Annotated in this window: 97 protein-coding genes and 4 pseudogenes; 56 read left to right on the plus strand and 45 right to left on the minus strand. The window is 65.3% G+C overall.

Annotation, left to right across the window (positions count from 1 at the left end; all coding sequences use genetic code 11):
• The first annotated feature begins 569 nt into the window (after positions 1–569).
• A complete protein-coding gene (locus tag B9A95_RS01870) occupies positions 570–1,289 on the plus strand; it encodes a hypothetical protein (protein WP_139806384.1) in 720 nt (239 codons plus the stop codon).
• A gap of 124 nt (positions 1,290–1,413) precedes the next feature.
• On the opposite strand, the gene B9A95_RS01875 is transcribed toward B9A95_RS01870, so the two are convergent.
• From B9A95_RS01875 to B9A95_RS01910, 8 genes are all read right to left on the minus strand, one after another.
• Positions 1,414–2,214, minus strand: coding sequence for an urease accessory protein UreD (locus tag B9A95_RS01875; protein ID WP_084045278.1), 801 nt, complete (start codon positions 2,212–2,214; stop codon positions 1,414–1,416).
• Positions 2,211–2,915: an urease accessory protein UreG gene (gene ureG, locus B9A95_RS01880; RefSeq protein ID WP_084045279.1), complete on the minus strand. Its 705-nt coding sequence runs from the start codon at positions 2,913–2,915 to the stop codon at positions 2,211–2,213. The genes B9A95_RS01875 and ureG overlap by 4 nt, the downstream gene beginning before the upstream one ends.
• A 70-nt stretch (positions 2,916–2,985) precedes the next feature.
• A complete protein-coding gene (locus B9A95_RS01885) occupies positions 2,986–3,627 on the minus strand; it encodes an urease accessory protein UreF (protein ID WP_084045280.1) in 642 nt (213 codons plus the stop codon).
• The gene (locus tag B9A95_RS01890; RefSeq protein ID WP_084045281.1) at positions 3,624–4,100 is read right to left on the minus strand and encodes an urease accessory protein UreE; all 477 of its coding nucleotides are present in this window, start codon (positions 4,098–4,100) and stop codon (positions 3,624–3,626) included. The genes B9A95_RS01885 and B9A95_RS01890 overlap by 4 nt, the downstream gene beginning before the upstream one ends.
• Position 4,101: 1 nt before the next feature.
• On the minus strand, positions 4,102–4,758 hold the full coding sequence (gene hypB, locus B9A95_RS01895) for a hydrogenase nickel incorporation protein HypB (protein ID WP_084045282.1): 657 nt from the start codon (positions 4,756–4,758) through the stop codon (positions 4,102–4,104).
• An 11-nt stretch (positions 4,759–4,769) separates the two neighbouring features.
• A complete protein-coding gene (locus tag B9A95_RS01900) occupies positions 4,770–5,111 on the minus strand; it encodes a hydrogenase maturation nickel metallochaperone HypA/HybF (RefSeq protein WP_084045283.1) in 342 nt (113 codons plus the stop codon).
• A complete protein-coding gene (gene ureC / locus B9A95_RS01905; protein WP_084045284.1) occupies positions 5,111–6,832 on the minus strand; it encodes an urease subunit alpha in 1,722 nt (573 codons plus the stop codon). The genes B9A95_RS01900 and ureC overlap by 1 nt, the downstream gene beginning before the upstream one ends.
• Before the next feature lie 100 nt (positions 6,833–6,932).
• Positions 6,933–7,619, minus strand: a complete 687-nt coding sequence (locus B9A95_RS01910) for an urease subunit gamma (RefSeq protein ID WP_084045285.1) — start codon at positions 7,617–7,619, stop codon at positions 6,933–6,935.
• Between the two features lie 232 nt (positions 7,620–7,851).
• On the opposite strand from B9A95_RS01910, the gene urtA reads away from it, so the two are divergent.
• The 5 genes from urtA (at position 7,852) to urtE (ending at position 12,554) form a co-directional block, all read left to right on the plus strand.
• Complete coding sequence (gene urtA / locus B9A95_RS01915) at positions 7,852–9,036, plus strand: urea ABC transporter substrate-binding protein (protein ID WP_084045286.1); 1,185 nt, start codon at positions 7,852–7,854, stop codon at positions 9,034–9,036.
• 67 nt (positions 9,037–9,103) lie between these two features.
• Positions 9,104–10,009: an urea ABC transporter permease subunit UrtB gene (gene urtB / locus B9A95_RS01920; RefSeq protein WP_084045287.1), complete on the plus strand. Its 906-nt coding sequence runs from the start codon at positions 9,104–9,106 to the stop codon at positions 10,007–10,009.
• On the plus strand, positions 10,006–11,085 hold the full coding sequence (gene urtC / locus B9A95_RS01925) for an urea ABC transporter permease subunit UrtC (RefSeq protein ID WP_245808094.1): 1,080 nt from the start codon (positions 10,006–10,008) through the stop codon (positions 11,083–11,085). Before urtB ends, urtC begins: the two co-directional genes overlap by 4 nt.
• On the plus strand, positions 11,075–11,863 hold the full coding sequence (urtD, locus tag B9A95_RS01930) for an urea ABC transporter ATP-binding protein UrtD (RefSeq protein WP_084045288.1): 789 nt from the start codon (positions 11,075–11,077) through the stop codon (positions 11,861–11,863). Before urtC ends, urtD begins: the two co-directional genes overlap by 11 nt.
• Positions 11,850–12,554 (plus strand): urea ABC transporter ATP-binding subunit UrtE, encoded by a 705-nt coding sequence (urtE, locus tag B9A95_RS01935; RefSeq protein WP_084045289.1) that lies wholly within the window; start codon positions 11,850–11,852, stop codon positions 12,552–12,554. Before urtD ends, urtE begins: the two co-directional genes overlap by 14 nt.
• 35 nt (positions 12,555–12,589) lie before the next feature.
• On the opposite strand, the gene B9A95_RS01940 is transcribed toward urtE, so the two are convergent.
• Both B9A95_RS01940 and B9A95_RS01945 read right to left on the minus strand, forming a co-directional pair.
• Complete coding sequence (locus B9A95_RS01940; protein ID WP_170928380.1) at positions 12,590–13,765, minus strand: delta-60 repeat domain-containing protein; 1,176 nt, start codon at positions 13,763–13,765, stop codon at positions 12,590–12,592.
• 683 nt (positions 13,766–14,448) lie between these two features.
• Positions 14,449–15,558: a LacI family DNA-binding transcriptional regulator gene (locus tag B9A95_RS01945; protein ID WP_245808095.1), complete on the minus strand. Its 1,110-nt coding sequence runs from the start codon at positions 15,556–15,558 to the stop codon at positions 14,449–14,451.
• 193 nt (positions 15,559–15,751) lie between these two features.
• Between B9A95_RS01945 and B9A95_RS01950 the strand changes: the two genes are divergently transcribed.
• The 7 genes from B9A95_RS01950 (at position 15,752) to B9A95_RS01990 (ending at position 27,321) form a co-directional block, all read left to right on the plus strand.
• A complete protein-coding gene (locus B9A95_RS01950) occupies positions 15,752–18,412 on the plus strand; it encodes a discoidin domain-containing protein (protein ID WP_084045292.1) in 2,661 nt (886 codons plus the stop codon).
• Positions 18,413–19,809: 1,397 nt separating this feature from the next.
• On the plus strand, positions 19,810–20,973 hold the full coding sequence (locus B9A95_RS01965) for an ABC transporter substrate-binding protein (protein ID WP_084045295.1): 1,164 nt from the start codon (positions 19,810–19,812) through the stop codon (positions 20,971–20,973).
• Positions 20,974–21,086: 113 nt separating this feature from the next.
• Entirely contained in the window at positions 21,087–22,136 is a 1,050-nt protein-coding gene (locus tag B9A95_RS01970; protein ID WP_084045516.1) for a branched-chain amino acid ABC transporter permease, read from the plus strand.
• On the plus strand, positions 22,133–23,905 hold the full coding sequence (locus B9A95_RS01975; RefSeq protein ID WP_084045296.1) for a branched-chain amino acid ABC transporter ATP-binding protein/permease: 1,773 nt from the start codon (positions 22,133–22,135) through the stop codon (positions 23,903–23,905). The genes B9A95_RS01970 and B9A95_RS01975 overlap by 4 nt, the downstream gene beginning before the upstream one ends.
• The gene (locus B9A95_RS01980) at positions 23,902–24,624 is read left to right on the plus strand and encodes an ABC transporter ATP-binding protein (protein WP_084045297.1); all 723 of its coding nucleotides are present in this window, start codon (positions 23,902–23,904) and stop codon (positions 24,622–24,624) included. Before B9A95_RS01975 ends, B9A95_RS01980 begins: the two co-directional genes overlap by 4 nt.
• On the plus strand, positions 24,621–26,030 hold the full coding sequence (locus B9A95_RS01985; protein ID WP_084045298.1) for an FAD-binding oxidoreductase: 1,410 nt from the start codon (positions 24,621–24,623) through the stop codon (positions 26,028–26,030). The genes B9A95_RS01980 and B9A95_RS01985 overlap by 4 nt, the downstream gene beginning before the upstream one ends.
• A gap of 10 nt (positions 26,031–26,040) precedes the next feature.
• On the plus strand, positions 26,041–27,321 hold the full coding sequence (locus tag B9A95_RS01990; protein WP_084045517.1) for an AMP-binding protein: 1,281 nt from the start codon (positions 26,041–26,043) through the stop codon (positions 27,319–27,321).
• Positions 27,322–27,325: 4 nt separating this feature from the next.
• Here the strand turns inward: B9A95_RS01990 and B9A95_RS01995 are convergent, their stop codons facing one another.
• Together B9A95_RS01995 and B9A95_RS31410 are read right to left on the minus strand one after the other, a co-directional pair.
• On the minus strand, positions 27,326–27,742 hold the full coding sequence (locus B9A95_RS01995; protein WP_084045299.1) for a hypothetical protein: 417 nt from the start codon (positions 27,740–27,742) through the stop codon (positions 27,326–27,328).
• Complete coding sequence (locus tag B9A95_RS31410) at positions 27,739–28,275, minus strand: LamG domain-containing protein (protein WP_139806385.1); 537 nt, start codon at positions 28,273–28,275, stop codon at positions 27,739–27,741. Before B9A95_RS31410 ends, B9A95_RS01995 begins: the two co-directional genes overlap by 4 nt.
• A 492-nt stretch (positions 28,276–28,767) precedes the next feature.
• Between B9A95_RS31410 and B9A95_RS02005 the strand changes: the two genes are divergently transcribed.
• Together B9A95_RS02005 and B9A95_RS02010 are read left to right on the plus strand one after the other, a co-directional pair.
• Positions 28,768–30,447, plus strand: coding sequence for a glycoside hydrolase family 26 protein (locus B9A95_RS02005; protein ID WP_084045301.1), 1,680 nt, complete (start codon positions 28,768–28,770; stop codon positions 30,445–30,447).
• A 43-nt stretch (positions 30,448–30,490) separates the two neighbouring features.
• Complete coding sequence (locus tag B9A95_RS02010; protein ID WP_084045302.1) at positions 30,491–31,522, plus strand: LacI family DNA-binding transcriptional regulator; 1,032 nt, start codon at positions 30,491–30,493, stop codon at positions 31,520–31,522.
• 19 nt (positions 31,523–31,541) lie between these two features.
• Here the strand turns inward: B9A95_RS02010 and B9A95_RS02015 are convergent, their stop codons facing one another.
• Positions 31,542–32,195, minus strand: coding sequence for a zinc metallopeptidase (locus tag B9A95_RS02015; RefSeq protein ID WP_084045303.1), 654 nt, complete (start codon positions 32,193–32,195; stop codon positions 31,542–31,544).
• 290 nt (positions 32,196–32,485) lie between these two features.
• Between B9A95_RS02015 and ilvD the strand changes: the two genes are divergently transcribed.
• Entirely contained in the window at positions 32,486–34,315 is a 1,830-nt protein-coding gene (gene ilvD / locus B9A95_RS02020) for a dihydroxy-acid dehydratase (protein ID WP_084045304.1), read from the plus strand.
• A gap of 30 nt (positions 34,316–34,345) precedes the next feature.
• On the opposite strand, the gene B9A95_RS36025 is transcribed toward ilvD, so the two are convergent.
• Entirely contained in the window at positions 34,346–34,480 is a 135-nt protein-coding gene (locus B9A95_RS36025) for a hypothetical protein (RefSeq protein ID WP_281255795.1), read from the minus strand.
• A 39-nt stretch (positions 34,481–34,519) separates the two neighbouring features.
• Between B9A95_RS36025 and B9A95_RS02025 the strand changes: the two genes are divergently transcribed.
• The 3 genes from B9A95_RS02025 (at position 34,520) to B9A95_RS02035 (ending at position 40,001) form a co-directional block, all read left to right on the plus strand.
• Complete coding sequence (locus tag B9A95_RS02025; RefSeq protein WP_084045305.1) at positions 34,520–35,542, plus strand: imelysin family protein; 1,023 nt, start codon at positions 34,520–34,522, stop codon at positions 35,540–35,542.
• A gap of 1 nt (position 35,543) precedes the next feature.
• Positions 35,544–37,847: an FTR1 family iron permease gene (locus tag B9A95_RS02030; RefSeq protein WP_245808096.1), complete on the plus strand. Its 2,304-nt coding sequence runs from the start codon at positions 35,544–35,546 to the stop codon at positions 37,845–37,847.
• 1,302 nt (positions 37,848–39,149) lie between these two features.
• Complete coding sequence (locus B9A95_RS02035) at positions 39,150–40,001, plus strand: alpha/beta hydrolase (RefSeq protein ID WP_245808097.1); 852 nt, start codon at positions 39,150–39,152, stop codon at positions 39,999–40,001.
• A gap of 125 nt (positions 40,002–40,126) precedes the next feature.
• Here the strand turns inward: B9A95_RS02035 and B9A95_RS02040 are convergent, their stop codons facing one another.
• A complete protein-coding gene (locus tag B9A95_RS02040) occupies positions 40,127–41,050 on the minus strand; it encodes a ParB/RepB/Spo0J family partition protein (RefSeq protein ID WP_084045306.1) in 924 nt (307 codons plus the stop codon).
• The gene (locus B9A95_RS02045; RefSeq protein WP_084045307.1) at positions 41,043–41,816 is read right to left on the minus strand and encodes a ParA family protein; all 774 of its coding nucleotides are present in this window, start codon (positions 41,814–41,816) and stop codon (positions 41,043–41,045) included. The genes B9A95_RS02040 and B9A95_RS02045 overlap by 8 nt, the downstream gene beginning before the upstream one ends.
• A 1,169-nt stretch (positions 41,817–42,985) precedes the next feature.
• Between B9A95_RS02045 and B9A95_RS02050 the strand changes: the two are divergent.
• The 4 genes and pseudogenes from B9A95_RS02050 to B9A95_RS36515 all read left to right on the plus strand — a co-directional run.
• Positions 42,986–43,378: pseudogene (locus tag B9A95_RS02050) on the plus strand (hypothetical protein); the annotation flags it as partial.
• A gap of 256 nt (positions 43,379–43,634) precedes the next feature.
• Positions 43,635–44,282: a hypothetical protein gene (locus B9A95_RS02055; protein ID WP_139806386.1), complete on the plus strand. Its 648-nt coding sequence runs from the start codon at positions 43,635–43,637 to the stop codon at positions 44,280–44,282.
• 835 nt (positions 44,283–45,117) lie between these two features.
• A pseudogene (locus B9A95_RS36700) lies at positions 45,118–45,243 on the plus strand (hypothetical protein); the annotation flags it as partial.
• Complete coding sequence (locus tag B9A95_RS36515; RefSeq protein ID WP_342744551.1) at positions 45,244–45,381, plus strand: hypothetical protein; 138 nt, start codon at positions 45,244–45,246, stop codon at positions 45,379–45,381.
• A gap of 126 nt (positions 45,382–45,507) precedes the next feature.
• On the opposite strand, the gene B9A95_RS02065 is transcribed toward B9A95_RS36515, so the two are convergent.
• Positions 45,508–45,822 (minus strand): hypothetical protein, encoded by a 315-nt coding sequence (locus B9A95_RS02065; RefSeq protein WP_084045311.1) that lies wholly within the window; start codon positions 45,820–45,822, stop codon positions 45,508–45,510.
• Positions 45,823–45,965: 143 nt separating this feature from the next.
• A complete protein-coding gene (locus B9A95_RS02070) occupies positions 45,966–46,526 on the minus strand; it encodes an inorganic diphosphatase (protein ID WP_084045312.1) in 561 nt (186 codons plus the stop codon).
• Between the two features lie 1,504 nt (positions 46,527–48,030).
• On the opposite strand from B9A95_RS02070, the gene B9A95_RS31415 reads away from it, so the two are divergent.
• The 3 genes from B9A95_RS31415 to B9A95_RS02080 all read left to right on the plus strand — a co-directional run bounded on the left by B9A95_RS31415 (position 48,031) and on the right by B9A95_RS02080 (position 50,223).
• The gene (locus B9A95_RS31415) at positions 48,031–48,459 is read left to right on the plus strand and encodes a LacI family DNA-binding transcriptional regulator (RefSeq protein WP_170928382.1); all 429 of its coding nucleotides are present in this window, start codon (positions 48,031–48,033) and stop codon (positions 48,457–48,459) included.
• Between the two features lie 3 nt (positions 48,460–48,462).
• Entirely contained in the window at positions 48,463–49,029 is a 567-nt protein-coding gene (locus tag B9A95_RS31420) for a substrate-binding domain-containing protein (protein ID WP_281255800.1), read from the plus strand.
• A 210-nt stretch (positions 49,030–49,239) separates the two neighbouring features.
• Positions 49,240–50,223: an aldo/keto reductase gene (locus B9A95_RS02080; RefSeq protein WP_084045313.1), complete on the plus strand. Its 984-nt coding sequence runs from the start codon at positions 49,240–49,242 to the stop codon at positions 50,221–50,223.
• Positions 50,224–50,532: 309 nt separating this feature from the next.
• Here B9A95_RS02080 and B9A95_RS02085 read toward each other — a convergent pair whose 3' ends face one another.
• Positions 50,533–51,093, minus strand: coding sequence for a PadR family transcriptional regulator (locus B9A95_RS02085; RefSeq protein ID WP_084045314.1), 561 nt, complete (start codon positions 51,091–51,093; stop codon positions 50,533–50,535).
• 93 nt (positions 51,094–51,186) lie between these two features.
• Between B9A95_RS02085 and B9A95_RS02090 the strand changes: the two genes are divergently transcribed.
• Positions 51,187–52,176 (plus strand): alpha/beta fold hydrolase, encoded by a 990-nt coding sequence (locus tag B9A95_RS02090; protein ID WP_084045315.1) that lies wholly within the window; start codon positions 51,187–51,189, stop codon positions 52,174–52,176.
• Positions 52,177–52,279: 103 nt separating this feature from the next.
• On the opposite strand, the gene B9A95_RS02095 is transcribed toward B9A95_RS02090, so the two are convergent.
• Positions 52,280–54,511, minus strand: coding sequence for a HelD family protein (locus tag B9A95_RS02095; protein WP_084045520.1), 2,232 nt, complete (start codon positions 54,509–54,511; stop codon positions 52,280–52,282).
• Between the two features lie 369 nt (positions 54,512–54,880).
• Here B9A95_RS02095 and B9A95_RS02100 point away from each other — a divergent pair, with 369 nt between their 5' ends.
• The 10 genes from B9A95_RS02100 (at position 54,881) to B9A95_RS02145 (ending at position 66,958) form a co-directional block, all read left to right on the plus strand.
• Positions 54,881–55,879, plus strand: coding sequence for an SDR family oxidoreductase (locus B9A95_RS02100; RefSeq protein ID WP_084045316.1), 999 nt, complete (start codon positions 54,881–54,883; stop codon positions 55,877–55,879).
• Positions 55,880–56,502: 623 nt separating this feature from the next.
• Positions 56,503–58,290, plus strand: a complete 1,788-nt coding sequence (locus B9A95_RS02105; protein WP_084045317.1) for a hypothetical protein — start codon at positions 56,503–56,505, stop codon at positions 58,288–58,290.
• Between the two features lie 386 nt (positions 58,291–58,676).
• Positions 58,677–59,753 carry a hypothetical protein gene (locus tag B9A95_RS02110; protein WP_139806390.1) on the plus strand — a complete coding sequence of 359 codons (1,077 nt, stop codon included), beginning with the start codon at positions 58,677–58,679 and terminating at the stop codon, positions 59,751–59,753.
• Positions 59,754–60,156: 403 nt separating this feature from the next.
• Positions 60,157–60,924, plus strand: coding sequence for a 3-hydroxybutyrate dehydrogenase (locus B9A95_RS02115; RefSeq protein WP_084045319.1), 768 nt, complete (start codon positions 60,157–60,159; stop codon positions 60,922–60,924).
• Between the two features lie 125 nt (positions 60,925–61,049).
• On the plus strand, positions 61,050–61,853 hold the full coding sequence (locus B9A95_RS02120) for an ABC transporter ATP-binding protein (protein ID WP_084045320.1): 804 nt from the start codon (positions 61,050–61,052) through the stop codon (positions 61,851–61,853).
• Positions 61,850–62,608, plus strand: a complete 759-nt coding sequence (locus B9A95_RS02125) for an ABC transporter ATP-binding protein (RefSeq protein ID WP_084045321.1) — start codon at positions 61,850–61,852, stop codon at positions 62,606–62,608. The genes B9A95_RS02120 and B9A95_RS02125 overlap by 4 nt, the downstream gene beginning before the upstream one ends.
• 29 nt (positions 62,609–62,637) lie before the next feature.
• Positions 62,638–63,861 (plus strand): ABC transporter substrate-binding protein, encoded by a 1,224-nt coding sequence (locus tag B9A95_RS02130; RefSeq protein ID WP_084045322.1) that lies wholly within the window; start codon positions 62,638–62,640, stop codon positions 63,859–63,861.
• A gap of 85 nt (positions 63,862–63,946) precedes the next feature.
• Positions 63,947–64,837 carry a branched-chain amino acid ABC transporter permease gene (locus B9A95_RS02135; protein WP_084045323.1) on the plus strand — a complete coding sequence of 297 codons (891 nt, stop codon included), beginning with the start codon at positions 63,947–63,949 and terminating at the stop codon, positions 64,835–64,837.
• The gene (locus tag B9A95_RS02140) at positions 64,834–65,787 is read left to right on the plus strand and encodes a branched-chain amino acid ABC transporter permease (RefSeq protein WP_084045324.1); all 954 of its coding nucleotides are present in this window, start codon (positions 64,834–64,836) and stop codon (positions 65,785–65,787) included. Before B9A95_RS02135 ends, B9A95_RS02140 begins: the two co-directional genes overlap by 4 nt.
• Before the next feature lie 793 nt (positions 65,788–66,580).
• A complete protein-coding gene (locus B9A95_RS02145) occupies positions 66,581–66,958 on the plus strand; it encodes a hypothetical protein (RefSeq protein ID WP_212648221.1) in 378 nt (125 codons plus the stop codon).
• 173 nt (positions 66,959–67,131) lie between these two features.
• Here B9A95_RS02145 and B9A95_RS02150 read toward each other — a convergent pair whose 3' ends face one another.
• The 5 genes and pseudogenes from B9A95_RS02150 to B9A95_RS02165 all read right to left on the minus strand — a co-directional run bounded on the left by B9A95_RS02150 (position 67,132) and on the right by B9A95_RS02165 (position 73,545).
• On the minus strand, positions 67,132–68,430 hold the full coding sequence (locus tag B9A95_RS02150) for a hemolysin family protein (protein ID WP_084045325.1): 1,299 nt from the start codon (positions 68,428–68,430) through the stop codon (positions 67,132–67,134).
• A complete protein-coding gene (locus tag B9A95_RS02155) occupies positions 68,430–69,719 on the minus strand; it encodes a hemolysin family protein (RefSeq protein ID WP_084045326.1) in 1,290 nt (429 codons plus the stop codon). The genes B9A95_RS02150 and B9A95_RS02155 overlap by 1 nt, the downstream gene beginning before the upstream one ends.
• A gap of 410 nt (positions 69,720–70,129) precedes the next feature.
• On the minus strand, positions 70,130–71,425 hold the full coding sequence (locus tag B9A95_RS02160) for a replication initiator protein A (protein ID WP_084045327.1): 1,296 nt from the start codon (positions 71,423–71,425) through the stop codon (positions 70,130–70,132).
• Between the two features lie 701 nt (positions 71,426–72,126).
• Positions 72,127–72,252 carry a hypothetical protein gene (locus B9A95_RS36030; RefSeq protein WP_281255796.1) on the minus strand — a complete coding sequence of 42 codons (126 nt, stop codon included), beginning with the start codon at positions 72,250–72,252 and terminating at the stop codon, positions 72,127–72,129.
• Positions 72,249–73,545: pseudogene (locus B9A95_RS02165) on the minus strand (IS701 family transposase). The gene B9A95_RS36030 and the pseudogene B9A95_RS02165 overlap by 4 nt, the downstream one beginning before the upstream one ends.
• Before the next feature lie 133 nt (positions 73,546–73,678).
• On the opposite strand from B9A95_RS02165, the gene B9A95_RS02170 reads away from it, so the two are divergent.
• Positions 73,679–74,107, plus strand: a complete 429-nt coding sequence (locus tag B9A95_RS02170; RefSeq protein WP_084045329.1) for a hypothetical protein — start codon at positions 73,679–73,681, stop codon at positions 74,105–74,107.
• Between the two features lie 246 nt (positions 74,108–74,353).
• Positions 74,354–74,764, plus strand: coding sequence for a response regulator (locus B9A95_RS02175; protein ID WP_084045330.1), 411 nt, complete (start codon positions 74,354–74,356; stop codon positions 74,762–74,764).
• Between the two features lie 79 nt (positions 74,765–74,843).
• On the opposite strand, the gene B9A95_RS31425 is transcribed toward B9A95_RS02175, so the two are convergent.
• Positions 74,844–75,239, minus strand: a complete 396-nt coding sequence (locus tag B9A95_RS31425; protein WP_139806391.1) for a hypothetical protein — start codon at positions 75,237–75,239, stop codon at positions 74,844–74,846.
• An 847-nt stretch (positions 75,240–76,086) separates the two neighbouring features.
• Between B9A95_RS31425 and B9A95_RS02190 the strand changes: the two are divergent.
• The 4 genes and pseudogenes from B9A95_RS02190 to B9A95_RS36705 all read left to right on the plus strand — a co-directional run bounded on the left by B9A95_RS02190 (position 76,087) and on the right by B9A95_RS36705 (position 79,721).
• Positions 76,087–76,846: pseudogene (locus B9A95_RS02190) on the plus strand (IS5 family transposase).
• A 159-nt stretch (positions 76,847–77,005) separates the two neighbouring features.
• Positions 77,006–77,888, plus strand: a protein-coding gene (locus B9A95_RS02195) for an IS630 family transposase (RefSeq protein ID WP_139806392.1) whose coding sequence is annotated in 2 segments (ribosomal slippage) — positions 77,006–77,332 and positions 77,334–77,888 — 882 coding nt in all. Because the reading frame shifts where the segments join, the coding sequence is not laid out codon by codon here.
• Positions 77,889–78,210: 322 nt separating this feature from the next.
• Complete coding sequence (gene modA / locus B9A95_RS02205; RefSeq protein ID WP_084045334.1) at positions 78,211–78,984, plus strand: molybdate ABC transporter substrate-binding protein; 774 nt, start codon at positions 78,211–78,213, stop codon at positions 78,982–78,984.
• 431 nt (positions 78,985–79,415) lie between these two features.
• Positions 79,416–79,721 carry a winged helix-turn-helix domain-containing protein gene (locus B9A95_RS36705; protein ID WP_170928383.1) on the plus strand — a complete coding sequence of 102 codons (306 nt, stop codon included), beginning with the start codon at positions 79,416–79,418 and terminating at the stop codon, positions 79,719–79,721.
• Between the two features lie 349 nt (positions 79,722–80,070).
• Here the strand turns inward: B9A95_RS36705 and B9A95_RS02215 are convergent, their stop codons facing one another.
• From B9A95_RS02215 to B9A95_RS33125, 3 genes are all read right to left on the minus strand, one after another.
• Entirely contained in the window at positions 80,071–80,784 is a 714-nt protein-coding gene (locus B9A95_RS02215) for a hypothetical protein (RefSeq protein ID WP_084045336.1), read from the minus strand.
• A 33-nt stretch (positions 80,785–80,817) separates the two neighbouring features.
• Complete coding sequence (locus tag B9A95_RS02220) at positions 80,818–81,024, minus strand: hypothetical protein (protein WP_084045337.1); 207 nt, start codon at positions 81,022–81,024, stop codon at positions 80,818–80,820.
• 120 nt (positions 81,025–81,144) lie between these two features.
• Positions 81,145–83,517 carry an ATP-binding protein gene (locus B9A95_RS33125; protein ID WP_084045338.1) on the minus strand — a complete coding sequence of 791 codons (2,373 nt, stop codon included), beginning with the start codon at positions 83,515–83,517 and terminating at the stop codon, positions 81,145–81,147.
• 422 nt (positions 83,518–83,939) lie between these two features.
• On the opposite strand from B9A95_RS33125, the gene B9A95_RS02230 reads away from it, so the two are divergent.
• Positions 83,940–84,152, plus strand: a complete 213-nt coding sequence (locus B9A95_RS02230) for a hypothetical protein (RefSeq protein WP_084045339.1) — start codon at positions 83,940–83,942, stop codon at positions 84,150–84,152.
• Positions 84,153–84,422: 270 nt separating this feature from the next.
• Here the strand turns inward: B9A95_RS02230 and B9A95_RS02235 are convergent, their stop codons facing one another.
• Complete coding sequence (locus B9A95_RS02235; RefSeq protein WP_084045340.1) at positions 84,423–85,454, minus strand: LacI family DNA-binding transcriptional regulator; 1,032 nt, start codon at positions 85,452–85,454, stop codon at positions 84,423–84,425.
• A gap of 1,650 nt (positions 85,455–87,104) precedes the next feature.
• A complete protein-coding gene (locus B9A95_RS02245) occupies positions 87,105–87,764 on the minus strand; it encodes an HD-GYP domain-containing protein (RefSeq protein ID WP_170928384.1) in 660 nt (219 codons plus the stop codon).
• Between the two features lie 94 nt (positions 87,765–87,858).
• On the opposite strand from B9A95_RS02245, the gene B9A95_RS02250 reads away from it, so the two are divergent.
• Genes B9A95_RS02250 through B9A95_RS02260 form a run of 3 tightly spaced genes read left to right on the plus strand, consistent with a single transcriptional unit; the run spans position 87,859 to position 91,116 of the window.
• On the plus strand, positions 87,859–88,413 hold the full coding sequence (locus tag B9A95_RS02250; protein WP_245808099.1) for a biliverdin-producing heme oxygenase: 555 nt from the start codon (positions 87,859–87,861) through the stop codon (positions 88,411–88,413).
• Positions 88,410–90,689 (plus strand): ATP-binding protein, encoded by a 2,280-nt coding sequence (locus B9A95_RS02255; RefSeq protein WP_281255797.1) that lies wholly within the window; start codon positions 88,410–88,412, stop codon positions 90,687–90,689. Before B9A95_RS02250 ends, B9A95_RS02255 begins: the two co-directional genes overlap by 4 nt.
• Positions 90,679–91,116, plus strand: coding sequence for a response regulator (locus B9A95_RS02260; RefSeq protein WP_139806394.1), 438 nt, complete (start codon positions 90,679–90,681; stop codon positions 91,114–91,116). The genes B9A95_RS02255 and B9A95_RS02260 overlap by 11 nt, the downstream gene beginning before the upstream one ends.
• 267 nt (positions 91,117–91,383) lie before the next feature.
• On the opposite strand, the gene B9A95_RS02265 is transcribed toward B9A95_RS02260, so the two are convergent.
• The gene (locus B9A95_RS02265; RefSeq protein ID WP_084045345.1) at positions 91,384–92,034 is read right to left on the minus strand and encodes a DUF2239 family protein; all 651 of its coding nucleotides are present in this window, start codon (positions 92,032–92,034) and stop codon (positions 91,384–91,386) included.
• A 190-nt stretch (positions 92,035–92,224) separates the two neighbouring features.
• Here B9A95_RS02265 and B9A95_RS02270 point away from each other — a divergent pair, with 190 nt between their 5' ends.
• A complete protein-coding gene (locus tag B9A95_RS02270; RefSeq protein WP_084045346.1) occupies positions 92,225–92,644 on the plus strand; it encodes an HD-GYP domain-containing protein in 420 nt (139 codons plus the stop codon).
• Positions 92,645–92,793: 149 nt separating this feature from the next.
• On the opposite strand, the gene B9A95_RS02275 is transcribed toward B9A95_RS02270, so the two are convergent.
• The 9 genes from B9A95_RS02275 to B9A95_RS02315 form a co-directional block, all read right to left on the minus strand.
• Entirely contained in the window at positions 92,794–94,908 is a 2,115-nt protein-coding gene (locus tag B9A95_RS02275; protein WP_084045347.1) for a glycoside hydrolase family 52 protein, read from the minus strand.
• A 39-nt stretch (positions 94,909–94,947) separates the two neighbouring features.
• A complete protein-coding gene (gene xylB, locus B9A95_RS02280) occupies positions 94,948–96,459 on the minus strand; it encodes a xylulokinase (protein ID WP_084045348.1) in 1,512 nt (503 codons plus the stop codon).
• The gene (xylA, locus tag B9A95_RS02285; protein WP_084045522.1) at positions 96,456–97,670 is read right to left on the minus strand and encodes a xylose isomerase; all 1,215 of its coding nucleotides are present in this window, start codon (positions 97,668–97,670) and stop codon (positions 96,456–96,458) included. The genes xylB and xylA overlap by 4 nt, the downstream gene beginning before the upstream one ends.
• Positions 97,671–97,707: 37 nt before the next feature.
• Positions 97,708–99,177 carry a glycoside hydrolase family 5 protein gene (locus B9A95_RS02290; protein ID WP_084045349.1) on the minus strand — a complete coding sequence of 490 codons (1,470 nt, stop codon included), beginning with the start codon at positions 99,175–99,177 and terminating at the stop codon, positions 97,708–97,710.
• A 23-nt stretch (positions 99,178–99,200) separates the two neighbouring features.
• Positions 99,201–100,094 (minus strand): carbohydrate ABC transporter permease, encoded by an 894-nt coding sequence (locus B9A95_RS02295; RefSeq protein ID WP_245808100.1) that lies wholly within the window; start codon positions 100,092–100,094, stop codon positions 99,201–99,203.
• Position 100,095: 1 nt separating this feature from the next.
• Positions 100,096–101,025: a carbohydrate ABC transporter permease gene (locus B9A95_RS02300; protein WP_084045350.1), complete on the minus strand. Its 930-nt coding sequence runs from the start codon at positions 101,023–101,025 to the stop codon at positions 100,096–100,098.
• A 69-nt stretch (positions 101,026–101,094) separates the two neighbouring features.
• Positions 101,095–102,360, minus strand: coding sequence for a sugar ABC transporter substrate-binding protein (locus B9A95_RS02305; RefSeq protein WP_084045351.1), 1,266 nt, complete (start codon positions 102,358–102,360; stop codon positions 101,095–101,097).
• Between the two features lie 211 nt (positions 102,361–102,571).
• Positions 102,572–103,588: a LacI family DNA-binding transcriptional regulator gene (locus B9A95_RS02310; protein ID WP_084045352.1), complete on the minus strand. Its 1,017-nt coding sequence runs from the start codon at positions 103,586–103,588 to the stop codon at positions 102,572–102,574.
• 438 nt (positions 103,589–104,026) lie between these two features.
• Positions 104,027–104,863 carry a hypothetical protein gene (locus tag B9A95_RS02315; protein ID WP_084045353.1) on the minus strand — a complete coding sequence of 279 codons (837 nt, stop codon included), beginning with the start codon at positions 104,861–104,863 and terminating at the stop codon, positions 104,027–104,029.
• 140 nt (positions 104,864–105,003) lie between these two features.
• Between B9A95_RS02315 and B9A95_RS31440 the strand changes: the two genes are divergently transcribed.
• The 4 genes from B9A95_RS31440 to B9A95_RS02335 all read left to right on the plus strand — a co-directional run bounded on the left by B9A95_RS31440 (position 105,004) and on the right by B9A95_RS02335 (position 107,268).
• Positions 105,004–105,207, plus strand: coding sequence for a hypothetical protein (locus B9A95_RS31440; protein ID WP_139806396.1), 204 nt, complete (start codon positions 105,004–105,006; stop codon positions 105,205–105,207).
• A 465-nt stretch (positions 105,208–105,672) separates the two neighbouring features.
• Complete coding sequence (locus B9A95_RS02325) at positions 105,673–106,083, plus strand: hypothetical protein (RefSeq protein WP_084045355.1); 411 nt, start codon at positions 105,673–105,675, stop codon at positions 106,081–106,083.
• Positions 106,084–106,284: 201 nt separating this feature from the next.
• The gene (locus tag B9A95_RS02330) at positions 106,285–106,707 is read left to right on the plus strand and encodes a DMP19 family protein (RefSeq protein ID WP_084045356.1); all 423 of its coding nucleotides are present in this window, start codon (positions 106,285–106,287) and stop codon (positions 106,705–106,707) included.
• Positions 106,708–106,929: 222 nt separating this feature from the next.
• Positions 106,930–107,268: a YrdB family protein gene (locus tag B9A95_RS02335; RefSeq protein ID WP_084045357.1), complete on the plus strand. Its 339-nt coding sequence runs from the start codon at positions 106,930–106,932 to the stop codon at positions 107,266–107,268.
• A gap of 302 nt (positions 107,269–107,570) precedes the next feature.
• On the opposite strand, the gene B9A95_RS02340 is transcribed toward B9A95_RS02335, so the two are convergent.
• Positions 107,571–108,320 carry an SDR family oxidoreductase gene (locus B9A95_RS02340; protein WP_245808101.1) on the minus strand — a complete coding sequence of 250 codons (750 nt, stop codon included), beginning with the start codon at positions 108,318–108,320 and terminating at the stop codon, positions 107,571–107,573.
• A gap of 99 nt (positions 108,321–108,419) precedes the next feature.
• Here B9A95_RS02340 and B9A95_RS02345 point away from each other — a divergent pair, with 99 nt between their 5' ends.
• Positions 108,420–108,821 (plus strand): winged helix-turn-helix transcriptional regulator, encoded by a 402-nt coding sequence (locus B9A95_RS02345; protein WP_084045359.1) that lies wholly within the window; start codon positions 108,420–108,422, stop codon positions 108,819–108,821.
• A gap of 644 nt (positions 108,822–109,465) precedes the next feature.
• Here B9A95_RS02345 and B9A95_RS36035 read toward each other — a convergent pair.
• Positions 109,466–109,600, minus strand: a complete 135-nt coding sequence (locus tag B9A95_RS36035; protein ID WP_281255798.1) for a hypothetical protein — start codon at positions 109,598–109,600, stop codon at positions 109,466–109,468.
• Between the two features lie 122 nt (positions 109,601–109,722).
• Between B9A95_RS36035 and B9A95_RS02350 the strand changes: the two genes are divergently transcribed.
• The 3 genes from B9A95_RS02350 to B9A95_RS02360 are packed head-to-tail and all read left to right on the plus strand — an operon-like array spanning position 109,723 to position 111,965.
• Positions 109,723–110,847, plus strand: coding sequence for an ATP-grasp domain-containing protein (locus B9A95_RS02350; RefSeq protein WP_084045360.1), 1,125 nt, complete (start codon positions 109,723–109,725; stop codon positions 110,845–110,847).
• Entirely contained in the window at positions 110,844–111,302 is a 459-nt protein-coding gene (locus B9A95_RS02355; protein ID WP_084045361.1) for a hypothetical protein, read from the plus strand. Before B9A95_RS02350 ends, B9A95_RS02355 begins: the two co-directional genes overlap by 4 nt.
• A 57-nt stretch (positions 111,303–111,359) precedes the next feature.
• Entirely contained in the window at positions 111,360–111,965 is a 606-nt protein-coding gene (locus B9A95_RS02360) for a GNAT family N-acetyltransferase (RefSeq protein ID WP_084045362.1), read from the plus strand.
• 528 nt (positions 111,966–112,493) lie between these two features.
• Here B9A95_RS02360 and B9A95_RS02365 read toward each other — a convergent pair.
• On the minus strand, positions 112,494–113,225 hold the full coding sequence (locus B9A95_RS02365) for an SDR family NAD(P)-dependent oxidoreductase (RefSeq protein ID WP_084045363.1): 732 nt from the start codon (positions 113,223–113,225) through the stop codon (positions 112,494–112,496).
• Positions 113,226–113,325: 100 nt separating this feature from the next.
• Complete coding sequence (locus tag B9A95_RS02370; protein WP_084045364.1) at positions 113,326–113,904, minus strand: TetR/AcrR family transcriptional regulator; 579 nt, start codon at positions 113,902–113,904, stop codon at positions 113,326–113,328.
• Between the last annotated feature and the right edge of the window lie 701 nt (positions 113,905–114,605).

The following is a 114,605-nucleotide window of genomic DNA, read 5'->3' on the forward strand; positions in this document are numbered from 1 at the left end:
CCCGCTCATACACTCTGCGCGCAGAGGAAACCAGAGGAAAGGGGAGTAGGCGTCGTCTTTTGGCCAGAACGTTCCCGGTCAGGGGGGGAGACGGTCTCAGCACTGGGACGCTGCGTTCGGCGAACGGACCATCTCCGCGCGCGCGGGAGGACAACCGAGGAAAACCCACCTCGATCGGTGTGGGCCGTACGCTTTCTCGTCAGGCTTTCCAGGCTCCTCAGGAACGGGCCGAACGTCCTACGGCGCCCATCGACCCGCCGGGAGAAGGTGCGATGAGCAGGGGTATCGGCGCGTCTCAGGACGACCAGCACCCCTTGACCTCCCGCAGGCCCCAGACGCCAGGCCAGTCGTGGGAGCCATAGGCGACGATCTTACGGCTTCTTGGGTCTGTCGGGCGGCCCTTAAGGTGGTGGCCCCAATTGTGGCCGAGACGACCGCCGTGATTCTGAACCCCAGCAGGGTTCCGCAGACAGTGGAGCACCCGGGCAACACGTCCGTTCGGCCCGGCAGGGAAAGAAGTCCGTCCAACAGAGAGAATTGTGTGACGTCCAGCGCCTACCATAGGAGCTGTGACGATCTCACCAGATCTGTTGATGCTGAGGTTACAGCTTGCAGATCTCAGCAGACATATGGGGGAGTTGCTGCAGGAGTTGGGCCTGAGCCAGGACCTCGAGCAAGCCCTCACCGAATTGCAATTGGGGGAGCGGCAGGGCGATCTGCTGCGTGGGCATCGGGACGTCCGAGCGCCAGACCCCATTCTCCCGCGTGCGCTCCTGACACGCTTGAATGACTTTCATATTCTGCACCAGACCCTCGCGCGCACGCCGCTGGACCGCCTGCATTACGCCCAGCTGGAACACGGCACGGAAACAGGGAAGCGCGCGGTCGAGGGCCTGGAACTGGAACTCGCCCGCCGCGGTCTGTTTCCAGCCGGGGGCTTCCGAACGGAAGTCGCGCGGGCGCAGATGGAAAGCGCGCATGACCAGGCCCAGCGGGCCTCCCTCGCGGCCCTCTCATTGCTGGACCAGGTGCTGCGCGACGAGGCCGGGAATACGGAACCGTCCGGGTGCGAAGAGCTCCCCCCGCACCTGCCGCTGCCGGGCCTGCTGGCGGGAGCACTGCGGAGCGCGGTGCGGCTTCCCCCAGTCCTGACCACGCCGCTGACCCTCCCGGCGCTGCCGCCCGTTCACCTGCCGCGCGTGCTGACCACCCCGGTGACGCTTCCCCAGGGCATGGTCCGCCTGCTGACCCAGAGGCAGGGGACTTTGCCCGAAGAGGACGATCCATGAGAATTTGGTCCCAGCAGGGGGAAAGAGCTGGCATACCCCGAACGGAAGGATGCAGAGAACGCGGTAGAGAAGCCGCCACGCACGCTCTGGCCTCTGTTCCCGGTTCTCCCCACCTGTGGTGTCCTCAACGCCGGACCTGAAGCGGCACTGCGTTAAACAGCTGCCGCCTCAACGCCTCGCGGGCCCGAGCGAGTTCAGCGTCCAGCACTGGCCCACGTTCCGATGCGCCCCTCAGCCATACAGCCCCACCCGCCGTGCTCCCCGTCGCGAGGTGCCCCGGCACAGCCGGCCAGTCTGCCACTGGGCCGCCACCCACCCAGACGCCACTGGCGAGGTAATCGCAGTGCCCCAAAATTCCAGGAGCGGGGGTGTGTGGGCCGGGACACAGGTGGAGGGCATCGAGGTACACCCGTTTCCCACCCCGGCGCACCTCCACCCGGCTGGTGTACTCGCGGAACTGCAGCCGTTCACCGCTGCCCACCCGCCCGCTTGCCAGCGTCTCAAGGAAGCCGAGTTCCGCGTCCTCTTCCAGCTCGGCACGCAGGGTCTGCCGAAAGGCACTCCCCGCGAAGGGCAGGGTGCGCTCCGGGTAAAACTCGAGCCGTCCACCCGCCGCCACTTCCAGCAGGATGTCTTGCGTTGCCGCCTCTCCCATCGGTGAGGGCTGCACCCGGGTGGCCGACTGGGTAAGGACCAGTGCCCGGGCACCGCCCTCCACCCGTACGTGAATCTCACTGTGATCCCCGCCGAGCACACCTCCGGTGGGATTCACCACAAAGACCATCAGCGTGCCGCAGGGCAATGTGAATGGCCGCACGATCATCAGTGGGGCCTTCTGCGTGTCACGCAGGAGGCAGGTGCGGCCCGCCCGCATCCCGAAATGCAGGTGCAATACGCCCGTGCGTGTTCGGCGCAGCAGGGTCAAGCGGAGTCCGCCGGGGACGAGCCCACCTCACCCAGTCCAATGCGGGGCGGCGGCACGTCCCGGAACAGCAGGTCATGTTCGATCCAGGCGATCACATCCGCCACGCCCTGCCCAGACTTGAGGTTCGTGAACACGTAGGGCCGCACCTCCGCTGTTGCTCCGCTCCCCACCCTGCGCTGTGCCCGGGCGTCGGCGTCCATCACCTCCAGGCTCGCCCCAACGTGCGGCGCGAGGTCGGTCTTGTTAATCACCAGCAGGTCCGAGTGCCGCACCCCGGGACCGCCCTTGCGCGGTACCTTCTCACCGCCCGCCACGTCCAGCACGAACATCCACGCGTCCACCAGCTCGGGAGAGAAGGAGGAGGCGAGGTTGTCCCCTCCCGACTCGATCAGGAGCAGTTCCAGCCCTGGGAATTCGTCCTGGAGGGCCTCCACCGCCTCCTGGTTCAGAGAACTGTCCTCGCGAATGGCGGTATGGGGGCAGCCGCCCGTCTGCACGCCGCGGATGCGCTCTGGAGCCAGGGCTGCCGCCCGGGTCAGGATCCGCTGGTCCTCGAAGGTGTAGATGTCGTTGGTGATGACGGCCAGCTCGAAGCGGCCCCGCAGGGCCCGGCACAGGGCTTCGAGCAGCGCGGTCTTACCGCTGCCCACCGGGCCACCTACACCTATTTTCAGGGGGGCGATTTTGAGGGGAAGGGTCATGGGGAGTTCCTTTCGGGCAGGGAGCGGAGGATTTCGGCCCCGCTGCTTTTGCAGGGGCGCGCCGCCCCCACTACGTCTGGAAGAGGCGGCTGTCCAGCCCCGCCTGCTCACTCGCCGCGATGTCGAGGAGGGGCGAGAAGCCTGCCAGATCATCGGGGCTGGCGGCGAGGGCGTTCTCCACGCAGGTCTGCGCTGCGTCCCCGCACAGGCGCGCGCAGCGCTGGGCCTCCAGACCGCCAAGCTTCATCAACCGGGTGGCGGAGGTGGCCCGGCCCAGCAACCAGGCGGAGACGTAGGCGGTGACCGTGTCGGCCTGGGTTGCGCCGAGTGCGGCCGCCACAGCTCCAAAGGTCGTGGCGTGGTGCCGGGTGACCGGGACAGTGGTGAGTTCTTCGGGCCAGAGGTGCAGGGCGGCCCTCCTCAGGCTCGCCCCGACCCTCACGCTCGCCTCGCGGGGACCCTGGACCAGCTTCAGGTCGCCGAGCAGGGCATCGAGTTCGGCCAGGACTTCTGCGTCCGCCTTCCAGGCCAGAGCGCAGGCGGGGGCATCCTGGGGGCCCCAGCCGTGCTTGAGTTGTCCGCAGAGGAAGGCGTGCAGATCATCCGCCGTTCGCACCTGACCGCGTACGGTGAGCGTTTCGAGGCCGTCGCTGAAAGCGTAAGCCCCCGTGGGAAAGGCAGAGTCGGCGAGTTGCAGCAGGCGCAGGTTCATCCCTCTCCCCCACCGGCCTCATGCTCCCAGGAAGGCCGCCCGTGAAAAGGTCGCTGCTCGCGGGCAAAGGACACGCCCAGCCGCGTCAGCAGGAGTTCGATGGGCGCGTCCCACAGCGCCAGGAAGGCGTCACCGTCCTCCAACGCCACGAAGTCGCGGTGCAGGTTTCCAATTGCGTGAGCGACGCTCGCCGTTTCTGAGCGTGAGCCCGGATACACCACTGCCACGTCTTCGGGCGCAGCCTCCACCACGTAGCTCACGCCCTCGCGCACGTCCAGCACGGTTCCGGGCTGCAAGACGGTTCCGGTGGCAAGGGCGAGCCGCAACTCCGTACCGTCCGGGGCGATGAGGCGGCGGCGCACCCTCCGCCGATCTACGGCGGTCATGGGGACGGCGACGGTGGGCCCGCTGACCTGCACCACGGGCGCCGCTGTGGTAAGGAGCGGGCGACGCAGGCCCTGGATACGGGTCATCCTACGCCCCCCGCACAAAGGCAAACCACGCCTCCAGCCCCTCACCACGCTTGCTGCTCAGCTCAATGACGGGCACGCCGGGGCGCGCACAGTCGATGTTCTCCCGGCACAGGTCGCGGTCAAACTCCACCGCCCCGGCCAGGTCCATCTTGGTGATGACCACCACGTCCGCCGTATTGAACATGGTGGGGTACTTCAGCGGCTTGTCCTCGCCCTCAGTGGTGGAGATCAGAACCGCGCGGGCCGCCTCACCCAAGTCGTAGGAACTGGGGCACACGAGGTTGCCGACATTCTCCAGAAACAGCACGTCCAGCGCAGCGAGGTCAAAGCGGGGGAGTATGTCCGCCACCATGCCGGCGTCCAGGTGGCAGACGGTGCCGGTCACGATCTGCTCGGCCTGTGCGCCCCAGTGCCGCAGGCGCGCGGCGTCATTCTCGGTGGCCAGATCACCCACCGCCACGGCCATCCGCAGCGCAGGGGCCAGGTCCCGCAGGGTCCGTTCCAGCAGGGCCGTCTTGCCCGCGCCGGGGCTCGACACGAGGTTGATGGCCCGCACGCTGGCAGCGGCAAAGGTCTGGCGGTTTTCGGCCGCTACGCGGTCATTGGCCTTGAGGATGTTTTGCCGCACGGTGACGATGCGGGGGGAGGTGGCGGTCATGGGGCTCTCCTTCAAACGAGTTCAAGTTCGGCAAGTTCCAATTCGTCGCCCTGCAGCAGGGCGGGCGTGGGCGCGCCGCAAATCGGGCAGCGCAGGCCGCGCATGAGGTTCAGTTCGACGGGACCGTGATTGGGGCACTCGGCCACGCCGGGCACATGGGTGATCTCAAGCCGTGCGCCCTCCAGCGGTGAGCCCTCGGCGCAGGCGGGAAAGGCGGCGCGCAGCGCTTCCGGTACCACGCTGGACCACTGGCCGATGCGGACGGTGAGGGCCGTGGCCTGCGCCGCCCCATGTTCGCGCAAGACCTCGCGGGCCACTTCGATCAGCGCGAGTGCGACAGAACTCTCATGCATCAGAATAGGAAATACTTCTGCGCCAGCGGCAGCGTGTCCACCGGCTCGCAGGTTACGGGCTCACCGTCCACCCGCACCTCATAGGTTTCCGGGTTGACCTCGATGTTCGGCGTCTCACCATTCAGGATCATGTCCGCCTTGCCAATGGTGCGGGTATTTCGCACGGCGCTGTAGGGCCGCCCCACTTCCGGCAGATCCCCCACTTCCAAGCTGATCGCCGAGACGAAATGCAGGCAGGTGGAGGCGGGCGCCCCGCCATACGCTGCGAACATCGGGCGAGGGTAAACCGGCTGCGGCGTGGGAATACTCGCGTTCGCGTCGCCCATTTGCGCCGCCACCACCAGCCCACCCTTAAGCACCATCGCCGGCTTGGCTCCGAAAAAAGCGGGCTTCCACAGCACCAGGTCCGCCAGCTTACCCACTTCCACGCTGCCCACCTCGTGCGCAATGCCGTGGGCGATGGCGGGGTTGACGGTGTATTTGGCGACGAAACGCCGGGCACGCAGGTTGTCGGCGCGGCCGTCCTCTCCCAGACCCGGAATGACGAGGGGACCGCGCTGCACCTTCATCTTGTGCGCTGCCTGCCAGGTCCGGGTGATCACTTCCCCCACCCGGCCCATCGCCTGCGAGTCGCTGCTCATCATGGAAAACACACCCAGGTCATGCAGCACGTCCTCGGCGGCGATGGTTTCAGGGCGGATACGGCTCTCGGCGAAGGACACGTCTTCCGGGATGCGCGGCGAGAGGTGGTGGCACACCATCAGCATGTCGAGGTGCTCGTGGATGGTGTTCACCGTGAAGGGCATGGTGGGATTGGTGCTTGATGGCAGCACATTGGGCAATCCAGCCACCCGGATGATGTCCGGCGCGTGCCCGCCTCCTGCGCCCTCGGTGTGGAACGTGTGAATGGTGCGACCGGCGAAGGCGCGGATGGAGTCCTCGACGAAGCCCGACTCGTTCAGCGTATCGGTGTGGATGGCCACTTGAATGTCGTACTGTTCGGCCACGCCCAGCGCCGCGTGGATGGCGGCCGGAGTGGTGCCCCAGTCTTCGTGGAGCTTGAGGCCCAGCGCTCCAGCGCGAATCTGTTCAGCCAGGGGAGCTTGGGTACTCGCGTTTCCCTTGCCCAGCAGGCCGAAGTTCAGCGGCAGGCCCGCAAGCGCTTCCAGCATCCGGTGGATATGCCACTCTCCCGGCGTGCAGGTGGTGGCGCTCGTGCCTGCCGTGGGGCCAGTGCCGCCGCCAATCATGGTGGTGACGCCGGACTCCAGCGCTGTCCAGCACTGCTGCGGCGCGATGAAGTGGATGTGGGTGTCTACCCCACCCGCCGTGAGGATATGCCCCTCGCCCGCCACGATCTCGGTGCTCGCCCCGATGGTCAGCCCTGGGCTCACGCCGTCCTGGGTACCCGGGTTGCCGGCCTTGCCAATGGCGGTGATGCGCCCGTCCTTGACGCCCACATCGGCCTTGATGATGCCCCAGTGGTCCAGGATCACCGCGTTGGTGATCACCAGATCGGGTACGTTCGGGTCTGAGCGACTGGCCGTGCTGCTTTGACCCAGACCGTCGCGGATCACCTTGCCGCCGCCGAACTTGACCTCCTCACCGTAGGTGGTGAGGTCCCGCTCAATCTCGATCAGGAGTTGCGTATCGCCCAGCCGGATGCGGTCCCCGGCGGTGGGCCCATAAAGGTCTGCGTACTGGCGACGGGTTACGCGCATGACCGGCGGCCTTCCGCGCAGGGGCAGAGGGCACAGAGCCGAGCGGCGAGGGCCACGCCCGCTTTTTGCTCTCCGCCTTGGGCCATGGGCCCTCTGCCCCTCATTGCGCCCCCCCGAAGCCCGCGGCCCGCGCCCTTTCCAGTACCGCTTCCCTCGCGCCAGGAGCGTCGAGTTGACCCCCCACCAGGGAGTTCATGCCGTGCACAGTGCGGGTGCCGCCCAGCGGGACGAGCGTGACCTCGCGTTCCTCGCCGGGCTCGAAACGTACGGCGGTCCCAGCGGGGATATTCAGGCGCTGACCGTAGGCGGAGTCGCGGTGGAAGTGCAGCCCGGCGTTCACCTCAATAAAGTGGAAGTGGCTGCCGACCTGAATGGGGCGGTCTGCCCGGTTGGTGACGAACAGGTGCGTGACGGGCCGATCCGCGTTGAGTTCAATCTCGCCGTCTTCAAGCAGGTACTCACCGGGCACGGTGGCGCTCGCCCCCCCGCGAATCGGATCGTGAATGGTCACGAGTTTGGTCCCGTCGGGGAAGGTGCCCTCCACCTGAATGTCATGAATGAGTTCGGGCACGCCGTCCATCACGTCCTCCGGCGTAAGCAGGGTGGCGCCCCAGCCCATCAGGTCCTCCACAGCCCGGCCTTCGCGGATGCCTTCGAGGACCTCGGCCGTGATCAGGGCGACAGCCTCGGGATGGTTGAGTTTCAGTCCTCGCGCCCGCCTGTTCCGCGCCACCTCGGCGGCGGCGAAGATCAGCAGTTTGTCGCGTTCCCGTTCGGTGAGTTGCATCCTGACCGCCTCTCTGAGAGAACCCACCGGTGGGCAGGACCTCAGTGTGAAGCGTAAGCCGAGGCTGTGCGGTAGAACGAAGTATTTCTAAACAACTTGCATCCCAACATCGCATAAAACTCTTATGGTCCGGGCAGCTGTGCAAGTTGTAAGAAAAAAAGAAGACATAATGCAGAGCAGAGCCACCTCGCCTTCTCATCGTCACGGCTCTACAGCCTCCCAGGGAGAGTTCATGTCCACATTCCGCAGGTTTGGCTTTTTCGGTACCACCCTGGCCCTCGTTCTCGCCAATGCCGCGCAGGCGCAGAGCACGGTGAAGGTAGGTGTCCTGCATTCGCTGACGGGCACAATGGCGATCAGTGAAATCACCGTAGCGAACGCTGCGCAGCTCGCCGTGGACGAGATCAACGCGAAGGGCGGCGTGCTGGGCAAGAAGATCGTGGTGGTCAAGGAGGACGGCGCGTCCGACTGGCCCACCTTCGCCACCAAGGCGGAAAAGCTGCTGACGCAGGACAGGGTGGCGGCGGTGTTCGGCGGCTGGACGAGTGCGAGCCGCAAGGCCATGCTGCCCGTGTTCGAAAAGAATAGGGGGCTGCTCTTCTACCCCGTGCAGTTCGAGGGCAACGAGTGCAGCCCCAACATCATCTACACCGGCGCGCAGCCCAACCAGCAGGCGCTCCCGGCGCTGGAGTGGGCGCTGGGCAAGGGCCACAAGAACATCTTCTTGCTGGGAAGCGACTACGTGTACCCGCGCACCGCCAACCTGATCCTGAAAAAGCACATCGCTGCAAAGGGGGCCAAGCTCGCAGGCGAGGAATACGTCGCGCTGGGCGGCACCGAATTCAGCTCGGTGATCAACAAGATCAAGGCGGCGAAGCCGGACATCATCATCAATACGCTCAACGGTGACTCCAACGTGTCCTTTTTCAAGCAGTACCAGGCCGCTGGGTACACGGCGAAGACGCTGCCCGTGATCTCCTTTTCCATCGCCGAGCAGGAGGCGCAGTCCATCGGCCCGGCCCTGCTGACCAACCAGTACGCCACCTGGAACTACTTTCAGAGCCTGCCCAATGCTGCCAACCAGAAGTTCGTGGGGGCGTATCAGGCCAAATACGGCAAGAACGCCGCAATCACCGATCCCATGGCGCACGCCTACATGGACGTGTACCTGTGGAAGGCGGCCGTCGAGAAGGCCAAGTCCTTCGATGCCACCGCCGTTCGCAAGGCCATCGTGGGCGTGAGCCTGCAAAGCCCTTTGGGCAAGATCACCGTCGCGCCCAACGGCAGCCTGATTCAGGCCGTGTATACCGGGCAGTCCGGCGCGGGCGGGCAGTTCAAGACGGTCGCCCAGAGCCAGGGCGTCGTCACGCCCCAGCCCTACGACAAGCTGGCATTCCCGGGCAAGAGCTGCCCGTAAGGCGGTGCGCGGGGAGCGGCGGGAGAACACCAAAGCCGCCGCTTCCCACCCCCGCGAGGAGATCCCTATGGACCCCGTATTCCTGTTCGGCCAGCTGTTTACCGGCCTGTCGGTGGCGTCCATCCTGCTGCTGGCAGCGCTGGGCCTGGCGCTGAGTTTTGGGCTGATGCGCGTGATCAACATGGCGCACGGCGAATTCCTGATGCTGGGGGGGTACCTGACCTACCTGGCGTCGCAGTGGGTGGGGCCGCAGTTTCTGTGGCTGGCGTTCCCGCTCGCCTTTCTCGGCTCGGCGCTGCTGGGCGCGCTGCTGGAAATCACCGTCATTCGGCGGCTGTACGGGCGGCCGCTCGACACACTGCTCGCCACCTTCGGCATCTCGCTGATCTTGCAGCAGGCGGCCCGGCAGCTCTTCGGCAGCACAGGGGTGCCCGTGAATGCGCCCGGCTGGCTCTCGGGGGCCATCACCTTGCACGGCGGCGCGCTCGACGGCCTGACCTTTCCGTATGTGCGCCTCTTCGTGATCGTGCTTGCGGGGCTGGTGCTGGGGGGCATGGGGTGGCTGCTGGGCCGCTCGCGCTTTGGGATGCACGTGCGGGCGGTGAACCAGAACAGGGAGATGGCCTCGGCGCTGGGGGTCAACACCCGGCGGCTGGACATGCTGGTCTTTGCCCTGGGTGCAGGGATCGCGGGCGTGGCCGGCGTGGGGCTCGCGCTGCTGGCCCCAGTCAATCCCACCGTGGGCTCGGCCTATATCGTGAACGCCTTCCTGGTGGTGGTGGTGGGTGGCGTGGGCAGCGTACTGGGCGGCGCGGTGGCGGCGGTTGGGCTGGGCTTTCTTACCGCGCTCGCCGAGGGGCTGACGAGCGTGAGCCTCGCGCAGGCGATCCTCCTCATCGCCGTGGTGGCCTTCTTGCAGTGGAAGCCGCGCGGCCTCTTTCCCGCGGGCTCGCGCGCCCTGGAGGACACGTGAGCCGGGGCAAAGGCAACTGGGGCGGCCTGGCTGTGCTCGCCGTCCTCGTGATGGCGCTCACGCTGGCTCCCTTCTTCCTGGGGGCATATCCGCTCGCGCTGCTGGGACGGGTGCTCGCCCTCGCGGTCGCAGCGGTAGGCGTGTGCGTGGTGTGGGGACGGGCAGGCATCCTCAGCCTGGGGCAGGGGCTTTTTTTCGGACTGGGGGGCTACGCGCTCGCGATGCACCTCAAGCTCACGGCCACGCCGGCAGGTGAGCTGCCCGACTTTATGATCTACAACGGTGTGGAGGCGCTGCCGTGGTTCTGGAAGCCTTTCGCCTCCGCGCCCTTCGCGCTGGCGATGGTACCGCTGCTCCCCGCACTGGCCGCCTTCCTGGTGGGATGGCTGATGTTTCGTCGCCGCATCACGGGGGTGTACGTGAGCATCATCACGCAGGCGCTGGTGCTGGCCTTTGTGACGTGGCTCAACGGCTCGCAGGGTCTGACGAGCGGCACGAACGGCCTCACCGACTTCCAGACCCTCCTGGGCCTGAACCTGCGGGCCGAGTCCTCTTCGCGCGTACTGTACTGGGTCACGCTGCTCGCCCTGATCCTGTCGGTCACCGGCACCGCCTGGCTGCTGGGCACCCCCTTCGGCGCCCTGCTGACGGCGGTGCGCGACAACGAAAACCGCAGCCGCTTCCTGGGGTACAACCCAGCCGCCTTCAAGATCGCGGCATTCATGCTGGGCGGCGTCCTGGCGGGCCTGAGTGGAGCCCTGTACACCCTGCACCTGGGCACCATCTCACCCGCGATGATCGGGGTGGCCTTCAGCATTGAACTCGTCGTATGGGTCGCGCTGGGCGGCCGGGCCAGCCTCATTGGGGCGGTGGGTGGCCTGATCCTCGGGCAACTCGCCAAGGACCGCATCTCGAGCGGCGCGCCTGACGCGTGGCTCTACATCATGGGCGCGCTGTTCGTGCTCGTGGTGCTGGTCATGCCGCAAGGGGTCGCTGGGCTGCAACCCCGCCGCCGAGTCCGCCCGGTTCACTCGGCTCCCACCCGGCCTGCACGGGAGATTCACGATGTCGCCTGAGTCGGGCCTCCTGCTGGAAGTGCGGAACGTCACCGTCTCGTTCGAGGGCTTCAAGGCCCTGCAAAACCTCAGCCTGGGGGTAACGTCCGGCAGCTTGCGGGTGCTGATCGGGCCGAATGGTGCAGGCAAGAGCACGCTGCTCGACACCATTATCGGCAAGGTGCGCCCCGCCTCGGGCGAGGTGCGTTTCCGGGGGCAGGTCATTTCCCGCCTGCCGGAGCACCGCATCGCCGCGCTCGGCATCTGCCGTAAGTTTCAGGCGCCTGGCGTGCTGGAGAGCCTGACAGTACGCGACAACCTGCTGCTGGCGGCGAGGCAGCAAAAAGGCGTGTTCGCCACCCTGACCCCACCCACCGCCGCAGAGCAGGGCCGTGCGGATGAACTTCTGCGCCTGACGGGCCTGGAGGCCCGAGCCGGCATACCTGCCGCGCAGCTCGCGCACGGGGAAAAGCAATGGCTGGAGATCGGCATGGTGGTCGCCCCGGAGCCCGAACTGCTGCTGTTGGACGAGCCCACTGCCGGAATGACGGTTGCGGAGACGGCGCACACAGCAGAATTGATTCGCACCCTGGCCGGGCGCCACACCATCTTGGTCATTGACCACGACATGCACTTCGTGGAGCTGCTGGGCGCGCCGGTCACAGTGCTGCACCAGGGGCAGGTATTCCGTGACGGAGACCTTCAGAGCCTACGCGCAGATCCCGACGTGATGGAAATTTACCTGGGCCGCCCGCGTGAGGCTGCGCCCGGGGAGGGAGGCACATATGCTCAGGCTTGAGAACGTCAGTGCCGCCTACGCCCAAAGCCCGGTGCTGTTCGGGGTGAACCTGGAGGTCCGGGACGGCGAGGCCGTGACCCTGATCGGCCGCAACGGAGTGGGCAAAACCACGTTGCTGCGGACCATCACGGGGCTGCACGCCATCAGCGGCGGCGAGTTGCACCTGAACGGCGAGTCGGTGACGCGCGAGCACGCCTTCGCCCGCGCCCGCGCTGGCCTGGCCTATGTGCCGCAGGGCCGGGGCCTCTTTCCCCACCTCACCGTGGAGGAGAATCTGCGGATGGGGTTGCCGGCCCTGTCGGGGCGGGAAGGCGTCAAGCGGGAGATACCGGAACTGGTCTTTGACCTCTTTCCCCTCTGCCGGGACATGGCGGGGCGTAAGGCGGGCAACCTGAGCGGTGGGCAGCAGCAGCAGGTCGCCATCGGGCGGGCGCTGGTCACCCGGCCCCGCTGCCTGCTGCTCGACGAGCCCACCGAGGGTATCCAGCCCAGCATCGTGGGGGAAATCGAGGCCGCGCTGACCCGGGTTCGGCGGGAACTGCAGGTGGCGGTGCTGCTGGTCGAGCAGTACCTCGATTTCGCCTGGGCTTTCGCTGACCGCTACTACGTGATGCAGAAGGGAACGGTGGTTGAGAGCGGCCTAACCCGCGACACGCCGACAGCGAGTGTGCAGCGGTATCTGGGAGTGTAGCTCAGCTCCTCCAAGCGGCCGGTCAGAACCGTGCGTTAAGGCCAAAGACGCAGCAGGAACAGGGAAGATTTCCCGGAAGCGCTGGACGTTCCCGCCAGGACCAGGCGGCCATCCGCTTGCCGCAGGGCGCCGACGACGAGGGCACTGCTCCCACCCACCGGTACCGTGAGCCGCCCGCCCTGGCCAAAACCTGCGTTCAGGACTCCATTCACGCCGTACTGCACCAGACCCACGTTATAGGTGTTCCCGCTGAGTGTCCGGCCCACCAATACGATGCTGTCTTGGCTCTGTACCAGCGCCGTCCCCACGTCCTGGCTGGAGCCCACCGGGGTCAGGGCCCGGCCACCCGCGCCGAAGGTGGCGTCGAGGTCACCGGCGGCGGTATAGCGCAGCAGGGCGAAATCGTGGTCCTGGCCGTTCCAGGTAGACCCCGCGACGAGGACCTTGCCGCCAGGCTGCAGCGCCACGCTGCTTACGCCGTCGGCCCCACCGCCCAGGTCCGTGCTCACGACGCCGCCTTGTCCAAAGCTGAGATCCGGCTTTCCAGCAGGGGTGTACCGCACCAGGACCACGTCGTCGCTCTGCTGGGCAGCGACGCCCGCGACGACGATCCTCCCATCGGCCTGGACAGCGACGCCGTACCCCACGTCGTCCCGCGAACCGATGGCGGTCACCACCTTCCCGCCCTGGCCGAACGTCACATCCAGCCGCCCGTCAGGCAGGTAGCGCACGACCCCAATGTCATCGTCGTTGCCGTTGCTCGTCTGGCCGGTGAGGAGGAGTTTGCCGTCTGGCTGCAGCGCCACAGCGTACGCCCCGTCGTGGCCCGTGCCGAGTGCGGTCCTGACGGCCCCGCCCTGACCGAAGGAGGGGTCAAGGTGTCCGTCCGGCGTGTAGCGCACGAGGGCAAAGTCCGATTTCGTCTCGTTGCTTCCCGGCCGGTACGGCACCGACGTGCTGCCGCCCACCACAATCTTGCCGTCGGGTTGCAACAGGAGGGTGTTGCCGGAGTCGAAGCTGGTGTTGAGGTCTGTAACGACGATGCCTCCACGGCCGAAAGCCGGGTCCAGCCGCCCTTCCGTGGTGTAGCGCACCACGAGCAGGTCCGCTCCACGACCGTTCCCAATCCGGCCCGCGATGAGCACCTTGCCGTCCGCCTGCACGGCCACCCCCGCGGCGTAAGCGTCGCCCTGGGGAAGGGGGGTCTGCACCACGCCCCCACTGCCAAACGTCGTGTCCAGCCGCCCCGAGGGCCCACCCCTGGAGACCCTGTTCGTGGAAACCCGTCCCGCAGGCGCAGAGGACAAGCCAAGCCGCGACGCGGCGACGGACCTCATGTCCCGAACGCGCGGTCCAGCGTCGCGGGGCGCCTCCCGCTTTCCCTCCTGTCCGGCTGCCAGGCCTTCACTGGTCAGCGCAGGGGACGGCGTGGCGCGGATCTGCCACGCCGTCCCCTGCAGCACTTCCGAGGAAGACGTTCCACACGCGGTCAGCAAGAATAGGAAGCCGAGCGAGACCAGCAGACGCCGGGCCGCCGGACTTTCTGAAAGCAGGACAGGCCTGCGCAAAACGCGCTGAACGCGGGTGAAGAGAGGCATCGGAACTCCGGGGAGGGATGAGAGCAGGAAACGGGAGCGGGCGAAAGCGCAGCCGACAGGTTCTGCGTAAGGGACGTCCGGACAGCGCCGTCCCTTCCATTCACACCGGAAAATGAAGGAGGGCCGGATACGGAGTTTTTCACATTCCGGACCCAGCCATTCTCGCTCGCGCAACAGATGAATGGTGCGGCAGCCGTTGATGCTCCTGACTAAGCTCCTTCCCCGATCCCACTGAGCAGCGCGGGCGCCGAAGAGGACGGAGCCGTCAGGCGTGCAGCACAGCGGTACCCTTCTCTTTAGGCCCCGTCCGGCTGAGTGCCCACCCGGGGCGCCGCTGTGGATTCCCGCAAGACGAGTTCGGTGGGAAAGGGCGGCGGCAGCGGAACGTCCTCGCCCTCGGCCAGCGCCGCGAGCGTCTGAACGGCCACCTCGCCCATCAGGTGCAGCGGCTGGCGCACGGTGGTCAACCCCGGCCGGGCGGCGGCGGCGATAGGCAGATCATCGAAGCCCACCACCGAGAGGTCCCCCGGCACCCGCAGCCCCAGGTCCTGCGCCACGTGGATGGCACCCAGGGCCATCGCGTCGCCCGAAGCGAAGATGGCAGTCGGTGGCCGCGCCAGTCCCAGGAGCCGCCGGGCAGCGCGCTCACCGCTGGCCTTGGTAAAGTCGCCGTGCTGCACGTCCCCGTTCCGGACCGCCAGCCCCGCCGCCTCGAGGCATTCGCGGTAGCCGCGCAGGCGCTCGTGGGCGTCGTTGCGCTCGAAACGGTCCGACCCGCGGCCGGGAACCTCGGGCTCGGCTTCCAGCCCGCTGATAAAGCCGATCTCGGTGTGTCCCAGTTCGAGCAGGTGCCGCATGGCCAGGTGAGCCCCGCCGTAATTGTCCACGGTGAAGGGACGGTCCGAGGGGCCATCCACACTGACAACGTGGGCCGGCAGGTCCGTTCTGGCCCACTCGACCTCGTGAGAGGGCTGAATCAGCAGGGCCCCCACCGACAGCCGGGTCATCATGGAGAAATCGGAGGTGCTGCTCCCCGCCAGCATCATCACGACCAAGTCATAGTTCAGGCGCTCAGCGGCCTGCGCCGCGCCCTGCACCACTTCCGAGGCGTAAGGCCGGTTGAGCTGGGGCGTGAAGACGCTGATCATGCGGTTGCGCCCCCCCGCCAAACCGCGCGCCATCGCATTGACGCGGTAGCCCGTTTCCGCGATGGCGTCCATCACCCGCTGCCGGGTGGCGGGCCGGACCCCACTCTTGCCGTTGATGACGTTGGAGACAGTCATGGCCGAGACGCCCGCGCGCCGCGCGACATCGTCCAGGGTCAGGGCCGAGGAAGACCGCGGCGGAACTTCCTCGGGCCGCCTTCTGGCGCGCTTCTTTTCGCTGGGAACCGTTCGTGCTTGCACTTCCAGGATTATAGCGCTATATTCAGAAAGCACAAGCCACAACCCAAAAGTGATCCCTCACGTCCTGGTTCCTGTCTGGGAGGTTTTCCTGTCGTTGATGAGGCAGACCGTCTATTCTGCTGCCGCTTCCCCTTCGTCTCTCGGAATTATAGCGCTAAAAAGCGCTGTTGCTCCTGTCTTCCCGAGGTCATGAATGAAGAAAGTTGCCACCCTGCTGACCGGTCTGACCGTTGCCCTGAGTGCTTGCGGAACATCGACCAACGCTCCCCAGGCGAGTCTCTCCAGCTCCTCTGGCCTCGCCCCACAGGCCGTGACGGGTTGCGCCACCGCGAACCTCGCCCAGGGCAGGACTGCCCTGGCCTCCTCTACTGAGAACGCCGGCTATCTGGACGCCAAGTTCGCCGTCGACGGTGACGCCACCACCCGCTGGGCCAGCCAGGCCACAGACAACCAGTGGCTCCAGGTCGACCTGGGCTCCCCGCAGCAACTGTGCGGCGTCACCCTCCAGTGGGAAGCCGCCTACGCCAAGACCTTCCAGATTGAGGTCTCCAGCGACGGCACCTCCTGGTCCCCCGCTTCTGCGGTAATCAATGGCACGGGCGGAACGCAAAACGTGTCGATCAGCGGCACCGGACGGTATGTGCGCATGAAGGGCCTGACCCGCGCCACCGGGTACGGGTACTCGCTCTACGAGCTGCAGGTCTTTGGCACCACCTCCACGGGTGGTGGAACCACCACCTGCAGCACCACCAACTTCGCGCAGGGCAAACCTGCCAGCGCGTCCTCCACCGAAAATGCAAACGCTCTGGACGCAAAGTTCGCGGTGGACGGGGACAGCACCACCCGGTGGGCGAGTCAGGCCACCGACGCCCAGTGGCTGCAGGTGGACCTCGGCAGCGCGCAGAACGTCTGCGGGGTGAGCCTGCAGTGGGAGGCGGCCTACGCCAAGACCTTCCGGATCGACGTGTCCAACGACGGGACGACGTGGACTCCAGCGACGGGAACGATCAGCGGAACGGGCGGGACGCAGAACGTGAACCTGAGTGCCAGTGGCCGCTACGTGCGCATGACGGGGCTGACCCGCGCCACCGGGTACGGCTACTCCATCTACGAGTTCAAGGTCTTTACCTCAGGCACCGGAACTGGCGGCACCACCCCGCTGCCCACCTCCGACACGCCGGACTTCGGGCCCAACGTGGCCATCTTCGATCCCTCCACGCCCGTCGCTACCATTCAGTCCAAGCTGGACACCGCTTTCAACGCGCAGCTGAAGAACCCCGACGCCCAGTTCGGGGACCAGCGCAACGTCTTCCTGTTCAAGCCGGGCAGCTACGGGCGCGTCTACGCCAATGTCGGCTTTTACACCACGCTCGCGGGGGTCGGCCGCAACCCGGACGACGTGACCATCAACGGGGCCATCAATGTGGACAGCGGCTGGGTGTACGGCGACGAGAAAAACGCCACCCAGAACTTCTGGCGTAGCGCCGAGAACCTCGCGGTGGTGCCGGAAGGCGGGACGAACCGCTGGGCGGTGTCGCAGGCGGCGCCCATGCGCCGCGTCCACATCAGGGGCAACCTGACGATGGGGCCGTCCAACCAGGACTTCGGACAGGGGTACTCCAGCGGCGGATTCATCGCTGACAGCAAGGTGGACGGGGCCGTGACCTCCGGCTCGCAGCAGCAGTGGTACACGCGGGACAGCACCATTGGGAGCTGGAGCGGCAGCAACTGGAACATGGTGTTTTCCGGGGTGCAGGGCGCGCCCGCCCAGAGCTTCCCCACGCCCCCCTACACCACCCTCGCCACGACGCCCGTATCGCGCGAGAAGCCCTACCTGTACTTCGAGAACGGCAAGTACAGCGTGTTCGTGCCGTCGCTGCGGACCAACGCCTCGGGCATCACCTGGCCCAACACGCCCGGCACGTCTATACCCATGAGCCAGTTCTACGTGGCCCGGCCCACCGACAGCGCGGCGACGCTGAACCAAGCGCTCGCCCAGGGACTGAATCTGTTTTTCACCCCGGGCGTGTATCACCTGAACCAGACGCTGAACGTTACCCGCGCGGGCACGGTGGTCACGGGCATCGGCTTCCCGACCCTGGTTCCCGACGGCGGCGTGAACGCCATGCAGGTCGCGGACGTGGACGGCGTGAACGTCAGCAGCCTGCTGTTCGACGCGGGAACGGTGAACAGCCCCGCTCTGCTGACGGTGGGCACGGCCGGCGCGCACGTCAACCACGCGGCCAACCCCGTCTCCGTGCAGGACGTGTACTTCCGCATTGGCGGCGCGGTGGCGGGCAAGTCCACCACCAGCCTGATCGTCCACAGCGACAACACCGTCGTCGACCACATCTGGGCGTGGCGCGCCGACCACGGCAAGTACCCGACAGGCTGGACTGTCAACACCGCCGATACCGGCGTCATCGTGAACGGCAACAACGTGCTCGCCACGGGCCTGTTCGTCGAGCACTACCAGAAGTACCAGGTGATCTGGAACGGGCAGGGCGGCAAGACCGTCTTCTTCCAGAATGAGATGCCCTACGACGCGCCGGACCAGGCGACCTGGCGCACCGGAGCCAACGGCTACGCGGCCTACAAGGTGGCCGACAGCGTGACGACGCACGAGGCGTGGGGGCTGGGCGCCTACGCGTACTTCAACGTCAACCCCTCGCTGCACGCCGACCGCGGCTTCGAGGTGCCCAACACCCCAGGGGTGAAATTCCACGACGTGCTGACCGTCTCACTGGGCAACACCGGCACCATCGACCACGTGATCAATGGCGTCGGCGCGGCCGTGCCCTTCGCTGACCCCGCCAAGAACACCGCACCCAGCAACGTGGTCAGCTACCCCTGAGCTGGAAACTCCGGCCCACCAGCCGTGGCGAGGGGAGCGGAGTAGGGAGGACGCCTCACGCGTCCTCCCCGCTCCGCTCCCCTCGTCCTGGGAATTGAAGGTGCCCCAGAAACCTCATCCATGCGGCTTGCGGACAATCCGCTGGCCCGACTGTGGCCATTGCCCCGTGGCAGACCTGGAAGGTCACCTCTGCCGCAGCGGTTTACCCACAGTGCTGACTGCCTTTGCGCCGGTGTTCTCCCGCAGAACCTGCAGGTCCAACGGCCGATCATCGTCACCCTCCTGCTCACCTGGGAAGCGGACGCTGAGGGCTGCCTTGAGCGTGTAGGGGCTGATGATTCCAGATTCAGCACGTACCAGCGCATTCTGAACCAGGCACGTTGGTTAAGCCTCCACGCCAGTCGCGTCTTGCTGGAGTTGTTGGTCACCGCCTTTGTTCCCACTGGCCCGCTCGTCCTCGGCTTGGACAACACCATAAGCGCATTTGTCAACAAGAGGACTTCTTTTTGACCGAGCCCAGCGAGCGAACTTGTGGCGCACTGGGGAAAAAGGAGCCGTGAGGGGAAGGTCATCCCCTCACGGCTCCTTTCGGACAAATGCTCTAAGCGGCGAACGGGCGGGAACATCAGCGCCAGGGGCATCGACCGTGACCCTGCCCGCTCCAGTCAGGGCCACTTCGTGAAAGCCAGCGGTCTTTGCTGCCTGAGCCTCATGCTGCTGCCCCCGCTTCCATGGGCACACCGCATCTGGACCTTGCCGTTCTTGACAGCACGCGTGCCGTCAGAAGGCGTTCACCAGCAACGCGGACACCGGCACAAAACCCTGCTGGTCTGGGCACGGCAGATGCTGCGCCTCGTTCAACGCTGGTGTTCTGGACGTGGGCCAACCGTTGTGGATGACAGCGCCCAGACTCTGATTGCCTGGCTTCAGCGCCTCCGCCAGGGTCATCCCATCACGGGCCTGCACCCGGTTGCGCCTGGACGCAGCGCTCTACGAACCCCCTCCAGAACGTCAAGCCGGTCAGATGGGCCGCCCGCGAAGGCCCATGCGGAGCGGGCTTTCTTGCTGCAGGTTGAGACGAATGCCGACTTCAACAGAGGCAGAACGGTTTCACGCAAGCAGACGGGTGCAGCGCCCGAGAAGGAGCGTTTAGGGTGACCGGGAAAGGCGTTGCCGTACCGGCGCTCTCCCGATGGGATAACGCATTCGGCGGAAGGTGTGTGGGTGACCGCCGGCCCGGCCCCTGTTACCCATATGTGCTGTCCTGCCTCGCCAGATGGCCGCCCCGATCTCGCCCCCACCGCACTCCCCACTTCTGCTACCATCCCCCCAACCGCAATCCTGCCCGTTCCTACCGCCTGCGCGGGCGTCCCCTTGCTCCTTTCTCCGGAGGTTGTATGAAGCGTCTTTCCCTGTCCCTGACCCACGCGGTCCTCTCCGCTGCCCTGGCCCTATCCGCCTCGGCCCTCGCGGAAGTGCGCGTGGGCGTCATCGTGTCGTCCACTGGCCCGGCGGCCAGCCTGGGCATTCCCGAGCGCAACACGGTGGCGCTGCTGCCGCAGACAATTGCCGGGCAGAAGGTGGTGTACACCATCCTCGACGACGCTTCGGACACCACTGCGGCCGTCACGGCGGCCCGGAAGTTGATTCAGGAGAACAAGGTGGACGTGCTCGTCGGCACGACCACCACCCCCGCCAGCCTCGCCATGATCGACGTGGCCGCCGAGGCGAAGGTGCCCATGATCAGCCTCGCGGCCTCCGAGACCATCATTAAGCCTGTGGACGCGCGCCGGAGCTGGGTGTTCAAGACGCCGCAAACCGACGCCCTGATGGCGGCGGCGGTGGTGCAGCACATGCAGCAGAACAAGGTCAAGACGGTGGGATACATCGGCTTCAACGACGCTTACGGGGAGGGGTGGCTCAGCGAGCTGCAGAAGAACGCCGCAGCGCGCGGCATCAAGGTGGTGGCGGTGGAGCGCTACGGCCGTACCGACACCAGCGTGCTGGGCCAGACCCTCAAACTGCTTGCCGCTCGGCCCGACGCCGTACTGGTCGGCGCATCGGGCGTGCCCGCCGTGCTGCCGCAAAAGACGCTGAAAGACCGCGGCTACGCGGGCAAGGTCTACCAGACGCACGGGGTGGCCAACGCCGACTTCCTGCGGGTGGGTGGCAGGGACGTGGAGGGAGCCATCCTCCCTGCCGGGCCTGTGCTGGTGGCCGATCAGTTGCCCGACAGCAACCCCATGAAGAAGGTGGGGCTGGCGTACAGCAATCTGTACGAGGGCAAGTATGGCCAGAACAGCGTCAGCACCTTTGGAGCACACATGTGGGACGCGGGGCTGCTGCTGCAAAAGGCGGTGCCCGTGGCCCTTAAACGCGCCAAGCCCGGCACACCCGCCTTCCGCGACGCCCTGCGCGACGCGCTGGAAGGGGTCAAGAACGTGATCGGCGCGCACGGCATCTTCAACCTGGGACCGCAGGACCACCTGGGTCTGGACGCCCGCAGCCGCGTGATGGTGCAGGTTACGAACGGAACCTGGAAGCTGCTGCCTTCCCGCTGACCTGACCGCGGGGCCAGGGGTGAACCACTTCAGGTTCGCCGCCTGGCCCCTTTTCCTCCTCCATCCTTCCTCAGGAGCCTCTACCGTGCCGAGACCGCCCCTCTTGCTTGACCCTGCCCATGTTTGACCCTGCCATTTTCCCGGTCCTGTTCGCGGACGGCCTGCAGAGCGGGGCTGTGTACGCGCTGCTCTCGCTGGCGCTGGTGCTCGTCTTTGCGGTGACGCGCGTGATTTTCGTGCCGCAAGGCGAATTCGTGATGTTCGGAACACTGACCCTGGCGAGCTTGCAACTTGGGCACGTGCCGGGGACCCTGACGTTGGTGCTGGCGCTGCTGGCGCTGGCGACGCTCATGAATGTCGTGGAGGCGCTGCGCCGGGGAGACGGGCGGGCAGCGGGAGCGAATGTGCTGGGCGCGGTAGGGCTGGGCACGGCCCTGTGGTTCCTGACCACCTCGCTGGCTGCCGCGAAAGCCCCGCTGGCGGTGCAGGTGCTGCTGACCCTGCTGCTGGTGGTGCCGCTGGGGCCGCTGCTCTACCGGGTGGTGTACCGGCCCCTGCGCGGCGCGTCGGTGCTGGTTCTCCTGATCGCCTCGGTGGCCCTGCACCTCGCGCTGACGGGCCTGGGGCTGGTCTTTTTCGGTGCCGAGGGCAGCCGCACACCCGCCTTTGCCGAGGGGACCGTGAAGCTGGGGCAGGTGGCGCTGAGCTACCAGAGCCTGCTCGTGATTCTGGTGTCGGCAGGGCTGATGCTGGGTTTGTACGCCTTTTTTGACCGCACGCTGACGGGCAAGGCGCTGCGGGCCACCGCCGTGAACCGGCTGGGTGCGCGCCTGGTGGGCATCCGGCCCGAGGGCGCTGGGGCACTGGCCTTTACCGTGGCTGCCCTCATCGGGACGCTCAGCGGTCTGCTGATCGGGCCCAGCATCGCTGTGTCTTACGACACCGGCTTCCTGATTGGCCTCAAGGGCTTCGTGGGAGCGATCATCGGCGGGCTGGTGAGTTACCCGCTGGCCGCACTGGGGGCGGTCCTGGTCGGGCTCATCGAGAGTTACGCGAGTTTTAGCCTCAGTCAGTGGAAGGAAGTCATCGTGTTCACGCTGATCCTGCCTGTGCTGCTGTGGCGCAGTCTCCAGGCCCACCACGACGACGAGGAGGACGAATGAAGGGGCGGGCATGGCTGGGTCTGCTCGCCGTGGCGGGAGCCGCGCTGCTGCCGCTGCTCCTCCCTGTCTTTCAGGTCACGCTCCTCACGAACGTCGCCATCGCCGCCCTGACCGTCGTGGGACTGGTGCTGCTCACCGGGGTGTCCGGCCTGACGAGCTTCGGGCAAGCCGCCTTTATGGGTGTGGGGGCGTACACGACGGCGGTCCTGACGACGCAGGCGGGCTGGAATCCCTGGCTGACCCTGGTGGCGGGCATGGGCGTCACCTCCGCTGTGGCCGCCATCCTGGGCCTCGCCACACTGCGGATGCAGGGGCATTACCTGCCGCTCGCCACCATCGCCTGGGGCATCAGCCTGTACTACGTGTTCGGCAACTCGCCGCAACTCGGCGGCTTCACGGGCGTACGGGGGATTCCGCCCATCTCGCTGTTCGGGTTGACCTTCAGTGACCCGCGCGCCTTCGCGTATCTGGCCCTGCTGTTCCTGGGACTCGGAATCATAGGCGCGCAGTTTCTGCTTTCCAGCCGCACCGGTCGGGCCCTGCGCGCGCTGCGAACCGGTACGGTGGTGGCCGAAGCCTTCGGGGCGCCCACCTTCAGGCTGCGGGTGCAGGTGTTCGTGCTGAGCGCCCTGCTCGCGTCGGTGGCGGGGTGGCTGTACGCGCATCAGCAGCGGTTCGTGAACCCCACCCCATTCGGCCTGAATGTGGGCATTGAATACCTCTTCATGGCCGTGCTCGGCGGCGCAGGGCACATCTGGGGCGCGGTGGCGGGCTCGGCCATCCTGATCCTGCTGCGCGAGGGGCTGCAAGACGCGCTGCCCCGGCTGCTGGGCACGGGAGCCAACTTCGAGACAGTGGTGCTGGGCGTACTAATCATCCTGGTGCTGCAATTCGCGCCGCGGGGTCTGTGGGCGCTGATGGAACGGCTCATTCCCGCGGGGCCGCCCCGGCTGTTGCCCCATCCTGCGGCCCTGCCTGCCCCCACGCTTCCGTCCCCAGGTACGCCCGTATTGGAAGTCGATCACGCCGTCAAGCGCTTCGGCGGGTTGAGCGCCGTGCAGGACGTGAGCTTCACCGTGAACTCGGGCGAGATCGTGGGCCTGATCGGACCGAATGGGGCGGGCAAGAGCACCCTGTTCAACCTGATCACGGGCGTGAATCCGGCCACCTCGGGCATGGTCCGCATCCTGGGCCGGGACGTGACGCGCCTACCTGCGCGCACCATTCACCGGTTGGGCGTCGCGCGTACCTTTCAGCATGTACGCCTCTTTCCGGAACTCTCGCTGCTGGAAAACGCCATGATGGGCGGCTACGCGCGGGGAAGGGCAGGCATGGCGCAGAGTCTGCTGCACCTCGAGCGCCGGGAGGAAGCTGCCCTGCAGCAGGCGGCCCTCGCCGCGCTGCAAAGGGTGGGGCTGCAGGACCGGGCGGCGGACCGCGCCGGAAACCTCGCCCTGGGGCAGCAGCGCCTGCTGGAAATCGCGCGTGCCCTGACCGCCGAGCCCGCCCTGCTGCTGCTCGACGAGCCAGCCGCCGGCCTGCGTTACGGGGAGAAGGCCGAACTCTCGGCCCTGCTGCGCCGCCTGCGGGAAGAAGGCATGACCATCCTGATCGTGGAGCACGACATGGACCTGGTGATGAACCTGGTCGACCGCCTCGTCGTCATGAATTCCGGGCAACCGCTCGCCCAGGGCACGCCCGCGGAGGTGCGGGCCAACGCCGCCGTGCGCGAGGCGTACCTGGGCGCGGACGTGGAGGTGAACGCATGAACGGTGCGGACACGGTCCTCCTGACTGTGCGGGACCTGCACGTGGCGTATGGCCGGGTGGAGGCGGTGACGGGCGTGCATCTATCGGTGGGGGCCGGGCAGATCGTGTCTGTGATCGGCGCGAATGGAGCAGGCAAAAGTACGCTGCTGGGCGCGGTGATGGGGGCGCTGCCCTCTCGCGGCGTGGTGGAGTACGCGGGCCGTCCCCTCACGCACACGCCGCTGGAGGCGCGGGTAGCTGCTGGGATGGTCCTCGTGCCCGAGCGGCGCGAGCTGTTTTCCAGCATGACGGTCGTGGACAACCTCCGGCTGGGCGCCTACACCCGCCGCCGGGAGCGTGCCGGCGGCGATCTGGACGCTGTGTACGAACGCTTTCCACGCCTGCGCGAGCGGCACCGGCAACTCGCGGGCACCCTGTCTGGTGGGGAGCAGCAGATGCTGGCGATTGGCCGGGCGCTGATGGGCCGTCCCCGACTGCTGCTGCTGGATGAGCCTTCGCTGGGCCTCGCGCCCCTGATCGTGCGGGAAATTCTGGGCATCGTGGCGGGCCTGCGGGACTCGGGCGTCACCGTTTTGCTGGTAGAGCAGAACGCGCGGGCAGCCCTCGCCATCAGTGACTACGGGTATGTGCTGGAGGGCGGTCAGGTCCGCCTCCACGGTCCGGCGGCTGAGCTGACGGACGACCCGGCAGTGGTGGCGAGCTACCTGGGTGGGGCGTGAGCGGGTGGCTGGAGGCGCTGGGCGCGGCGCTTCCCGGCCGGGTGCTGACCACCCCCGCCGATCTGCTGGCCCACGCGCGGGACGAGGGCACGGCGCTGACCTCCCAGCCCGGCGCGGTGGTCATGGCCCAGTGCGAGGCGGATGTGCTCGCCACCCTGGAAGTGGCCCGAGCCCACCACGTTCCCGTTACGCCCTGGGGCGCGGGAACGAGCCTGGAAGGGGCCGCACTGCCCATCCCCGGCGGCGTCAGCCTTGACCTAAGCGGCATGAACACCGTCCGGGATCCGGACGCGGTCAGCCTGAGCGTTACGGTGGGGCCGGGGACGCGCCGCGTGGCCCTCAACCGCCGCCTGCGCCCACATGGCCTGTGGTTCCCTGTGGACCCCGGTGCGGACGCCTCGCTGGGCGGCATGGCCGCCACGAACGCGAGCGGCACCACCACCCTGCGCTACGGCGGCATGCGCGAAAACGTGGCGGCCATGCGCGTGGCCCTGATGGACGGGCGCGTGCTGGCGCTGGGCACCGCCGCCCGCAAGAGCAGCAGCGGGTACGCCCTGGGCGGGCTCTTTATCGGCTCGGAGGGAACGCTGGGCGTCTTGACGGCCCTGACCCTGAGGCTGCACCCGCTGCCCTCCGCCACAGCCAGCATGCAGCTGGCCTTTTCGGATGTAGCGTCCGCTGTAGAGGCGAGCGTTACCTTCGCCGGGCTGGGCCTGGGATTGCAGCGCCTGGAATTCGTGGACGGGCAGACCATCGCGGCCGTCAACCGCCACCGGGGACGGGGTGACCCAGAAGTGCCCACCCTCTGGGCCGAGGTGGTGGGCCGGGACCAGGCAGACGTGGCCGCGCAACTCGCCCTCATGGAGGAAGTCACGCGGGGAGGAGGCGCCGTGGTGGTGGGCCAGGCCCTGACGCCTGAGGCTGCCACCGAACTGTGGGCTGCTCGGCACGGCGTGTACGACGCCCTGCGCGCGGCCTGGCCCGGTCACGCCACCCGCATTGCGGACGTGTGTGTGCCCCGATCGACACTGGCAGAGACCGTGGCGCGTGCCCAAGTTCTGCTCGCTGAACATGACCTCACCGCACCCCTCGTCGGGCATATTGGGGATGGAAACCTGCACCTGCTGCTGCACGCCCCACTGGAGGACGCGGCGGCCTGGGCACGGATCGACACGCTGGTTCACGCGCTGACCCTGCACGCGCTTGCGGTGGGCGGTACCTGCTCGGGCGAGCACGGAATCGGCCTGCGCAAACGCCCCTACCTGCGGGCCGAACACGGCGAGGCCCTGGACGTCATGCGCGACCTCAAAACCCTGTTCGATCCCCTGAACCTGCTCAATCCGGGTAAGGTGACGGGCAATCCAGCGAATGACGCTGCCCCCTGGAGCCTCCATGACCCATCCTGACCTGCCCGACGTGCTGCGCCCCGAGCGCGAAGCCCTGCCCCTTCCCGAACTGCGCGCTCTGCAACTGGCGCAACTGCGCGACATGCTGGGGCGGCTCCACGAGCGCGTGCCCGCCTCCCGCGCCAGATTCGAGGCCGCGGGGCTGACGCCGAACGACCTGAAAAACCTGGAAGACCTTCAGCGTTTTCCCTTTACGCGCAAGGCGGACCTGACGGCGGCGTATCCGCTCGGCTTGACTGCCGTGCCACGCAAGCAGTTGCGCCGCATCCACGCGAGCAGCGGCACAGGCGGCAAGCCCACCGTGGTGGCCTACGACGCGCACGACCTCGATATTTTTGCGGAAGTGGTGGCCCGCAGCCTGTACGCGGCGGGAGCCCGGCCCGGCATGACCTTTCACAACGCCTACGGGTACGGCCTGTTCACAGGTGGCCTGGGTCTACACGGGGGCGCGGAGCGGCTGGGCCTCTGCACCGTGCCGGTATCGGGGGGGGGCACCGAACGGCAACTCGCGCTGATCGACGACCTCCAGCCGGAAGTCATTGCCTGCACGCCGAGCTACGCCCTGGTGCTGGCCGACGCGATGGAAAAGCGCGGCCTGAAGCCCGAAGACCTGAGCCTGCGGTACGCCGTCCTGGGCGCTGAGCCGTGGTCCGACAAGACGCGGCATGAGGTCGAAGCTCGGCTGGGCGTGAAAGCCACCAACATCTATGGCCTCTCCGAGATCATCGGGCCGGGGGTCAGCAACGAGGACGCACGTGAGCAGCAGGGCAGTTATATCTGGGAAGACCACTTCTACCCCGAGATCGTGGACCCGGGGACAGGCGAGCCTGTGGCGGACGGCGATTGGGGTGTGCTGGTGCTGAGCTCCATGACCCGCTCGGCGCTGCCCATCCTGCGCTACTGGACGGGCGACATCACCCGCCTGCTGCCGGGGGAGAACCGCACGGGCCGGACCCTGCGCCGCATGGACATCATTCGGGGCCGCAGCGACGACCTCGTGATCCTGCGCGGAGTGAACGTGTATCCCACGCAACTGGAAGCCGTGCTGACCCGTCTGGGGCAGGTCAGTCCCCATTACGAGGTGGTGCTGACCCGCACTGGCCTGATGGACGAACTGACCCTACGCGTGGAGACGCCCGAGCAAAGCGCTGCCCTGGGCGAGGAGATCGAGCGCCTCGTCAAGGTGCAGGTGGGTGTGACCATCCGCTGTGAACTGTGCGAATCCGGTACGCTCCCCCGCAGCGAGGGCGGCAAGCTGCGGCGGGTACGCGACCTGCGCGGCGAGCGGTAGGGGGCTACCAGCGCGTATAGAAGAGGTTTTGATACCTGGCTGTTCCCGAGGGCAGCGAGCTCGGGTATGTCCCCAGAAACTGCGAGATGCCGCTGGAATTGTCGCCGCGCCAGTAGTTCAGGTAGATGAACGTCTTGTCGAGCGGGAAGTGCGCCGGACTGATGTTGAGGGAGCCGCCAAGGGTGTTGTTCTGGTAGACGTGGACGCGGTAGCTGCCCTCCTGATAGCTGAAGGCCTCGGCGGGCGGCGTGCCCTTGGTCATGGTGAAGATGACGTTACTCCCGTACTTCCACTGCACCGAGCCCGTATCCCAGTTAAACAGTGCCGGGGTGAAGTTGTTCGGCGTGACGATGCCGCTGCCCACATCCAGGTACGCCTCGTACATGTACTTGTCGGCGGTGGGCGAGGCCTGGTAGATCACGGCGGCGTGGAGCCGGGGCTTACTCCCCGCGCCCGGCCAGGTGGGCAGGTACTCGATGTCGATCTCCTCCCACGCTCCGCCGCCCGTGTCCCAACGCTTGAAGGTGAAGACGGAAGCGGCGGTGCCCGTAAGGTTGTCCGTATTGAAGCCCCCCCGATGGTGGCGCGCGGCGCGGCCTGCTGGGCCCGGGTCCGCATCTCGGCGCAGCGCGAGCCGCCCGTGTCCAGCCGCAGGTTGAGCTTGCCGCTGCTCTGCGCCCGGACATCGGGGAAGGCGTTGTTCACGTTAAAGGCGCAGCCGAACGGCGAACCGTTGTTGTTGCCGCTGCGCTCCCACAACGCGTCGTTGAAACCCCAGAAGGCGAAGTCGTCGGTAAAGCTCCCGCCCGTCCAGCTCTGACCCGTTCCCGGCGTGTTGCTGTCGGTGAGGGCGTGAAGCGTGGTTTGAAAAGGCCCAGCCAGGGGCAAAGGCGGGGCAGGCTGACCGCAAGACACTGTCAGCAGCGCGAGGGACATCAGGGCGAACTTGTTCATGGGACGCTCCTCCGAGCAGCAGCACGCCACCAAGACGGGGACAGCGGAGAGAGGCCTGTACGCGAAGCATGGCCGTATGCACCGCTCTTTCCCGCGCATGGAGAGGTCTGGTTGATCGCTCACCTCTGACTGTAAGACAAGAAAACGCTTTCATCAAGAGGAGAAGGGCACGAGGAGGGCTTTGGGCTTTCAAAATACGAGGAGCAAGCGCTGGGCTTCAAAAATAGCAGTGGCATTGTGCGGTCCCGCAGAGCGCCGAAGTCTTACCGCCCCAAAAAATGAACCTTCTAATGCCTCTGTCCACCTGGGTCTTGAAGAAAGCCTTTTCATGACCTAGTCTTCATGCCAGAAGAGACAACCTATCCCTCCCGCCCACGGGAACAGCCGTCCCACGCCTTGTTGACCCTGACTGCCGTATGTGTCGGCACGTACCCGAATCCTCCAAGCTGCTGAGAAAACCCTTTCGCCCTCCCGCCTTCCCCTGGAGTCCCTATGCGTATTCTTTCCCTCGGTGCGGCCCTGCTGCTGTCTGGTTCCCTCGCCTCCTCCTCGGCGCAGCAGACGGTGCCGCCCCCTGAACCCGCGGCGGGTGTTGCGGGGCTGCCCGTGCTGGAGGACAAAGACAGCGCGAGGACGGACGGCATCTTTTTCGGCATCTTCCGGGAACGGGCGGATCACGCGGCCATTCCAGCGGAGGTGGCGGCGGACCTGCGATTCAAACCCGCGAGCGTGATGTGGTACGTGGCCTGGAAGGACCGGACGGCCTTTCCCCGGGAGGAGGTGCTGGCGCTCTCCAAACAGGGTGTGGTGCCGCACATCACCTGGGAACCCTGGGACTGGAACCTGAAGGCGGGCGATCCCGGACAGATTACTCTCGCGGCAATCGTGGGTGGAGCGTGGGACGGCTACATCCGCGACTGGGCGCGGGCGGCCCGCGCGGCAGACGTACCCCTGCTGCTGCGCTGGGGCCATGAGTTTAACGGCAACTGGTACCCGTGGGCCGTGGCGAACAATGGGCAGGACCCGGCCTTGTATGTGCGCGCCTACCGCCACGTCCACGATATTTTCAAGGCCGAGGGGGCAAACAAGGTGCAGTGGATCTGGTGCCTGAACAACGCCGACGTGCCGGGCGAGGGCTGGAACGACGCCGCGCGGGCCTACCCGGGGGCAGAGTACGTGGACTGGGTGGGCCTGGACGGTTACAACTGGGGCACCAATCCGTCCTGGGGTACGTGGACCCCCTTCCGCGACGTCTTCAAGACGGCGTATGACAAAGCCGTCGCGGTCGCGCCGGACAAACCCGTCGTGGTGGCCGAGTTTGCCTCGTCCGAGGTGGGGGGCGACAAGGGTGCGTGGATTCTGAACATGTTCGCGGACCTGCCGAAAGTGTTTCCGCAAATTCGCTCGGTCGTCTGGTTTGACATTCAGAAGGAGGAAGACTGGCGCGTTGGCTCTACCCTGGGTAGTCGGGAGCGGCTGGTCACGGGCCTGCGCAACAAGTTCATACGTGGCAGTGGGACGGCGATGCTGGCCGTGCCCGCGAGTCTCAAGACCCCTGCAGCCGCGCCCGGCACGGGCAGCCGTCCCATTGCCGACTTCGAGCAGTTGCGGGATGGGCGGCTCACGACCGTCGAGGGCGGCAAAGTCTACCTCTCGGGTTACCAGCAAAACGCCGCGCAGTCCAGCACCTTCAGCGGGCAGGAGGCAGGGCGAGAGGCTCCGGCGGTCGTCCTCGCGCCTGGAAACGGCCTGAGCCAGCGGGCGGCCTTCGACTTCGGCATTCGCGCGCCGAACAGCTATGCGGGTGTGGTGCTGACGTTGGACCTGCTGCCCCGTACGGCAGGAGGTGCGGTGGTTTCTGCAGACCTGAGCGGCTTCCGGACCCTGCGGCTCCAACTGGGCGCAAGCGGCACGCACCGCGTCCGGCTGGAACTGCTGGCGGACAGCTCCCTGGGGCTGGCGGATGGCAGCCACCCACAGGTGTATGTGGACGTGGGGCCCGGGCCCCGGGTGATGGAAGTCCCCCTCTCCCGTTTCCTGCAGCCCGACTGGGCCCCAAAAAAGGTCACGCTGGACGAGGTACTGCGTCACCTCGCGTCGATCAACGTGGTGGTGGACCAGATACCCTCCTCGGGCTCCGTGCAGCTTGACGACGTGGGCCTGCTGCCCTGAACCTCCCCATGAACAGGTATTCTCGCTCGGGAATCGGGGAGCCATGAGAAAACGGAGCGTCACCATCAACGAGGTTGCGCGGGAGGCGGGCGTGTCCATCAGTACCGTGTCCCGCGCAATGAACGGCACGGCGTTCGTGGCCGAGGACAAACGCCGGGCCGTTGAGGCGGCGCTGGAGCGGCTGGGCTTTCAGCCCAACCACCTCGCACGGACCCTGACCAGCGGCCGCAGCATGAGCGTGGGCGTGCTGGCCGAGGACATCGTGAGCCCCTACTACGCGGACGTAATCCGGGGTATCGAACACGCGCTGCTGGACACGGCGTATCAGCCGGTCTTCAACAGCGGGCACTGGACGCGGGCGTATGAGCGCCGCGCGATCGACACCCTGATCTCCCGGCGGGTAGACGCCCTCGTCCTGCTGGGCAGCACCCTGAGCGACGCGGAACTCAGGGAGGTGGCCGAGCAGGTGCCGCTGTTCGTGTTCGGACGCCTCGTTCCCGGCCTGGAGGACCACTGCCTCGCGCTGGACCAGTTTCGCGGAGCCTACGGCGCCACCCGCCACCTGATCGAACGGGGGCACCGCGACATCGTGCATATCCGGGGCCCCGAGGCGCAGCAGGACGCCGAAGACCGCCTACGGGGTTATCAGGCGGCGCTGCGCGACAACGGCGTGACGCCCGATCCCCGCCTCCTGGTAACGGGCGACTTTCTGGAGCAGACGGCGTACCAGGCCACCACCCGCCTGATTGAGGGCCTGGTCCCCTTTACCGCCATCTTCGCCGGCAACGACCAGATGGCAGTGGGAGCGCGGCTCGCGCTGTACCGCAAGGGCCTGCGCGTGCCCGACGACGTGTCATTGGTGGGCTTTGACGATCTGCCGGGCACCGCCTTTACCTCGCCGCCCCTGACCACCGTGCAGCAGCCCACCTACGCCATTGGGCAAGCGCTCGCTGCCCATGTGCTTTCGCGGTTGGAGGGCGTGGCCTCTCCCCTGCCCCAGTTCGAGCTGAGGGTGATCGTGCGGGACTCGACGGCGCGGGTGCTGCGCGGCTTTCCAGGCGTGGCCGCCCGGTAGAGCGGGCTGAGGCCCGTCCCTACCGGCGGGTCAGGATTTGCAGCAACTGCACGAAGGCCATCAGGGCGGCGATCACGTAGGTCATGGCGGCCATGCCGAGCACGCGCCGAGCCCCACCCACGTTGCGGCCGTCGAGGTACCGCAACTGGTGCAGCGCCGTGAGGGCCCGGCGGCTGGCGTCGAACTCGACCGGCAGGGTGATGAGGTGGAAGGCGAGCAGCGCGGCGAAGATCAGGGCCCCCAGCCAGTACAGCGCGGTGAAATGGACCATCACGCCCACCATGACCATCAGGGGCGCGAGCCACGACGCCGCCGAGAGGGGCAGCGCGAGCTGGCCGCGCAGCCGCAGCAGGGCCATCGCTTCGGCGTCCTGCGCGGCATGCCCGCATTCGTGGGCGGCGATGGCCTGCGCCGCGACGCCCTGACCGTGGTAGATGTCCGCCGAGAGGCGCACGACCTTCCCCCGTGGATCGTAATGGTCCGAGAGCTTGCTGGACGTCTCTTCGACGGTCACGTGGGGCAGGCCCTGACGGTCAAGCAGCGTCCGCGCCACCTGCGCGCCGGTCTCCGGGCGGGGCCCCAAGGTCTTGAGATGCTTTTTGACCGTGGACTTCAGAGCGAACTGCAGCGCGACGGCGCTGAGAAGCAGCAGCAAGATCAAGGTGGAATACATGGGGTTCTCCTGGGCTGTGCCAGCGCTGGGTGTGGTCTGCGAGCGGAAGGGGAGCCGACAACCACAGTGTATGAATCCAGGGAACGCGGGGGTGACGCATATGCGTCCGGACCAGTGGGGGGGAAAGGGGGGGGCAGCTCCACGAGGGAACTGCCGGGAGTCCCCGGGCGCTGGGTCAGGTGGACGGAGCGCAGGAGAAAGGCCTCCGACTTCCTGGCCCCTCCCGGCCAGCAGCCTTGTTTCTATGTCTCGGCCTCCCGTTCCCCACCGAGATGCAGAATCGGGGCATTATGCCGACCTACCGCTCAAGAACGACGACCGAAGGCCGCAACATGGCCGGCGCACGGGCCCTATGGCGGGCGACGGGAATGCAGGAGGGTGACTTCCAGAAACCCATCATCGCTGTGGTGAACTCGTTTACCCAGTTCGTGCCGGGGCACGTCCACCTCAAGGACCTCGGCCAGCTCGTTGCCCGTGAGATCGAGGCGGCGGGCGGCGTGGCCAAGGAATTCAACACCATCGCCGTGGACGACGGCATCGCGATGGGCCACGACGGCATGCTGTACTCGCTACCCAGCCGTGAACTGATCGCCGACAGCGTGGAATACATGGTGAACGCCCACTGCGCGGACGCGATGGTCTGCATCTCCAACTGCGACAAGATCACGCCCGGCATGCTGATGGCCGCGCTGCGCCTGAACATCCCCGCCGTGTTCGTATCGGGCGGACCAATGGAAGCCGGCAAAATCCTGCTCAAGAACACCCTGCATTCTCTGGACCTTGTGGACGCGATGGTCATGGCTGCGGACGACGCCGTGAGCGACGAGCAAGTTCTGGACGTGGAGAGAAGCGCCTGCCCGACCTGCGGCTCCTGCTCGGGGATGTTCACAGCCAACTCTATGAACTGCTTGACCGAAGCGCTGGGCCTGTCTCTCCCGGGCAACGGCTCGGTGCTTGCGACGCACAGCGACCGCGAACGGCTGTTCCGGGAGGCAGGTCACCTGATCGTCGACCTCGCCAAGCGCTATTACGAGGGGAACGAAGAGGGCGTCTTGCCGCGCTCGATCGCCACGCTGGCCGCCTTCGAAAACGCCATGACGCTCGATATCGCCATGGGCGGTTCCACGAACACGGTGCTGCACCTGCTCGCCGCCGCGCACGAGGCGGGGGTGGACTTTACCATGTCGGACATTGACCGCCTGTCGCGCCGCGTTCCGGTGCTGTGTAAAGTGGCTCCGGCAAAAAACGACGTGCATATGGAAGACGTCCACCGCGCCGGGGGCATCATGGCGATCCTGGGACAGCTGGAAAGGGCGAATCTGCTCAACCGCGACGTGCGCTTCGTCCACGCCACCAGCCTGACCGACGCCCTGGAGCGATGGGACGTGTCGCGCACAGCGGACGAAAAAACCCACGAGTTTTACCGCGCCGCTCCCGGCGGGATTCCCACGCAACTCGCCTTCTCGCAGTCGCGCCGCTACACGGTCCTCGATACGGACCGGGAAGGGGGCGTGATCCGCAGCGCCGAGCACGCCTTCTCAAGTGACGGCGGGCTGGCCGTGCTGTACGGCAACCTCGCGGAGGACGGCTGCATCGTCAAGACCGCCGGGGTGGACGAGAGCATCCTCAAATTCACCGGCACCGCGCGCGTCTTTGAGTCGCAGGACGCGGCCGTGGACGGCATCCTCAACGGCGACGTGCAGGCGGGCGAGGTCGTCCTGATCCGCTACGAGGGTCCCCGTGGTGGTCCCGGGATGCAGGAGATGCTGTACCCCACCAGCTACCTGAAATCGAGGGGGCTGGGCAAGGCGTGCGCGCTCGTGACCGACGGGCGATTCAGCGGTGGCTCGTCGGGACTGTCCATCGGCCACGTGTCTCCCGAAGCGGCCGAGGGCGGCACCATCGGCCTCGTGGAGACGGGCGACCGCATCGAGATCGACATCCCGGGCCGCAGCATCCACCTCGCTGTGGACGACGCCACCCTCGCTGCCCGCCGGCAGAAGCGCGACGAGGATGGCTGGCATCCGGCCGAGGCCCGGCCCCGTAAAGTTACGGCGGCCCTGCGCGCCTACGCCAGCATGACCACGAGCGCGGCGCGGGGAGCAGTCCGGAAGATCTGACGGGCGACCACCGGTCGAGGTGTGGTGCGCCTACCGCCCTGACTTCTCGCCCCGCTGCCCCTCCCCCACTTCTGGATGAGGGGCAGCGGCCTGGGTCAGCTTGACCCAGCGACTGCCTGCCCCCAACGCCGTCTCGCCGCCTCCCCCAAGCAGCAGGAGCCGCAATCTTGACTTATATACTCCGATTAATCTACTTTCTAACGGATGAATGGGAAATTAACGGGACTCGCCCTGGCTTTGCTGCTCGGAACGGCCCAGGCAGCCGACTTGAGCGGCGTGAAAACCTACCTGAGCGGCAAGATCAGCACGCAGCTCGCCGGCACGGCGGCGCTGAAAGCTGCGGCGGACCGGTATTACGACCTTGCCCAGAAGGCGGGTTTCGACTACGCGCGGCTGGCGCGGAGCACGCAGGCCCGGGGGGCACTGCAGCAGGCCCGGGCCGGGTGGCAGAAGGCCAGCCCCGCCTACGAGGACATTGAGGGCATCGTCGCGGGCGTGGAAGACCTCAGCGAGTTCGACCTGATTCTGGACGCGGGCACAAGCGCGGCGGAGGGCGGCGAGGACGTGGTGCCCTTCGACCTCAAACTCCCGAGCGGCCGGGTACTGCCCAAGCCGGGCAACCTGTTTGGGGTCAGCGAGGGCACGCTGTGGGGCACGGTGAAGGCCTACGGCAGTGGGGTCAGATACGATGTGGACGGCGACGGCCGGCTGAATTTCGGCGACCAGTTGCCGGACGCCGGGGTGCTCAAGGCCGCTGCAGACCGGCTGCACAGCGAGTCGCAGCGCCTCCAGAAAGCGGCCCAGGCCTGGATCCCCACCCGTGAGGACGTGTTCGGCGCCTTGGTCGGCAACGTGCCCACGGTCGGTCCCGTGTTTTTCGAGGACTGGAAGACCAGTCCCTTCGTGCTGGGAGCCAGGAGCCAGCGCAAGGACTTTGTCGTGATCTCCCGCCTGAGCGACCTGCGCGGCAACGTCGCCTCCTGGCAGGCGATGTACCGGGGGCTGAGCCAAGACGTGAAGGCCAGGAACGCTGCGCTCGACGGCCAGATTCACAGCGGCATGAACGAACTCGCATCTCTGGTTGACCGGTTGGTGGCCCGCGAACAGACGCGCCACTACAGCCCCGAGCAGGCCGAGGCCCTGCAGAGAGAAGCGCAGAACAGGGCCACCGTCATCACAGGACGCCTGACGCAGGCGGCAGCGCTGCTCGGCGTGAAGGTGCAGTGAAGTGCCCCCCGAACTGAAGCGGGCCGCCGGACTGGCCCTGCTGCTGCTGGGTGCGGCCCAGGCCGCCGACCTCGCCACCCCCGCCGAGACGGTGCGCTCACGGCTGGCCGAGGCGGGAATGGAAGTCGACTTTGACCCGCAGGAGGCCGCCGGACTGGTGGCCCAGGCCCGCGAGGCCTTCGGTCCCCTGCGCGTAGCCCTGGCTGAGGCGGCACCGCAGAGCGCACAGGCTGTGGATACAGGTCTGCAGCAGGCGGAGGCTGCGGCCCGGAGCGGCGACGGTCCAGCCCTGGCACGCGCCCGTGCCGGCGCGTGGACGGCCCTGCTGGAGGGAGCGAACGCCACGCTGGAACGCCACGTGCAGGCAGGTGACGTACCGGCGGCCCGCGACTGGCTGGCGGTGCGCGAGTTCCGGGTGGCGAGCCGTCTGACTCGGCTGAGTACAGACGCGACCACTGCCCTGGAGGCGCTGGAAGCGGGCCGAACCACCCCCGCCGATACCCTGAAGGCCGTCCGCTCGGACGTACTTGACGGCTATCAGGCGCGGCTGAACGACGCCTTGCGCGAGTTGCAGGTGTCGCAGGAACGCGGGTTTCGTACCCTGGCTGCCGAGCAGGCCGCCCTGGCTGCAGGTTACTTCCGGCTGCTGCGGCCGGCCTACGCCGGGCAGCGTGGCCAGAATGCCACCACCCGCCTGTCACGCGCATTCGAGGACCTTCCCGCGGCCCTCCCGCAGGTTCAGGCAGGGCTGGAGGGTTTCCGCGCAGCCCCACTGAGCGAACGGGAGAAGAGCGGACGCGCCGCGCAGCTCCTGCGTTACCTGCCCCTGGTGTCGGTCGAATATGGGCGCGGCGTCAAGGCCGACGGCGCGGGCGCGGTGGTCACGCAGGAGGTGGAGGTGAACGAGGCGCGCACCTTCCTCGCTGGAGCGCAGGCGGCCTTTGCGGATATCGCCCCCCTGCTGCCCGACGCAGCGCAGGCCCGCGCGCTGACGGTAGACCTGGCAGACCTGGGCCATCAGCTTTCCGCCGCCCAGCTGGCTGAAACAGTGCCCACGCCCGCCACACTGAACAAACAGGTCAAGGCGCTGATCGCCCGTGCGCGCGCCGCCCTTCCCGCGGACTGGCAGAAGGCCGACGCAGGGGCGGACCTCGACGTGGTGCGGACGCAGCTCGACGCGGTGGTGGCTGCGGCGCAGGCCGCAGACTGGACGGCCGCGGAGAACGCACGCCTGGACGCCTATTCCCTGCTTGAAAGTGGGACAGAGGCGCGCATCGCGGTGTTCAACCCGGACCTGAAGGTGCGGCTGGAAAACCTGATCTGGAACGGGCAGCAGCCCCGGGGCCTGGCTGCGCTGATTCAGGCGAAGGCGGCGGTGGGCGAGTTCCAGGCCACCCGCGCGGAGTTGCAGACCACCATGACCGAAGTCGGCAAGATTCTGGGAACCGAGGTGGCGCCCGCCGCCGTGGCCACGAACGCGGGCATCATTGTGTTTCGTGAGGGGCTCGAAGCCGTGCTGATCCTGGCGGCCCTGATGGGCAGCCTACGCAAGGGCCCTCTGGTGAAGCTGCGCCGTCCCATGTGGCTGGGCGCAGCGGGCGCAGGGGTGGCCACCGCCGCCACCTGGTTCGTGATGCAGCAGACGCTGACACTGCTGGGCAAGTACGGCGAGAAGCTCGAAGCCGTGGTGTCCCTCGTCGCCATCGGCGTGCTGCTGCTGATCATGAACTGGTTTTTTCATCAGGTGTACTGGACGGACCGCATGGCGAGCTTCCAGAAGCACAAGCACGGGCTGACCCACGGTTCCCAGGCGAGCGGAGCGCTGCGGGCGCAGTGGTGGGGCCTGGCCCTGCTGGGCTTCACCTCGATCTACCGTGAGGGCTTTGAGACCGTACTGTTCTTGCAATCGCTGGTGCTGCAGGCGGGCGTGTCCCCCGTGCTTGGCGGAACTGCCCTGGGCCTCGCGGCAGTCCTCGGCGTGGGCGTTCTGGTGTTCCGCTGGCAGGCGAAGCTCCCCATGAAAAAGCTGCTGGTCTGGACGGGCGCTCTGATCTGCGCGGTGCTTGGGGTGATGGTGGGCAATACCGTGCATACCCTACAGCTCGTCGGCTGGCTACCGGTCCATCCCCTGCCAATGGCGCTGCCCGCCTCGCTGGGACTGTGGCTGGGCCTCCACCCCACCTGGGAAGGTGTAATGGGTCAACTCCTTTCCGTCGGGGCCGTGCTGGGTTCCTTCTTCGCCGCCGAGGCGCTCAAGGAGCGTGAGCTAAAGGCCAGGCGTCAGGGGACTGTGCTGTCTCCCTGAATTCCCCCCTTGGATGGAGCAGCAGTCATCCATAACATGGCCGCCTGAATCTGAAGTTCAGGCGGCCCAACGGTTTGGAGCATGGACGCAAAGCTGAGACCCCAGGCCCTGGGTCGGAGAGACTCGGCATCAGAAAAACAAACATCAGCAGGAGGTATTCGGAGAAAGCACCTAAAAATCAACGTCTGATCCAGATTGCGTTTGTTGCGTTAATGAATTGGAAGATCGCCGGTGTGCTTCCCTCCACACCCGAAACCCGTTTCTCTCCTTCTCGCCCTGAATGGCTCCGCAAACGATTCAACCGGAGCCCGTATGACGTGCGGACGCAGGCGCAAAGACACGGGTGAGCGAGCGCTGCAGCGCCCGATTGAGACGAATGCGGCTCGCCTGAAGCTGATCAGCATTCAGGAGGCGGCCAAGGGCGTCGGGGCGTACGATCCGAGCGGGAAGGAGGGCAGTTTTCGACTCCGGGGGAGAAACAAACCCAGCACAGCCTGGAGGCCGCGCTGCTGCCAGGGACTGGTTGGAACAGACAGCGTGCGTCTGTCAAAAGAAAGGCGCGCTTCCCGCTGAGCTTGAGGTCGTTTCCACCCTCGTTCTTGCGTCTGATACGGTTTCGTCAGGTATTCCACAACGGGCCAATCCGAGCGGAGAACGCAGGAAAACGGTGGCACAGAGGCGTGGAATCACCGAAGCCGAGGGGATGGAACGGATGACCCGGAAACCGTCTGAGGGAGCACTTCCTCTATCTATTCAGGTGCAGGACTCGGGTTGTGGACCGAAGGCGAACATCACCTCTGGGGAGCCGCTTGTGGCGTCACCCCCGCAGAACAACGTGACGTTACCAAGTGATACTTGAGCGGGGAGGTGGGGGGCGACGAGGGCCGTTGAAATCGGTGATCTGCTTCGCCCCTCCTCCCAACGGGTGGGCAAAGGACAAGCGAAAGGCCTTGATCTGCGTCTCTGCTGTAGGGACCGAGCGCGCCACCTCCTCGGCCCTACCGCCGGCTGACGGCGGCGGTATCATTCGAAACTGCGTGGGGGCGCTCCCGAGCAGACGACTGGCCAATTGGGTGCCTGCGTTCACCTTCCTTCCACCGCTGTCCCAAGGAGAATGCGTTGAATACGAGAAGAAGGACTGAATGGGGCGTGGCCCTGGGGGTGCTGGCTGCGTGGATATATACCCGCCGCGCCTGCTCCTACGCGAGTCTGCACCCTGAACTCCGTCATCCGCTGCTGAGGGTGCGGCACCCAGCGTTCACGCGGGGGCTCGTCTCTTTGACACGCCGTTTGTCACGGAGTGTGCCTGATCCCAGCGACGTCAAGTTTGAACGGCGTTTGGTGCCCGGCCCTACCGGCGCGCCGGACGTGCCCGTGCTGCTGTACTCGCCCCTGGCGGGACCCCGAGATGCGGCCGCACTGCTCTACATCCACGGTGGGGGCTTTGTTTCCGGTTCCGCACAGGACTATCACCTGCAGTGCGGCCGCTTTGCAAACAGGCTCGGACTGCTGGTCGTGAACGTGGAGTACCGCCTCGCGCCCGAGACCCCCTTCCCAGGGCCCCTGGAAGACTGCTACGCCGCTCTGAAGTGGCTGCGGAACCAAGCTGCCGAACTGGGTGTGGACCCGACGCGAATTGCAGTCGCCGGGGACAGCGCGGGAGCAGGCCTTGCGGCGGCCCTCGCGCAACTCGCGCACGACCGGGGTGAGGTTCGCCCGGCCTTCCAGCTCCTGCTGTACCCGATGCTGGACGACCGTACGGTTTTGCGAAAAGATCACGGAGGCCGCGGGGAGTTCGTGTGGACGCCCGGGTCAAACGGGTTGGGGTGGGCGTCGTATCTGGGCCGCCCTCCAGTCTGGGAGGACGCGCCGGCGTACGCGGTTCCCGCACGCCGTGATGACCTCCAGGGGCTTGCGCCGGCGTGGATCGGTGTCGGTACGCTGGACCTGTTTTATCCCGAGGACCGGGAGTACGCCCACCGTCTCAACGAGGCGGGTGTTCCGTGTGAGTTCTTTGAGGTGGAGGGCGCGTACCACGCCAGCGAACACTTCAGGCCACACGCATCCGTCTCACAGGAGTTTCTGGACCGCAGCCTGAAGGCGTTGCGGCGTGGCCTCGGTATGAGCGAGGTCGGGGACGCGTCTTCCCTCTGAGAGCAGCACTGCGGGACAGCTGCAGCTGTCCCGCAGTGCTGGAACGCGGCTATACCGGATGAGAATCACGCAGAGCGTACGGAAACAACAGAGGGAGGCAGCTTGCGCCCCCCATTGCTCACCGGTTATGAAGCCTGTGCCGCCTTGCTCCCCCGGGGTTTCTTGGGCTCCTCCTGATCCAGGATCTGGGAAAGCTCGGTCAGGAGCCGGTCGACCCGGGCGAGTTGCTTGGCGTCCAGACGTTCCAGCCGACGCTTTTGCCCCAGGGCGCGGGAGACGGCGCGCCACTGCTGCTCCCGGTCCGGCACGGCAGAGCGCAGGGCGTCTCGCAACCCCTGCACCGTCGCTCCCTGGGCCGCCTTCTGCAGCAGCGCTGCTCTCCCCTGCTGGTCCTCGACGCTTCCGATCACGAGGGCCTTGCGGTAGTCCAGACCCTCGCGGATGGCCTGCTTCACGTCAGCGGGAAGATTGAGGATGCGGGCCTTGTTCCGCAGGAAAGACTGCCACTTCTCCCCTCCCAGCCGTAGGAACGCAGCGTCGAGTTGCGCGACGCCATCGGCGTCTTCCTCGGGTCGGTCGAGCAAGACCCGCAGGCGACCGAGCACCTGCTCCTCGGGAACGCCCAGGGTGAGGGCGGCGATCCGGCGTTTGGCTTCCACTTCCTCCACGGGGTTGAGGTCTTCCCGCATCAGGTTCTCCATGGCAGACGCCGCAGCGGCTTGCTGGTCGTCCAGCTCGCGCAGGTAGACCGGTAAAACGTCCACACCGGCCAATTGGGCCGCGCGCCAGCGCCGTTCTCCCGCCACGATTTCGTACCGTTTCCCCAACTGCCGCACCAGCAGCGGCTGAAGGACACCGTTTTGCCGGATGCTCTCGGCCAGCTCTGCCAGCCCTTCTTCCGGAAAGCTGCTGCGGGGTTGGTGTGGAGTGGGAGAAAGCTCACTGACCTTTAAGAGTCGCAAGCCCTCCCGGCTGATGAGTTCACCTGCTCCCGCTGGGCCCAACAGCGCGTCGAGCGTTCCAGCGGCATCGAAGCGGCGCTTAGCCACGGTGGCCCACTTCGGGGAGTCCCGCGACCCGCGCTACTTGTTCGGCCAACCCAGCGATCTCCTGCGCGGCCGGACTGCCGGGCGCAAACGCCAGGACCGGTTCTCCCACGCCCGCACTGTCGTTCCAAACTGCCGGGCGATAGGTCAGGGGCAGAGAGAGGGGCTTTAACTGGGCCTTGAGTGTCTCCAGAACCTCGCGGTCGTGCGAATTGCGGGTGTCGTAGAGGGTGGGCACAAACAGACCGACCCGCAACTCGGGCCGCAACCGACGGTAGGTGTTCAGGGCCGCCAGAACTCCGGGCAGACCGTTGAGGCCCTTGGCCCGGGTGGGAACGGGCACGATGAGTTGATCGGCCGCGAGGGCCGCCAGAACGGCCAGTTTACCCAGGCTGGGTGGACTGTCGATCAGCACCGCGTCGTAGCGGTCCTCCAAGGCCTGCAGCGCGAACCTCAGGTTGAGGGTGGCCCCTTCCTGGGCCATCATCTGTCCCTCAGACAGCGCCATATGCAGATTACTGGGAATGAGGTCCAGGCCGTGAACACGCTGAGGCGTCGGCAACGCCGCCTCGCTGTTGACGGCCACCTCGAAGGCGGTGAGTTCGTCCGCGACGAGCGGCAGCCCCAGCCAGGTGCTGAGATTGGCCTGTGGATCGAGATCGACCAGCAGAACGCGGTGCCCCCGCTGGGAAAGGGCGTGGCCGAGGTTCAGGGCCAGGCTCGTCTTCCCGGCCCCCCCGGCGTGATTAAAGAACGTCAGTGCACGCATGTGCTCTCAGCATACGTGGAAGCCCGGTTTTGACCTTCGTCTTCACGTGAAGACAGAAGCGGGGGGGAGGTCGCGAGCCGTGCAAGCGCTGCGTTTTAACCGTCCCCGCTCTTCAGCTGGGGGAGGTTAAATTGGAAGGCCCGGTACTTCTCAGCGTGGTGCTCCGCTCCGCTGGTAGGCCTGGCCGCCGCAAATGCGGCGCAGGAGGCCGGACATTCTACGTAGGCTGAGAAATGCCTCGTCCCCTTCAACGCCGCTTCCTGTTCTCCTGGCGCTGCTGGATCTCCAGGCAGGAGCGGAGCGGACCGTTGCTCCGACGCCGCTGTACGCTGCGCCCGGTCTGTAGGGTCAGCCTGGCCTGGCGCTGCCTCCTGGCAAGCCCGTTCAGGTTTTGGAGACCACGGGGGAAGGAAGTCGGCGGATGGTCACCGTCCCGTACGGTCAGCAGGTGTTGTACGCCCATGCAGGCACCATCCGTTCGGGGACCACCGAAGTGATCCTCAGCGGACAGACGTGGGGCATGCCACCTCAGTTCCCCGGTCCGGTAACGTTGTACCTGGAGCGGACGGCAGGAACGCCCGCCGACACAGTCAACGACTGCGTAGTGCGGGTCTTGCCCCGCGGCGCCGGGGGGCTTTTGCCTGAAGGTGCGGGGCCAGCCCTCAAAACGCTTTCCATCTCCCGCGCAGACGTCCCGGCTCCGGTCCTGGGTGCGGGCGTGCTGCAGGTTACGGACTCGGCCCTTACCGCTTTAGCGACTCCCACAGGTCTGCTGGTGTGGGCCACCCGCATGGACGGCGGCCAGGTACTCCCCAGAGCACGTCTCCAAGCCGAGGCGTTCCTGATGGATGGCGGCGGCACGGCAGGGACTGTGCGTCGTCTTCCCAGTGTGACGACGAACGCCCAGGGGCTGGCCCTGTTGCCCCACCGGGAGCGGCTGCGGTTGCTGGGGTCCTCGCGCCTCGGCGGTGTGGTCCATCACACCGTATTCAACGTGGGGTTATGGCCTGGGAAGTACGGAACCCGTTCGGGCGCATGCCCTGATTCAGACCGACAAACCCGTCTACCGTCCGGGCGAAACTCTACGTGGTCTGGGGGTCGTCCGGCAGCTCCAACCGGGCCGCTGCCTTTTCAGAGAGCGGTGACGGTGCGCCTCCCGAGAACGCTACGCGGTGGGGGAGACGGCACACCTGACCCTGACGACGGACCTTCCCCGGGGCACGCCCATTCTGCTGCGGGCCGAGGTGGAGGGCCAGGTCACACCCCAGTTGCTGCTGGTGACTGGACCGAGCATGACCCTGGACTGGCCCGTCACCCCTGATCTTTCCAGCGGGGTACGTTTTGGCGCGGTCGCCGTGTTCGGGGCGGACACCTGGCAGGCCAGAACGCCCCTGCTGTTCGTCCCCCGCACCGACCGGCAACTCGACGTGCGGGTCAGCGCTCCCACAGGCCTCCTGCAACCGGGAACCGAGGCCACCTTGACCATCTGTACGCGGCAGGGGGAAAACCGGTGGCGGCGCTCGTCACGCTCGCGGTGGTCCACGAGGCGGTGTACGCCGTGACTCCCGACCCGACGCCGGACCCCTGGCAGTTGCTGTGGGGAGTCAGCTTCCCAGATGTAGAGGTGTTCCGTACGGCCAGAAGTCCAGATGGGGGCGGTGACGGTGGCGGAGATGATCGTCCGGGCAGCACCGCACAGGTCCGCGTGCGCTTGCCGGAACTGCTGGACCATACCGCATCAGTGTCCGCGCGCTGGGCCGTAATGGTGGGGCGGGCGAGGCCAAGCGGGCCGAACTGCGCGCCGAGTTGCCGTTTGCCGTGCGACTGTCGCGCCCGCGCGTGCTCACCCAGGGCGACGAGGGCAGCGCCTACGTCAGCGTGCAGGACCGCACCGGCCTCCCGTCGCCCGTGACCCTGGGCTTCAAGGCGGCCGGTGCGGGAGCCGCTCAGGCCATTCCCCTGAAGTTCGGCTCCGGGACGGTCCGCTTTCCCCTAAGGGCCCGCACGTCGGGGCCGGGCCTCACCCCCGGAGCGCGGGCGGTACGCGGCAGCGAACGGGACGCCCTGCGCGAGACGCTTCCCCTGCGTGGGGCCAGCCCACGGACCCTGCTAACGTCCCAGGGCACGCAGCCTCAGCGCGGCGTCCTGACGGACGTCCTCACCTGGCCCTCCGGAGGGCGTCCCGAGAGCCTCACCGCGGACCTCGCCGTTACATCCCTGCAGGCGGTCCTGGGCGGGCTGGACGCCCACATGCAGGACCCGGAGGAGCGCTGGGTGACGACCGAAGGCGTGGCCGCCCGCCTGGGGGCCAATCTGGACCTCACCGCCCTGGCGGCCCGTCTGGGATGGAGGCGTCGCGCGACCGTGCCGAGGTGCAAGCCCGCCGGGACCTCACGGGCCTGCTGGCGCTGCACCGAGAGGGCGGTTGGGGCTGGACGGCAGGAAGTCAACCCACAGCCGAGATGACCGGCCGCGCCCTGCAGGCCCTCGTGCAGGCGAAGAGGGCGGGCCTGACGGACGCGGCCACATTGGCACGGAGCGCGCGGGAAGCCCGTGCCCTGCAGGCCCCTACCGCCGATAGCAGGCAGGTTCTGCCCACTGTGGCCCTCGCCCAGGCGGGCGATTTCGCCGCTGCCCAGAAGCTGGGTCAAGCTGGAAAAGTCACGGCGCCGGGAGAGCAGGCCCGCCTGGCAGCCGTGCTCGCCGTGCCCAACCCCGAGTTCGCCCGCACGCTGTATGACCGTGCCCGCCGACAAGCCAAGGAAACACGGTTGGGAGGCCTGGGGCTGGAAGGCAGCGAGGCCACGGCCCTGCTGTTGCAGGCGGCCCTGCGGCTAAAGGTTCGGGTAGACATCCCAGCGCTGCGGGCCGGGCTGCTGGAGCGGAAGACCGGCGGGGCCTGTGAGAGCCCGGTCGCCACGGCATCGGCCGTCACAGCCCTGCGCCTTCTGGCCGGGACGGAAGGCGCAAGCCGGGAGACCCAGGTGTGCGTTACCCTCGGCGGATTTCAGCAGATCGTCCGGGTGGGCGCGCCCCTGCGACTGCTGATCCCCACCTCCGGCGCTCAGCCGGGCACGAAGCTGAAGCTGGATGCAGACGGCCCTCTCGCCTTTGAACGCGAACTGCGGATCCGCACGGCAGGGACGCCTCCGGATGCGGCAAGCGCCGTCGTGATCGAACGCCGTTATGACCGCTCGAAGGTCGGGCGGGACGAGGTAGTTACCGTGCCCCTGACCCTGCGGACCTCCCTGCCCAGCGGCATCTGCGCGTCACCGATCCCCTGCCCGGTGGCCTGGAAGCGGTGGATGACCGCCCCTGCGCCTTTTCGGGCTGGGCGCAACCTGCAGGCGCGGCCCAAGCCCTGTGGGCGGACCGTTCCATCTCCGGTGACCGGGCGGTGTTCTACTTGGAAGGCGTCCCCGCAGGCGTGACCACGTTGCGCTATTCGCTTCGGGCCTTGGCTCCAGGGCGCTACACCACACCCGCGCCCCTCATGGAGTTCGCGCAGGGAGGGGTCCCCGCCGTGGGCAGCGCCCAACCGTTCGAGGTGGCCCAAGACAGGTGAGGGGAGGAACAGGCGGGGTTCAGCGGTTTCGGGCCAGGAGCGGCGCTCTGACCGCGTTGAACTTTCACCGCACTGTGACGGCCTTCCCTCCCTCGCCTCGGAACTCAGGAAGCTTCAGAGGGGAGGTCAGTCCTCCGGGGAGTTCCCGGCCCGCTTCCCAACTCCCGAACGTCCCAAAGCTGGAGTCACGAATTCGACGGCTGCACCGGGTGCGTCTGCAACAGCCTCAGCGGTTCCGCCGAGCAGGAGCCGTTCCAGCTCAGGGTCGCCCTGCCGCATTCGTTCCCAGAGCTCTTCGGAGAGGCTGTGGTTGTCCCAGAATGCCGTCCGCTCCCCGTCGCTGGCGAATTCGGGAATATCTTCCAGGCGCCTGATCACCTGGTGACCAGGGGTGGCGTCACCGGTGGAAAACGGTGGGAGACGCTGATCACGGTTGTCCATGTCTTCATCATGCCCGAGAGGGAACGGCCGACGTCATCCGCGCGGCGCGCCGTGTGAGTCGTGGATGCGAAGGGGTGTTCAGTGGGGGAGGGAGAGAGGCAACCTTTGGCCTGCTCCGCCTTGCTCCTCTAAACGACTGGGTTTCAGGACCCGGCCGCCCTGTCTTCGTCCTTCTTCTTCAGGGCACCGCTTCCAGCCTTCACAAGCTCGGTCGCCCGCTCGGGGCCCTGAACGCCCAGCACCCGGAACGCCTTGCCCTTGAGGGCATTGTAATTCACGAAAAACTGGGAGAGGTGCTCCACGGTCATGCTGGGCAGCTGCTTCATGTGCGAAACCTCCCTGTACAGATGCGAGGCGCTCGACACCGCCAGCATCCGGTCGTTGCGCCCGGTCTGCCCCTCCTCACTCTGCTCGGCCTCAATCACCCCGATCAGACGCACCTCCAGCAGGCAACCGGTGAAGGTCGACTCCTCACTCAGCACCAGAACGTCGAGCGGGTCCCCGTCCTCGCCCAGCGTCGAGGGCACGAAGCCGAAGTCCAGGGGAAAGGTCATGCCTTCCGGCAGCAAACCGCCAAGTTCGAACAGTCCCGAGTGGGGGTCGTAATCAAATTTGCTACGCCGCCCCTTCGGCGTCTCGATGATGGCCCGGCAGGTGTGCCGCGAGGGGTCGAGCCGGTGGGGCAACTGGGTGAGGTCAGGCATAACCAGAGGGTAGGGGAGACGCCCCGGACCCGGACCACACCTGCCCACCATCGAAAGGAGCGCTTAAGGTCTTTTGGAAAGGTGGCGGCTAGGGCGAAGAGCCCTGGGAGAACCTGAGCGTTGCCCAGAGGTGTTTTCCGGTGGCCGCGAGCAGGCGGCGGACCGGAGAGCAGCCGCAAACCTTCGCCGTGCGCCAGACGGTCTGTTCCCGCTGCGCCTTCCGGTGCTGCGAAAGGCCGGGCTTTTACTCTGCTTGTCCCGTTTCTCGAAAGGAGCAGCCACCTTGACGGCCGAACGGCACATCTCCCTCCTCCGCATCCGGTACGCTTCTCTGGACCGCCGGGTCCACTCCGGAGCACCTGCTGAACCCGGGCGGGCAACTTCTCGGTGACCGCCTCGGTCCTGGAGAGGAGCGCCGGTTTTGGAGGGTGAGGCGCAGGCAGGGGATTGCCCTGTTACAGCCACGGAATGCTCGTGGCCGCTCCCCTGCTTCACGCTGAGCGTCTCGGCTAGTGTCCTCGCCGGCCTGTGGGGTCCAGCCCCGCCACCTTGAACATGTCCTTGTTGTCGCGCGCTGGACATCTGGCGGCAGGCCGTAGGTCTGGTGGCCCACCTTTATGGCGCGTAATGCGGTGGGGTTGAAGGCAGTGGGCCTAAGGCCCACCGTGGCCATAAGGGCGTCGAGCGGCTCGCCGGTGGCAGAGAGGCCGCAAAGACGCCCTGACCCCTATACAGAACGGCGTGGAGCGGCGTGACGCTGGACACCGCCGTTAGGAATGTGCCCTGAGCGGCGCCCTGAAACCCCGCACCTTCCGCGAGGACCGGTCGCACCGGGAAGGCGCTCAGGGAAGCGTTGAGGGCTTTCGCTGCGTACACGACGGCCTGGCTGTCAGGACCACTCCATGGGTACCAGGCAGCGACGTCGGAGGCGGCCTAGAAGCTGCCGGGCAGGACAGGCCCGGTGTTCTGCAGAACTTCCTCCGTCAGGGCGCCGGGTGATCCCCGCTTCTCTCGCGTAACTGTAATAACAAGCTGCTTTTCTGTTACAGAAACTACCAAGAGGAGAGGCAGGGCATCTTACCTCTCCCCCGCGTCGGTCCTGTTTTCCGTGGGTTCCGGGCCGAAAAGGGAAGGCGTATAGACCTCAAAGAGTATTCTCTTGGAAAATTTGTCAGAAGAGGACTTCTTGTTGACCGAGCAGCGCGAACCTGAATGCGCATTGGGGAGAACGCAACTGTAAGGGGTGCCCTTCCACTCAAGGCGTAATTCGGACAAACGCTATAAGCGGCTTTTTCTCGGCCTTGAAGTTAAGGTACCGCGCCCTGCCTGACCGATTGATGCAGGACTTCAGCGGTGACCTATGGCCCGGTGCGACAGCCACACCACTGGGTTGCGCGATTCTGTTTCTGAAACAAATGACTAAGACAAGGACAGCCGAGCTATGCTGGACCGGAGGACAGCAGAAGTGGAGAAACCCGAGACAGACAGTCCAACCATTCGGGATGTGGCCAAACACGCCGGCGTGTCGGTGGCGACCGTGTCACATTCCCTCAACCACCAGGTGGGGATTTCCGAAGAAACCCGGCAGCGCGTCTTCTCGGCGGCGAGCGAGCCGGGGTACAACCTGGGCAACCTGCGTCAGCCTCAGGGACCGCAACGGCTCAAGCGCGTGACCTTTCTGCACCGCCGCCTGCCAGAGGGCGTGGGCCGCAATCCCTTCTATTCCCATGTGCTCCAGGGCGTCGAGGACGCGTGCCGGGCCGAGAAGCTGGGGCTGTCCTACAGCTCGCTGGGCCGCGAGGACCGGCTGCCGCTGCCCGAGCTGGTGGCGCGCCAGGAGGCGGGGGGACTGGTCTGCGCCGGCTATTTCGGGTCCGAGCAGCTCCGGGGGATCCTGGCCCTGGCCCTGCCCACCGTGCTCGTGGACCATTAGGCCCTGGGCTTTGCCTGCGTCAACAGCGACAATTTCGGCGGGGCCTACCTGATGACCAAATACCTGATCGAGCGGGGCTACGGCCGCATCGCCTTTATCAGCGGTCCGCAGACCCACTACAGCATCGCGCAGCGGGTGCAGGGCTATCGCCACGCCCTGTTGGCCCACGGCCTGATCCCGCACCCGCACCTGGAAGTCCCGCGCGCTCCGCTGGATGAGGAGGAAGGCACCGAGAGCGCGGTGCTGCGGCTGCTGGGCCAGCAGGAACGGCCCGACGCCATCTTTGCCTTCAACGACGCCACCGCCCTACAGGCGCTCCGCACCTGCCAGATGCAGGGGCTAAGGGTGCCGGAGGACACCGCGGTGGTGGGCTTCGACGACCTGTCGAGCGCTCCTTTGTCCTTCCCACCCCTGACCACCGTGCGCGTTGATAAGGAGGCGCTGGGTTCACGGGGGGTGGAGGTCCTGCTCAACCCCGCCTCTGCCGGTACCCTGATCACCCTGCCCGTTTCGCTGGTGATTCGGGAAAGCGCGGTGGGGGCCGGGCCACGTTCTGCAGACTCCCGGTGAACCGCTGACGAAGCGAAGGTGGGGTCCGAGGAGACGGATACGGCTGGAAGGGGAGAAACGGGCCCTGGGCGTAGGGGTGGCAGATCGGTGGTGCTACGGTGCGTTAATAAAACCGGCGGACTTCGCACTAGACGCCCTATCCGGGAACGGCACCAGCGTGTGCTCTCCTCGGGGAACGCCCAGAACAGGTTCAGACCAGGAGGAAAAAGGATGGAACACAGAACGTTGGGCAAGACCGGCTACGAGATTTCCAGCATCGGCTTCGGTGCCTGGGCCATCGGCGGAACCTGGGGCGAGGTGGACGATACCCAGAGCCTGGCCGCGCTGCACCGGGCGCTGGATCTTGGCGTTAATTTCTTTGACACCGCAGACGTGTACGGCGACGGACACAGCGAGCGGCTGCTGCGACGGTTGCGCCGGGAACGATCCGAACCCTTCGTGATCGCCACCAAGGCCGGGCGACGCCTCGACCCCCACGTCGCGAGCGGGTACAACCGCGAGAACCTGCGCGCCTTCGTGGAGCGCAGCCTGCAAAACCTCGGGGTCGAGGCGCTGGACCTGCTGCAGCTGCACTGCCCGCCTTCCGTGGTGTATGGGCAGGACGAAATCTTTGAGATTCTCGACGACCTTGTGCGGGAGGGCTCGCTGCGCGCTTACGGAGTCAGCGTCGAGACGGTCGCCGAGGCCCTCACGGCCATCCGGCACCCGGGCGTCGCCACCGTGCAGATCATCTTCAACGCCTTTCGTCTCAAGCCCGCCGAGGAATTCTTCGCGGCCGCCCGCGAGGCGGACGTGGGGATCATCGCCCGCGTCCCCCTCGCCAGCGGCCTGCTGACCGGAAAGTTGCGCCGGGACACCCCGTTCGCGTCCGACGACCACCGGGCCTTCAACCGGCACGGTGAGGCCTTCGACCGGGGCGAGACGTTTTCGGGCGTCGATTACGAAGTGGGCCTCGAAGCCGCGCGTCAGTTGCAGGAGTTGGTGCCTCCCGGCACGACCCTGGCCCAGTTCGCACTGCGCTGGATTCTGATGTTCCCGGAAGTTAGCTGCGCGATCCCCGGGGCCCGCACCCCGGCCCAGGCCGAGAGCAACGCCACCGCCGCCGACCTGCCTCCCCTGACGGAAGCGCAGATGCAGGCCGTGCGCCGGGTGTACGACGCGCTGCTGCGCGCCCAGGTGCACCCCCTCTGGTAAAGGCCCCTGACGGCTCCCGGTGGCGCAACCGGTGCCACACGCAGTGACCCCCAAGAGCAGCCCGGATAGCACGAAGACGGCGAGGGAATCGACGACGGGAATCCGTACGGTCTCGTTTACCCTGCTCCAACCCCGGTCCGAACAGACCAGCGTGACAGGTCCGGCGTAGGCCAGCAGGGTCCAGACGCTCGGATGAGCAAGGCGCCATCTGCACCACGCCGGGCCCCGGTCTGGCAGCAGCGGCACCTGATCCCGCCGCCTGCCCAGCCTCCTCTGCGCCCCCTGGGTTCCCCGCTCCTCCGGGCCCCATCACGGCGTCTTCCCGTGGCCTGCCCGCTCGCCCTCCAGGCGCTCCAGCGTGGCGGCCAGCCAGTCGCGGTCTGCCCGCGTAAGCACCCGAATACGCTCAATGGCGAGCGCCACTCCTTCCGGAAAGGGAAAAGTGTAGCCCGCGTAGATTGCCAGCCGGGCATCAAGTTTCGCGAGCCGCGTCCGCAGCCCGGCGACCACCGTTTCGCGCGGCAGATGCTCGGAAAACATGATGGAGACGTTCCCCGGCAAGATCAGCGCCTCTTCCCGCGACAGCTGTTGGGCAAGCAGTTCGCGAAAGGAGGCGCGGCCCGCCGCATTGATCGCGTAGACCTTGCGGCTGGGGCGCAGACCGTGCTGTTCGGCCCGGCTGTCTACCAGCCCGCGCGCCTCCAGCCGGTCGAGCAGCTGGTAGGCGGTGGCTTTTTTGAGCGGCAGCACGTGCCCCAGGTTGTGCTCGATGAAATCGTGCAACTCGTAGCCGTGGCGGTCCTGGGCCATCAGCAGGCCCAGCAGCAGCAGGGCGCGCTCGTCTTCAGGAAAGGTGGAGATGGGGGGCATTTCTCTCAGTCTCTCATGGTCATTTATGACTAGTCTAATTGGACCAGACCGGTGGACTTGTGTCCGGTCTGTCTCTCTCCCTGGAGGTTCACCATGAACAAGACTTTGCCCCGCGCAGCCCTGCTGCTGCTGGCCACCGGCCTTCTCCTCACGGCCGCCCAATCTGCGGCCACTGCCGCTGGGCCAGCTTCCATCACGGGTGCCCCAGCGAGCGGCGCGCCCAGCCTGCGCCCGGCCCTGAACGGCGAGCGGCGCTTTCTGGAAGTGCCCGGCTTCGGCCGGGTGGCGTACTACGCCGATCCGCGCGGTCAGGGCCGGCCCCTGATCCTGACCCATTCGGTCAACGCCGCTGCGAGCGCCTACGAGATGAAACCGCTGTGGGACGCCTACGTGGGTTCACGGCCGGTGTACGCCCTGGAATGGCCCGGTTTCGGCAGCAGTGACCGCCCCGACACGCGTTATACGCGGGAAGGAATGACCCGGGCCCTGACCGCCCTCGTGCAGCAGCTCGGCACCGATCTGGACGTCGTGGCCCTCAGTCTGGGAAGCGAGTTTGCCGCCCGCGCTGCGCTGGAGGAACCCCGCATTCGCACCCTGGCCCTGATCAGCCCGAGCGGTCTGGGGCAGCCGCGCGGCGGAACCCAGCGGGCGAATGCCGGAGACGGCGGCGAAGCCCTCTACCGCCGCCTGAACGCGGTGGGCACGCCGCTGTACGCCCTGTTGCGGACCCGGCCCAGCATTGAGTATTTCCTGAGCCGGTCCTTCCGGGGTCCGGTGGACCGCGGCCTGGTGGACTACAGCCTGGACACCAGCCGCCAGGCCGGCGCGAAGTACGCGCCCCTGTACTTCATCAGCGGGCAACTGTTCACGCCCGACGCCTACGGCGAGCTGTACTCCAAGCTGCGCCTGCCGGTGGCAGTGCTGTACGACAGGGACGCCTTCGTCAGCTTCGATCGCCTGGGGCTGTTCGCGGCGCAGCCCGGCGTCCGTGCCGTCCGCATCGAGGGCACCGACGGCCTGCCCCAGTTTGAGAAGACGGCCGAGGTCCGCGCTGCGCTGGACGCCTTTTGGCAGCAGCCGTAACCGCCAATGAGGCAACTCCCGCAGCGTCTATGTCTGCGGCGCGGTGCGGGCTATCTCGCTGCCCAGAAGGGCGGGGGAAAGAAGTGCAGGCGGCGCAGCCCTTTCACGCTCTCTCCGGCCCGGCGCTGCGGGTTCTTCCCGCCGGGTGTTCTGCGCCCGCCTCCCTGCTGGTTCCGTTCTGCAGGAGGGGGTGGAGTTCACCCTCGGCCACCAGGGCGAGCCGGTGCAGGCCGCGCGAGGCCGCCACGTACAGCAACCGGCTCTCGAACTGGGTGCCGGGGTCGTAGTGAGCGGCGTCTGCCCCTGCCACGATGCAGCCGTCGAACTCCAGTCCCTTGGCGAGGTTGACGGGCAAGATGACCACGCCGCCCTCGTAGCGGGCCTGCTCGTTCAGGATGGGCCGCGCGTCCACATCGTGCTGTTGCAGCTGGGGCACCAGCCGCTCGGCGTCCAACACGCGCCGCGTCACGACCGCGACGTTGCGGTGGCCCTCGCCCTGCATCTCCTGGACCGCGCGGGCAATCCCTGCGGCCAGAGGAGCTCCGGTGAACCGCAGGACCTCTCGGCCGTCCCGGTCCACCCCCACCACCCCGCCCGCCCGGTTGTAGGTGGCCGCGATGCCCGCCCCCACCTCGGTGATCTGCCGGGTGCTGCGGTAGGTGCGCCCCAGGGTCATCAGCCCGGCCCGGTCCTCGCCGCCCAGCGCGGCCTGCACCCCGGCCCAGGTGGCAGGGCCCTTGTAGCCGTGCAGGCCCTGGTTCAGGTCCCCGAGCGCCGTGAGGTGCCCGGGCCGCGCCGCCCGCGAAAGCAGCGCGTAGAGCAGCGGCGAGTAGTCTTGGGCCTCGTCCAGCGCGATGTGATCGTAGGGTTCCAGCACCCGCCCCATCCGGCGGCCCACGCCGTCCAACAGGGCGGCCACCGCCAGCATTAACGGCAACTCGGTCACGTCAGCGAACGAGCGGCGGGGTTTGGGGATGGCCTCGAGGGGGTCTCCCAGCAGCACCCGGATGGTCCGCTCGTCCAGGACTCCCCCGGCGGCCCTCAGGGCCGCCTCGTCGGTGGCGATGCGCCGGCCCTCGCTGACGGGCAGAAGTCCGGCGAAGACCTTGCCCGACAGCCGGGTCAGGTCCGCGGCGAGCGTTCGCCGCACCGCGCTTTCCCCCTCTGCGTCCGGCAGGTGGAGCGGCGCGAGCAGTTCTTCCTCCAGCGCCGCTCGAAAGGCTGCCCGGTAGCCTTCCAGCGGGGCGCGGCGCAGGACACCGTCCAGAAGGTCGTGAAGCGCCTCATTGCTGAGAAAGAGGGTGTGGTCCTCGCCCCGCACGTGAACGGTCGCCCGAAAGGTCAGCGCGCCCAGGTTGGCCCTCAGCCGCGCGCCGAGGTGATTGCGGACCACCTCGAGCATCCGCAGGTCCCCGAGGGCCTTGGCCCGGCGCCACGCGGCCTTGCGCCGCTCGTTGTCGGCGTCGGTCAGGAGCAACTGCAGGGTCCGGTCGGTGACTTCCATCTTTTCCAGCCCCAGAAAGGAGGTGGCCCACACTTCGGGCGTCGTGACTGTGACGCCCTCCAGGTGCAGGCCCGGCAGGACGCGGGCGGCGTAGCGGGCCAGCACAGCGTTGGGCATCAGGACGAGCATGGCGTCGGCGCGGGCCCGGTGTTCGTGCCGGTCCGGATGCATCAGCCAGGCGAGGCGGTGAAAGCCGATGGTGGTCTTGCCAGAGCCTGCCGCCCCCTGAATCAGGGTGTGCCGGCCGGCCGGAGCGCGCATCGCCGCGTTCTGCTCGGGCTGCAGCGTCTCCACGACGTCGCGCATGGCGGTGGTGGAAGCCTCGGACAGCCGTGAGAGCAGCACCTGCTCGCGGCCCCCGGTGTCGCCCCCAGCCTCGTCGTCGTACAGGTCTGTGAGGCCCCGCAGGGTCTTGGCGCTTACGTCGAGCTGGCGGCGGCGGCGGACGGTGCCTTTCAGACCCTTGTTTGCCTCCCAGGAAAGCGTCTCGCTGTAAAACAGGCTGCCCACGTCCGACTCCCAAGACACAACGCTGTGGGGGCCGTGCAGGTCACGAAAAGCGTGCTTTCCGACGTACAGGGTCTGCTCGCGCCCGGCCACGCGGACCTTCAGGCTCCCGAAGTAGGGCGCCTGGACGTGCAGCGACAGCATGGCCGCCAGTTCCTGGGCGCTGTCCGCCAGCGAAAGGCTGGTTTCCAGGTCCGCCCCGACGTTGCGCTCGCGGTCTTCCCAGACCCCGATCTGACGGAGGATGGCCGTCACCGTGCCGGCGAGGTGCAGCACCTCGGCGGGAAAGTCGGGATGAATGGGGGGGAGGGCGGTGACCGTCACCCGCACAGGGTAGCTGTGCGGGAGGGCGGGGCGTCAAGCCGAGTTGGACCCACCGGCTTTCCACCCGTGCAGATGCCCCCTGCCTATACCCAGGTGACCGCTAAAGTCGGCCGCCGAACTCGGAACGCCCTTCGGCTTCACCGGAGGCGTTCGGACCGAAACGCAGCCTTACAGTTTCCCTGCAACGCCCAAGCCTCCCAAACCCTCCGAACTGTTGCTGATAAGGTGCGGGAATGGAGCGCGCCCGTTTCGGCCAGGGCGGTCGCTCGGCGCTGTGGGCGCGGACAGGAGGGCCGCCCGCAGCGGACCTTTCCACTTCTCAGCATTCAGGGCTGGTGCGCGGGACCGGCCCACACAGGAGGCGTCCTTATGAAAGTGCTCTTCATCGGTGGCACCGGCATCATCAGCTCCGCCTGCTCGGCGTTGGCGGTAGAGCGGGGCGTGGACCTGTACCTGCTCAACCGCGGGCACACGGCGTCCCGTCCCGCGCCGGCTGGAGCGCGGCAGCTCAACGCAGACATTCGCGATCCCGGGTCCGTTCGGGAAGCGCTGGGGCAACTCACCTTTGACGCGGTGGTGAACTGGGTGGCCTTTACCCCCGAGCACGTCGAGCGCGACCTGGACCTGTTTCGGGGCCGAACCGGGCAGTACGTGTTCATCAGCTCCGCCTCGGCGTATCAGACGCCGCCCGCACGCCTGCCTGTGGTCGAGTCCACTCCGCTCGTTAACCCGTTCTGGGCCTATTCGCGGAACAAGATCGCGTGCGAAGACCGGCTCGTCCGGGCCTACCGGGAGGAGGGCTTTCCGGTGACCATCGTGCGGCCCTCGCATACGTACGATCAGACCCTGCTGCCCATGGACGGCGGGTATACGGTGGTCCACCGGATGCGGCAGGGCAAGCCCGTCATCGTGCATGGCGACGGGACGTCCCTGTGGGTCCTGACGCACCACCGCGATTTCGCACGGGGGTTCGTGGGGTTGCTGGGCCACCCGCAGGTCATCGGCGACGCCTTTCACATCACTTCCGACGAGTGGTTGACCTGGAATCAGATTTTTGAACTCGTGGCCAGGGCCGCAGGTGTCCGCGCCGAAACCGTGCACATTCCGTCGGACGTGATCGCGCGCTCCGATCCCGAATGGGGAGCGGGTCTGCTGGGTGACAAGGCGCACAGCATGGTGTTCGACAACTCGAAAATCAAGCGCGTGGTGCCCGAGTTCGCGGCGACGATTCCCTTCGCCCGGGGAGCCGAGGAGATCATGGCCTGGTTCGATGGGGACCCCGCACGGCGCGTGGTAGACGCCGCGCTTGATCGCAGGATGGATGACCTGATCGCGCGGCAGGCGCGCTTGGAGTTCGGGCAACCGTAGGGCTGCGCACCCTCTTCAGCTCCAAAGGTCCCGCCTTCCCCTGCTCCCGTTAAGCATTCCGGAGAGGACGGCGCGGGTGTCCTCCCGTTGCCAGACCGGCGAGGAGGTAGTGAACGGTGCTGCTCGGCAGGGCCTCATCAGGCGAACGGAAACGAGAACGCCAGGGTCAACATCTGTTCGGTCAGCCGCCCTCAATGATCGGAGAACGGCGGCGGGGAGAGGCACCCAAATACGAGGTCTGCAATCTCAGCCGATTGCAGTGACTGCATACGCCCGGCGTGTGAACTCACCCACCGGAAATTCAAGGAAGAAGTCGCACTCGACCACTTTGGTACGGCGTTCCTGACAGCGTCTGCCCCGTCACGCTGAGCAGCGTATGGTGGCCCTGACCTGACCTTCCGTGGTTGAGGGTGACCCACTCCGGTGACCCCTCTTGCCGCTCCCTGCACCTCTGCCAGAGCACCGTTGGGGGCGGGAGCGCCGCGCATACTGAGCGCGCACATGCCTGACTGGTCGTACCGCCCCCTGTTTCGCCCGCTGCTGGTCCGGCTCAAAGGGCCCTGACGCTGGGCGTCTCGGGGAGCCTGGGGCGCTCGCGAGCGGGGGCCTGGCTCCTCGACTTCGTGGGCCGTCTCCGCCCCCATTCTTCCCTCGCCCGCGAACATCTGGGCCTGACCTTCCGGGCCCCGGTGGGTCTGGCAGCGGGTCTGGACGTGGAGGCCAGGGCAGCCCGGGGACTCGTGCAATTCGGCTTCGGCTTTCTGGAATTCGGCCCCGTCTCCCTCGAAGCGGTGGCTGGCCCGGATTCCGAACGCCTGGAACGCGAAGAGGCCCTCCGCTCACCGGGCGTGCCCGTTAATCCGGGCATGAACGTCCTGAAAACCCACCTCGTTCGGGCTGGGCCTCTTCCAGTGCCGCGGCTCGTTCGCCTGGCCCACCGCCCTGGAGCGGCCGCCCGGGAGGCGACGGCCGAACGCCTGGCCCTGCTGGGTGCCCTCGACGCAGACGTTTTTCCCATCGACGTCTCGGGCGATGAGCCGGAACGCTGGGGTGAGGCCGCCTGGCAGGAGCACATGCAGGTCCTGATCCGGGCCGCCGCGCCACGTCCTCTGCTGCTCGCCGTTCCGCCCGATCTGGAGGACGCCCCGTTGCGTGCCCTGCTGGTTCCGGCAAGGCAGGTCGGCGTGGCTGGGGTCCTGATCAAAGACGCCCGGCGGGACACAGGCGGCGGGCAATTCGCGGGTCCCGCCGTCCTGCGCGACGTGCGAGACACCCTCGCGCGGGTGCGTCCCCTCTGGGAAACGGGGGGCCTCGTCATCGCCGGGGGAGTGCACACGCCGGGGGACGCCCTCGCGCTCCTGGCGGCTGGGGCCGATCTCGTGCAGGTACGTGCCAGACTCGTCTACAGCGGTCCCGCTCTTGCCCAGCAGGTCCACGAGACGTTGGCGATCGCCGCTCCCACTGACTCTGCCGGACCGCTGCACCGCCTCCTTCCCGGTGGGTGGCCGTGGGCTGCCCTGCTGGGTCTGGGCATGATTCTGGGCGGCCTGCTGGCCATCTGGGTGGGCCTGGTTTGGGTGGTTCTGCCCTACGACGAGGCCTTTGTCGGCCTGAACCGCGGGGGCCTCGCTGCTGTCAATCCCCACCTGCTGGATTTCATGGGGCACGACCGCCAGACACTGGCGGGCACGCTGCTTTCCATTGGGGCGATGTACCTGGGCCTGGCCGCCGTTCCGCTGCGGCGCGGAGAAGCCTGGGCGTGCGACACCCTGTGGCTGTCGGGTGGTCTGGGCTTCCTGAGTTTTTTCCTGTTCCTGGGCTACGGCTATTTCGATCCGCTGCACGCGTGGGTGGCGACGCTGCTGCTGGTCTTTTTCGCCCTGGGGCTGTCCCGGCGGCCCCGCACCGAGGGAAGGGGAGAGGTGCCGGACCTCACGAATGACGCCTGTTGGCGGCGGGGTCTGTGGGGACAACTCCTGTTCGTTGCGACCGGAGCTGGGCTGGTGCTGGCGGGACTGACCATCGCGGGGGTCGGCGTGACCTCGGTCTTTGTGCCGCAGGACCTGGCCTTCATGCACACCACCGCGCAGGCACTGCAGGAGGCCAACGGGCGCCTCATGGCCCTGATCGCGCATGACCGCGCTGGATTTGGCGGCGCGCTCGCCTCCGACGGCGTAACGGTGCTGCTCAGCGCGTTGTGGGGCTACCGGCGTGGAGCGTGCTGGCTGTGGTGGACCCTGCTGGCCGCCGGCACGCCGGGCTTCACCGCCGCGCTGTGGGTTCATGGGCACGTGGGCTACACCGATCCCTGGCACCTGGCCCCCGCTGTCATCGGTCTGGCCCTGTACGTGGCGGCGCTGATCACCTCGTTCCCCTTTTTGAACGGCCGCTTCGCCAGCCCGCCCTCTTGACTGGGCGTGCCTTCCCCAGGTCCTGCCAGCGGCCCCTCTTCCCGCAGGCCTGACTTCTTCGGGAGACGGTCCACAGGCAGCTTTCCGCGGCCCTCATTCGGTGCTGGACACCAAAGCGTGTCTGCCGGACCTACCGTACTGGACTACGCGCGGGGAGCGCGTGCTCCTCCTGGGGAACGGAGGAGGCAGCCTCAGCGCATGTGCGTGAGGGGCAGTAAGCCGGGACGGCCCACGCTGGGGGTTACCACAAAAGCTTTGCGCAAGGGGTGAAGGTCCCAAAACCGCTTGTTCGGCGAACCCAACGCCGGAGAAACCGGCATCTACAGGGCCCCACTGGCGTCGTGGTGAGCGCACAAGATTCTCGGAGCTGCTAAGCTAGAGGCTTGATGTCCAGCTCTCCCTGCCCTCTGTCCGTAGAGGAGCACCTCCGGCAATTACAACGCGTGTATGGCCCCCTCGGTCCTGCCTTTGCCGCAGAAGAACTGCAATGCAGTCTGGAAGCGGCTGCGCTTCACCTGTACGGGAGCCAGGTCGATGAACACTGCTGGGTAAGTCTGGCCGACATGGTCCGGCTGTGTGGTGCGGACAAGGACCGTTTGAAACGGTGGGTGCAAGGCGGCCAGATCCCCCGCATTCAGAGGCGAGGTCAGGGGCGGGGGCGTCCCCTCCTGATCCGTCTGACACACGCGCGCCAGTACCTGAACCTGCATCCCGCGCACGCAGCGGAAACTCCTTTTCCCCTCTGGGAGTACTTGCCCCGCTTTACCGAGCAAGCTCCACAGCGTCGTGAACCTGCGCGTCCGACCAGAGTTCAGACGGTGGACCTGGACTGGCAGCTGGCACGGCGGGCGGCCTGGCCCATGACCCCACAACGCCTGGCAGACGCAGTGTACGGCGGCCGGTCCGCAGGGAAGCTGCGCAGGGCCCGACGGCTCCTTGGGCTCTGGGAAACGCAGGGGCGGGTCACCTGCTTTGCGCGGGGGCTGTACGACCTGGTTCGTCCAGCGCTGGTCCTGCGTCCGGAAGGGTATGGCCGCAGAGCACTGCCTCTGGAAGACCTGAAGAGGTTGCGCACATATCACCCGGAGATCACGCACTGGCAAAACGGGTCCCTCGCAGCCGCGTGGCGGTCATACAGCCGGTTGTACGGGGAGGCCCGGCTTCCGGTTTTTGACCGCCGGGAACCGTCGTTGCTGGAATACTTGATGGTCCGGCAACTGCATCCGGAGGTGGGGGAGTTGCGCCTGGATGCCCAGTATGAGGCGTTGTGCCGGGAGGTGGTGTTTTACCGGTTGGTGGCTGCGCCCGTTCAGGAACCTGTAGGGAAGAAATCTCCTGCGGTGACGGTGGCGAACATCGAGGCGGGCCTGATTGATTTCAAGGCGCTGGCAGAATTGACCCGCCGCAAGATGCAGCGGGGCCCAGGTAAAGGTCATGATCAGGGCGGCGCCGCTTCCCCCTGAGCGGGTGCCAGGTGTTCTCCCCGTCACCCGGTCTGCCGGGGCCTGAAACCCTCTCCTGGCCATTGCGGCGGTCCCCGCACCAAAACGTCCGTGGCAGGTGCGCGAGGTCGAAGAAACCCGGTGGATTGCCGGGGGCACCGGCGGTGTTGGCCTGTGGCGAGCGTGCGGGCGGTGGTTTGCAAAAGACCGCACAACGTTGATGACGGCTGTGGGTCCAGCTGTGGAGAATGGGGTGAGGTCGCGCAGGACTTCGCCAATCTGGGCTTGCGGGACGCGCCGCCCTGGCCGGGAGCGGACACACGGAGGCGGAACGGGGGGCTCGGCTGGGTCAGGCTCTGAGGTAAAGCCTGACCCAGCCGAGCGGAGCAACGCCAGTGTGACGCCACCCTCTTACACTTCGCGTATGTCTTTTTCTGCACCTCGGGTGGCGCTCGTCACGGGCGGAACGAGCGGTATCGGCCTGGCCATCTCACAACGGTTGCAGCGAGACGGCCTGCAGGTGGCCGTTCTGGACCTCGACCGACCTTCTGCGCGGGAGGTGGCCGCCGCACACTCGCTGAGCTTTATTGGAGCGGACCTCTCCCAACGCGCCGATTGCCAGCGCGCCGTTCAGGAAACGGTGGCCGCCCTGGGTGGGCTGGACGTCCTCGTGAACAACGCGGGCTTTCAGCATATCGATCCCATCGCCGAGTTTCCGGAAGACGTCTGGGACACCATGCTTCACGTGCTGCTCACGGCTCCCTTTCTGCTCAGCAAATACGCCTGGCCCCACCTGACGCGCTCCGGGCAGGGCCGCATCGTGAATATCGCCAGTATCCACGGTCACGTGGCGAGTCCCTTCAAGAGCGCGTATATCAGCGCCAAGCACGGCCTGATTGGTCTGACCCGGACGGCCGCGCTGGAGGCCGGAGAACAGGGCTTCACAGTCAACGCGATTTGCCCCGGATACGTCCGCACGCCCTTGGTCGAGAACCAGATCGCGGACCAGGCGCGCACCCGCGGCCTGACCCCACAGGACGTCGAGCAGAAGGTCATGCTGGAGCCTGCCGCCATCAAGCAACTCCTCAGCCCCGAGGACGTGGCGGCGCTGGCGAGCTACGTCGTCAGCCCCGCCGCGTGGGGCATGACCGGGGCCGTTCTGGACCTGGACCTGGGTTGGACTGCGCGGTAAAAGTCGAACTCCACCTCTGGACCGGCCGGGTGTAACCGGGATGTAACGGCTCCCCCTTACCTTGCTGCCCGTACCGCAATTCGGAAAGGGGGAAAGATGCCCAAGCACGTTACTGGCGTCCCGTCATGACCCAGACGGAGGCGACGCCGCAGCCCGGGCCGTGGGCGGGAGCGGCCACTCCGGTGGCCCTCGAAGCGCGGGGACTCGTGAAGGCATTTCGGGAGTTTCGCGCGACGAACGACGTGAGCCTCCGGGTGGACGAGGGGGAAATCCACGCCATCATTGGTCCGAACGGAGCGGGCAAGACCACCCTGTTCAACCTGCTCTCAGGCTTTCTCGCGCCGACAAGCGGTGAGGTGCTGCTGTTCGGCGAACGCATTCACGGCCTGCCGCCCCACGCCATCGTGCGCCGGGGCCTGTCCCGGTCGTTTCAGATCAGCAGCGTCTTTTCCAGCCTGACTGTCCGGGAAAATGTCCTCGTGGCGCTGCAATCGGCCACCGCCCTCCCGCGGCAGTTCTGGGTGCCGCTCTCCCGGCTCGACAAGCTCAGGCCCCGTGCAGACGAGATCCTGGCCGCGGTGGGATTGGGGGGCGCACCGGACCGCCTCGCCGCCGATCTCAGCCACGGCGAGAAGAGACAGCTGGAAATCGGGATCTCCCTGAGTCAGGACCCGCGCGTGCTGCTGCTCGACGAGCCGACCAGCGGAATGGGCTCGGAGGGCATTGCCCGGGTGATCGCCCTCGTCCGGCAGGTCGCCCGTGGCCGAACCGTTGTGCTCGTCGAGCACAACATGAGCGTGGTTGCCGAACTCGCCGACCGCATCACCGTGCTGCAATACGGCCAGGTGCTGGCGAGCGGGAAGTACGACGAGGTGCGGCGCGACCCCCGGGTCATCGAGGCGTATCTCGGCGAGGAGGCCCACGCATGACGCTCTCCGCTGCTCAGGCCAGGGCCGCTGCTCCGCTCAACCCTTCCCCGTCCAGCCCTGCGCCCCTGCTCCGGGTGCAGAATCTGAACGCCTATTACGGGCAGAGTCACGTCCTGCACGGCGTGAACCTTCACGTCATGCCGGGCGAGGTGGTCAGCCTGATTGGGCGCAACGGCGCGGGCAAGACCACCACCCTGAAATCGATTATGGGCGTTCTGCGCAGCCGCACCGGAACGGTCTCCTTCGCGGGAGAGGACCTCACCCGGCTCCCCAGCAACCGCATCGCTGCCCGTGGCCTGGCCTGGGTTCCCGAAGAACGCGCCATTCTGAGCAGCCTGACGGTGCGCGAGAACCTGGAGCTGCCTCCGGCGCGCCCGGGGGGCTGGAGCACCGAACGCGCCCTGGAAGCTTTTCCCGTGTTGCGGGAGCGCAGCCATTATCCGGGCAGCAAGCTGTCGGGAGGTGAGCAGCAGATGCTCGCCACCCTGCGGGTGTTGCGCAGCGCTCCGAAGCTCCTGCTGCTCGACGAACCGAGTGAGGGCCTCGCGCCCGTCATCGTGCAGCGAATCGGGGACATGCTCCAGGACCTTCGCCGCGAAGGCCTCGCGGTGATTCTGGTCGAACAGAACCTGAAGTTTGCCACCCGCCTCGCGGACCGCCACTACGTTCTGGTGGACGGTCACGTCGTCGACGAGGTGCGCGCCGACGAGGTCGAGGCCCGCCGCAGCGACCTGCTGGGTTACCTGAGCGTTTGACCCCTTTTTCCCTTCACCGGAGGACCACCATGCGCAAGAACATTCTGACCGTCCTGCTCTCCACCACCGCCCTCGCCGCCGGGAGCGCCGCCCTCGCCCAGGGCGCGAAACTGTCGGACAATGTGGTGCGGGTCGGCGTTCTCACCGACCTTTCTGGCGTTTATTCCGAACTCTCCGGGCAGGGCAGCGTCAAAGCGGCCCAGCTGGCGGCTGCAGACTTTATGGCCGCCAATGCCAGCTTCAAGGGCAAGGTGCAGGTCGTCGGCGTGGACCACCAGAACAAGGCGGACGTGGCGAGCAACAAGGCCGCTGAGATGATCGACCGCCAGAACGTGGACATGCTTGTGGACCTGCCGACCAGCAGCGCCGCCCTCGCGGCGTCCGAGGTCGCCAAGGGGAAAAAGATTCCCGTGATGGTCGTGACGGGCGGCACCACCGCGCTCACCAACGAGAAGTGCAGCAAGTACACCTTCCATTACGCCTACGACAATTACATGCTCGCCAACGGCACCGGCACGGCGGTCACGCGGCGTGGCGGAACGTCTTGGTACATCATCTACCCCAACTACGCCTTCGGCCAGGACCTCAACAAGCAGATGACGGCGGCCGTGACCGAACGCGGCGGCAAGATCGTCGCTCCCAGCGACGCGACGCCCTTTCCCAACACGGATTTCTCCAGCTACCTGCTCAAGGCCCAGGGCCTCAAACCGAAGGTGTTCGGTACCATGCAGGCGGGCGCAGACCTCGTGAACGTCGTCAAGCAGTACAACGAATTCGGTTTGCGCCAGCAGGGCATCGGGCTGGGAATCGGACTGCTGTTCGAAACGGACGTGGCCGCCCTGGGGCAAGACGCCTTTGCTGGAGCGCTGGCGACCGTGCCGTGGTACTGGAACCTGGACGCCCGCAGCCGGGCCTGGGCCGCCAAGTTCGAGAAGGCGTTCGGAAAGAAGCCCACCTTCGCGCAGGCCGGCGTCTACAGCGCAACCATGACCTACCTTCAGGCGGTGGCGCGGGCCCGCAGCGACGGTGGCGACGCGGTGGTGAAGGCGCTGGAAGGGTACCGCTTCAGTGACTTTTTTGCCCGCAACGCCTACATCCGCCCGCAAGACCACCGGGTGCTGCTCGACGCGTACACGGTGCAGGTCAAGCCCAAGTCCCAGTCAAAAGAAGCCGGGGACATCTATACCCGGATCGCCACCATTCCCGCCGCGCGCGCTTTCCAGCCGCTGTCCGAGAGCAAGTGCAAGTTCTGAGCGTGGTACCCCCAAGGTGCCCACTCCGGCGCAGCCCGCATCACACTGACAGAGCCAGGACGCCCTCGCGCCTTGAAGGCGGCGCATGAACACGCAACTCCTCCTGATTCAGGTGTTCAACGGACTCGTGAATGGAGCGTTCTACGCGCTGCTCTCGCTGGGTCTGGCGGTGATCTTCGGAATGCTGCGGATCGTCAACTTCATGCACGGGGCGCTGTACATGCTGGGGGCCTTCACCGCATTCGCGCTGGGCCAGGCATTTGGCCTGGGCTTCTGGCCGTCGCTCGTCCTCGCGCCGCTGATCGTGGCCCTGATCGGCATCTTGCTCGAACGCACGCTGCTGTCACGGCTGTACGGGCTCGAACCCAGCTACAACCTGTTGCTGACGTTTGGCCTGACCCTACTGACCCAGGACCTCGTCAAGCAGGTCATGCTCTCGCAGTTCGCGGTGTCCAGCGCTCCCTACACGCCACCGGAAATGCTGTCCGGCGTCGTCAATCTGGGCTTCGTGATGTTTCCCAAATACCGCCTCTTCGTCATTGGCCTGAGCCTCGTGATCTGCCTTCTCACCTGGGCTGTGATCGAAAAGACCCGGGTCGGAGCGATCATCCGCGCGAGCACCGAAAACCCCAACGTCACGCGGGCTTTCGGCATCGATGTGAGCAAGTGGATTACCGGTGTGTTCGGCGTGGGCGTTGGGCTGGCAGGACTGGCGGGCGTTCTGGCCGCGCCCATCTACAGCGTCGAGCCGTATATGGGCGCTGAACTGATCATCACCACCTTCGCCGTGGTGGTGATCGGGGGGCTGGGCAGCATCCTGGGCAGCGTGATCACAGGCTTTGCGGTGGGCGTACTCGCCGCGGTCGGCGCTTTTTTCTACCCCCCCATCGCCAACACGCTGGTGTTTATCCTGATGGCGGCAGTGTTGCTGGTGCGGCCCAGCGGACTGTTCGGATTGCCGGAGGGGGCGAGGTGACCGCCCTGCCGAGCGTCGCGTCCGGGAGTGACCGACGTAAGGTCCGGGCCGCGTGGTTTATGGGACTGGGCCTGCTCCTGCTGGCCTTGCCCCGGCTGATCTACCCCGTGCTGGCCCTCGATATCCTTGCCTGGGGGCTGTTCGCCGTCGCCTTTGACCTGCTGTTCGGATTCTCGGGCCTCCTCAGCTTCGGACACGCGGCGTTCTGGGGCACGAGCGCGTATATCACCGCCTTCTTGCTCTCGCACGGACAGGGCGTTCCCGTCGCCATGCTGGGCGGAACGGGAGCGGCGGTCCTGATTGCCCTGCCCGCCGCGTTTCTGAGCGTACGCTCCGTGGGCATCTACTTCAGCATGATCACGCTGGCCTTCGCGCAGATGCTGTCCTTTCTGGCCCTGCAGTGGACTGATGTGACGGGCGGCGAGAACGGTTTGCAGGGGTTCACGCGGCCAGGCTTCCTGGGCCTGGACTTCAGCGACTCCGTCACGCGGTATTACTTCTGCCTGGCCGTGTTTACCGCCGGCTTCTACGTCGCGTACCGCATGGTTCGGAGTCCCTTCGGTCAGGCCCTTCAGGCGGTGCGCGACAACGAGCAGCGGGCGCAGAGCATCGGTTACAACCCGGTGCGCTTCAAGTTCACGGCCTTTTTGCTCAGCGGGGCACTGGCAGGGCTTGCGGGCAGCATGTACACCTTCGGGCATGGCGTGGTCAGCCTGGAAGTCGTGAACTGGCGCACCTCCGGCGAGGTGGTCATGATGACCCTCCTGGGAGGTACGGGCACCCTCTTCGGCCCGGTGATCGGAGCGGGACTGGTCTTGCTGCTGCGCGACGCGCTGACCACCGCCAACCTCCCCATTGGGATCGTGACCGGTCTGGTCTTCGTCCTCGTGGTGCTGTTCTTCCGAAAGGGGGTCGTCGGAACAGTGCAGCACTGGCTGAGGCGCAAGTAGGAGAGCAAGGGGGATGGAGGCCACCGCAGAAATCCAAAGTGCGTCTGAAAAGGGTGGGCATCTGGCCAGGCGACGCACCACGAAGCGCACCACCACCTCGCACACAAGGTTCTGCGCAGTGTCCACCGGGGCCTCATACTCTTCAGCCATACGCCTGGCTCCCCCGAGCCGAGGTTCGCTCCACCCCCTAGCGGCGCCTGTGCGCCGCGAAACCCCTGGGCACCTCCTCGGATCGTGGGGGTGCGCCTTTTGGTACCCGGGTGCCCTACCGGCCAGACCAGGGGGCATGACGGTCTCGGTCGTCCAGCCCAGATGTAGTTTACAAACAGCCCACCATGCCAACATCTTGGCTGTTGAGCGGCCGCTTGCAGGTGCCGCGCCTGTTTTGCCGCCCTAGGGGCAGCCACTGCTCCACGGTACCGGCAGATGCCGGCCGGAAAGAAGCAGCCCACGACTCTTTCCAACGAGGGTGGGCCGTGACCCCCCACCTCTGCAACCACTTCCCAGCGGTGCGTGTCTGGAGAGTAGCGGTCCAGCAGGTTGTCTCAACGGTAGGTGGTCTGCTGAGGTTAAGTTGCCAGACCCCCGCAATTCCGTCCTGCCTTCTGCGGTGGAATGGCCTGAGATGACCAGGTGCCCCACCCTGGAGCATGGGTCAAAAAGAAGTCCTCATTTTTGACCGAGCCCAGCGAGCTCAAGTGGACATCGGGGAGAATGACGCCGTGAGGGGTGCCCTTCCACTCGCGGCGTCATTCAGACAAATGCTCTATCACTCACCGTCCACTCGGCGGGCATGCCCGCCGTTCATGCTGTGTTGGAAGTGCTCCACGTCTGGCCCATCGGGGTGATCGACTTTCCCAACCGCAGTGCGCCTTCGAGATCACGCACCTTCCCGGCAACCTATTCCGCAGACCGGGCCTTCGAGGTGGATCTGGAGGAACTCAGGCGTCGCCAGGGGGAGCAGGTGGGGCACCTGTACGCCGTCGCAATTCACAGTTCCCGGCGCGCGTTGCAATTCCTCGACGGCGTGGTGGTGGAGGTGAATGCTCCAGACTGCGAAAGCACCTCGGCCATAAGACTTGGAAATCATCCGGTGCTTCTGGGGATGTGGCGGCACAACTGGGTTGGAGGGCGGACCTTCGAGCACAGCGGCCAAGTGCTCGGCACCTGAACGCCACCTACCAGACCATCCTTCCGGCCGGGAAGTACGCCGAGCGTTTCGCTGAGCGGGGGTTCCAGTGCGGAGGACGGCACTTCTCGGGCGTCTCATCTCTTTGGCCCTTTTGCAAGTGCGCGCAGCTTCACCGACAAACCACGGAGGGACGCCGCACGGACGTCCCGAATTCACGGTGGGTTGCTGGAGCGCAGCCGAACGCGGGTGATTTTGAGTCCCTGTACCGCTTCTGCCGTCAGCTCGTGGCCCTGTATACGCACGGTGGTCCCCGGTGGGGGAACCGTGCCATGCACTTGCAAGAGCAGTCCGGCCACGGTCGTCGCATCCTCACTGTGCAGTTTGAGACCATGGTCTTCTCGCAACTCTCTCAACGGTACCTCGCCGCTCATGGTCAAGGAGCCGTCCCCATTCGCGGAGATCCAATCGACTTCTGGGGCGTCCTCATCCTCAATCACGTCTTCAATCAGGTCGTCCATCGTGATGAAGCCCAGGGTCCCGCCGAATTCATCTGCCACCAGGGCTGCGTGGACGCGCTCGCGTTTGAACAGGGCCAGCAGGTCCTCGGCGGTGGCGGTGGCCGCCACGCTGGGCAGAGGACGGACCAGACGGCCCAGGTGAGACGGCCTCCCCTGCGCGCGTGCACGGATGAAGTCCTTGACGTGGAGTACGCCGATGATACCGTCCAGATTGTCCTCGTAGACGGGGTAACGGCTGCGCGCCGAGCGGGTAATCCGTGCCAGGACTTCCTCGGAAGTCGCATTCAACGGCAGGGCGTCCAGGCTTCGGCGAGAGGTCATCAGTTCCGCCGCTGTGCGTTCTTCCAGCGCGAAGATGTTCTGGATCAGGTCGCGCTGCACCTCCCCGAGCTGTCCGCCCTCGGCGCTTTCCTCGGTGAGGATGCTCAGTTCCTTGCTGGTATGCAGCAGGGCGTGTTGACCGGGTTCGCGGATTCTCAGCAGGCGCATCAGGCCCAGTGACATAAAGTTCAGCACGGCCACCAGCGGGCGGAACACGACGCCGAAGACCTGCATTAAGGGACTGATCTGGACGCTGATGTTCTCCGGCGTTTGAAGGGCCAGCAACTTTGGAATCATTTCGCCGAACACCACGTGCATGAAGGTGATGAGGCTCAGGGCAAGGATGAATCCAGCGGTATGTGCCGCCTCGTGCGCCAAGCCGAGGTACTCGAAAGGGCCATACATCCACTTGGCGATGGCCGGTTCCCCGTACATCCCAAGCCCAATGCTGGCGAGCGTGATCCCGAGCTGCGCAACGGCGATGTAGCGGTCTTTGCCTGTGGGGTGATCAAACACGCCCAGAAGCCAGCGTGCTGCGCCGTTGCCCCGTTCCGCAAGCTGTTCCAGTCGGGAGCGGCGCGCCCCGATCAGGGCGAATTCCGCCGCCACGAACAGGCCGTTGAGAACCACCAAGACCAGAATGATCAGGATGGGCGTCAGGGATGTCAACATCAGCGCTCACCCCCCGGGAGCACAAAGGTCACCCGCTGCACGGCGCGGCGCTCCATCGCCTCAACGCGGAAAACAACGGCCTCCACCCCGACCTCGTCGCCGGTCATTGGAAGGCGGCCCAGCTCGTGCCACATCAGGCCGCTGACGGTATTCACCTCGTCCGTCGGCAGTTCCAGGTCAAAACGGTCATTCAGCGCTTCGATGAGCACATCGCCACGAACGGTGACACGCTCTTTATAGACGGTGATGGGGTCCTCCTCCTGATCGAACTCATCCTGCATCTCGCCGAAAATTTCTTCCAGAGCGTCTTCCAGGGTCACCAGGCCTGCGACGCCGCCATACTCGTCCACCACCACAGCGCTGTGCCGGGAGACCTCACGGAGCCTGCGCCAAAGGTCCGGGACCGCCATGCTGTCGGCGACAATCAAGGGCAGACGCATGATCTCAGCGACGCGAACGTCCGGTTGGGTTTCGGCGGCGAGGAACACGCGGCGGAGGTGCAAAATTCCCACCACATCGTCGGAATTCTCGCCCGTGACGGGAAAGCGTGAGTAAGCACTGTTGGCCAGTCGCAAAAGCGCTTCCCCTGCGGTAAAGTCAGCTGGCACCGTGACCAGTTTCGTGCGGGGAGTCATGATCTCGCGGACCACCCGGTCCTCGACGTTCAGCACGCCCGCGAGCATCTCCCGTTCCGCAGCGTCAATCAGGCCCCCTTTGGCGCTTTCGCGGTAGAGGCTCTGCAATTCCTCCGGGGAGTGGACGTGCGCGTGGCTGTGATCGGCATTCATCTTCCAAGCGCGCAGCAGGGCAAAGGCTGTGCCGTTAAATACCGCGATGAGTGGCCGGAAGAGTAGGAGACTGAGCTGCATGGGGCGCAGGGCAGCGATGGCGAGACGCTCTGGGTAGCGGAGCGCCACACTCTTCGGTAACAGCTCGCCAAGCACCATCATGAGCAGCGTGATCACGACCAACACGGTGATTGTCGCCGCAACCCTTCCGCCGACCGCGCCCAGCGCAGGAGCAAGGAGCGGTGTCAGCTGCGCCTGCCCGTAGGCACCCGCAATCAAGTTGGTCAGGGTAATTCCAACCTGACAGGCAGCCACATAGTGGTCGAGCTTCTTGGGGTCGCGCAGGACTTCCAGCAGGTCGGCCGCCGGGCGGTTTCCGGCCTCTGCCACCTCCTGCACCCGTGAGCGACGAGAACCGACGGTGGCGAATTCGGCAGCCACATACAACGCGGTCAGGGCCACCATCATCAGGAGGACCAGGACGGGCAGGAGGGCATTCAAGGCGCGCCCCCCAACCTAAACCGCGCGGAGGAACGTAAGTTGTGAGACGAACTGGGAGGTTCGGCGTTGTCATCGCAGGGCAACGTCATAGACGAAGATTCTAACAGAGTGGGATGAACGCTCTGATGGGTTGGAGTGAATTCAACCGCCTGAATTGACTTGGGTTCAGCCCTCAGAGGGATTCGAGGGAATGGACGCAACTGCAGAAGTGGTGGGTATTGTTGACCTCTTCACTCCTGGTGAGCTGAGAAGCGCTTGGAGGGCCGCCGTGGCCCACCTGCGCCCCCTCACCCCCAAAACAAACTGGAGGCACCTCCAGAGCCCTTACAGAGCTGCTACGGGCCACATAGGGGAAGACAATCAACCCTGTCCGGACTCCTCAGACTCAAGTCTCCAGGACAGGAGGAACATCAGGGCTGGGAACCTGTGATCTCTTCTACCGCCTTCACGAGGTCCTCCTGCCCGCGTGAAGCGGCGGCGAGGCGCTCGACCTCGCGGTCATCCACTTCGGTCAGTCGCTTCAGGACCTCGTCCCGCGGTAGGCGGCCCAGCTTCACGCGCAGCAAGCTGCGGATCATGGCGAGCGACTCCTCACGGCTGAGGGGCAGCAGCCGCGGCTGGTGTTCGGGAACCGGGCGTGATTTGGCTCTCGCTGCTGGCGCTGCTGGTTTAGGTGCGGGAATGTACTTGTCTGGGTTACGAATCGCGTCAACGACAGTCGCCGCGATGGAACGGGGTTTGTAGCCTTCGTCGAGCCGCCGCTGCACCAGCTGCACGGCAGACCGCACCCGCTCGGGATGGTCGGTCACCAGGGCCTCGGCGACGGGCCTGCTCACCTTCATCGCGGTGAGCAGATCCACGAGTTCCGGGTCCACTTCACCCTCGAACTCGTACTTGATGCGGGTGCTGTCCCCGGACCCCTCATAAGACACATCACGCAGGTACTTGGCGGCGATCAGATGGGCGTGCGCGCCGTCCAGGGTGCGCTTGACATTGTTGGGGCGCTGGCCGCTCAGGCCAGTGGCTTCACGCCAGGCCGCCATGATGACCGGCAATTCGCGGGCCAGTGAGCCATCGTCTCCCACCCGGTGGGCCTGGAGCACCCGGTACAGGCTGCGTGCCGTGGGCTGCTTGAGGTCACTCAGGAGTTCTGCATCGAGAATCTGGTAAAACCCCTCGCGAATCGACAGGGCAAAGTGACGCGAGAACGTCACGCGCAGCGGCGCACTGGCGTCGATGGTGCCTCCCTCACCGCTGGCACTCAGGCTGGTATCCCGGACCGAGATGCGGTCGATCAGGCGGTTGGTCTCAGTCATCCCGCGGAAGCGGCCCCCATGCTGGTGCGAGACGCGCGTCAGCCAACTGACTCCCTCCAGCCGCAGCAGGCTCTCACGCAGCCGGGCGTAGGCGTTGCCACGCGTCCCCAGAGGCGTGAGGCGGAGCAGCCGGTAGGCCGTACACTCCACCGTATCGTCTTCCGGGCATCCTGCCTCGAAAAACAGCGTTTGCAAGGCCAGAAGAACGTCGGGGTCCACTCCATGCGGACGTCCGCGCGCAGCGACTCCCTGCACGTAGAAGTACCGCTCCCCGATGCTGAAGGTCGTTTCCCAGTTCTGGTCGTCGCCGTCGTCGCGGTTCAGGATGCTGAACACCCCGGACCGGGCCAGAGTCAGTTCGTTGATCAGCTTCTCGTTGCCCTGGGTCATAGGTTGGGAACCAAGGCAAGCCTACCACGGCGTCCCTCAGCTGAACGCAGAACTCCACTGCGTTTTGCCTTGATTGATGTTTTTATCTTTTTAAAAGATATAAAAAGATAATGATGCATCATCAAGGGGGAGGGGCGTTTCGGCTCCTGGCGCGGCTTTTTCAGGAAATTTGACTCAAAGGTAGCGTGGATTTCACCCCTTTTTGACTCAAAGGCAGCGTGCTTTTGAGCCTCTTTGACTCAAAGGTAGCGATAGCGTGACTCAAAGTTAGCGTGCCAAAAACAGCCAAAAAACTCAAAGTTAGCGATAGCGATTTTCGGCGTCTGACTCAAAGTTAGCGTGTCAAAATGCCTGTTTTTTGCTCTTCCGACTCAAAGTTAGCGATAGTTGAAAAAAGGTGATCAGGGCGGGAAAAACCTCCGTTTTGACTCAAAGCTAGCGATACCCCTGACTCAAAGCTAGCGATAGGGGAATTCAGAGGGCAAAATTCCCCTCTAGGAAGGCGGGCCAACCGGGAAAAGAGAACTCAGGTCCTACGCCGAATAGTCCTACTGGCGCAGGAATTCCTGGTGTTTTCAGATCTCTTGCGCAGGGTGGCCAATCACGAGGAAGGGGGGCGCGCATTTCATGCCGATGTCTGCCGTCTGTTCTAGGACCAGGGTTCCCGTTCGGTGCAAGAGGACCAACGTGGACAGCCCTTTTCAGCTGGGATCATTCCTCTTGAATCCGTGAGCCGGCGTCTTGGCGTTACGCTGTGGATTCACGTGCAGGCGGGCCGCAAGTTGATGCAGATCCACCACGACTTTGTCACTCTCCTGATAGCTCATGGAGGTACTCTGTGCACCCGTTCCCCACAGTGTGGACACCGACCAAGCCGGACCTCCTCGAGGGTCCGGCTCACCGCTCGCCGTGCCTGCGGCAAGGTCACGATCTGCGCGGTGCCGCAGGTCGCGGCACGTACGGTCTGCAAGAACAGCAATCGTTAACATCACCAACGTCACGTGGTGCGTCAGACCCCGCCAGGACCGTCCCTGGAAGTGATCCAGCCCCAATTCCTCCTCGGCTTGCTGATGCAGCGTTTCACATGACCAGCGCGCCTTGACGTCCCGTACGATCTGCGCTTTGGAAGTGCTGGCTAGGTGGTTGGTGACGTCGTACTTGATCTCACCACCCCGACGCTTCTCCCCGACGACCCACACCCGCTCGCCGGGGAGATGGCGTCCACGGGCGTCCTCGATACCATCGGCAATGCGTGCTCGCACGACGACCCAGCGCGACTTCTTGCCGCCCTTGACCGTGTGCCAGTGGTGCGGGGGTAAGCCATGCAGCACGTCCCGTGAGGGACGTGCCTGCTCACTCAGGACCGGATGCTTGCTCGGTCGTCCCTTTCCCTTGGCTCTGGGAGGTGGGTCGTGTACGGTCACATGCTGGCCGAACACCTTTTGGTGCCCCACGACCCCCACGGCCCAAGTAAGGCCCCGAGTGGTGAGGGCCTGTCGGAACTCTTTGCTGACGCCGTACCCGGCGTCAGCCAGCACGACCCGGAACGTGACCCCCTGCGCTCGCACACGGTCAAGTTCTTCCAGAGCCAGCTCGCCCTTGGACTTGTACACCTGTAGGTTCTCAGGTACGCCCGCCAAGCGGCAACGCTCTGAGTTGTCGGTCCAGCCCTTGGGAAGGAATAGCCGCATGCCGAGTGGCGCGAACACGCGCTGGTCGGCGAGCGTGAGAGTGACCAATGACGGACAGTTGGCGAGTTTCCCCAGCGCGCCACAGTACTGGTGAGCGACCCCGACGCTATGCTCCCCACTCTTGGGGAGCGCGGTGTCATCGATGATCAGGACGCCGTTCTTCGCACCACAGAGGGATTGGGCCCGTTCGGCGAGGAAACCTTCGAACTGGTTGGTGTCCCAGGGACTGACGTTCAGGAAGTGATGGAGGCGCTGGTATGGCAGCCCGAGGTACTCAGCGATGGGCTCAGTGCTCTTTCGTTCCAGGGGGGCGAGGAGACCGCGGACATATCTGGGGAGGCAGGCGCGTTGCTTGGGGTGGTCAAGGGTTTTCAGACACGGAGACAGAAAGTCCGAAAATGACCGCTGCCAGTTACAGGGGATAGGCATGCTTGCCAAGATCGGTCACGACGGCGAGGGCCGGCTGAGCACCGCCCCTGAGTGACAAAGTACTGTTAGGGCGGGGGTGAGGACGGGAGGAGGGGGTAAGGAATACGTAAGGATGAGAAGCCGACACTGCCTTATGAGTAAAAAATTCATTCTGCTGACCGCCATGGCCACCATGGCTTTCGCCCCTTCTGCCTTGGCGACGGATTACGTCACCAAGTCCGATCTCACAGGCATCACTCTCCCTAAGGGGGCCATTGAGTTAACGGACGAGGATTTTCCCGATGAGATGGTGGATCTGCTGGAAGAGACTGCAAAAGGCATGGGTGGCAAATGTCAGTACCACGAATTGCTGTTCTGGGAAGGCAACCCAGTCGCTATTACCAATGCTCTGAACAAGAGTATTCCCAAAACCTTGACGTATAAAAACATCGATGCCGACGAATTGGATGATGGTTCATACGAGACGTTCTCTCTGAAGAGTAGCAAGGCCTGGTATGCTGGAGTTTGGATTCAAGGGGCGAAGGACATCACCCTCGCCTGGTGTAACGTCGTTAAGAAGTAGTCGTACCGATCGAAAGTACAAGCCCCCGCCCCGTTACGGCGGGGGTTCGTCATTCCAGGGAAGAACCATGACTCTAACTCCACGCACACCACCAGCAAAAGTCTTCCCTGGACGAGGGAAGCGGCGGCATCTTCCTGATCTTCAGACCCTGCTGCCTCACCAGATCAACCTATAGAGATTAAGATCACGTTTCCACCTTAGTTTTGTGTCAGGCGAGGAGAAGGAGGATAGGACTAAGGTGCCCTCATGACCTCCCAGACCATGCGTGTCCTGCTGTTAGTGGACGACGATCCAACAGACGCAATGCTGGTCGAACTCGCCCTCGCTGAGCTTGATCTGGACGTTGAACTCGAAACGATTCACGATGGCAACAAGGCCCTAAAACGCCTTCAGGATGGTTCCTGCCCGGACCTTCTGCTCATTGATCTGCATATGCCTCATATGAGCGCCGTGGAGCTGCTTGAAGCTCTCCAGGACTGCTTTCCGCCAACCCGCGTGGTGGTCTGGAGTGCCTCTCCGCCTCGCGGCATTGAGGAACGCATTCTCGCGCTTGGGGCGGAAGTGTTTCTCTCCAAACCACCTCAATACGAGGAACTGGTGATCGTGCTCAAGCAATTGTTGGAACCAAGGGCGGGAGCAAAGCCCGGAAGCGGCTAAGGCCGCAGGCTCCAGGTACAGAGAAAAGCTGACCCCCGCTGAGAAGGCGGAGATGAAGTTTTGGGGAGGTGCGCGTGTCTTAGCGCTTGCTTACGGCCTTGCGGCAGTCGAGGAGGGGCGAGCCCGTACTGTATTCAGCACTTGCTTGCTGCTTGGTATCCGCTTTAAGCGTTGCGGTGATGGTCGTGACTTGGCGAGTCTTCCAACACTGTGTGCGAAGGACGCCCAACTGGTCAATGGTCGCAACCTCCGGTCGGCCCGAACTCCAACGTACCGCTTGGCTCACGCTTGCTGGGGCGTCCAGGAAGATGCGATAGGCCGTCCATTCAGGCCAGCGTCCACCTTCGTCTCCCCGGGTGGAGCGGATCTGAAAGTCGCGCACCACTGGGGCGTCAGGACGAGGCTGCAATTTGATCGTCAGCGCCGTCGTGCGTGCAGTGCCGCAAGGCCCTTCTTCGACCTGAATGTTCTTCATGGTAACTGGCTGGTACCAGCGCTTAGAAGCGGTCACGGTGTATCCGCCTGCTGGTTGCCTCTGGATACTGACCTGAAGGGTATCCCCCGGAGTGCGTGAGGGGGGGATGTTTGCCGTCTCTATACCGAGGACCAGGCCTCGCTCATTCTCCACTGTGACGACCAGCGCTGGGATGAAGACTTCCGGGCAGGTAGGGGGAGCGACCTCAGACGTGGGACTGGCGATCAGCGCGAGGGCAAGAGGCCAGAGGAAGGCAGGCATAGCACACGTTACGTCTTATGCCGATCACGTTGCGCAAGGAGGAGGAGCGTGGACGTCTGAACCTCTGCCCTCAGGCTTCACGTGCGCCGCCAGCAAAAGCCCCCGCTCAGAAGGCGGGGATGAAGATGCCTTTAGTGGCATGAATGTTCTCCCATCGACTCGGCCATAGCGTAAGGACTGGAGGTACATATGACTGGACCCTACGACCGTCCCCCTGCCCCAGCGACTGATCCCACGGATGTTCCAGCCTCGCTTCCTCAGCAGATGCCAAGCGGAGATGACACCGGCCCAGTGATGGACCCACCCGTCAACCCAGATACCCCTGGTCTGCCCGTCCCAAATCCTATGGAGAACCCTGACACTCCTGGGATGCCCATGCCTCTCCCAGCAATGTAGGTTTCAGATAGCAAAAGCCCCCGCACAGAAGCGGGGGCTTGTCGTTGAGGGGAAGAGAGGTGCGTTTTGGCAAAATTGCCGTTTTGCAACTCGCGTAGGAGTTGAGCAGAACGAAGGTGATCAGAGGTCATCCGGAAATCGGTCGCGGTTTCGGCTAGAGGCCGTGTAGCACGCTAAAAAGGTGCGACTGATGGACGAGCAATGGCCCATCCTCGCTCTCTTATTACCCCCACCCTAAAAGAACACCCGATGTGGTCGTCCACGTCGGGGAGATCAAGAACTGCTCGAAGGTATGTTGTGGGTATTGAGAACGGGAGCACAGTGCGCAGGACTTCCTCAGCCCTGATTATCCACCTCAATCCACATGTTTCGAGCGCTTTCAGGAATGGAATGAGCGTGGCGTGTTTCCTAATATGCTGGAGCGTCTGTATGAACTATTGGAGGATCAAGCGCTGCTTGATCTCCGTGAAGCCTTTATTGACGGCACCTTCAGTACCGCTAAAAAGGGGGCGCTGATGTCGGGCCTACGAAGAAAGGCAAAGGCACCAAGATCATGGTGGACGCGAGCGGTATACCGCTCGCTGTCCATACCGAAAGTGCGAGTCCTGCCAAAGTAACCCTGGTGTATGACACTTTGGAAGCCTCTTTTGGCATGGACTTTCCCAAACGACGCATTGGGGACAAGGCCTATGACAGTGATCCTTTGGATACAGAACTCGCTGCCCTCGGCATCGAGATGACCCGCGCCGAACCGCAAGAGCCGGAAGAAAAAGACGCAGGATGGACGACCACTGCGTCGTTACAAGCGACGCTGGAAGGTGGAACGAACGATTGACTGGCTGCAGTCCTTTAGGCGTGTTCGGACGCGAGATGAGCGCAAAGCCCAGAACTTCCTGGGCTTCGTTCAGCTCGCCTGCATCCTCATCCTGCTCCGACGCGTTTCTGGATGATCTCTAGTAGTCTGATTCAGAAAAACGTTGACAGTTGGGGAGAATGCCAGGAGGGCACGGGCTGGGCCATTCTCCTCTGCAGAAATGTCAAAGGACCTCTGAATCAGACCACTAGAGCATTTGTCATAATAAAGGAATGAAGCCAGTCGGGGGTCGAGGATCAGTCTGGATTTGCGAGAACGAGTGGTGGCGGCGGTAGAAGGAGGACAGAGCTGGCAAGAAGTCGCCCGGTTGTACCGAATGCGCGTCGAAACCGTTGATACATATCTGGAAAAGCAGCGCTTGGGAACATTCCACGAAGTGGGTCGGTCTTCTGGACGTCCTCCACGTGTCACACCCCTCCACGAACAGCAGCTCTTGAAACAACTTGAAACGCATCGGGACGCGACCTTGATCGAGCATGCTCGCATGCTCGAAGAAGCGACAGGCCTGAAGATCAGTTTTAAAACGGTGGACCGGGTGTTTCGCAAGCACCACATCACCCATAAAAAAAACGCTGGTCGCGAGCGAACGAAGTGAAGAGCACAGACGGCAGTTTCTAAATGATCTAGTTCCCTATCTCACGCATCCAGAACAATTGGTCTTTCTAGACGAGAGTGGTTTTCATACAGCAATGACACGTGGGTACGCCCGTGCCCACCGTTCTGAGCGAGCTCAGGGCCATGTTCCTAGGAATCACGGACGCAATCAGACGTTGATTTGCGCCCGACAACTTACGGGACCCATGGTCCCGTTCGTCCTGACTGGGGCGGTCAATGGTTCAGCGTTCGAATGGTACGTCCGCCACCTGCTCTGTCCTGCCTGTAAGGCAGGACAGGTCGTTGTCATGGACAATCTGTCTTCTCATCATCGAGCCTCCGTTCGCGTGCTCATTGAAGCACGAGGGTGTCAGCTCTTGTTCCTTCCCCCCTATAGTCCCGACTTGGGTCCCATTGAAATGATGTTCTCCAAGATCAAAGCCGTCGTAAGAGCAAAGGCCTGCCGAACCATCGACAGTCTCATCTCTACTCTTGGAACTGCTTTGCAAGCGGTTCGCGCGTAGGACATTACTGCCTGGTTCCGGCATGCCTACCCTTCGGCGTCTTTATGACAAATGCTCTAGTAGATCCAATGCGCGGAGCGCAGGGCAAGCCCCATTATCATACCCACCGGTGAAATCGGCGGCGGGACATACCCCAGGCTGGCTTGCAACTGGCGGCAGTTATAGAGGCCTGCGATAAAGAAATCGATGTGCCGTTGGGGGAGGAGTAGGGCGCTGTCAGACGTCGTGCGGCGGCCTATCTTCTCTTCCGCGCCGGGTTGCAAGTCCTGGGTGCATACAATCCGGCCAATGCTAGAAAACATCAGCTTGACCGGGAGAGCCTATGAAACGTAACCCTATTCGGCAAGGCTTGCTGCTGACCCTCCTCCTCATCTCTGCTTCAGCACAAGCCGCCAGCCTTACCGTCTTCGCCGCAGCCTCGTTGACCGACGCCTTTACTGAACTCGGGAAGGCCTTTGACGCCGGAACGGGCAATACCACCACGTTCCAGTTTGCGGGCTCGCAGGCGCTGAGAACCCAGCTGGAAAATGGAGCCCGCGCGGACGTTTACGCCAGTGCCAACGCGGCGCAGTTCAATCCGCTCGTCCAGGCCGGACTCCTGAATGCCGGTCAACCTTTCGTGAGCAACAGGCTGGCGATCATCACCCAGAAGAACAACCGGCGGGTTAAGACGCTCACAGACCTGCTCCGGCCAGGTGTCAAGCTGGTGATTGCCGACAAGGCCGTTCCGGCGGGAGATTACACCCGGCGGATGCTGACCGCCATCGACAAGTCTGGGACCTACGGCAGGGACTTCTCGGCGCGGCTGTTGCAAAACGTCGTGAGCGAGGAGCCAAACGTACGGCAGGTGGCGCTGAAGGTGCAACTCGGCGAGGCTGACGCCGCGGTGGTCTACATCACCGACGTCACACCGGGTCTGAAAGCGGCGGTCCGGGTCATTGCCCTGCCGTCCCGATTCAATCAGCGCGCCAGTTATCCTATCGCCACCCTCAAAAGATCGGGAAACGCCGACACGGCGCGGGCATTTGTGAACTTTGTACTGTCTCCCGGTGGACAGAAGATTCTGAGGAAGTGGGGCTTTCTCCGTCCCCTGTGATAGGACCTTTGGATCATCCGCTTCACCAGGAACGTTCCGGTATACGTGGCGTTCAGGGACGTCAAGCGAGGAGTGGCGTGCCCTGTGCCCGAGGCTCCGGCTACCGATGCAGTGCGGCTCGGACCATGGGCTTCACGGTCCTTTGATAGGGATGAAGATAAGCTCCGAGGATGAGGGCTGCTACCCTGATTTGGCACCATACATATTAAGAGCTTGGAGTTGCATATTGCCAGGCCAAACATTCAATTAAGTTCCCACGCTGGCGTATCACCTGGCGCAAAAGTAAAGGAAAGTCAACCTTGGAGATCATTGACACAACCGAGTTTTCTCATACGACGATCAGTACTTTGATTGCTGCCTACAAGCCCAACGGCGAATAGAATCTCCTGGGTAAACGTCAGTTTAACAAGTATGATCCTGCTCTCAATCCAGTGCGGCAGGAGGAATTATTTCGGGCACTCCAGAGACCACCTGTTTCGGGCGGTCTCTGGACCAGCAAAAAGGTCCAGAGACATATCCAGGAGTATTTTAGAATCGAATTGACAGAGGTGTGTGGCTGGGACTATTTGAAAAGACTTGGCTTTATTTTTCAGACTCTTTGGCTGACTCATGTGGAGGCCACTTTTCTCGAAGAACAGGGAGCGCCTCACGGATGGGGAGCTTCCTCAAGGGAGCGTCTCTCCATCCACGTGGTATCAACTCATCCCGGAAGAGGAGGGTGCCCTGCTTTGGGATGAAGTGTTGGTGGAAACAGGTCTGCCTCATCAGGGAGTTGGCCCGGTAAGGCGCTGGAACTGGAGAACGGCAGCTTCACTTCACGCTTACGGCGGTCGCGGCTTTCCTTGTCCTGCTGCAGGACACGTGTTCCTGCCAGAACATCACGGGAAGCCTTAGCCATGGAAATAGGAGAGCGCAGTGGGCTCCTCTGGGAGAGCGCCACCCGCGTAAGAGGAGCAGGGCGTCCTGACGCCACGCCGCTTCAGTTTCTCCCCGCACTTTAGTGCGGGGAGAAACTGCGGGGAGGTCTGGGATGCAATCACTCCGTTCCCACCGCCCTTTTTATTTTGCTGGTCGTTGAGTTATGCCCTACTTGCGGCAGGAGAGGTTGACGCGGAAGCTGGGATCTGGGACCGTGAAGCCCACCTTCACGCCGCGGTCTGTGCGCACCTTTTTCTCCACCTCGAGTTGGAATTTCTGGGGGGCGTAGGCCGAGACCGCGGCGGCGTCCATCTTGCTTTCGGGATAGATTTTGAACTCGTAGACCGTGCCGCCGCCCTGCAGCATCTTGGCGTAGGTTTTGGTCTGCCAGCCCTCGCGCCAGCTTTTGCTCCAGCTGTTGCCGTCGGCGAAATCGATCTCCACTGCGCCGTTGTAATTGATGCCCGCGTTGTCCATCGTCAGGGTTTCGGTGGTCCCGTTGCGGATTTCCAGCGTCACGCCCCAACCTTCGCCGTAGTACTGGTCCTGCACGCGCTGCACCTTGGTGACGCGCAGACGCCAGATGCCGTTGAACAGCCACTCGTTGACGCAGCCCTCGACGCTGGCCTTCTGGCCCGCTCCGCCCGCCCCATTGCCCTGGGCGTTGGGGCTCGCCGCGCTCCCCGTACCCAGCCGCACCACCGTGCCCGAGGTGTTCACCGCTACGCCGAGTGAGGGCAACACGCTAAGCGGCACGTAGGTCTTGCCGTTGAGAACCACCGGTTTTTCGGAGGAGGGCTTGCCGTTGACGAAGAGCGTCTGGGCCGAGGCGACGGAGGTGAGGGTGGCAATGAGCAGCAGGGTGAGGGGCGCAGTACGCATGGAGGTCTCCTTGAGGCGAGGGGAAGGCGGGAATCAGGGGTGGGGTTCGGATGGAGCCAGGGGCGCGTCCCGGTCGCGCAGGTGCAGGCCGTCGCGCTCGTCCAGAAAGTGGGAGAAATCCTGCAGGCTCCCGAAATACTGTTCTGGGCCGCCCAGCAGCGGTGACAACGCCACGCGCCAGTCTGTGGGGGAAGCGCCGTCGTTCCAGAGCCGCAGCACGTAAAACTGTTCTCGCCTCATGCCCCACCCTAGTAAGGGGGGCGTCAATTCCGCGTCAAAAGCCTGCTGGAGGCGGAGCCAATCCGGCGCAGGGGGTTTCCCAGTGAGGCTGACGTCCCCATCTTTGCGCTCCTCCGCTGTTCAGCTCGTGGTCCAGCCCTGCTCCACCTGCGTGAGGTAGGCGGCCCGTAAGGTCCGGCTCAGCCCCTGCGCCTGTACCCGGGCGCACGCCTCCGCCTCAGCGTGCAGACGGACTGCCTCTTCTCGCTGCCCCTGGCCCTCGTGCCACGCGGCCCAGAGGGTCAGGGCAGTGACCTCCTCACGCGGCAGGGCCGCCCGGATTGCCTGAAGCTCTGCCGCCTCTACGGCCTGCGTGGCCGTCCAGCCACGCAGGGAGGCCCGCAGCTGGGCCAGGTCCATCAGGGCGCGGGCCAGGGGGACGGCGGCCTCGCTCCCGGTGGTGCTCGCCCAGGTGAAGGTGGCCTTATCCTGGGTGAACAGGGCGAGTTCGGCCCGGCACTCCTCGCGCTGGGCCTCCATGCCCACCTCCTGCATCGCGGCGAGCAGGTGACGTTGGGGCGCGTCCCCCCGAATCACGCCGAGCAATGTCAGGTTGTGCGCCGTCAGTAAAATCTGGCGCGGTTCTCCCAGGGCCACGGCCGCGGCGTGGGCCTGTTCATATCTGCGGTGGGCCTCCTCCTGCTGGCCGCAGCGCCGCGCAATGTCGGCCAGGACCCCCAGGGCCGTGACGGCGGCCGGCATGGATCCCTGCGCCGTCAGCTCCAGCACCTCGCCCGCGGTGTTCCACGCCTCTCCGAAATGACCCTGTGTGTGGTGCAGGTGTGCCAGTGCCGAGAGCGCCTGGGCCTCCAGAGCGACGGCCCCGGTTTCCCGGAAGATCAGGGCCGCCTCGCGGAAGCCTTCCCCTGCGCGGGACCATCGCCCTGCACGAAGGGCAGTGGTGGCCAGGTTGTACAGCACCTGGGCCGTCATGCTGCGCGGCGCGTGGGCGCGGCTGAGCGTCAGGCAGGCCTCCTGCTGTTCCAGGGCTTCCGGCAATCGGTCCGACGTGCCGTAAACTCCGCCCAGCGAGGAATGTGCCCGCAGGCGGGTCTCGACTGTCCGGGCTTCCAGGGCGCGCAGCAGCGCCTCCTCCGCTCCGGACAAGTGGCCCTGAAAATACAGCGTAATCCCGCGCATCAGTTCGGCCTCTGCCCGCCACTCGGGTTCGCCCACCCGCAGCGCGAGGGAAAGCGCCTCTTCAGCCCAGTTCAGCGCTGTTTCCAAGTCACCGCCGGTCCGCGCCGCGCTCATCCGCTGGCGGTACAGTTGGAAGTAGAGGGCATCATCCTGAGACGCGAAGGCGAGGGCCGCGAGCTGCGCGTTCAAGACTTCCAGTTCTGCCAAGTCCCGCGTCAACTCGGCCTGGGAAAAAAGCAGACCGAGGGCCCGGGCCTGGTCAGTGACCGGGGGACTGTATTCCAGGGCGCGGCGGGCCAGGCGGGCCGCGTCTGGCGTTCCCCGAACGGCCGAGGCCGCGCGCACCAGCACCGTCCCCGCCTCGGTGGGCCGTCCAGCCCGGAGGAGGTGATCGGCCACCGCTTCGTCCGGTCCGCCGAGTTCCTCGAGCGCCTGCGCCGCTCGGCGGTGCAACACAGTCAGCACAGTGGGGGCCAGCACCGGCCTGGGAAGTTGCGCCTCCCGCAGTCTGTCCAGGTTCACCGCTACGGTCAGCGGATCTTGATCCAACATTCGGGCGAGCAGCTCGGGGCGCTCACCTCCCGCGACCTCCACCGCCTGCCGGAGCGTCAGGAGGGCCACGCCCTCCGGCTCCGCTCCGCCTGGGGGCGCGGCCAGACAGCGCGCGAGTTCCACCGTCTCGGGCAGGGGAGAAGCGTTCATCTCGCGGCGTAGCTGCTCACGCAGCGTCTCAAACTGCGAGAGGGCCTCTTGCGCCTGCCCCCGTTCGACTTCCAGGCGCATCAACTCCCGGCACGCGCTCTCGTGCAGGGGATCAAGCCGCAGCAGCAGCTTCAGCCGCTCGGCAGCCAGATCGATCTCACCCTCCGCCAGCCGGGTCAGGGCCGTATCGAACAGCAGGGTACGCCGCAGCAGAGACAGGCGCTGGCGTTCCAGCTCCAGCCATTCCACGAAGGGGTCAGGCAGATGTTCCAGACCTTCGAGCAGCGTGGCCGAGAGCGCCTCCAACGCGCGTTCACGTCCTGCAGCGTCCAGCGGGGTATCGAGAAAGGCCACGTCGGTCTGGACGTGCACCCGCAGCTGCGCCTCGTCACTCCACCACTGCGCCGCGCCCGGGAGTTTGCGCAGCAGGTAAAGGTGCTGGCGCAGGGTGGCGCTGCCCTCTCCTGGCCACAGCAGTTCCGTCGCCTCGGCCCGGCTGGCCGGGCCCCGCAACGCCAGCCAGCACAGCAGGCCGAGCGGTTTGCCCCGCACCGACAGAGGCTGCGAACCGTAGCGGATTTGCGGTACTCCCAGGGCGTTCAAGCTGAGCATACGTTTCTTCCCCCTCACCTCAGGCCAGCGGAAGTCCAGACGCCGTCTTTCGCTCAGCGTACTCCGGGCACCGGGGTGGGGAAAAGAAGGGGGCTGCGCAGGTCATCCCGGTGCGACCACCCCAGTACCCGTGCTGAACGGCCGGGCAGCCGTTCTCGTCGGCGGGTAAAAACAGCCAACGTCTTTCACCATGCTGGAGGGAGCGGGAAAAACCTCGCTGACCCGCAACGTCGGGTGCACGTTGGGTCAGGCCCGCGTACGGACGCTGCCGATCAACCTCGGTTCACAGGCCAGCCTCACGCCCTGGCTGGGCGTTCACAACACTGCCCTGGACGAGACGGTGCACGGCGTGATCGGGACCGTTATGGCGCTGCTGCCCGCGCGAGCAGTACGACGCCGCTCTGACCGACAGCCGCCCCAGTGTGGGCAAGCTGGCGACGGGAACGCTGGCGGTCGATACGCTGATCGTGCCGATTCCCACCTGGCACAACGGGCTCGGCGCCCTGCCGGGCGTTCAGGCCGTAATGAACGTCATATACGGCGCCGGGCGCTCACACGACCGCGAGGTGCTTCCAGACGCATTTATCACCACTGGCGCACACCGTACCCCCGGTATTCACGTCCCACAACGGTGAGCCTCGTCCGCCTGGGTCACGAAATGGCAGGACAAAGTGCTGAAGTGGGTGTGACGGCTCGGCCTCGAAGGCGGAGGCGCCAGACGGCGCAAGGACATCGTCATTCAGGAGCACGGTCATCTCCTGGCCAGTCCCCGAGCGCTTCGGGCGCGCTCCTGGGGGCGAGGGCAGTCCGGCCCGAACGCTGCCCTGGGAGATTGGTTCGGGCCGACCTGAAGTGACGGGTTTGGGTTGGAAGATGACAGGGCGTCTCCGGGACTCCAGGCACCTTCAGGACTGGGAAGGTGGTGCTGCCGTGCTCGCCCGGACCAGGAGTTCGGGCGTCAGCACATGGGCTGGACGGGAAGAAGTGGGCGACTCGATGGCTTCCAGCAGGGCCGCGAGGCTCAGCGATCCCAGCGCAGCGAAGTCCTGCCGCACGGTGCTGAGGGGTGGGTGGAAAAAGCGGCTCTCCGGAATGTCGTCGAAACCGACGATAGACACGTCATCTGGCACGGCCACACCACGTTCGTGCAGGGCCCACAGGGCCCCCAACGCCATTTGATCGTTGCCCACCAGCAGACCGGTAAAGGGGGTGCGGGCCGCAAGCAGTTCCTGCGTCAGGCCGAAGCCGCTCCCGGCGCTCCAATCACCTTCCAAAACGGCAGCAGGGGTCAGCCCAGCCTCGGACAGGGCCTCGCGCCAGCCTTCCAGGCGCAACCGGGCATCATGCCAGCGTGAGGGACCCGAGAGCAGGGCCACGCGCTGGTGCCCCAACGACACGAGGTGCTGCGCTGCGAGGCAGGCTCCCGCCTTCTGGTCGATGGTGACGCCCGGCACACCGCTGGATTCCGTCGTGTCCACCAGCACGAAGGGCACGCTGCCGCACAGGGAACGGATTCGCTCGGCGTCGGCTCCGCGCAGCGGCGTGATCAGCAGGATGCCGTCCACGTTCTGCCGGCGCAGTTCGAGCACGGCCCGCTCGATCTCGGTCTCGCTGAGTTCAGGGATGCTCGCCAGCGCTACGCCGTATCCCCGCCCCCGCGCCGCCTGCTCGATGTTGACGATCATTTGCGCCGGACCGTAGTACGTGAGGCCGAAGCCCACCACACCCAGGGTCCCTGAGCGTTGGGTCACCAGGCTGCGGGCCGCCAGGTTGGGCTGATACCGCAGCGCCTGAATGGCGTCCAGGACCTTTTGCCGCGTCGTGGCCGCCACGCTCGGATGCTCGTTCATGACGCGTGAAACGGTCTGATGGGACACACCGGCATGCCGGGCGACATCGTGAATCGTGACGCGTGAGGATGGGGCGGATGCGGACATCGGTTCTCCTGTGGTCGGAACATATTAGGAACGGCGGAAGGTCTTTCCAAGAGGGCTTGATTTGTCACAGGATATCTCGTGCCTTGCCCGACTTCGCTTCGCCGTCTACGGAGGATGTCGTCCGGAGCCCTCGCTTCCAAGCGGTGAAGGCACACGGCTTCCCAACGCGCTCCCGCAATTACTGGAGAAACAGGCCAGCGCCACACCCCGCAGCCGCTGAAGCCGCAGTACAGGCCCCAGGCCGGTCAGGTGTTGGGCACCACGGTGGACAGCAATGAAGGCCGCGGTGTTTTGCAGGGTGGTCTAGAGCACTCGAGAAGGTGTGCGCGGGCCAGCCGAAAACGTCTCGTAACGAAACGGCGTCTAGAGCGTGCCAACCCCTGGAGCAGAGCTGCCGGGTCTCGCCATTCACCTGCACGGACGAGGGCTTCGACTTTAGAGAACATGCCTTCAACCAGATTGAAATCGGGGCTGTAGGGAGGTGGGAACAGGACCATACAGCCGCAGGCTTGAATCTGCGACAGGCACGGACGCACAGCGATGTGCCGGGAGATTGCCCTGCACCACGGCCTGTGCTGGAGTCAGGGCTGGGCACAGAATATTTTGCGCGTACCGCCCGAAGCTCATGCCGTTTACCCTGCCCTCCAGAATCAGGGGAGCAAAGGGACCATTTGCCTGGAACGTGCATATTGGTCGTCCGTTGGGTCTGAAAGTGCTGGCGAAGAACACGGGGGATTCCCTCGCTTTCCGTACCGCGCTGACCCCAGAAACACGGGCGCCATCCATCAGGTTCCCGCCAGTCAACGGAGTACCACTATGAGCGTTTGGTTCCGTCCCCAGAAACTGGGGACGGAAGAGACGGCCCGCCGTGTCCGGTGCGCGCGACCATCTCCTCAGGTCATGGCTGCAAACGAAGCCCCTCTCGACAAGAAAGACCAGACGGGCTGGGGTCTGTAGGTAAGGCTTCTGGCCGTTCAGGAGCTGCTGACGCAGTTCCTCCTTGTGTTCGCACGAGACGCGCGTTTTTTTGGGGGTGATGCCCTGCTGGCGGAAGACTCGGTCCACCGTTCGGTCGCTGATCTTCAGCCCCATCGCGGGTTCCAACTTGCGGGCGTGTTCTTCGCGGGTGGCGTCCAAGTCCTCCTCGAGCAACTGGCGGAGGACCCGCTCATGCTCGCTCTGTACCCTTGGGCGACGCCCAGTTGGACGCCTGACGTGCATTAAGGTGCCTGCCCCGTGTTTCTTCAGGTACATCACGGCGGTTGGCACGTCAACGCTGAATGTTTAGAGCATTTGCCAACAAGGGAAATCTTTTTGACCGAGCAGAGCGAACTTGAATGCGCATTGGGAAGAACGGAGCTGTGAGGGTGCCCTTCCACTCCCGGCGGAATTCGGACAAATGCTCTAGGCCACCCGCTGATGGTCCTTCTCCTTCAGCGCCGACGCGGCAGTCCGTTCTCGAAAACCGACGCTGTATCCGTGTGCCCCCTACCCGCCTCTTCTTATTCTGTCAAATGCTCCAGAAGGTGGGTTCTCTCAGCCGCCGCACGTCGTTGCTCAGACCCACGTACTGGTCCTGGTCGGTCAGATCCGCAAGCTGCGCTCGGCTGAACGGACGGCTGACCCGTGGTGGTGAAGGAGGGCTTGGTTTCAGTCCCCGCGCTCCACTATCTCTGCGAAGAGCGCGACGAGTTCGGGGTCCAGGCAGCGTCCTGCCCGCCGCCACAGTTCGGCGAGGGCCGCCTCCCGCGTCCACGCCGGCTTGTAGGGCCGCTCGGAAATCAGGGCGTCGTAGACGTCGGTCACCGCCACGATCCGGACAGGCAGGGTTATGCCCGGCCCCTCCCAGGCGTCGTGATGGTGGCGGGCCACGCCGACCACCGCTGGGGGCAGCACCCCGTATCTGCCGAGCAGCGCGGCTCCGCCCCGGGCGTGTAGGTTCACCCAGCACCGTTCCTCCGGAGTCAGCGAAGTGGGCTTGTTCAAGATGGACAGGGGCACCAGCAGTTTGCCGATGTCGTGCAGCAGGGCGCTCCAATGCAGTTCCCGCTGTTGAATGGGGCCGAGATGCAGGGCCCGTCCCAGCGCGCCTGCCTTCCGGGCCACCCGGAAGCTGTGGCGCAGCGACGCCGCGCTGTAGGCGCCAAGCTGGCCGAGCAGCGCGCAGACGAGGGCTTCGGTCTGCCCGCACGCTGCGTCTGTTGAGGGTGAGGGAGTGGGCCAGGAGCGGTCTCCCGACGCCAGGCCCCGGCCGTCGCTGCCCAAGGGGGCGCTCCGTCGGTGAGGCGCAAGGGAAAGCGGGCGAGGCATGAACGGATCGTAAAGAAGCAAGGGTGATGGGGGCATGATGGGCGGGAACAGGCCTTGAAGGTGAGCGTGATAGGGTGACCCCAGACTTATGCTTATGGCACACCTCAAACAGGCCACGCGGGAGCGACACGCCGAGGTGGAGGCCCTGATGCCCGTGCTGGACCCTGCCCTGACGCAGGCCGCCTATATCCGTTTACTGCGCCAGTTGCTGGGGGTTGTCGCCCCGCTGGAAGCTCAGCTGCTGGAGTTGCCCATTCCCGCTGCCTTCGGGCTGGAGCATCGGCTGCGCGCGCCCCTGCTCGTTCGTGACCTGATTGCGCTGTCCGCGCCCACCCCGGTATGGCCCACAAGGGGTATGCCGGCTGCGCCCCGTCTATCCGGTCTGGGCCAGGGTCTGGGCACGCTGTACGTGCTGGAGGGCAGCACGCTGGGTGGTCAGGTCATCGGGCGGCACCTGCGCGTGGCCCTGGACATCACGGCGGAGTGGGGAGGAGCCTATTTCCACGCCCACGGTGAGGGCACTGGCGCAATGTGGCGGGCGTTTGGGGAGGCGCTGAACCTTTGGGAAGGCGACGCGGAGGAGGTGGTCGCAGGCGCGAACCTGACATTTGGGGCCTTTGCGGACGCGCTGCGCGGAGTTCCAGCGTGACGGGCGATGCCCGAATGGCCCGCCCCGAAGCAGCGGAACGGGAACTGCTCCCGCCCACCTACCTGGGCGGCCCCGCCATCACCACCGACAACTGCGAGCGCGAGCCCATCCACCTGCCCGGAAGCGTGCAGCCGCATGGAGCGCTGCTCACGGCCGACGCGAACACCCATCTCATCCTGCAGGTCAGCGCGGGGGCGGAGGGGCACCTGGGCCAGCCTCCAGCCGCCCTGCTGGGCCGTCCCCTCAGCGTCCTGCTGCCCGGGTCAGACCTCGCGCCGCTGCTGGCCGCGCTGCCGCCCGGCTCACCCGATCACCGCCAATACCGCGCGGTGCTGGCCCAGTCCGGTGGGAACGTGGCCCTGACCTGCCACCGTGCCGGGGACCTCCTCGTGCTGGAATTTGAGGCGAACGGACCACCCCAGCAGAGCGGCCCCCAGGCGCTGCGCAACGCCGTGTTCGCCCTGGAGAGCGCGCCCACCCTGGCCGAGTTGACGTGGGTGGCGGTGCAGGCGGTGCGGGAGCTCACCGGCTTTGACCGCGTGATGATCTACCGCTTCGCGCAGGACGCCAGCGGTGAGGTGCTCGCCGAAGCCCGCAGCGAACACCTGGGCTCTTTCCTGGGGCACCGTTTTCCGGAATCGGATATTCCCGCGCAGGCCCGCGCGCTGTACGTGCGCCACCTTCTGCGCCTGACTGCCGATACCGAGGCTGTGCCCGACGTCCTGGAACCCCGGCTCAACCCACAGACGGGGACGCCGACGCCGCTGGGGGGGGCCGTGCTGCGCGCCACCTCACCCATGCACCTGCAGTACCTGCGCAACATGGGTGTGCGCTCCAGCCTGTCGGTGTCCATCGTGGTGGACGGGCAGCTGTGGGGCCTGATCTCGTGTCATCACGGTGCGGCTCATGTGGTTGAGCCCGAGACGCGCACCGCCCTCGAATACCTGGGGCGGCTGCTCAGCCTGCAGGTGCAGGTCAAGGAACGCGCGGACACCGACGCCTTTCGCCGGGGCCTGCAGGCCCGCCGGGCACGGATCGTGGAGGCCGCTGCCCACTCGCTCGCTCCGTTGGAGACGTTCTCGGACAAAGGGCTGGACCTCGCGGGGCTGATGCGGGCAGGGGGCGTCGTCGCCTTTTTCGAGGGGGGCTGGCAGGCGCAGGGCCAGACGCCCCCTGCCCCCTGGATCGAGGCGCTGCTGGCCTGGCTGCGGACACGGGAAGGGACCCTCATTCATACGGACGCTCTCGCAGAGCAGTGGCCAGGGGCGGCGGAGTATATGGACACCGCCTCAGGTCTGTTGGCGATCAGCGTGAGCGGCGGCTGGTCCGAGGGTCTGGTATGGCTGCGGCCGGAGATTCGCGCCGAGGTGGCCTGGGGTGGTGCGACGCCCGAGCAGGCCAAAGGCCAGCTGGGTCCCCGGCGTTCCTTCGAGACTTATGTGGAGACGGTGCGTGGCCGTTCGGTGCCCTGGCACCCGGGCGAGATCGAGGAGGCTGGGGAACTCGGTCAGGCCCTCACGTCGGCGTTGGGCGCGCGGCTGAATGTGGTGCGCGATCTCAACCGGGCGCTGGAGCGCTCGAACGCCGAGTGGCGGCAGTACGCCTTCGTGATCGCGCACGACATGCAGGAACCTGTGCGGCTGATCTCTCAGTTTGCGGAGCTGTTTCACCTGCGCTTTGGTGGTCAGGTGGATGCGGGCGGCGAGCGCATGCTCCGCTTCATGCTCGACGAGACGACGCGGCTGCGTGCCCTCACCCGGGACCTGCACACCTACACGGCCCTGCTCTCGGCCCCGCCACCCGTGCGCCGCCCAGTGCCCCTGGCACGGTTGGTACAGGACGCGCTGCACACCCTCGCTGACCGGGTGGAGGAGACGGCGGCCGCGGTGGAGGTGAGCCCCGATCTGCCCGTTCTTCAGGCCGATGCTGGGGATCTGCGCGAATTGCTGCTTCAGCTGCTCGCCAACGCCCTGACCTTCAGCGGTGGGCGGTCGCCCCGGGTACAGCTCGGGGCCACGCGCGCGTCGGGGGCCTGGAAGATAACCGTACGTGACGAGGGCCCCGGGATCGCGCCCGAGTTTCAGGAAAAGGTCTTCGGGTTGTTTCAGCGCCTCGGCCGCCGGGAGGACTCGCCAGGCAGCGGGATCGGCCTGGCATTGGCCCGTCTGGCGGCGGAGCGGCATGGCGGTACCCTGACCGTCTCGTCGACGCCGGGGCGGGGCAGCGTTTTCACACTGCATCTGCCAGACCTCCGGGAGGCCTCCGGTGAGGCGTGAAGGTGTAAAGCTGCTCCTCGTAGAAGACAATCCCGCCGACGTCTTCCTGATGGAAACGGCGCTGGAACTCTCGGCCCTGCCGGTCACGTTGGAAGTGGCCCGCGACGGGGTGGAGGCCCTGGAGCAGCTCGAAGCGGGCAAGGCGGCCGAGCGCTTTCCGGACCTGATCCTGCTTGATCTGAATATGCCGCGCCTGGACGGGTTTGAGGTGCTCGCGGCGCTACGGGAGGACCCGGCCCTGCGCCACCTCGCCGTTGTCGTCTTCACCACCTCCAGCGCTCCAGACGACGTGAAGCGGGCGTATACCCTCCAGGCAAATTCCTACGTCAGCAAGCCCGCCAGCCTGGATGAGTTCCTGCACCTGATGACCCTGCTGGACGCCTACTGGTTTGGGGCGGCGAGCCTGCCGCGCACCTATCAGCCGTAAACCTGGCTGTGGGCGGCAGGAAAGGGAAGGCTGGCCGTGTGCCTGCCCCTTCCTGCCGCCTCCCCACGCTATGTCCGGTGACTGGACCTCGCCCGCATCACCACCATGGCGAGCAGGAAAACCCCGGGTGGCGGTGCTGTGCCTTCCAGATCCGGACTTCAGCCCAGCAGGTGCAGCCGGAGGACAGGTGCGTGATGCGGTAGACACCCAGACGCGGGGTGAAGTTCTTGTAGCGGGGGGGCCCGTTTTCGCAGGCCGGGGAGGGGGTCACCAATCTTCTCCTGACGGGGGGGTGGGGTGGGCGAGACTCTGGAAGGGCAGCGTTCCGTTCACTTCGCTCACCGCGCCGAGGGCAGGGTGGGCGAGCGAACGGGCATGAGCCCGGACGTCGGGTGGCCAGGTGGCCGTGGCTGCATCGAAGGCTTCCGGATCACGGGCGTACAGGGCGCGGGCCGCCTCCTGATAGCCGTGCAGATCGCCGGCCAGCACAACCATGAAGCGGTCGGCCGCTGTCTGAGACGCCAGCACCTGCTCGCGCTCCGGCTCGCGCCTCCGCGCCTCGTCGATCAAGCGGCGCAGGGCGGCCGAAGCGCCGTTGGGCTGGGCCTCCAGCCATTCCCAGTGCCGCGGCAGTAGGGTGACCTCCCGCGCCACCACCCCCAGCCGGGGCCGTCCACGCCCAACGGGTTTCTGCGGCGCTTGTGGCGGGGGCAGAATGCGCCCAAGCAGCGTGGGCACGTCCTCGCCCTCGCGCCAGTCGAAGCTGAGCGTTCGGCCCGTGCGGTCGTCGAACACCAGCAGGGGCACGGTGAGATCAAGCGTAGGGCGGCGCGCTTCCAGCTGTCCGAGCAACTCGGGCAATGGGGCCGTTGCCAGGTGGAGGGAGCCGTGAAAGGCCGTGTGGGTGGCATCACTCATGGCATTAATATTAGCCGGGTAAAAAGAGATGTCAATGTCAGCCGGGTGAAAGGGTGTGAATGGATATTTTCCGACCTGCGGTATGTTGGCCGCTCTGCACATCATAAGGGGGTTGAGAGGCACCTCTGGCTCGCCTGCAGACCTATTCGCCTCCTGCTCTTCCTGGAGCCGTGTAGCTCCTGACGTCTGCGTGACGGACTCGCCTCTTCCTGCCCTGTGCCTCCAGGCCCTGCACGACGCCGACAAAGTCGCGATTCCCCAAGCCACCTTGCTTGAGACGGTCCAGCTCATCCCCGTGGAGTGGAAGGTCATCCAGCGGCATCCGGGCATCGGCTGCGAGACGCTGCACCACATTCCCTCGCTGCTCCCCGCCACCCGCGCCGCCGCGCTGTACGACCAGGAACGCGGGAACGGCAGCGGGTACACCTGGGCCTGGCGGGCCGCGCTATTCCCCTCGCGGCCCGCGTCTTCTCTTCGCGGTGGTGGACGTCTACGACGGCCCGACGAGCGTACGGCCCCACAAGCGGCCTGGACCTGCGGAGAAGTGGCCGAGCGGCTGCTCCAGGAGGAGGGGTGCTGCTCGACGGGTGTGTCGACCACGCCTTTTTGAACCTCCTGACCGGAGGCGGTCTTCGCCCCTGAACCCCGAACGTTCGGAGAACCGCAGACCACCCGCGGCGAAGGCGGCCTGAACTTCCAGGGGTGCAGAGGAGGGAAACAGAAGGGCCGTACGACTCCCTTCCGTCCCTGGAGCAGCGCTCAGGACGACACGGGCGAGTGCAGGGCGGCTTCCCACCTGGGCAGGGAAGGGCCTTCCGGGAGGGGCAGCCACAGCACGGCCGTGACCAGCCGGGGATACAGCCGGCTGCCGAGAGCGTGCCCGTCAGTGGAACGGACCTGGTCGGTGGGACCGTGGGCCGCCGATCCGAGCTGCTGCCAGCGTACGTGCGCCGCGTCGCAGTGTGGATCGGGAGCCAACCCGAACACCGTTTCCGCGACGAACTGGCACAGGAAAATCTTGGACATCCAGGTGTTGGGGCTGGTGCTCGACAACTTCCAGCCTCCCGACACCGGGTCCAGACACCGGCCCGGTTGCAGGGCCGTCTGCAGGTGCTGACGCAGCCGGGCGACGAGCGGACCGTACGGCCCCGTCTCGCTGACCGCTTCCCGCAAGCCCAGCAGGAGCGGATAGACGAGGGCCTCGACCGCCGGAATGATGCAGGCGTCGCTGCCGCCGGAGAGCAGGGCCGGGATGTACCCGAGTGCCGGATCGAAGGCTCCAGCGATGCGCGCCGCGGCCCGCTGCGCCTGCTGCCGGGCCCGTTCGCCGCCCCGTCCCAGGGCCGTCAGCGCCTGCTCCAGACAGACCAGCGCGGCCCAGGTCTTGACGGCCAGGTACAGGTTGCCGCGCGCAGGGCCCAGGCTGGCGTCCAGGCTGTCGTAGGTGGTGATTTCGGTCCCAGTCCCGCAGCGGGCGCTGTCCACGTCCATTACGCCGTCCCCGTCGGTGTCGCGCGCGAGCAGCGAGGCCAGGCACGCTTCGAGGACCTCGCCCCGGCGCGTCAGCCACGCCGGGTCTGCCAGCCGGCCATATACGGCGGCGCTCAGCGCCCAGTTGGTGAGCTGCTCGAAGGTCATGTGCGAGAAGCAGCCGTGGAGGTCCTCGGTCTCGTACGAGGAGAGGCCAGGCGGTGAAAAGACGTTGGAGACCCCCACGTCGTGCGGGAAGCTTAGGCCACCGGGCAAAGGCCCACCGCTGCCCTGTACGGCGTCGGTAAAGGCGTAACGTTCCAGAAACAGGTCCAAGACGTTGCCGGAGGTCCAGGGATGATACCGCAGTTCCCAGAACAGCTGATCGATGGTCAGGTCCAGGGTGTTCATCATGCGGTACTCGCCCTCGTTGACCACCCAGAGGGGCCGGCCTCCTTCCCGCACGAGCAGCTCGGTATTGGCGAGGTAGCCGTGTGCGGCGTGCGCGAGCAGAAACTGCCTTTCGCAGCTTAGACCGCTGCCGCGCAGTTCCGCGTCCCGGTCCGCGGCGAGCTGTCGGTAGTGACCGGCGTGCTCCAACCCGAAGGCCAGCACCTCCTCCAGATCGGCGAACATCTCCGTGTAAAAGAACTGGGCGTTCAATCCAGCCGTCACCGTGCCGCCCTGGTAACTGCCCAGCGCGAGGACCAGCCGGCCCACCTGCCCCGGGGGAACGGTCAGCCGCACGCCCCCCGCGTTGCCCAGCCGACGGACGCGGGGACGGCGCTCTCCGAAGGCGGCCCCGATCACGTCGAAATCCTGGACCTCCTCCACATCGGGGCCGGGCAGGGCGGCCACCCCCCACCGCCGTCCCGCCGCCGCGCCCAGCAGCGCCCCGGCGGTGGTATCGGACAGGGGGCGGTTGACGCCTTCAAGGGCGAAGAGCAGCTCAGCCCTGTTCGCCGAATCCCGGTTGTCGAGTTCCAGTTCGGCCAGGACCACCGGACAGACCGCGCGTTTCAGGGCCGCGTCGTCGGTGCCGGGGGTGGGCACCTCGCCGAAGGGACTCAGGAGCCGAAAACGCAGGGGACCGTGCCGCCACTCGTCCGACGCCCAGCCGAGGTGACGTTCGAGTTCCTCACCTGGGACGGAGCGCGTGGGCGGGGGCGTGTGGCCGAGGCCGTCGGCATCGGCCTGATAGGCGAATTCCCCCAGCCCGAGGGGTGCACTGAGAAACGGCAGCACCTGCACGTCTTCTCCGCTCCGGCGGTAGGCGACATAGACGCTGCGCCCGGGCGAATGGACGTCCGACAGGGCGAAGCCGCCACCCTTGCCGAATTCACCCAGAATGAAGGGGGCGTAGGCTCCCCAGGGCGCGTGATGACTGAGATAGGCGTTACTCACGTTGGAGTCCTTTGCGGGTGCGTGAAGTGAAAAGAGGCCTCACGGCTGGTCCCCAAAGGAAACGTCTGTGGGAACGGCAGGTCCACTCCCGTACACCTGCCCGAATACAGTGGCGTACTGGGCACGGGATGCGAGCGGTTCCACCGGCGTTACTCCCGCCATCCCGGTGAGACCGAGGGGCGGCAAAGCGGCCGTGAGGTCGGGAAAGAATCCAGCGGCAGGCATGGCGAGGAGGGCAGCTCCCTGTGCGGGTCCGGGGACGTGAGGTGGCCGGTGGACGTCGAGACCGAGGGTGTGGGCCATCAGGCCGAGCCAGAGGTCACTGCGCGCTCCGCCCCCTGTGGCAAGGACCGAGCGCACCGACGAGAGGCCCACCATCACGTCCTGCACGTCGGCGAGCGCAAACGCTGTGCCTTCGAGCAGCGCGCGGGTCAGGTGGCCCCGGCCATGCGCCAGGCTGAGCCCCGTCCACACTCCGCGCAACGCCGGGTTCATGTGCGGGCTGCGTTCCCCCGCGAGGTAGGGGAGAAACACCGGGCTTTCTCCCCCTGCCTGCACCTGCTCCGCTTCGCGCAGCAGCCTCTCGAAGTCCACTTCCGGAAACAGCCGGTCCCGCAGCCACTGCAAGGCTCCCGCGCACGACAGGGTAACTCCCAGCAGGTGATACCCCCCGTCTGCGTGTGCGAACAGATGTACCCGTCCCTCGGGATCGGGCGTGGGTTGCGCGAGGGGCGCGAACAGCACTCCGCTTGTTCCCAGGCTCAAGCTCCCCACCTCGGGTCTGGCCGAACCCAGACCCAGCGCCACGCCCGCCGCCGCATTGTCCCCCGCTCCCGCCACCACCGGCAGACCCAGCGGGAGGCCCGTCTGTGCCGCCAGAGGGCCTTTCAAGTGCCCCGCCACCTCCCACGAGTTCACGACAGACGGAAACAGGGCGGGGGAGAGGTCCAGCGCGCCCAGCACGTCCGTGTCCCATTCTTTGCGGGCCAGATGCAGCGCACCTACGCCGGAAGCGTCGCTGGGTTCGGTGATCATCTGACCCGTGAGGACGAGGCCCAGATAATCCTTGGGCAGCAGGACGTGGCGCAGGCGGGCAAAGGCCCCGGGTTCCTCCCGTCGCAACCACAGTATTTTTGGGAGTTGAAAGCCGGTGACGGCCCGATTGCCCGTTCGGGCAATCAGTTCTGAGCGGGGAATTCGGGCCTCGATCTCCGCCACGTCCTGCCCTGTCCTCTGGTCATTCCACAAGGGGGCGGGTCGAATCACCTCCCCCTGGGCGCCGAGAAACACGGCGCCGTGCATCTGGCCGCTCAGCCCCAGGGCAACGGGGGTCTGGCCCTGCTCCCGAAGCTGGGCCGCCACGGCCGTGAGGGCGGCGAGGGTGCCCTGCACCCAGTCGTGGGGATCTTGTTCTGTCCACCCCGCGCGTGGGGTGGACAGCGGGTAGGGCCGAGTGACGGACGCGACGGTGCGCCGATGGACATCGAGCGCGACCACCTTCACCCCGCTCGTACCGAGGTCCACCCCGAGGGTAACGGGGGAGTGGGTCACGCCCCGACCTCCGTTTGGGCGCGGGGGGTCCTAAGGGGGGCACTGCCGCGCACCCCCAGGAGCACCTCCACGGTGAGCTGGTCGAGGTGCTCCAGGCCGGGTCCGCGCTGTCCGAGGGCTGAGCGGTCAAAGCTGCGGTTTTTGAGGCCCCGGGCCTTTTCGGGAGTGTAGCCCTGGCTGAGCGCTTCCAGCTCTGCGTCCTGCACCCTGTAGGCCTGCAGTGCTGCCTGAATCTCGGGGTCAGCGTTGAACTGCGCCACTTTGTCCTTGAGGATGAGGTAGGTGCGCATGCAGCCCCGGGCAAAGGTCCAGACCCCTTCGGCATCCTCGGTCCTCAACGCGTGGGCGTCAAAGTGTCGGGGACCAGCGTACCCACTGTCTTCCAGCAGTTTGACCGTGAAAAACGCGCCCTTGAGGTTCTCAGCCCCGAAGCGCAGGTCCTGATCGAAGCGCCCCATCTTCTGATCGTTGAGGTCGATGTGAAACAGCTTGCCCGCGTCGATCGCCTGGGCGATGGCGTGAGGAAACGAGAGTCCCGCCATCGTCTCATGGGCAAACTCGGGATTGACCCCGAACAGCTCCGGCTGTTTGAGGGTGGCAATGAAGCCCAGCGCCGAGCCGACGGTGGGCAGGAAGATGTCCCCCCGCGGCTCATTTGGCTTGGGTTCCAGAGCAAACCGGTAGTTGTACCCCTGGTCCTGGCTGTACTGCGCCAGAAAGTCCAGGCTGTCGCGGAACCACCCAAGAGCATCGAGCAGTTTGCCGCTGCCGTCGACTTCGGTGCCTTCGCGGCCGCCCCAGAAGACGTAGGTCTGCGCCCCGAACTCGGCACCCAGATCCATCGCCTGCATCGTCTTTTGCAGGGCGTAGGCGCGCACGCGGGCGTCCGCGCTCGTAAACGCCCCGTCCTTGAACGCGGGGTCCGAAAAGAGGTTGGTGGTCGCCATCGGGACGACGAGGCCGGTGTCGTCCAGGGCCGTGCGAAACTCCCGGATGATCTGGTCACGCTCAGCGGCAGACGCGTCGATGGGCACCAGATCGTTGTCGTGAAAGTTCACGCCGTACGCGCCGAGTTCGGCCAACTTGCGAACGACGTCGGGAGCAGAAAAACCGCGACGGGTGGCTTCACCAAAAGGATCGCGGCCCGTCTGGCCCACGGTCCACAGGCCAAACGTGAACTTGTCGGCGGGCGTTGGGGTGTAATCGGTCATGGGCATACCTCTGGGAGGGCGAGCAAGGTGTAGGGCTTCAGGCCATCTGGGGTTGCGGCGCGTACTTGCGGATGAGGTCCACGAGCCCGGCGTTCGGGCAGCAGTGGCGAAGGGTGAAGGACGACAGCACTCCGTCCAGCTCATTCTCGCTCAAGTGCTCGAACAGCCGGACGTAGGCGGGTTGCAGCAGGCCGCCGACGTAGTGGTCGAACGCCGCTTGCCCCAGGAAGCGCCGGTTGGCCTGGGGTTCGATGCTCGGATCACCCGCCACGCCCTCGATGAGGCGCGCGAGCTCGTCCAGCTTCCGTTTGGCGGACGTCTGCGGCAGCCAGCCCATCCAAAAATCGGTGTCCAGTTCAGCCTTGGCGCGCAAGCTGGGGGCGACAAGGCGGAGATACGGTGACTCCGGGTCCAGCGTGACCAGCCCCATCACCCCCACATCCTTGTAATTCCAGGTGGTCCAGTGCGCTCCGAATTCCTCGAACACACCGATCTGGTCGTCCAGGGCCTGCAAGCGACTGGCGGGGTCGTCGCCGGGCCCGTTGTAGACCGAGCCGAACTCGCCCACCCAAAGGGGCACGCCGTGTTTCTGGGCGAACTGCGCGCCTTCGGTGTTGAAAAAGACCTCACGCTGCCGTTCCCGGTCCCAGCGCTGCCGGGTGGGCTCGGTCTGGAAGGAGCCCTCGTAGCCCTCGAATTCGCCGGGGTAGGGGCCGGGACCAAACCCGGCCGGGGTGTAGTTGTGGCTGGAGTAGACCAGATTCTCGGCGAAGGGTGCCTGCAGACCTTCAAAACGGGTGGAAAACAGGTCACCTTCCAGAAAGACGATGTGGGCGGGATCGACCTCGCGGATGGCGGTGACCACGCGGCGGTAGATGCGGTTGAGGACCTCCCAGTTGGGGCGGTAGGCGTTGCTGCCAAAACGGCCCCGGGGCGCGTTCGTGACGGGTTCGTTCATCACGTTGTAGCCCGCGATCCAGGGGTGTCCGCAGAAGCGCTCAGCCAGGGCCCGCCACAACTGCACGAAGCGGTCCTGAAAATGCGGATGCTGCCAGAACAGGGCCACGCGGTTCGCGTTGTCGCTATGCCAGTCGGTGTTCTGCCAGCCCTGCACCGCGTGGAGATCGAGAATGGCGTAGACCTGGTGCTGGGCACACCACGTCAGGGCCTCTTCAAGCCGGGTGAAGCCGCTCTCCAGCCACTCGAAGGGGCGGTCATCGCGCTCGAACTGCCGGTAATTGAGGGCAATCCGCACGGTATTGGCCCCGGTCGAGCGGATAAAACGCACGTCGTCTTCGGTAAAGAAGTGGGCCTGCAGACGCTCGAAGAAGAACGCGGTGCGGGCGGGCCCCAGCAGGTCGCGCATCGTTTCTTTCAGGGCGTGTTCGGCTCCTGGATACCCATTGATGAAGTTTTCCAGATGCATCCACCCGCCGATGCACGTGCCGCGCAGCGTCACCCGCTCGCCCGCCGAATTCACGATTTGGCCGTTTCTGACTTGCAACATGATGTTCTCCCCTGGCTCCCGGCTCAGCCCTTGACCGAGCCGGCCATCATGCCCCGGATGATGCGTTCTTGCCCAAACATATAGGCGGCGATCAGGGGCAGCGTGGTGAGCGTCACGACCGCGAGGATCGCCGGAATGTTCGCGCTGTACTGTCCCTGGAAGTCCCAGATTGCGAGCGGCAGCGTGCGGTTTTGCGGACTCGCCGTCAGCACGTAGGCGAAGATGAACTCGTTCCACATGTTGATGCCGTTGTAGATGGCGACGGTGGCGAGGCCAGGGGTGCTCAGCGGCAGGAAGACGCGGGTGAACAGGGTCACCGGCCCGGCGCCGTCGATCTGCGCGGCCTCCTGCATCTCACGCGGAATCTGGCGCATGAATTCGGTCAGGATAAAGATGCTGATGGGCAGGCTGAAGGCCACGTAGGGACCGACGAGCGCGAATGGCGTGTCGTAGAGCCCCACCGCCCGGGTCATCAGGTAGATGGGAATCAGGGTGACGTGCACCGGTACGATCAGACCCGCGATCACCAGGCCAAACAGCAGGCCGTTCAACCGGAAGTGGAGGCGGGCGAATGCGAAAGCGGCCATGCTGCTCAGCAGCAGGGTGATGGCGGTGGAGAGGACCACAACCAGCACGCTGTTTCGGAGATAGGTGAAGAACGGGCCGTGCAGGACGCTGACGTAGTTGCTGAAGTCGAAAACCTTTGGCAGCGCCCAGACTGGCGTGGAGTAGATGTCAGCCTGACTTTTCACGCTCGTCAGGAACATGAACGCGAACGGGAGCGTGGCGACCAGCAACCACAGCACGGCGAGGATGAGGCGCAGGGCCTGACCAGGCAGTTTGCGAAGCCAGACGGGCCACCTTTGCTGTGCCCGTTGCCTGTGCCTGGGCGGCCGTTTGGGGGTGGTCTGGATCACGTCAGACCTCCGTCTCAAAGCGCCTGCTGGCGCGCAGGGCAAGGGCCGCCGTGGCAGCGACGATCACGAACATGGCCGTAGAAATCGCGGCGCCGTACCCGATGTTGAAGCCTGCGAACACAGTGCGGTACATGTACGTCGCCATCACCTCCGAGGCGTTGGAAGGTCCGCCCCCGGTCATGACGTAGACCATGTCGAAGTAGCGCAGCGACCCGATCAGGGACAGCACTACGGCCGTGCGGATGGTGCCCTGCAGGAACGGCAGCGTGATTTTCCAGAAGATGACCCGTTCGTTCGCGCCGTCGAGCGTGGCCGCTTCCCGGAGTTCGCCCGGCATCCCCGACAGTCCGGCCAGAAACAGCAGCATGTAGAAGGGAATGTTTTGCCAGCACACCACCGCGATCACGGCTGGCAGGGAGAGGGCCGTGCTGCCCAGCCAGTCTTGCGCGAGTGCGTCCAGGTGCACGGCCCGCAGCACCGCGTTGATGGGTCCGAAATTGGGGTCATACACCGAGCGGAACACAGTGCCGACGGCCACGCTGGACATCAGGAGCGGCAGAAAGTACAGCACCTTGAGCAGGCGGGAGCCCCGCCCCGCCTTGTCGAGCAGGAAGGCCAGAATCAACCCCACGGGAATCTGCACGGCGATGGAGAGGATTGCCAGGAGGCCATTGTTGCGGATGGCGGTTCTAAAGACTCCATCCTGGGCGAGCTCTGCCCAGTTCTGCCCCCCGACGTACTTCGCCGTGTTGCCCAGACCGTTCCAGTTGAGCAGCGACAGCCGGAAACTGGACAGGAGCGGGTACACCAGGAACACGCAGAGCATCAGCAGGGCGGGCAGCAGGAAGGCGGCAGCAACCCAGGTCTGACTCAGGTCCCGGCGCTTTCGCAGCGCTCGCCGGGTGGGTTCGGTGGGCAGGGCAGTACGCATGGATCACTCCTCCGGGGAAGGTGAAGCGGGAGGGCACACGCGGGAAATGCGCATGTCCTCCCAGCCGCCTTATTTCAGCAGTTTTTTGGCGAGCGTCTCCATCTGCGTCGCCACCTGCTGGGGCGTGCTGCTCAGGCCCAGCAGCGCCTGGCTGGTGTCCTTGTGCAGCTCGCCGAGTTGCGGGGGCAGCTCCTGGTCATACCACAGCTGCACGCTGGGAGCCCTGCTGACAAACGCCTGGATGCGCTTTAATAGGGGATCGCTGACCTTGAGGCCCTTCACCGGCGGCAGGCGGTTATCGGCGACGCGGGCCTGGGCGGATTGATCGTCGATCAGGTACGTCAGCAGCTTGAAGGCCGCGTCCGGGTTCTTGCAGGACTTGGAGACGCTGTAGAAGTTGTCGCCCACGGTCCCCAGTACGGCGTTGGGGTTGCCCTTGCCGCCCGGCACGCTGGGGAAGGGGAAAAAGTCCACCTTCTTCAGGAACTCTGGGTTCTCGTTGTTGATCGTGCCCAGTTCCCAAGTGCCCATGAGTTCCATGGCGGCCTTGCCCGAGTACAGCAACTGGCGGGACACGCCGCTGTCGTAGTCCAGCCCGTTATAGCCCTGCACGAAGGCCCCGGCCTTCACCAGCTCCTGAACCATCTGACCTGCCCGTACGAACGCCGGGTCCGTGAAGTGGCCGCCGTTCTCACGCAGGGCGGCATTTTTAAAGGCGTTCGGCCCGCCGATCCGGTCCACCAGGTAGGCGTAGAACATGCTGCCCGGCCACTTGGCCTTGTTGGCCAGCGAGAACGCGGCCACGCCGTTTTTCTTCAGTGTGGCGTTCACCTGCAGCAGTTCGTTCCAAGTCTTTGGCGGCTTGAGCCCGTACTTGGCGAACAGCTCCCTGTTGTACAGGACGACGGCGACGGCGGTGTTTTCGGCAGGAACGCCGTAGATCTTGTTGCCGAAGGTTACCGAACTCCAGGCGGCGGGCAGAATGCGGTTTTTGAAGGCGGCATTCTTGTTCAGGTACGGCGTGAGGTCCAGCACCTGGCCCGACCTGATGTACTCGTTCAGCGGCCCGCCACCCCAGGACATAAAGACGCAGGGCGCGCTGTTTGCGCCGACCGCGATCTTGAGCTTGCTCTTGTAGGTGTCGTTCTGGGTGGGGCTGACGTTGACCTTCACGCTGGGGTTGGCCTTTTGAAAGCGGTCCACGGCGTCCTGGATGATCTTCTTCCCCGCGTCGGTGGTCTGGATGTGCCACAGGTCGATGGCGTCCTGGGCCTGGGCGAGGCCAGCGCTGGAGGCGAGCAGGGCAGTCAGGGCAGTGCGGAAGGTCTTCGGCATGGCGGGCTCCTGTGGACAATGGGTCACCCACGAACGTGCGGGTCATGACACGTCTGGCGGTGGGGAAGAGGGCTGTGGGGGCGTGATCTGGAGGAGGCCTTCCCGCCTTTCGTCGGGGTGGAACTGGCTTTGAAGGGGAACCGGCGCGGCAGGAAAGGCCCAGACCCCCGGAACGTGGGGCCACCGGGCGTTCAGCCGCCTGAGAAAAGGTTCAGGGGGTGAGGGGGGACGTGGAGGCGCGGATCACCAGCTCAGTGGGCAACACCAGCCGGTCGGACACGGACCCGACGCCCTGCAGGAGGTTCAGCAGTTGGCGGGTGCCCGCCGCACCCATATCGACGAGGGGCTGCCGGACCGTCGTCAGGGCGGGGTGGACCTGACCTGCCTGGGGAATGTCGTCGAACCCGATTACCGAGACGTCGTGCGGCACGCGCAGGCCCCGGTCCTTGACCGCCTCGACGGCCCCGAAGGCCGACACGTCGTTCGCCGCAAAGATTGCCGTGGGGCGCTCGGGCAGGTCCAACAGGGCCTGCGCTGCCTGAAAGCCGCCCGGCTGGGTGTACTCACCGGGCCGGATCAGGGCCGCGTCGAAGGGCAGCCCGGCGGTCAGCAGGCCCTCGCGGTAGCCCCTCAGGCGCTCCAGGCTGGCGGTGGTGTCCGCGCGCCCGGCGATAAAGCCGATGCGGCGGTGGCCGAGCTCCAGCAGGTGGGCGACGGCGAGGCGCGCGCCCCGGTAGTGATCGGCGTCGACCAGGGGAAAGGGCATGGTGGTGTTGGCGGCGGCGATGATCACGACCGGAACCCCGGACTGCTTCAGGGTGGCGGCGTACCGGTCAAGCGAGCGGGGCAGGACCATCAGGAGGCCGTCGACGAGTCCCCGCGAGAGCCGGCCCACATTCTGGCGCTCGTGGGCGGTGTCTTCCTGGGTGGTCGAGATCAGCAGGTCGAGTCCGGCCTCATAGGCGACGAGATCGGCTCCCCGAACGACTTCGCTGATGTACTGCGGTCCGATGGAGGGGACGACGACCCCGAGGGTATCGGTCCGTCCTCCGGCGAGGGCACGGGCGGAAGGATGGGCGGTGTAACCAAGTTCGTCAATGACCTGCAAAACCCTCTGCCGGGTGGAGTCGGAAATACCGGGCTGTTTGTTGACCACCTTGGAAACGGTCATTCTGGAGACGCCCGCTTGAGCGGCGACGTCGGCGAGGGTCACAGGACTGGAACGCATTTCGCTCCTTTAGGTGGCTTGGTTACCGGTAACTTTACGATAACTCTCAGGAGGCGTCAAGGGGAGATCCCTCTGGACTGAGGCCCGTGCCAAGGGTGGGTTGCTCTCCCCCTGCCGTCATCTTGAGGAAACACACGTACGGCCGTCCTGCCTTGCCAAGAAATCCCGTGCCTACTCAGCCGCAGGTGGCCGTCTGAGTGGAATGGGTAAGGTGAGGCTGTCCCGGACGTGACCTGCTGCAATTGTGAAGCCTTCAAGCGCACATCCGCGAGTTGGAAGTACAGGTCGCGCGCGATAGCGAGGCTTCCCATCAGCTCCCAGCCAGGACCAGGGTTGGCAGAAGAAGCCCAAAAGTAAACGCCAGAAAGGCGCCCGCTCTTCCCGTGGTCAGACGGGTCACTGAGAAACAATCTTGGTGACTACTCACCAGGGGTGGACTTAACTGGTACGCCAGGGCATCGGGGGCCGGTGCGTGTTCAGGTTGAACACTTCGCGTTCGCCTTGGGCACCCTGGGCGTAAATCCGGCCCGCCCGCGCGTAGACGAGGCGGCCCTGCTGATCGAGGTCGGCCCAGGTCACTCCGCTGAGGTCAGGTGGGTTGGGACCATGCCAACGGTACTCATCGGTAAACTGCTGTCGTTCACGGCCTGGAATACGAAGTTCCAGTTCCTGCTTTTGCAGGAGGAACTGGGACGCGAAGGGATACCCGTCTCCAGCCTCTGGCGTTTGAAGCAAGTGCCATCCCGTCCGTTTCATCGCTGCCGTCCAGATGGGCCGGTGGCCGCGCTCCGGATACAGGGCGGTGGCCAGTCCCGGGGGCTGACGCAGCGTCTTTACCTGCGCCAGCGACTGCACATAATAATTGAGCCAGAGGGTACGGCTATCGCAAAATACGCCTCCACCGTCCCCTGGTAAGCCGCCCTCCCACAGCCCCAGCGCCTTGACCCAGGGTGGCTTGCACACGGCAGTCCAGGTCCAGAAATGGTCTACCCCCCATTCCGCTCTCGCACGTTCCAGACGATTTTTGGACTCATTTCGTGCGTAATAGACCAGGTGTTTGCCATCGGGCGAGAGGTCGCTCTTCAAGGGGTACAACTCTCCCGCGAACCAGGAACCGGGTGTGAGGGTATCCGTCGCCGTATCCCACAAATACAGCCGCGTCCAGCGGGAAGGGCCACGCCGGAAGATGACGGCGGTGCTGGCCTCACTTGCCAACAGGACCCAGATTCGCGCGGGAGCCGGAAGCGTATCAGGTGGGCCTTTGGCATGTGCCATACGTCATGCTGCCACAAGAGATTCCGTTTCAAGGACCAACGAATGGACGCTGTACTCCTGGCACAGCGCCTTAGGCCTCTGAGGGGACCGAGTGCCGCCCTTCCTGGATGTAGGGGTCTGCTGAGTCGTCACCAATCTTGATGCTGAGCGCCTCACCCGACGAAGTGCTTGCCCTGCCTGTGACGGGAACTCGCCTTCGCGAACACCACTCGAACGGGGTCGAAGTGCATGGCCTGCCGTGCGTCCGGTTGCAGGTGGCCGGGTACCAGGCTGAGGTGTGTCTGCGCTGTCACCAACGACAACAGGCGGCGTTCCCACAGGACGTACGCGGTCAGGTGCAGTAGGGCCCCACAGTTCCAGGCCCTCGCGGTGTACCTCCGTGTCGCCCCGTTCTTCCCCTTCAAGCGGGGCGGAATGTTCTTGAGAGCCCAGCCGTCGTGCGTTTCATTGCGGCTCGACGACCAAAGTTTCAACGTTTACAACGGCGGTCATTCTGACGCTGTACGTGCCGGTGGAGCAGCTGGTGAGACCGTTCGAGGTGAGGGGAATCGGGCGCGAAGCCCGTGGCGGCGTACGGGGAGATTGCCGGTCAGGTGGATGGACTGGAGGTACTTCATGGGGGCGAGGCTGCTGGCCTTGAGGTTGGGCAGTATGCGAGCGGGCGCCCTGGCGTTCGCTTTTGACGGTGGCGCCCTTATAGCTGCTCAGTAGAATCGAGGTCAGGACGGCGACGATCACCATTATCTCGGCGATCGAGTAGGCACAAGTTCATCTTGACCTTGCGGGAGAGTTGGCTGCACCCTGAGGGCATGACGGTTCTGCCTCGTTCGCCGCTGGTGCATACGCGTAATCAGCAAGCGTTCGAAACGTGCATCACCTTGACCTTGCAGCTTGTGGCGGCGGTGGAGTTTGCTCCGGCGCTCAGCGAGGAGCGCCCGAGCCGGGACGTGCTGCTGTCGTTTGCCTCCGGGGTGGAGCGCAATGCCCGAGAGATCGCGATGGTTTCCGGCCACGGGGAGCTGGCGGTGGAGGCGTTGGGCCGGGAGTGGTACGCCAAGCTGGCAGCCGCACGGAATGAGCCGTTGCAGGTGGCGTACCACGCGCTGCACTCAGCGGCGTACCTGGGGTTGGAGCGCGGCGCAACGACGGCGACCATGCTGGCGGCCGTGGGGTGGGCTTTGCGCGTAGTGGCGCGCGAGGAGGTGGCCGTGAAGCACTGAGCGTGGCTCAGTCCTCGGTGCTCGCTATCAGGGCACCCGAGGTGGTGAGGATGACGCAGACGCCACCCCAGTAGGAGCAAGGAGCTCCTTCAAGCCCAGGGGAATTGACTTCCGCGGACCAGCTGAACATACACACAGTGGTTCTGCGTGTCTCTCGCTACACTTCACTCACAGCTGACCGTGCTGCTTTTGGAGGACAGAGTGGATCAGAATTTTCGTCTCTTGATTGATGTTCATGAACTGCCTGTTGTGCGTCTTGCTCTCCGTGCCCTGAGGGGAAAAACTCGGGGTGAGGGTCTAGAAGAATTCCTGGCACGGCTGAACGAAGACACCCGGCTGGCAGTGATGGCTTGGTGGATGGACGATCAGGTCAAAAGTGGAGGTTTTGCTCAGTGGCACGCCAATGGCTATTCGCGCCATACCTCTCTGCTCGCCGCGTACTACGTTGGCAAAGGCCTGTTTTGCGACCGAGTCGCCAACATTCTGCGGCGGGTACACTGGAACCTGCAAGATGAGGATGGTCCGGACTCAAGCGGCCTACTGGCGTTGAGTCAAGAGTATTTCCTGATCAGCGACGAAGCTTTTGTGGAGCTGAGTCGCCACCTGCCTCAGGCAAACCAATAGCCATTTCCTCTCGTTCCTCTTGAGGTTTTTAGGGGTGTGGGGCGTAGATATCCTCACCTTGCTCCAACGCCACGCTCCGGCTCACTCACTTGCCCAAAAACAATAGGCACATGGGCGGTACCAGCAGAGGGAGAGGACTTAGAGGGTAATCGCAAGCAAATTCCGAAGATCCAGAATGGTGACTACTCAGCGCCCCCGAGAAAACGGGAGGGTGGGGTAAGTATGGAGATGCTGAAGTTTTGCAACCTGGCTCTTGCCTTCTCACTCGAGTTGTGTGTCCTCATTGCCCTTGGACTGTGGGGCTTCCAGGTTGCGCACAATCCACTGCTCAAGGTGCTCCTGGGGCTGGGTGTTCCATTGCTGACGGCAGTTTTCTGGGGAGCCTTTCTGTCACCCAAAGCTTCGGTATCTGTGGCTGCATCCTTGCGGGTCATGCTTAAACTGGTTGTGTTCGGCTTAGCCGTGCTTGCCCTTTTATTTGTTGAGCGGCCAACACTGGCGTGGACATTTGCGTCGCTCGTACTACTCAATACGGTTCTGGCATTTATATGGAAGCAGTAAGGTAACTGGTCGGCAGAGCAGCGCTGCCGTGCTGAGCAGTCACTCGGACTGAACCCAAGCCCATGCTGCAGCCAGACGGGAGGAAGCTCTTCCGGTTGAGGCCTCCCTGATCTGGAGTCACGGGGCACTCCGCCTGAGGAGGCGGAGTGCCCCATTTCCGTCTCAGGGACGTTTAGAGCATTTGTCAAAAAGAAGTCCTCTTTTTGACCGGGTAGGGCGAGCAAACCTGAATGAGCATTGGGGAGAATGGGGGGAGCCGTGAGGGGTACCCTTCCACCCGCGGCGCAATTCGGGCAAATGCTCTAGTGCGCTGCGCCGCCGTTCATCCCCGCGAAGACTGCCTCATAGCTTCCACTGACCTCAGCAAAGCGCAGGGGCTTGACGCGCTCGACCAGAATCTCGTGTGCGTCTGGTTGCGTCTCCAGTAGGTGCATCGTCTCCTCGATGTACTCGGCGAGCGGCATCGCGTTCGGGTCGCTCGCCTGCTGGGCCCCCATCAGTTCGGTCTGCACGTAGGGCGGCGCGAGTTCGATGACCTGCACCTTGGTGTCCCGCAACTGGTGGCGCAGTGACTGGCTGTAGGAGTGAATGGCCGCCTTCGTCGCGCTGTAGGTGGGCGTGGCGGCGAGCGGCAGGAAGGCCAACCCCGACGACACGGTGAGGAGGGCCGCCTGTGGCTGGGCCAGCAGATGCGGCATCAGGGCTGCCGTGAGACGGATTGGCCCGAGCAGGTTCGTCGCGACCATCGCTTCGGCGTCGTCCAGACCGCCGGATTGTATCTGCTCGGGGCGCATAATTCCGGCGTTGTGGACCACAGCATTCAGGTCAGGAAAGTCAGTCACGATCTGCTGGGCAAAGGTCTTGATCGCCTCAGGATCTTCGAGGTCGAGCACCACCGTCCGTATGCCTGGATTCGCCGCAGTGACCTCATCCAGTTTCTCCTGACGTCTACCCGCGATGATGACCTGATTGCCCCGTGCGTGAAAAGCCTCGGCCAGCGCCCGGCCTATGCCGGAGCCGCCCCCGGTGATCAGGATCGTGTTGCCGTTCATTTGCATGGTCTTCCTCCTGCCCGTTATGCTGCATCACATACGAACCAAAAGAAAGTAGGCACCCGAAAGTGCCATACTAACCTCAAGGAGAGTGATAAAATGGCCAGCGTCGTGCAGGACCGTCTCCCCGTACCGCAGCAAACTGATCCCGAACTCGACACCCTTGTTCGGGAGATCATCGGGCGGGTGGCTGACAAGTGGACCATGCTCATTCTGGAGACGTTGGAGGAGCATGGGCGGCTGCGCTTTACCCGCCTTGGGGAGCTTGTGGGCGACATCAGTCAGAAGATGCTGACGAAAACCGTACGGCAGATGGAGGCCGACGGGCTGGTCGTCCGCACCGTCTACCCAGTGGTGCCTCCCCGCGTTGAGTACGAACTGACCGAGATGGGCCGTGGCCTGGGCGAGGCGTTTTGTGGGGTGTGGCACTGGGCCGAAGTCAACCGGGAGGCCATCACCCAGGCGAGGTTGGCCTTTGGGCAGACGGCGTCCAAAGTCTGACCCCACGTCTTTATTCTCGGCGCAAGCCCAGGTTCAGCCCCACCGTCACCACCTCAATGTGCGGTCCTGTAAGGTGAATCTTTTCCTCCCGCATCGTCACTTTGCTGTCCGGCTCCTCCAGCAGATTCAGGCGAGCGGCGCACGGTCCGGGGATATGGCCGTGTGGCGCCGTTCTCCATGCGACTCATCCTTCAGCTGTATAAGCCGCCCGCCGTCCTCTGCACGGTCGTCGCCTGGGGGAATAACGGTGAAATACAGCGCTGAGCAATCCCGCACGGCCTAAGGAGTGGAATGCAACGTAGCTGGATTGGGGTGCTCCGTCTGTTTGTGGTCCATCTTGACAAAGTCGTTTCCTGAAAGCGGGCAAATTATGCTCCACCCCAGCTTGAGTTCCCCCGCCCACGGGCGGGGGAACTCAAGCTGCTTATCAAAGTACGTACTCGCGCCAAACCAGGGTTAGGGAGCGGGATTTTTGAGTGATGTGTTGGCTGTATAAGGACACCCCCGCTTGCGTTGGAGGTGTGGCTTACCGATGACGGCTCAAGTTTGGTACACCCAGCGTGCTCCTTCCCTTGGGAGGGTGCCCCCGACGGAACATCCCCTTAAGGTCGCGTCTCAAATCAAGCCAGGTGCCAATGGTGGGGTTACTTCTTGGCGGTGCGCTTGGCTTCGGGAGCTTCTTGCTTCTGCTTGCGGAAACTGCACAGGTGCTGCTCCTTCTGATCAGTGTTTTGCAGTTCGCGCCGCGTCACTTCCGCGAGGGCCTTGAAGTCATCCACGCCTTCCTGAAGGTTCTCTGGCGTGATCTTCGGCTTCCCACAGGGCGCAGGATGCGGAGCGCTTCTTCCGGCTCCCTCTCCATTCCAGTGCCGTGCGCTTGCGCCACATGCATACTCAAGGTATGGCACGCATCCTGCTGACCGGTGGCCGCGCGCCCGCAGCGCTGGAACTCGCGCGGTTGTTCCAGCGCTGCGGGCACTGCGTGGACGTCGCTGAAAGCTGGTTCTGGTCTGCCTCCCGGTTCTCACGCACTGTGCAGCGCAACCTGCGAGTTGCACCTCCGCGGCAGGCGTATGCGGCGTTTGCCCAGCAACTGCGCCGCGCGGTGCAGCGCGGCCGGTACGACGTCCTGATCCCAACGTGTGAGGAAATTTTCTGGGTGGCGCGCGCCCGGCCCCTCCTGTCTCCGCACGTAACGGTGTTCTGCCCCACGCTGGAAGAGCTCCGGGAGTTGCACGACAAGTACGCCTTCTCCCAACTGCTGAGCAAAGCGGGATTGCCCGGACCAACGACGACCCTCCTCCAAAGTGAGCGAGAACTCCGCGCCTACGCGCAGAACGCTCCCGAGTCCGTCTATAAGCCCAGCTACTCACGTTTCGGCACCCGGGCCCTGATCCGCCCTTCTCCTGCACAACTGAAGCGGGTCCGTCCCAGCAAAACCCACCCCTGGACGGCACAGCACCACAAGGGAGGAAGAGAATGGTGCGCGTTCGCGGTCTTGCGGGCGGGAGCGGTGGCGGCCCTGGGCGTCTACCCTGCGCGGTTTCCCGTGGGCGGCGCCAGCACGTACTTCCAGGCGATCCATCACCCGGGAATTCAGGCCTGGGTGGAGGCCTTCGGGGCATTCACCCTCCTGACTGGACAGGTGGCGTTCGACTTTAAGGAAGACGCGGCAGGCCTGTGGGCACTCGAGTGCAACCCACGTCTGACCAGTGGTCTTCACTTGTTTCGCGACCAGCCGGAAGTTACGCGAACTTACTTGGCGCCTACTCCCCAGGAACCTCTCCTGGCTGCCCCTGCCGGTCCTTTGGCCCTGAAGGCTGTCATGTTTCTGGGTGGCGTCCGGCGGGCGTCCGACTGGCATGCCTGGCGCACGGCGCGTGACGTGATGATCGCCCCGCATGATCCCTGGCCCGCGTTGATGCAGCCGGTGGTGGCCGGCGCATGGGTGGTCCGGGCTCTGCGGCTCGGCACCGGCGTGCTGGAGGCCACCACGCACGACATCGAATGGAACGGTGAGGCGTGAGGCTCAGCCATGATGCGGGAACGGTGGTGTGGCCCCGTGACGCTGACGGGGACTACGCCCGCCGGGCGCTGACGCCCGTTTTGCAGTGTAGTGCCTCCACCTTCGTCCGAAACGCCCACGTTCAGGTGGCCGTCCTGAGCGACGGCCTCGCAGCGCTACCAATCACGTACGACCCAGCCTGGAAAGACACCTTCACCGTCTCCCCCGTCACCCATCTGGCGCATTACGCGGCTGAGGAACTGCACAAACTCGTTCCTCCCCCGTTGACCCGCCCCGGGAAAGTCCTCTTGGGAGGATTGGGTCTCGTGTTGCGGGAACTGGGTTTCGAGCGCGCCGTGTATATCAACAGCTGGCTGCTCTCCACCAACCTCTATCCCCACCTCACGCCAGACCAATTGCGCTCCGCCACGCGGGCGTTGCTCGCCGCTTTCCCGGACCGACCACTGGTCTGGTGATCGCTGGACACCGCGCGGCACGCCCTGCTGATCGGCGCACTCCAGGGCGCGAAGTACGTGTGCGTCCCCAGCCGGCTGGTCACGTACCAAGACCCCAGGCAGGAGACCTTCTGGAAAAAGGCCCAGCTTCGCAACGACGCCAGCCGTACCCGGCTTCCCACCGCCACACCGGTGCCGCATGAGGCGTTCACGGACGAAGACCTGAGGGCGGCACTGGACTTGTACGGGCAGCTTTACCTACAGAAGTACTCGTTGTTCAACCCCCAGTTCACCCTGGAATTTTTACGGCTGGCGCGGGACGAACGGATCCTGAACTTGCGGGGCCTGCGCGTGGGCTCCGCGCTGATGGCCGTGCGGGGCAGCCTCAACCGTGCTGGCGTCATGACCTCACCGCTGTTCGGCTACGCGCTGGCAGCTCCTCAGCAAGACGGCTGGTACCGCCGGCTGAGCCTGGATGTGCTGCGGGACGCCCGGCAAGAAGGGCTCCTGGTGAACGCCAGCGGGGGTGTGGGGGCGTTTAAGCGCGCCCGGGGTGGCGTGGCCGTTCCGGAATACAGCCTGGTGCTCACTGCCCACCTTCCGAAAGCGCAACGGCGGGCCTGGGAAGAACTCGCCCGGTTGATGCACGGCCTGCTGCCACTATTGATCCAGCATGACCTCTGATTCAGGCCCGGTTCCGCCCAAACGGTCGGTGGTCCCGCTGGTTCCCCATTGACCCGGTGGCGCGGCGGTTCCCCGGATTTCCAGTCCGGGACCTCTCAGGTCAATGGGCCCTGGTCCCTTCTTCCAGGTTGATCTGCCCTCCTGACGCGTCCGCCTGTACGGTTGCTCAGCGCCGTACCCAGGGTTGGCGCCCGGCGCAACGACGGCAACCATGCTGGCGGCCGTGGGGTGTGCTTTGCGCGTGCTGGCGTGCGAAGAGGTGACGGTGAAGCACTGAGTGTGGCTCAGTCCTCGGCGCTCGCTAACAGCGCACTAATTGTCTTTGCCCGTGAAGACGACTTCACCTTGGGTGTGCTGCAATCCCGTATCCATGAAGTGTGGGCGCTGGCCCTGGGAACAGCCCTGGAGGACGTGACGGGCCGCCTTGTTTTTCCTTCGTTCGCCCGAAGCTGCCCCAGAAAGCCGCCAGTAACTGCGATACGGCGCTCAGAACATGGCGGCCATCTATCCCCATGGATTGGGTCGCCGTTATTGTGCAAAGGCCCGCTCCAGCGCTTTCGGATTCTGAAAGAACATGTCTGCCATGGAACGAGAAAACGCGTCCGGAAAGATGTCTTCTACGCCGGCTTGATAAGCGTCTAGTACGATCTCGGCCACTTCATGGGCGCTGGGTTTGGGCGCATCGAACCCGGCAGCCATGCGGGTATCGATCGGGCCAGGGTAGACACCAGCGACAAAAATGCCTGTGGGACCAATTTCGGCGCGTAAGCCCTGGGTGAGGAAGTGTGCGGCCGCTTTGGACGCGGAGTATGTTCCCAGGGCCTTGAAGTTGGTAATTCCTGCGATGGACGAGATATTGATAATCCCGGCGTTGTCGCTTTGTTGCAGCAGATCTAGTACGGCGACGCTGAGCTGGAGGGGTCCGAAGTAATTTGTGTTCATTTCTGAGCGGGCGGAGTGGAGGGCAGAGGCCGCCGTGTAGGTTGAGGCCGAGGCAGTGCCAGCGTTGTTAATCAGGAGGTCAAGACGTGGCAAGGTCTGTTGGATCCGGTGAATGTCGTCAGGGCTTGTGACATCAAGGATGACGGGAACCAGTCGGTCATCCGAAGTGCCAAACGCAGTGACGTTTGCGGGGTCGCGGACAGCAGCGTAGACCCGTTCAGCGCCGCGTGTTAAAAGTGACAGGACGAAAGCGTTCCCAATGCCCCGGTTGGCCCCAGTAACGAGGACGTGGGTTCCGCGGATCTGCCTTGTGTTCACGGTGGTTCTCCTTATGAGATGAGACTCGAAGCCGCCTGAGTAGACCGGTCGTCTACAAAGGGGCAGAGAATAGGAGGGGTGTGTTCTGCGCGCCTGTCCTTTAAGCCAACAAGCGGCCGAAGAAGAACCGGACGAACACGGCTGGATGATCCGCTGACTGCTCCAATTTGGCGCGAAGTAGACTTCCCTCCCATCCGGAGAAGAGCAGCCGGGCCAAATCCTGACTGTTCCATGAAGGGTCGAGGTCACCCTCACCCTTGGCCCGCTCGAATTGCTGTGCCAGGCACTGCTCGATCTCATTGAAATGTTGCCGCACTGCGGTTCGGAAGCCTTCGTGCTGAATAGCGAGTTCCTGTCCCAGATTGCCTAGCAAGCAGTTGCACAGGCGAAACTCGTCCGTAAATTGTACGGTCAGCTGTTCAAAGTAGGCCCTCAGTGCTTCGAGGGCTGTTCCCTCGTACGCCGAGAGAAACTGCCTGAGGTGGGCCTGGAGGAGTGCGCTGAACCGGTCGAGCAGAGCAAATCCCAGATCGTCTTTGCTGGCGAAGTAGTGATAGAACGATCCTTTGGGGACGTCCGCTTCTTTCAGGATGTGACTGATGCCGGTGTTATTGAATCCATGCACCATGACAAGTTCGTGAGCAACTTCGAGAAGCTTTGCACGGGTGTCATGGTGCATAGGTTTAGTATTAGACCGGTCGTCTACAAAGTCAAGTGCTGGAGGAGATGGCCCTGTCAGGTCCACCGGGTACCAACGACAAGAGAGCGAAAATCAACGGGTGACAGCAGTGGTTCTTGGCGACCACTCAGCATGGTGAATGTGCTGAATAGACACGTTGACCGACCTCTTCTGGAAGGCAAAAGTCGCAAAGCTCTTGGCACTGTGGTGCTCGGCCTGTCCGCCGACTTCACTGCCCACAGGCAGAAGCACCAAGCTGGTCGTTGCGACTGAGGCGGGCTTCAGCAATCTGGCCCACGGTGGTGTCGTCCATCGCGAGGGCCAGAGAACTGGGGGAGGCGTGACGCGTCACTGTCAGTGGCGGCCTTGTCAGCTTCTTCGTGGGGCGTAGCCAGCATATGGCTGACCGCCTGAGACGCAGCGCCAGAGTCGTTGGCGGCGTTCATTTCAAACATCAAGCGCTTGGCCAGTTCTACCCCGCGGGACTGGAGTAGCAGAGTATTTTGCCCCGGAGCTTGTCCGTGGGGCCGTCAATCTTGTGCGCTGGACGGGTCATACGGTCTCTCCCCGAACAGGGGAAGTAGAGCGGCAGAATTCGCGACCTGGTGCGGTGTACCGCCCTTTACGCCCGCGTTAGAGCCAGAGGTGGACTTGGTGGCCCTGTTCTCCGCGCATGCCGGACGTGGAACGTTGAGGTGCAG

This window comes from Deinococcus hopiensis KR-140, assembly GCF_900176165.1.
Lineage (GTDB): Bacteria > Deinococcota > Deinococci > Deinococcales > Deinococcaceae > Deinococcus > Deinococcus hopiensis.

Excerpts from the sequence above, each read along its gene's own strand:
- ureG (WP_084045279.1), bottom strand. The coding sequence starts at position 2,915 with ATGACCCTTCCCCTCAAAATCGCCCCCCTGAAAATAGGTGTAGGTGGC.
- B9A95_RS01885 (WP_084045280.1), bottom strand. The coding sequence starts at position 3,627 with ATGAACCTGCGCCTGCTGCAACTCGCCGACTCTGCCTTTCCCACGGGG.
- B9A95_RS01890 (WP_084045281.1), bottom strand. The coding sequence starts at position 4,100 with ATGACCCGTATCCAGGGCCTGCGTCGCCCGCTCCTTACCACAGCGGCG.
- hypB (WP_084045282.1), bottom strand. The coding sequence starts at position 4,758 with ATGACCGCCACCTCCCCCCGCATCGTCACCGTGCGGCAAAACATCCTC.
- B9A95_RS01900 (WP_084045283.1), bottom strand. The coding sequence starts at position 5,111 with ATGCATGAGAGTTCTGTCGCACTCGCGCTGATCGAAGTGGCCCGCGAG.
- ureC (WP_084045284.1), bottom strand. The coding sequence starts at position 6,832 with ATGCGCGTAACCCGTCGCCAGTACGCAGACCTTTATGGGCCCACCGCC.
- B9A95_RS01910 (WP_084045285.1), bottom strand. The coding sequence starts at position 7,619 with ATGCAACTCACCGAACGGGAACGCGACAAACTGCTGATCTTCGCCGCC.
- urtA (WP_084045286.1), top strand. The coding sequence starts at position 7,852 with ATGTCCACATTCCGCAGGTTTGGCTTTTTCGGTACCACCCTGGCCCTC.
- urtB (WP_084045287.1), top strand. The coding sequence starts at position 9,104 with ATGGACCCCGTATTCCTGTTCGGCCAGCTGTTTACCGGCCTGTCGGTG.
- urtD (WP_084045288.1), top strand. The coding sequence starts at position 11,075 with ATGTCGCCTGAGTCGGGCCTCCTGCTGGAAGTGCGGAACGTCACCGTC.
- urtE (WP_084045289.1), top strand. The coding sequence starts at position 11,850 with ATGCTCAGGCTTGAGAACGTCAGTGCCGCCTACGCCCAAAGCCCGGTG.
- B9A95_RS01950 (WP_084045292.1), top strand. The coding sequence starts at position 15,752 with ATGAAGAAAGTTGCCACCCTGCTGACCGGTCTGACCGTTGCCCTGAGT.
- B9A95_RS01965 (WP_084045295.1), top strand. The coding sequence starts at position 19,810 with ATGAAGCGTCTTTCCCTGTCCCTGACCCACGCGGTCCTCTCCGCTGCC.
- B9A95_RS01975 (WP_084045296.1), top strand. The coding sequence starts at position 22,133 with ATGAAGGGGCGGGCATGGCTGGGTCTGCTCGCCGTGGCGGGAGCCGCG.
- B9A95_RS01980 (WP_084045297.1), top strand. The coding sequence starts at position 23,902 with ATGAACGGTGCGGACACGGTCCTCCTGACTGTGCGGGACCTGCACGTG.
- B9A95_RS31410 (WP_139806385.1), bottom strand. The coding sequence starts at position 28,275 with ATGAACAAGTTCGCCCTGATGTCCCTCGCGCTGCTGACAGTGTCTTGC.
- B9A95_RS02005 (WP_084045301.1), top strand. The coding sequence starts at position 28,768 with ATGCGTATTCTTTCCCTCGGTGCGGCCCTGCTGCTGTCTGGTTCCCTC.
- B9A95_RS02010 (WP_084045302.1), top strand. The coding sequence starts at position 30,491 with ATGAGAAAACGGAGCGTCACCATCAACGAGGTTGCGCGGGAGGCGGGC.
- B9A95_RS02015 (WP_084045303.1), bottom strand. The coding sequence starts at position 32,195 with ATGTATTCCACCTTGATCTTGCTGCTGCTTCTCAGCGCCGTCGCGCTG.
- ilvD (WP_084045304.1), top strand. The coding sequence starts at position 32,486 with ATGCCGACCTACCGCTCAAGAACGACGACCGAAGGCCGCAACATGGCC.
- B9A95_RS02025 (WP_084045305.1), top strand. The coding sequence starts at position 34,520 with ATGAATGGGAAATTAACGGGACTCGCCCTGGCTTTGCTGCTCGGAACG.
- B9A95_RS02045 (WP_084045307.1), bottom strand. The coding sequence starts at position 41,816 with ATGCGTGCACTGACGTTCTTTAATCACGCCGGGGGGGCCGGGAAGACG.
- B9A95_RS02065 (WP_084045311.1), bottom strand. The coding sequence starts at position 45,822 with ATGGACAACCGTGATCAGCGTCTCCCACCGTTTTCCACCGGTGACGCC.
- B9A95_RS02070 (WP_084045312.1), bottom strand. The coding sequence starts at position 46,526 with ATGCCTGACCTCACCCAGTTGCCCCACCGGCTCGACCCCTCGCGGCAC.
- B9A95_RS02080 (WP_084045313.1), top strand. The coding sequence starts at position 49,240 with ATGGAACACAGAACGTTGGGCAAGACCGGCTACGAGATTTCCAGCATC.
- B9A95_RS02085 (WP_084045314.1), bottom strand. The coding sequence starts at position 51,093 with ATGCCCCCCATCTCCACCTTTCCTGAAGACGAGCGCGCCCTGCTGCTG.
- B9A95_RS02090 (WP_084045315.1), top strand. The coding sequence starts at position 51,187 with ATGAACAAGACTTTGCCCCGCGCAGCCCTGCTGCTGCTGGCCACCGGC.
- B9A95_RS02100 (WP_084045316.1), top strand. The coding sequence starts at position 54,881 with ATGAAAGTGCTCTTCATCGGTGGCACCGGCATCATCAGCTCCGCCTGC.
- B9A95_RS02110 (WP_139806390.1), top strand. The coding sequence starts at position 58,677 with ATGTCCAGCTCTCCCTGCCCTCTGTCCGTAGAGGAGCACCTCCGGCAA.
- B9A95_RS02115 (WP_084045319.1), top strand. The coding sequence starts at position 60,157 with ATGTCTTTTTCTGCACCTCGGGTGGCGCTCGTCACGGGCGGAACGAGC.
- B9A95_RS02120 (WP_084045320.1), top strand. The coding sequence starts at position 61,050 with ATGACCCAGACGGAGGCGACGCCGCAGCCCGGGCCGTGGGCGGGAGCG.
- B9A95_RS02125 (WP_084045321.1), top strand. The coding sequence starts at position 61,850 with ATGACGCTCTCCGCTGCTCAGGCCAGGGCCGCTGCTCCGCTCAACCCT.
- B9A95_RS02130 (WP_084045322.1), top strand. The coding sequence starts at position 62,638 with ATGCGCAAGAACATTCTGACCGTCCTGCTCTCCACCACCGCCCTCGCC.
- B9A95_RS02135 (WP_084045323.1), top strand. The coding sequence starts at position 63,947 with ATGAACACGCAACTCCTCCTGATTCAGGTGTTCAACGGACTCGTGAAT.
- B9A95_RS02145 (WP_212648221.1), top strand. The coding sequence starts at position 66,581 with ATGCCCGCCGTTCATGCTGTGTTGGAAGTGCTCCACGTCTGGCCCATC.
- B9A95_RS02150 (WP_084045325.1), bottom strand. The coding sequence starts at position 68,430 with ATGTTGACATCCCTGACGCCCATCCTGATCATTCTGGTCTTGGTGGTT.
- B9A95_RS02160 (WP_084045327.1), bottom strand. The coding sequence starts at position 71,425 with ATGACCCAGGGCAACGAGAAGCTGATCAACGAACTGACTCTGGCCCGG.
- B9A95_RS36030 (WP_281255796.1), bottom strand. The coding sequence starts at position 72,252 with ATGAGCTATCAGGAGAGTGACAAAGTCGTGGTGGATCTGCATCAACTT.
- B9A95_RS02170 (WP_084045329.1), top strand. The coding sequence starts at position 73,679 with ATGAGTAAAAAATTCATTCTGCTGACCGCCATGGCCACCATGGCTTTC.
- B9A95_RS02175 (WP_084045330.1), top strand. The coding sequence starts at position 74,354 with ATGACCTCCCAGACCATGCGTGTCCTGCTGTTAGTGGACGACGATCCA.
- B9A95_RS31425 (WP_139806391.1), bottom strand. The coding sequence starts at position 75,239 with ATGAAGAACATTCAGGTCGAAGAAGGGCCTTGCGGCACTGCACGCACG.
- modA (WP_084045334.1), top strand. The coding sequence starts at position 78,211 with ATGAAACGTAACCCTATTCGGCAAGGCTTGCTGCTGACCCTCCTCCTC.
- B9A95_RS02215 (WP_084045336.1), bottom strand. The coding sequence starts at position 80,784 with ATGCGTACTGCGCCCCTCACCCTGCTGCTCATTGCCACCCTCACCTCC.
- B9A95_RS02220 (WP_084045337.1), bottom strand. The coding sequence starts at position 81,024 with ATGAGGCGAGAACAGTTTTACGTGCTGCGGCTCTGGAACGACGGCGCT.
- B9A95_RS33125 (WP_084045338.1), bottom strand. The coding sequence starts at position 83,517 with ATGCTCAGCTTGAACGCCCTGGGAGTACCGCAAATCCGCTACGGTTCG.
- B9A95_RS02235 (WP_084045340.1), bottom strand. The coding sequence starts at position 85,454 with ATGTCCGCATCCGCCCCATCCTCACGCGTCACGATTCACGATGTCGCC.
- B9A95_RS02245 (WP_170928384.1), bottom strand. The coding sequence starts at position 87,764 with ATGCCTCGCCCGCTTTCCCTTGCGCCTCACCGACGGAGCGCCCCCTTG.
- B9A95_RS02250 (WP_245808099.1), top strand. The coding sequence starts at position 87,859 with ATGGCACACCTCAAACAGGCCACGCGGGAGCGACACGCCGAGGTGGAG.
- B9A95_RS02265 (WP_084045345.1), bottom strand. The coding sequence starts at position 92,034 with ATGAGTGATGCCACCCACACGGCCTTTCACGGCTCCCTCCACCTGGCA.
- xylA (WP_084045522.1), bottom strand. The coding sequence starts at position 97,670 with ATGACCGATTACACCCCAACGCCCGCCGACAAGTTCACGTTTGGCCTG.
- B9A95_RS02290 (WP_084045349.1), bottom strand. The coding sequence starts at position 99,177 with ATGTTGCAAGTCAGAAACGGCCAAATCGTGAATTCGGCGGGCGAGCGG.
- B9A95_RS02300 (WP_084045350.1), bottom strand. The coding sequence starts at position 101,025 with ATGCGTACTGCCCTGCCCACCGAACCCACCCGGCGAGCGCTGCGAAAG.
- B9A95_RS02305 (WP_084045351.1), bottom strand. The coding sequence starts at position 102,360 with ATGCCGAAGACCTTCCGCACTGCCCTGACTGCCCTGCTCGCCTCCAGC.
- B9A95_RS02310 (WP_084045352.1), bottom strand. The coding sequence starts at position 103,588 with ATGCGTTCCAGTCCTGTGACCCTCGCCGACGTCGCCGCTCAAGCGGGC.
- B9A95_RS02315 (WP_084045353.1), bottom strand. The coding sequence starts at position 104,863 with ATGGCACATGCCAAAGGCCCACCTGATACGCTTCCGGCTCCCGCGCGA.
- B9A95_RS31440 (WP_139806396.1), top strand. The coding sequence starts at position 105,004 with ATGCTGAGCGCCTCACCCGACGAAGTGCTTGCCCTGCCTGTGACGGGA.
- B9A95_RS02325 (WP_084045355.1), top strand. The coding sequence starts at position 105,673 with ATGACGGTTCTGCCTCGTTCGCCGCTGGTGCATACGCGTAATCAGCAA.
- B9A95_RS02335 (WP_084045357.1), top strand. The coding sequence starts at position 106,930 with ATGGAGATGCTGAAGTTTTGCAACCTGGCTCTTGCCTTCTCACTCGAG.
- B9A95_RS02340 (WP_245808101.1), bottom strand. The coding sequence starts at position 108,320 with ATGAACGGCAACACGATCCTGATCACCGGGGGCGGCTCCGGCATAGGC.
- B9A95_RS02345 (WP_084045359.1), top strand. The coding sequence starts at position 108,420 with ATGGCCAGCGTCGTGCAGGACCGTCTCCCCGTACCGCAGCAAACTGAT.
- B9A95_RS02350 (WP_084045360.1), top strand. The coding sequence starts at position 109,723 with ATGGCACGCATCCTGCTGACCGGTGGCCGCGCGCCCGCAGCGCTGGAA.
- B9A95_RS02370 (WP_084045364.1), bottom strand. The coding sequence starts at position 113,904 with ATGCACCATGACACCCGTGCAAAGCTTCTCGAAGTTGCTCACGAACTT.